Here is a 113,421-nt window from a genome sequence, read left to right as displayed (position 1 = left end):
AGTACATCCTGCATTCCTGGTCGCTGGTGAAGATGGGCACGACCGCTGCGCAGAAGAAGCTGTTCTTCAACCTGCGCAAGCTCAAGGGGCAGATGCAGGCGATCGAGGACGGGGACATGAACCCCGACCAGGTCTCGCACATCTCCGAGAAGCTCAGCGTGCCCGAACAGGACGTCGTCAACATGAACCGGCGCCTGGCCAGTCCGGACCACTCGCTGAACGCGCCGCTGCGCGTCGATGGCGAGGGCGAATGGCAGGACTGGCTGACGGATGAAACGGAAGACCAAGAGACCATCCTCGGCGAGCAGCAGGAGATGGACAAGCGCCGTCAGCTTCTGGCCGGTGCCATGGACCACCTGAACGATCGCGAGAAGCATATCCTGCAGGAACGCCGCCTGAAGGAAGACCCCACCACCCTCGAGGAACTGAGCCAGGAGTATGGCATCAGTCGCGAACGTGTGCGCCAGATCGAGGTTCGCGCCTTCGAGAAGCTGCAGAAGTCGATCAAGAACGCGGCCCTCGACGAGAAACTCGCGGCAAACTGAAGCCTCTGACAGCCAAGGCGCATTGCCAGATCAACGGCGGGGCGGAGCGTCAGCTTCGGCCCGCCGTTTTCTTGTCCGGATCCTCATCGGTGACGGTCAGGCCGGTGACATCCTGCCCCCATTCCTGAACCAGCTTTTCCTGGCGCTGGCGGTATTGCTTCAGGCGCGACTGGGTGAGCAAGCTGTAATAGGTGAAGCACAGCGGCATTGCCAGCATGAGGATCAACCAGCCGGTGGCTGCGGCCCCGTAAGCGGTCAGCCAGACCATCAGGTCGCTGATCAGTATCACGGCTGCCGACAGGCTTTGCCCCATGGCCCAGAGTTTCACCAGGGCCGGAAGGGCGCCGCAGAAATTCAGCAGGGAAACCGTCATGGCAGTGTGCCGGTCCGGCTGGCGATCGGCAATGAAGGCCACCAGGCTGGGCAGCATGGTGACACAGAGCACGATGAAGGTCGGGAAAAGGATGACAAGCGCCGGAATGCCCAGCATTACGCCGGCGGATATCCGCATCCAGCTGATACCCCCCTTGTCTTTCCGGCCCTGTCCCTGGGGGGATGCGAGCCTGTCCGCGGTTGCCTTGTTCGTGCGCGCAGCCATCGTTGGCAAGTCCTCAGGTCACATGCAATAGGGTCATGAACAGCAGGCCGACACCGGAGGCCAGGCCCGCAACCACGGCTGACGCGGACCGCGCCCGCGCCGAGACGAAGACATTGTCGGTCAGCTTGCCGCCTTCCAGAGCCTGGCACTCGCGCTCCAGGGCCTGGTACTCACGGCGAGCGAAATCAAACCCGCGCTCATCCTTCTCCCGCCGCTCATGGTTGCCCACCGCACGGGCCAAGTCCGGAAGGCTGCCCGCCTTCACTGCCGAATCAATGGCGCGCTGAAGTTCGTCGCGCAGCTGCCGGCTGTGAAAGGAGTCCACGAAGGGCTTGAGGTAAGACGCCAGCCAGGTGGCCAGTTTCGGCAGGTGGTGGTTCTCGGTCCTCTGTGCCACCTCAGCCAGAAACAGCACCACGCCGCTGATGCGGGCCGCTTCGCTGCTGGTGTCCCCCAGAGCCAGGATCGTGCGATCGGGAATGTCTCCAAGCTGGGAGCAGGCAAAGGCCGCAATGTGGCGGTCCATCGGCTCGACCTCCTGGGCGCCGGCGGCCCGCGCTTCGAGCGCCGGCAGCAGGCGCCGGACATCCGTGACGTAGGCCTCGCGCACCAACGAGCTGAGACAGGGCCAGCCCGGATTGAACTGATAGAGACAGCGCTCGATGCCATAGCCCTGCTGGGGGCGTGAGATGTAGTTGTAAAGGTCCTCGAAGGTTCGTTGCAGTGCGTTGTGCTCTGCCAGAGCGTGCGGCTGCACCTCCAACCAGCTCTGCGGCAAACGCCGCATTATCAGTTCAGTGATCAGTTCCTGGAACCCGGGTGTCTCGAAGTCGATGGCCAGAGCCTGGGGCAGTCCATCGGGCTCCAGCGAGAGCTCGCGGTATCGGATCGGTGCAGCCGGGTCCATGACCATCAACAATCGACTCAAGGCGCGATCGGACAGTGCCTCCGAGCCTCCCCCGAAGGCCCCCTTCTTGGCCTGCCCGGTGGTCTCGAGCAGCTTTTCCGAAAGAGTCTCGTCCCCCAGGCTGCGGCGTATCCACACGGCGATTTCCTGGGCATCCACTTCTGTCTGGGCCGCAGTCCAGTCCTGGCCGATCGCCGCACTGAGCGACCGGAGGTTCCAGTACTTGGTCTCCCTATAGATAAATGGGCGCGCGCCGCGATGCGGCAGGCTGGGCTGCTTGGGACTGAGATGGCGGCCATTGGCCCAGATCGAAAGATTCTCCAGCACCCAGCGTTCCCGCGGGTCGTCGCACAGCAGGCCGCGCAGGAGCTCCATGATCGGCAGGGAAGTGCGCAGGTTCCGGACCACCGTGGCATAGGTCCCCTGGGAGATCTTGGATTCGACCATCGCCTGCCGAGTCATGCCCTGCACCGGGTTCTTTCCGTTCAGCAGGAAAACCAGCATGATTCCAAAGGCATAGAGATCGTCACCCAAGGTGCCGGGGCCACGTCCCGACGGCCGGGCCAGGATCCCCTCTATCGTCTCATATACATCCGGCTGGTCCAACCCGGGGGGTGCCGTTGTGCACTCGCCCAGCAGGACGCTGTTCTGGGCAGCGTCGCGCCAGAACAGATTGCTTGCCCGGATCGAGCGATGCGTGATCCCACGTTCGGCCATCCGCTCCAGCAGCGGCACCATCGGCTGCACGACCTTGCGGACAAGGGAATCCTCGCTGAAGGGCTTGAAGGTTGCATCCGGGGCTTCCTGGATACGCGGACCACCGGGCACTCCGAAAATCACCGCCGGCCGGTGCTGGCCTTCCTGATTGCCCCACTCCACCAGCCCGAAGGTAACCGGCTGCATGAGGTAGTCCAGGTCCTCGCCCTTGAGCAGACGCAACGGGTCCAGCCGGGGAGAGAGGAATTCCTCGCAGACCAGCGCGTAATAGCTGTCTCCCTTGCCGGAACTGAGAAATCGCTTGTCCTTGGCGGCGAAGGCCCGCGCGTGCGGCTGATTCAGATGCGGCAGTGGCTGGCGGGGATCGATCTCCCAGTTCTTGCCCAAGGCCACCGGCGCAGCTCGAGTCCCCCAAGCCGCTTCGGCAGAAGGGGTCTTTTCCTTGCGCGTTCTGGCAGTTGCCTCGCTCATAACCGGTTATAACCGCTGTCAGGGGTTGGGAAGGCTCGTCACGAGTCCTCCCTGCTTACCGGAATAGAGATAACGAAGCGTTAACGGCGGTCCGGGTTTACCCTTCCCCTCGACCTTCAGCCGGCGTAGGGATCGCGCATCACGATGGTGTCTTCGCGCGACGGACTGGTGGAGAGCAACGTTACCGGAGCCTCGATCAACTCTTCTATGCGGCGGATGTATTTCACCGCCGTTGCCGGCAAATCGGCCCAGGAGCGTGCTCCCTGGGTGCTCTCCTGCCATCCCTCGAAAGTCTCATAGACCGGGCGGGCACGGTCCTGCAGACGCGACTGGGAAGGCAGATGGTCGTAGCGAGCCCCCTCGATGTCATAGCCCACACAGACCTTGAGTTCCTCCAGGCCATCGAGCACATCCAGCTTCGTCAGCGCAATGCCGTCGATACCCCCCGTCTTGATGGTCTGGCGCACCAGAACGGCATCGAACCAGCCACAGCGACGCTGGCGTCCTGTGACCGTGCCGAATTCCCGGCCCTTCTCACCCAGTCTGCGGCCGATCTCGTCATCCAGTTCCGTTGGGAAAGGGCCCGCACCGACACGGGTCGTGTAGGCCTTGGTGATACCGAGCACCATGTCAATGGCATGGGGCCCGGTACCGGAGCCCGCCGCGGCCTGTCCGCCCACGGTATTGGAGGAGGTCACATAGGGATAGGTGCCGTGATCCACGTCCAGCATGGCGCCCTGCGCACCCTCGAAGAGGATCCGCCGCCCCTGCCGGCGCGCAGCGTCCAGGGTGGCCCACACGCGTGCCGCAAAGGGCAGGATCTTCGGCGCGATCTCCTGCAGTTCGGCAATCAGGGAGTCGCGTTCCATTTCCTGCTCGCCCAGGCCGCGTAGCAAGGCATTATGATGCACCAGAAGGGCATCCACGCGTTCAGCCAGAAGGTCGAAATCCGCCAGGTCACAGAGGCGCACGGCACGGCGACCGACCTTGTCCTCGTAGGCCGGCCCGATTCCGCGGCCGGTGGTTCCGATGGCCTTGCCGCCGCGTGCGCTTTCCCGGGCACGGTCAACCCGACCGTGCAGTGGCAGGATCAGGGCCGCGTTGTCGGCAACACGCAGGTTGTCGGGGGAAATCCGCACGCCCTGCGCCTGCAGTCGATCGATTTCCTCGATCAGGGCCCAGGGATCGACCACGACACCATTGCCGATTATGGACAGCTTCTCGGGACGCACCACCCCCGAAGGCAGCAGGGACAGCTTGTAGGTGACATCGTCGATCACCAGCGTATGACCCGCGTTGTGACCGCCTTGGAAGCGCACCACCACATCGGCGCGTTCGCTCAGCCAGTCGACGATCTTGCCCTTGCCCTCGTCGCCCCACTGCGAGCCGACAACCACCACATTGGCCATGAAACTCTAGTCCTCCACTTCCTCGATCCTGTCAGCCACCAGCAGATGCGTGCATTTCAGGCGCCGCGCCTCGCTGTACACATCGGCGCTCTCATCGAGCGCCGTCACCGTGATCCAGCCAACGGCCCTGAGCGCGTTGGCAAAGGCTCCGTCGCTGTCGCTCGGCAAGTAGATTCGCCGTCCCTCGGAAGGGATCGGCAACGCACGCAGTACGCTGTCCATGAAAAGCGTGAAACCGATGGCTGGCTCGCCTTCGGCCTCGCCGCGTGGAGCGTCATAACGGCCCCCGCGACCAAGCTCGCCCCGTACGCCCGAGGCAAAGAGCGTGAACGACAGGCCTGTCTGGTACTCGAACCCCCGGTGATCGACACAATCCACCGTCAGGACGAGTTCGGGATTCATGCGCCGCACCTCGCCGATCACTTCGGAGAGGCGCTCGATCTCGCCCAGAACAGATTCGGGCAGCGGAAGCGCCATGAGCCTTTCCAGGGCCTCATCGGCCAGTCCCGAGGCGCGCAGAAGGCCGTCGAACAGGTCCGCATGTCGGCCTGCCGCCTGCTGCACGGCGGCAGCATCCTTTCTGTCGAGGGCGGCCCGCAGCTCCTGGCGCTCCTGTTCCGACAGTCCCAGGACCTCGAAGAGGCGCCCGACAAGCGTGGGCAAGGCAAGATCAACTGAAAGACCTTCCACCCCGACGGACAGAAGCGCATCGGACGCCAGGAAAACCGCCTCGGCATCGGCCCGGCGTGAAGCGGTTCCAATCAGTTCCACACCGACCTGGGTAAACTGCCGCTCGGGACGCAGCTGGCTGCCACGCACGCGCAGGACCTCCCCGGCATAGCAGAGCCGCAGGGGTCGCGGCTCCTGCGCCAGGCGAGAGACGGCAACCCGGGCCACCTGGGGCGTCATGTCCGCACGCAGGCCCATCATGCGCTGGCTGATGGGATCCATGAGCCGAAAGGTCTGTTCGGAAACCTGACCGCCGGGCCCTGCCAGAAGGCTATCCTCGAACTCGATAAGGGGCGGTTTCACCCGTGCGTATCCGAAACGGCTGACATGCCGGATCAGCTTCTCGACAATGGCCGCTTCATGCGCCGCATCGGGATAGAGAACATCCTGCAGACCAGCGGGCAAAAGGGCCTGTCGTGCACCGTTAGGGTCCCCGGAGTGCATGTAACCATCCATCCTTTCGGCTGTTGCCGGACAGAAAAGGCGTCCCGTCCACGACATCCGGCCCGCCGGGTGTCGCACAGCAAAAACCCCGGCCACACCCTGCGGGGGTGCGACCGGTGGTTCAACTGCTGACGCAACCACAGGCCGTCCAATCGGGAGCGCATTGATCCCACATGAAACGGCTCTACTCCAGTGTTTTTTCAGGTTGTCAGGGTGTAACTCGTCCCCAGCTCAGAAGCGCAGGGGCTCCGCACGCAGCACCTGCGGCAGGTCCCGGATCTCCTTGAGCACTGGCGCTGGTACGTCGCCATCGAGTTCCAGAAGACAGATGGCATCGCCCCCGGACTCGGTCCGACCCAGGTGGAAAGTGGCGATATTCAGTCCGGACTCGGACAGGATGCGCCCCAGTGCGCCGATCACGCCGGGCTTGTCCTGGTTCGTGATGTAGAGCATGTGCTTACCGAGCTGAGCCTCCACCTGGATTCCCTTGATCTCGACCAGACGCGGCTTGCTCCCGCCGAACAGCGTGCCGGCCACCGATCGCTCCTGGTTCTCGGTCTCCACCGTCACCCGGATCAGGGTCTGGTAGTCGCAGTCCCGTTCGTATTTCACCTCGGCCACATCGACGTCGCGCTGGCGCGCCATGATCGGTGCATTCACCATGTTCACGGAGTCCAGCATGGGCTGGAGGATACCAACCAGGACGGCCTGGGTCAGCGGACGGCAATTCAGGCCCGCCACATGCCCCTCGTACTCGATCCTGACCGACTGCAGGCCGGTGCGCGTCAACTGACCGGCAAAAGAGCCCAGCTGTTCGGCCAAGGACATGTAGGGGCCCAGGTGCTTGGCGTCCTCGGCGCTGAGCGAGGGCATGTTGATGGCGTTGGTGACCGCCCCGGTCAGGATATAGTCCGACATCTGTTCGGCGACCTGCAGGGCCACCTTCTCCTGCGCCTCGCTGGTGGAGGCGCCCAGGTGCGGCGTGCAGACCAGGTTCGGATGGCCGAAGAGCGAATTCTCCTTGGCGGGTTCCTCCTCGAAGACGTCCAGGGCCGCGCCAGCCACCTGTCCGGAGTCCAATGCCTCCTTCAGGTCCGATTCGACGACCAGGCCGCCGCGGGCACAATTGACGACGCGCACACCCTGTTTGCACTTGGCGAAGGCCTCGGCGTCCAGGATGCCCTTCGTCTGCTCGGTCAGGGGAACGTGCAGCGTGATGAAATCGGCGCGCGCCAGCAGGTCATCCAGCTCGACCTTCTCGATACCCAGATCCTTGGCGCGCTCCAGAGAGAGGAAGGGGTCGTAGGATATAACCCGCATCTTCAGTCCCTGGGCGCGCTCGGCGACGATGGTGCCTATGTTGCCGCACCCGATAAGCCCTAGGGTCTTGCCGGTCAGCTCCGTCCCCATGAACTTGGATTTTTCCCACTTGCCGGCATGTGTGGACTCGTTGGCCTGGGGAATCTGGCGCGCCAGCGCGAACATCATGGCAACGGCATGCTCGGCAGTGGTGACCGCATTGCCGTAGGGCGTGTTCATGACGACGACGCCATTGGCCGTAGCCGCCGGGATATCGATGTTGTCCACCCCGATACCGGCACGGCCGACAACCTTGAGGTTCCCCTTGCCGCCGGCTTCGAGCACGCGTTCGGTTGCCTTCGTGGCCGAACGGACGGCCAGGCCGTCATAGTCTGCAATGCGTTCGACCAGTTCATCCTCGGAAAGGCCGGTCACCACATCGGCTTCCAGCCCACGCTGGCGAAAAATGTCGACAGCCAGCGGGCTGAGTTTATCAGCGATGAGAATCTTGGGCATGGTTCAAAACTTCCGTTCTGTTCTGTTCTGTTCTGTTCTTTTCAGATCTGTGCGGAGAGGGTCGGGACAGATCTCAGGCGTTGGCGGACTTGACCTCAGCATAGGCCCAGTCGAGCCAGTGTATCAGCGCCTTCATGTCGCTCTGTTCCACGGTTGCACCGCCCCAGATACGCAGCCCGGCCGGCGCATCGCGATAGGAGCTTATATCATAAGCCACGTCCTCTTCCTCGAGCTTCGCGGCCACAGCCTTCGCCACGCTTGCCTGCCTTTCCTCCGGCAGTGCGGTGAACCAGGGGTCCACGATCTTGAGACAGATCGAGGTCGAGGAGCGACTTCCCGGTTCCTCGGCCAGGAAGTCCACCCAGTCGCTCTGAGCCACCCAATCGGCCACGACCTGGAGATTGTCGCGCGAGCGGCCTATGAGGGCTTTCAAACCGCCGAGGGACTCGGCCCATTTCAGGGCATCCAGCGCGTCTTCCACACAGAGCATCGAAGGCGTGTTTATGGTCTCGCCGCGAAAGATGCCCTCGTTCAGCTTGCCTCCCTTGGTCATGCGGAACACCTTCGGCAGGGGCCAGGACGGTGTGTGGTTCTCAAGCCGCTCCACGGCGCGCGGGCTGAGCGCCAGCATGCCGTGCGCCGCCTCGCCTCCCAGTGCCTTCTGCCAGGACCAGGTCACGACGTCGAGCTTGCTGTAATCCAGCTCCATGGCAAAGGCGGCTGAGGTGGCATCACAGATCGCCAGCCCCTTGCGGTCGGCCGGGATCCAGCCTGCATCCGGCACGCAAACACCGGACGTTGTACCGTTCCAGGTAAAGACGATATCTCGCTCGCCATCCACACTGGACAGGTCGGGCAGTTGGCCGTAGTCGGCTTCCAACAGCCGGACATCCTCGAGTTTCAGTTGCTTGATCACGTCGGTCACCCAACCGGAGCCGAAGGATTCCCAGGCCAGCACATCGACACCACGGGGCCCGAGGAGGGACCACAGGGCCATCTCCACGGCACCGGTATCGGAGGCCGGGACAATGCCCAGGCGCCAGTCTTCCGGCAGGCCGAGCAGGGTCTTGGAACGTTCGATGACCTCCTGGAGCTTCGCCTTTCCACCCTTGGCCCTGTGGGAGCGCCCGACAAAGGCATCTTCCAAAACCGACAGGGACCATCCGGGCCGTTTGGCGCAGGGTCCAGAGGAGAAGTTCGGATTCGCGGGACGTGTCGCAGGCTTACGCGCCGCGCTTACGGTCATATTCATATGAAATGGCGCTCCTTCGCGCTTATAGGTCGCTCTAGCGATAGCTGAGGCTTGGATACTAGGCCCGATGCTGCAGTGCGTCAACGCGGCCTCCCGAATAATTTCCCAACGCGACGGCCCCTACCGGCACCGGAAATCCAGTGCCATACACACCAGAAAATTATCCATTATCAATAAGATAAACTGTATCTCTCATATGGCCGCGCACCAGTCTGCCACGCTCAGAATATCCCCTGCTCGCGCAGCTGCGTACTACATAAAGCTGTACTGCCAAATGGGGAACTCTTGTCGAGGGGTCTCAGTCCTCGCGAAAGGCACCGACAGTATGGCTATGGTCCACACCTCCAGCTCCCTGCCCATGGCCGGGAGGCGACTGGAGAGCCCGTCGCAGGTAGGCACGGGCACGTCTTACGGCCGCGCTTCTGGTCATTCCCTGGGCTAGACCGGCTGCAATCGCCGAAGCGAGAGTGCACCCGGTGCCATGGGTGTGCTCGGTGTCGATCCGGGTATCCGAGAAAACCTCGATCCCCTCCGGAGTTGCCAGAACATCCGAGAGGCTGTTGCCTGCCATGTGGCCGCCCTTCAGCAGGACCGCGTTTGGTCCCTGCTGCAGCAACTGCTGGGCAGCTGCCTGCATATCCTCGACAGACCGGATTTCCAGACCTGAGAGCTTCTCTGCTTCAGGCACATTCGGGGTCAGAATATCCGCCAGGGGCAGAAGATGTTCCTTCAAGCTTCCGACCGCTTCCGGATCCAGCAGGCTGGCGCCGCTCTGGGCCACCATCACCGGATCCAGCACCAGTGGAATCCGCTCGGTGTAGGCCCCAAGTTCCGCAGCCACTGTCTCAATAACGGCGGCGGAATGCAGCATGCCGGTTTTCAGTGCATCCGCACCGATATCCTCCAGCACGACCCGGATCTGGCTGGCGATAAACTCCGGATCGACACCGAAAACGCCATGGACGCCAAGTGTGTTCTGCGCCGTCAGCGCCGTGATCGCGGTCGCAGCATAACCTTTCAGGGCCGTCACGGTCTTGATGTCCGCCTGTATTCCGGCACCTCCACCGGAATCGGAGCCCGCAATGATCAGAACACGTCCCGTCATGCCAGCTTTCAGCCTCCCTGCACCTCAGCAAAGGCGGGAAGTTCGCTCGTCCAGCCCTGCCCTTCGGCAACGAAGTCACGGGCAAGCCCGGCAGCCTGCATGAGGTTGCAGCCAAGGGCAAGCTGGCAGGCAAGGGCCGTGGAGAGATTCGGCGTATCAAGCCCGTACTCACCTTCACGGATGAGGGGAAATTCACGCTCGTGCAACTGTCCGCTTGCATCCAGGAAGATATCCACGCCACGCGCCTGTCCCGGCAGAAGGGCACTGAGCAGAACGGATTCGCTGCCCAGCGTGGCAAGGGTTTCGGCTACGTGAGGCAATTCCTCGCGCCCTTCCGCATGAAACCCGCCCAGCGCGTCCGCCTCCCGTTCGGTGGCGACAATCATCGTGGCCAGATGCGGCAGACGACGTTTCCAGTGCGCCAGGGCACGGACCCCCAGTGCCTGGCTGTCGTTGCTCCGGAAGACCGCGGGCGAGATCACGACAGGGCAATTTAAACGGCTGTCCTCGAGAATCCGGGCCGTGGCCTCGATCTGCTCTTCGGAAGACAGGCGCCCCACTTTCACGACATCTATGTTCTGCTTCTGCAGGATCGTTTCCGCTTGCCGGACGATGAAGGTTCCGGACAGCTCGATTTCCTCGAAATTCAGCCCTTCGTCACGTGCAGTCATGTTCATGACGATGGTGGATGCGGCCAGGCCGTGAACGCCCGCCGTCCAGATCCCGGCCTGCACCCCCTTCTCCCCCAGGCAGTCGGAGCGGCCAATCAGCAGGATCCTGCCTTTCGTATTCACATCACTATCCTTTCCCGAACAGGCTATACAGCGGCAATGGACTGGACAATGTCATCGACGACATCCCCTATCAGCGTTGCATCATCCCCCTCGGCCATGACGCGGATCAAGGGTTCCGTACCCGACTTGCGGATCACCAGGCGGCCGCCTGCGCCAAGCCTGTTCTCTCCTTCGCGTATGGCAGCCTGAACGGACCCGGCCTCCAGGGGCTCCCCACCATTGAACCGTACATTCCTTAACAATTGCGGAACGGGCTCGAAGACGGACAGGACCTCGCTTGCGGGCCTGCCGTCCGTGACCAGTGCCTCGAGGACCTGAAGAGCCGCGATCAGTCCGTCCCCGGTCGTCGTGAAATCACTCATTATGATGTGACCGGAGGGCTCACCCCCCAGGTTGTAGCCCTCCTGCCGCATGCGCTCGACCACGTAGCGATCGCCCACCGGGGTGCGCAGCAGGTCCAGCCCCTGGCCCTGCAAGCAGCGCTCAAGCCCCAGGTTGGACATCACCGTGGCCACGACCGCATCGCTGTTGAGACGGCCTGCCTGCTTCCAGGTGCTGGCAATCAGCCCCATGACTTGATCCCCATCGACCAGTCGCCCCGTCTCGTCGCAAAAGACAACACGGTCGGCATCGCCATCCAGCGCAAGTCCCAGGTCGGCACCTTCCGCCCTGACCTGCTCGGCCAGGAGCTCCGGCGCCGTGGCGCCACACGCGAGATTGATATTGAACCCGTCCGGTTCGACCCCCAAGGACACGACTTCCGCACCCAACTCGTAGAAGAGATCCGGCGCCACCCGATAGGCAGCCCCATGGGCGCAGTCCACGACGATCTTCAGTCCGTCAAGCTGCAGGCGCCGGGGAAAACTGCTCTTCACGAATTCCAGGTAACGCCCCAGGGCGTCATCCAGTCGCCGTGCCTTGCCCAGTTCGCTTCCGTCCACGCGGATCCGGTCCGGATCCTCCTCCATGCCGAGCTCGATGTCCGTCTCCACCGCATCCGACAGCTTGAATCCGTCCGGACCGAACAGCTTGATGCCATTATCCTCGAATGGATTGTGCGAGGCCGAGATCATCACCCCGAGGTCAGCTCGCAGGCTGCGTGTCAGCATCCCTACGGCCGGGGTCGGAATCGGCCCCAAAAGGACCACGTCCATACCCACGGAGATAAACCCGGAGGTCAATGCAGGTTCGAGCATATAGCCGGAGAGACGCGTGTCCTTGCCGATAACGACCAGATTGTGCTTCGGGCCCCGTGCAAACTGGGCACCGGCTGCCATGGCCAGCCTCAGTGCCGTCGCAGCCGTGACGGGCTCCTGGTTGGCAGTCCCGCGGATGCCGTCCGTTCCGAAAAGCTTTCTGCCCATAGCAGCCCTTGCCTCCTTGCACTTGCCAGTCAATCAACAGCGTCCTGCTGCGCACACGCGTCGATGGCTGTCCAGACTTGCAGGGCCTGCAGGGCCTCATCGACATCGTGCACCCGGTGCATCTGCACGCCCCTTGCCCAACCGGCCAGGGTGGCAGCCAGGGTTCCGGGTCCTCGCTCCTTCGGCTCCAGTTTGCCGCAGAGGTGGGATATGAAGCTCTTGCGGCTAATACCCAACAGGATCGGGCAGCCCAACCCATGGAACAGGGCCAGCCGATTGAGAAGTTCGAGGTTGTGCTGCAGGGTCTTGCCGAAGCCCACACCAGGATCCACGGCAATCCGCTCGCGCGCAATCCCGGCCTCAAGGCAACGGTGGATCCGCTCTTCCAGAAAGTCAAAGACGTCCAGCGCCACGTCGTCATAGGAGGGCGATTTCTGCATGGTCTGCGGCCGGCCCTGCATATGCATCAGTATGACCGGCACGCCGCTTGCCGCCACCACCTCCAGGCTGCGTGGGTCGCCGCACAGTGCCGTGATGTCGTTGATCGCGACAGCTCCGGCTTCGACGGCCGCCTCCAGGACCGAGGCATGATAGCTGTCGATGGAAACCCGCACGCCCTGGGCACTGAGCTCGCGAACCACCGGCAGGACCCGGCGCTTTTCCTCCTCGTCGGGAACCGGCTCGGCCCCCGGGCGGGTGGATTCTCCTCCCACGTCGACGATGGCCGCGCCCGCCTTCCACATGGCCAGGCCGTCCTCGATGGCCTTGTCGGCGTCGAAGCGCTGCCCGCCATCTGAAAAGCTGTCGGGCGTCACGTTCACCACTCCCATGACTGAGGGGCGGGTCATGTCGATTCCGGCAAACGTCGCCCGCGGCTTCACGAGAGCTTCCAGCCGGGCCTGATCTTCAGGGCCGAGCGCCTTGGCGGCAACTCTGTCGCGCCGGAGTGAGCCGTTGTCCTCCCGCGTTGCCCGGATGCAATGGGAAAAGGAATAGGGTCCGCCTGCAAGCAGGGGGCTTTCGGACTGCTGCTCCAGGGAGAGGCCATCCGGTTGCAGATAAAGTTTACGCTGCGTCATGCCTCGCTTATAGCGGGGATAGAGGACGCAAGAAAGGGGTCAGTCCCTAGCCGGCGGAATATGGAAAGGGCGCCTGAACAGGCGCCCTTTCCGTTCCTCATGCCAATCTGTATCAGCCGGCCGGCTCGGGTTCCGGCCCCATGCCACCGGGCTTCTCCTTGCCCTGACCGGAACGGCCGCTGGAGGGTACGGAGGAGCGTTTGCCCGGGCCGGGCCTGGGCGGCTCCGACAGGTCGGGACGTTCGATCGGCTCGTCTTTCAGCACCTTGTTGACCTCGTCGGCACTCAGGGTCTCGTGCTCAAGCAGGGCCTTGGCCAGCTTGTGCAGGTCGTCGAGGTGCTGCGTCAGGATCTGCCGGGCCTTGTTCTCGGATTCATCGATGATGCGACGTACCTCCTCGTCGATCATCTGGGCAGTGGCCTCGGAGATGCTCTGGTGCCGCGCCACGGAGTGGCCCAGGAAAACCTCGTCCTGGTTCTCGTTGTAGCGCAGGGGACCCAGCTTCTCGCTCATGCCCCATTCGGTCACCATGCGGCGTGCCAGATTCGTGGCCTGCTGGATGTCGTTGCCGGCGCCCGTGGTGACATTCTCTTCACCGTAGATCAGTTCCTCGGCCACACGCCCGCCGAACATCATCGCCAGCTTGGCCTCGATCTCGCGCTTGGCGAAGCCGAGCCGGTCACGCTCGGGAAGGGACATGGTGACACCCAGGGCCCGCCCGCGCGGAATAATGGTTACCTTGTGCAGGGGATCGTTGCCCTTGGTGAACAGGGACACCAGCGCATGCCCCCCCTCGTGATAGGCGGTCAGCTCCTTCTCATCGTCGGTCATCACCAACGAACGACGCTCAGCACCCATCAGCACCTTGTCCTTGGCCTGTTCGAAATCGCTCTGCGTCACCACGCGCTTGTTGGAGCGGGCCGCAATCAGCGCCGCCTCGTTCACCAGGTTGGCAAGGTCGGCACCGGAGAAACCGGGCGTCCCGCGCGCGACCACCTTGGCATCCACGTCCGGTCCCAGCGGAACCTTGCGCATATGAACCCTGAGTATCTGCTCGCGGCCCAGCACGTCCGGATTGGGCACCACGACCTGACGGTCGAAGCGGCCGGGGCGCAGCAGCGCCGGGTCCAGAACGTCCGGACGGTTGGTGGCGGCCACCAGGATGACACCCTCGGCCGACTCGAAGCCGTCCATTTCGACGAGCAGCTGGTTCAGCGTCTGCTCGCGTTCGTCGTTGCCGCCGCCCAGCCCGGCGCCGCGCTGGCGGCCGACGGCATCGATCTCGTCGATGAAGATGATGCAGGGGGCGTTCTTCTTTCCCTGCTCGAACATGTCGCGTACGCGACTGGCGCCCACGCCCACGAACATCTCGACGAAGTCCGAACCGGAAATCGTGAAGAAGGGCACGTTCGCCTCGCCCGCGATGGAGCGCGCCAACAGGGTCTTACCCGTGCCCGGCGGACCGACCAGCAGCATCCCCTTGGGAATCCGGCCGCCCAGGCGCTGGAACTTCTGCGGATCCTTCAGGAATTCCACAACCTCTTCCAGCTCGCCCCGGGCCTCGTCGATGCCGGCCACGTCATCGAAGGTCACACGTCCGGTCTTCTCGGTGAGCATCTTGGCCTTCGACTTGCCGAAACCCATGGCCTTGCCGCCGCCGCCCTGCATCTGGCGCATGAAGAAAATCCACACTGCGATCAACAACAGCATGGGGAACCACGAGATCAGGATGGACAGCAGCGGGTTCGCGCTTTCCTCGGGCTTGGCGTTGATTTGGGTCCCCGCCTCTTCCAGGCGCTGTACCAGGTTGGGATCTTCCGGCGGCGTGTAGGTCGAGAAGGTCTGACCGTCACGCATGCGCCCCTCGATCTTGTGGCCCTGGATGGTGACTTCCTGGATCTCGCCTTGCTCGACGGAACTCATGAACTGCGAATAGGACAGCTCTTGCTGCGGAGACTGGTCAGTGCTGCCCTGGAAAAGGTGGAACAGCGCGAACAGCAGCAGAATGATAATAAACCAAAGCGCTGCATTACGACTGAAATTCAAAGCTCGATATCCTCACTGCAACCAGTCGCGAACTGGCAGATCCACAGATGGCTGCCTGCCGGACGACGGTCTCAATCCATTACAGTCCGCTCATTGCCGGCCGAAAGACTGATTCAGCCAGGGAATGATACGGTCGGGCACTCCATGCGATGCCGCACTTACCCTCGACTTTATACCATGTATAATTCAGGTGGGGGACCGCAAGCAAACCGTCAAGACAGAATAGTGCGGGAAAAGACGGCCACACAGCCCGGGGTATGCGGGATTTGCGCAGAGACGGGATTTTCTGCAACAGTCTGTTCACGCCTTCATGGCCGAGGGGTCCCACCAACAGCTCCCTGCCATCCTCACACTCCCGTGCTCGCGAAAACCGGAAACGGCCATCCCACAGCAGCGTGTCCCCTGGCCTGAGGGGATGACTTCGAAGGCCTTGTGCTTCCCGAACCACCAGGAACTGCACGGCTCCATAGGGCAGGATACGGCAGCCCCCCAGGGTCTCCGGCATTCTGCCCGTGGCTTTCCATGCTTCCAGGTACGCTGTCAGGGAGCTACCCCGCACCCCATAGGCAGACCCTCCGATCGTGCGCAACAGCTGGAACCAAGCCCGACGGGCGAGCCACTCGGGCGCTTCGGACAGCACCGCTGCCTGCACCAGAGCATAGCCGGCCGGGTGCACCTGGACCGCCCGAGCCAGTAACCGGGCGGCCTCGGCCTCCGACCAGGCACGCAGGCGGGCATAGACGCCGGCGGCAGAGGCCAGCCGCTGACCCAGCAGTAGCGCGTCCTCACTGCCCTGCAGCAGCTTACGGTAACGAACCCGACGATGCGCCTCGTTCCGGTTCGAGGGATCCTCTTTCCAATCCAACCTCTGCCCTTCCAGGGTGGCCTGCAAGCGCGTCTTGGGAAGCCCGAGTAGCGGCCGGATCAGCCGGAGATCCGGCAGATAGCGAACGGAGGCCATACCGGCCAGGCCGGCCAGGCCGCTTCCCGACTGCAGGCGCAAGGCGACGGTTTCGCTCTGGTCATCCAGATGATGCGCCATCGCCAGGTGCAGGATGCCCTTTTCCCGACAGAAACCGGCAAGCAGATCATAGCGGGCCCGCCGTGCCGGCGCCTGGACCGGACCGCTTGGTTTCTGGCCTTGCCAATGCAGAACGCGACCCTGCACGTTCAGCTTCTCGGCCGACTGCATCACGAATGCGGCATCCGCATCGGCTTCGGCCCGCAGCCCATGATTCACATGCAGCACCATGAGCTCATGCCCGTGGGCACGACACCAGGGCGCCAGCAGTGACAGCAGGGCCATGCTGTCCACGCCTCCCGAGACCGCGCAGGCAATCCGGGCCTGCGCTTCGAAAGGGGCGTAAGCCGCCATGTACCTGGCGAACTCTTCAGCAGTAATCGCGGTGGGCATATTGTCCCTGAGGCTCATGGTCGTCTTAGAACCTCAGTCGGCGCGGTCTCGATCCCTGCCTCAGCAGCCGAGTTTTTCGCGCTCGGAGCGCGAACGCTCGAGAATTCGGGAAGGCGCATCACTGTAACGGGCCTCGAGTTCCTCGAAGGTTCCACAGGCGTCTTCTGTCTGTTCGAGATTGGCCAGTGACATGCCCAGCTTCAGCAGGTTGTCCGCCGCCTTGTTGCTGTCCGGATAGTCCTTGTACCCCTCGGCAAAGGTCTGGGCGGCCTCGATATAATCCTGACGCACATAGTGGGTTTCCCCGAGCCAATACTTGGCATTGCCGGCCAACCGATCGTCCGGATGCTCCTGAACGAAGGCCGACAGGGCTGCTTCGGCCTGTTCCCATTTGGCTTCCTGCAGCAGGCCGAAAGCGTAGTTGTACTGCTCCGTCGTACTGCCCGAGGGCAGGTTGCCATCCGCAGACGCGCTCTCGGTTCCGGCCCCGGCCTCACCCTGAGTGTCTTCTTCCTCGTCGGAAGGCAGTGTTCCCAGGCTCCTCGGTTCCGACTGATCATTGGCCTCCGCGCCAGCACCACCGGTCTCGTCGAAGTCCTCAAGGGTTTCCTCGCCGTCATCCTGACCTGTATTGGCCGCAACCTCTGCCGACCCCGAATCCTGCGCAGCTGCCTGGTCGTCCTCCAACTGCTCGATGCGACGATTGGCCTGGCGCAGCTGATGTTCCAGGGTTTCCACACGCCCGGTCAGTTCACGCAGGACCTGTTCGAACTCGTCCAGGCGCTCGCTGTAGACCCTCAGGTGCGACTGGTCGGAGGACTCCTGTGCGACAGCAGGTCCGGCAAGGCTCATTGCGGCCGCAAGAAGCCCCCCGAAGAACGCGGCCGTTCCGGCTCGCCGTCGCGGCATACCAAAGATGAGAGAACTCTCGTGTGACGCTGTCATCCCTGCCGTCCATTCTCGTCGGGAGTCTTAATCACCTGTACGGCATTCGTGGCACAAATGAGGCGTTCTGGCCAGTTGGCAAGCAACAGAACTGAATTCGCCACTGGCTGGATAGCAGAATGCCCGAATCCTCGATCCGGGCATTCCTTGCTCTTGCAGCCTGCCGCGCCGTCTTACCGCACGACGAATTCGGCACGCCGGTTGGCCGCCCAAGCCTGCTCATTCGAGCCGAGTTCGGCCGGGCGCTCCTTGCCGTAGGAGATCGTTCGCAGACGGGATTCCGGAACCCCGAGTGAAATCAGCATCTCCTCCACAGCGTTGGCACGCCGTTCGCCAAGCGCGAGGTTGTATTCACGCGTACCGCGTTCGTCGGCGTGTCCTTCAATGCTCAACTGAACATTGTCGTAACGCTGCAGCCATTCGGCCAGCAGTTCGACGGTCCGCCGCTGGTCCTGGCGAATGCTGCTGCTATCGAAGTCGAAGAAGACGCGATCACCGATCCGCTGCTCCAGATCCTCCTGTGTGCCTGGATCGGCAGATCCCAGATTCTCCTGACTCAGACTGGAGTCCGCGCCCGTTCCATTGCTGGCTGACGCATCGCTGCTGGCCGAGTCGGATTCGCTGGGTGTGGATTGACACCCTGCCAGCAGCAGAGCCGCGGCAAAGCCAAGTATTGCTAAACGCATTGCAGGTCCCCTTAAGAGCTACCCTGACTGGTTGTCAGGAAGATACATCACATGATGCGACTGCTCGCCGCGCCTGATCGCAGAAACCCCGTACATCGGCCGAATCGAGAGGCTTGAGCATACGGAGCGCATGCCCCGGGATCAAGGGGTTCCGGGTTGTGTCAAAAGTGGTGACCAGGCCGGATCGGATGCATCCATTGGTGTGGGTAATACGCGTTCGTTGAAGCCTGTGACATCCACGCTGACCAGCTCGCTGCTGACCCGTCCGCTGCTGTCCGCCGGTTCCTGTCGGAAGAAGGCGAGAACCCGACCGTTAGGCGCCCAGGTCGGCCCCTCCACCAGGAATCCCTGGCTGATCATGCGCTCGCCGCTGCCGTCTGGTTTCATGACACCGACGTAGAAGTTCCCCTGGCTCATGCGCGTGAAGGCGATCAGGTCGCCACGGGGCGACCAGACAGGCGTTGCATAGCGCCCGTCACCGAAACTGATTCGCTGCACGTTGGAGCCATCGGCGTTCATGACATAGAGCTGCTGCTGGCCGCTCCTGTCCGAATTGAAGACGATCCTGTCACCATCCGGGGAATAGGAGGGCGAGGTATCGATGGACGGATGGTCGGTCAGACGCTCCATGTCCCGCGTCCGAAGGTCCATGGTGTAGATATCGGAGTTTCCATCTTCGGCCATGGAAAGGATGACCTTGTTCCCATCCGGAGAGAAGCGCGGCGAAAAGGTCATGCCCGGAAATTCCCCCAGCACCTCCTGCTGACCGGTATTGAGATTGAGCAGATGGACCCGTGGCGCACCACCGGCATAGGACATGAAGGTGATTTCCTGCGATGTCGGCGAGAAGCGCGGTGTCAGGACCAGGCTGCTGCCGTCCGTCAGGAAGCGGTGATTGGCTCCGTCCTGGTCCATGATGGCCAGGCGCTTGACCCGGCGGTCCTGCGGCCCGCTTTCGGCCACATACACGATGCGGGTATCGAAATAGCCACTCTCCCCCGTCAAGCGCTCATAGATCTCGTCGGAAATGATGTGGGCGATGCGTCGCCAGTTATCCGGCGCCGTCGTATAGGCCAGCCCCTGCATCTGTTCCTCGGCCAAGACGTCCCAGAGTCGAAACTCGACACGCATGCGCCCGTCGTTCTGCATATCCACCTTGCCACTAACCAGGGCCTCGGCGTCGATCATTCGCCAGTCCGCAAAGCGCGGCCCGGCATCGAGTGCCGCCGGATCCTGGATGAAGGCACGCTGGTCAATGGGGGCGAACAGACCCGAACCTTCCAGGTTGTCGTTTATCACCTGGGCGATATCCGATCCGACCTCGCTGCCCTCGTTGCCATCGGCATAAAAGTCCGAGATCGCGATGGGAAGCGGCTCGACAAAGCCCTTGGTGATGTCGACGGTCAGCTGTGCCTGCACATGGGACGGTGCTGTGCTCCATAAGGCCAGAGCCAGGACCAGCAAGCCGGGCAAGCCGAGAATCCGTTTCATCGTCTGCATCAGAACATCTCCCGGGGATTGAAGTTCAGGATTATATCGCGCCAAAGCGCATAGTCTTCGGAAGGCAAGTCGAAAGGCTGGCATTCAAGAACCGCTCGTCGCGCATTCTCTGCCGCCGCCCGATAGTATTGGTCCCTGTTCATGCGCGCGGTGTCTTGAATCTCCGGTGGCTGTCGCAGGCTGCCGTCGGGCGCCAACTGAACACGTATGGGAACCACCAGCTCCTCGGCACGCCGGGCACCGGCGTCAATTCGCCAGCAACTCGCCACCTGTGCCTGAATAGCCTGAGCCAACTGCTGTGCCTTGCGCCGTTCGTCCAGGGAACTGGGCTCTTCAGGAGTTTCCTCCTCGGAACCCGAAGTTTCCTGCTGACGGTTTTGCGAATCCATTTCCTCGACATTGCGCAGGATCGAGGACAAGCGATCTTCCTGAGGTTCGGCCGGCTCTTCTTCTGCGGATTCAGATTCAGGCTCGGTCTCTGGCTCCGGCTGTGGCTCTGGTTCCGGGTCAGGTTCGGGTTCCGGGGTCTGCTCCTGGGCAACCTGCTCTTCTTCAGGCTCCGAATCCTCGACCACGTCCTCCGGCTCCTCCTCCGGACGGGCGCGCGGCGTCGGAGGCGTAACCTCGCTCAGGCGATCCTCGGTCTCTTCCTCAACCGCCTCTGCCGTTTCCAAGGCGTCTTCAGCCGTCTCGGCCTCGGTCGTCTCCGGCTCGGTTTCCGCCTGGGTTTCCGTCTCCACTTCGCTCTCGCGTTGCGGTTCCGGCTCCGGGGCGCTTTCCGCAACTTCGCTGCCCTGGGAACTTTCCGCCGGCTCCGGCTCGGGGATGGCCTCTGCCGCAGTTTCGCTCTCCGGCGGCTCACTCTCGCTCACTGACGGAGGCTCCGGCGCCTGAATCGCTTGGGAATCAGGCAAAGCTTCCTGCACCGGTTCCGCTTCCGGCGCATCCTCAAGCGTTTCCTCCTGTGGCGTTTCCTCGGCATCCTCCACGGTGGTCTCGGCAATTTCCTGCGAGGTCAGGTCGTCCTCGCTGACCATCTCCACGGGCACGATCGTCACCGGCTCCGGCTTGGAATGAAGGAACGGCAGGCCGAATACAGCCAGCAGGACAAGCCCGGCGTGCAGGCCGAGAGAAATCGTGAGGGCACGCCGTTTCGTCTTGCTGTCATCCCAGCTCCCGCTTGAAGGGCCAGCCTCGGTCATGGCGGCGTCAGCACTCCTGTCATTCCTCCGTGCGCGATGGCTGCTCAACGATCAGAGACACGCGCGAAAAGCCGGCCGTATTGATCCGCCCCATGACCTGCATGACCTGGCCGTAGGAGACGTTCTCGTCGCCGCGGACATGAATCCGACTTTCGAAGTCATCGCCGGTAATGGCTGTCAGGCGGGGCACCAGGGCCTCCAGTGCGACCTCGGTCTCCTGGATGTAGACTTGGCCTTCCCCTGTAACCGAAATCTCCAGCGGCTCGCCCGGATCGTTGAGCTGGCGCGCGGAAACCTCCGGCAGGTTGATGGGCACGCCCACCGTCAACAACGGCGCCGTCACCATGAAAACGATCAGCAGCACCAGCATGACGTCCACGAAGGGGGTCACGTTGATCTCGCTCATCGGCTGCCAGCGGCGCCGCCGGAAACCGCCATGCACTTCGCCGCGTCGACTCATGATTGGTCCCCCGGCCATGGCTAGCGTGTCTCCTCGAGCTGGCGGGACAGGATGGCACTGAATTCACCGGCGAAGGCTTCCAGTCTCTGTCCGTAGCGACCGATGTCGTTGTTCAGCTTGTTGAATCCGATGGTGGCGGGAATCGCGGCCACCAGCCCCAGGGCCGTCGCGAACAAGGCTTCCGCGATACCCGGGGCCACCACGGCAAGGCTGGTGTTCGCTGTTCCGGCAATGGCGGTGAAGGCGTTCATGATGCCCCAGACCGTCCCGAACAGGCCGATGAATGGGGCCGAGGACCCGACTGACGCCAGAAAGATCATCTGCTTCTCGATACGGTCCATTTCGCGGCCAATGGTGATTCCCATGGCACGCTCCATGCGTTCCTTGAGCGCACTTGTGCGCTCCTGCGCGAGCTGTCCGCCGCGTTGGGTAAACCGGCGCCACTCCCCCATCGCCGAGGCGAAGACCGATTCGTAGGGGTTGTCGGGATCCTCCCCCACTTCGTCATAAAGACGGTCGAGGGACCGTCCGGACCAGAATTCATCCTCGAAGGCCTCGGCGTCCGCCTTCAGGCGACGCAACTTGATCAGCTTCTCGATGATGATGGCCCAGCTCCAGATCGAAGCCGAAACAAGAACCAGCATGACCAGCTTCACGACGATGTCGGCCTGCAGGAACAGGCCCCAAACACTAAGGTCACCAGAGGCCGATCCGGCCAGGACGGCTGCGTCGACCGCTTCATTCTCCATGAGGATGTACTCCGAATTTCATCGATTGCAGCTAGGATTGTGAATACGGCATGAGTATGTCGCGGATGAAGCCCGAAAGGCGCCGCGCACGTGTGGTTTCCGAGTCGAGCGAGACCACCTGAACCATCATGGACACAAGCCTTGTCTCGCCGCGCAGAATCTCCTGCCCCATTTCCAGGCGGGCGCCGCCCAGATGGACGATCCGCGTACGCACGTCCAGAAGATCATCGAGGCGCGCAGGCAACTCATAGTCCACCTCGACCCTACGCACCGCAAACATGAGGCCGTTCTCATCGCGCAGCTGCTGTTGGCCCAACTCCAGTGCTCGCAGGAACTCCGTTCGGCCCCGTTCGGCAAAACGCAGGTAGTTCGCATAATAAACGATGCCTCCAGCATCGGTGTCCTCGTAATACACCCGAACAGGACAGACGTGAACGCCGCCCTCGAACCAGCCCGCGAGCCGGCCGGATCGTTCGGAAGCCAGCCCGGTCAACTGTTCTCCTCCTCCTGCTCGGCGGACGGCAGCAGGTCCAGTTGTGCCACCAGGGTTGCCGGCGGCTCCAACCCCAGGTGCCCGAACCCACCGGGCGTGAGTAGGCGTCCTCGCGGTGTTCGTTGCAAAAAACCTTGCTGTAACAAATAGGGTTCGATCACGTCCTCGATCACGTCCCGTTGCTCCGAAAGCGCAGCCGCCAGCGTTTCGGCCCCCACAGGACCGCCACCATAGTGCTCCGCAATGCACTGCAGGTAACGGCGATCCATGGCATCCAGCCCACGGGCATCGACTTCCAAGCGCTGCAGAGCCGAATCAGCCGCTTTCGCGTCGACGGTCGAATTGCCGTCCACGGCCGCAAAGTCCCGCACCCGCCGCAACAGCCGTCCGGCCACACGCGGCGTACCGCGGCTGCGACGAGCAATCTCGGCGGCACCGTCGGATGTCAGGGAAAAATCCAGAACCCGAGCCCCACGCCGGACGATCTCCTCAAGCTCATCGGGCTGGTAGAACTGCAGGCGCTGGGGAATGCCGAAACGCTCGCGCAGAGGTCGGGTGATCAGGCCGCTTCGGGTGGTTGCTCCAACCAGGGTAAAGGGCGGCAGATCGATTCGTACGGAGCGCGCCGCCGGGCCCTCGCCGATAATGATATCGAGCTGGAAATCCTCCATGGCAGGATAGAGAATCTCTTCCACGGCCGGGCTCAGACGGTGAATTTCGTCGATGAACAGCACGTCGCGCGGCTGCAGATTTGTCAGGATAGCCGCCAGGTCGCCCGCCTTGGCGATAACGGGGCCTGACGTCGCGCGGAATCCGACGCCCAGTTCGCGCGCCACGATCTGGGCCAGTGTGGTCTTGCCCAGCCCCGGCGGACCATAGAAGAGGACATGGTCCAGATGCTCCTCGCGTGCCCTGGCCGCCTCTATGAAGACCCGCATGTTGGCGCGCAACTGCTGCTGTCCGATGAAGTCATCCAGGGCCAGGGGACGCAGGCCGCTGTCTGTCTCCTCCCCTCCCGATTCCGGCGAAACCATGCGCGTCTCGTTCATGAAGACAGCTCCCGCAGTGCTTCACGTATCAGGCGTTCGAGGCTGGCTCCATCGCCCTGTTGGCGTGCCGTCCTGGAAACAGCGGCAAAGGCTTCGGTGCGCCGATATCCCAGGTTGACCAGCGCGGAAACGGCATCCTCGGCCTGTCCGGCAAGCCCAGCATCGCCCGCCGCGGCAACCGGTGCAGCGCCGCCTGCCGCGTGAGCCAGCCCGTCACTCACGGCATACTGTCCCGCCTTCTCCTTCAACTCGCTGATGACACGCGCTGCGAGCTTCGGGCCCACGCCGTTGGCGCGCGTCAGCGCGGCCCGGTCCTGGGCCGCAATCGCCTGGGCGAGAGACAAGGGCGGCAGCACCGAGAGGATGGCCAGGGCCATGCGTGCGCCCACACCCTGCACCCCCGAAAGCAGTCGGAACCAGTCCCGTTCAAGAGCTTCGGCAAAACCATAAAGATGGATGTGGTCTTCGCGGACATGTGTCTCGATCAACAGGCTTGCGACCTCTCCGGCTTGCGGCAAGGCACTCAGGGTCCGCCCCGAGCAGAAGACGATATAGCCCACCCCTCCAACGTCGAGGATCACGTGATCTTCACCCGGCTGGTCTACGAGGCCGGTCAACTTGCCGATCATCAGGCTTTCTCCGCCGCTTTCCGGCTGCCTGCCGCCCATCCCTGCCGTGTGGCGGCATGATGCGCATGACAGATGGCCACCGCCAGCGCATCCGCCGAATCAGCGGAATGCGGGGTACAGCCCGGCAGCAGGCGCCCGATCATCATGGTCACCTGCTCCTTCTTGGCATGGCCCGTTCCCACGACGGATTTCTTCACGATCATCGGCAGGTACTGGGCCACCTCCAGCCCGGCGATTGCCGGAACCATCAGCGCAACCCCCCGCGCCATCCCGAGCTTGAGCGTCGAATCGGGATTGCGGTTGGCCAGCGTCTCCTCCACCGCGGCTGACTGGGGGCAATGAAGGGCCAACACCTCTTCCAGGCCATTCTTGAGCTGGACCAGCCGTTCGGGCAAGCCAAGACGGTCATCGCTGCGCAACGTTCCGTTCGCAACATGCATCAGCCGACTGCCTTCGGCATCGATGATGCCCCATCCCATGTGGCGCAGACCCGGATCCAGGCCGATCACACGCATGATCGCCCTCTTTCCTGCCGGTCAGCGGCAACCCTACAGAGAAACCCCCTTTCCAAGTACAGACTCCTCAGGCCGTCAGACGGGCCAGCACCTCGTCGGAAACCTCGAAATTGGTCGAGACTTCCCGCACATCGTCATTATCCTCAAGCACCTCGATCAACTTGAACAGCGTTGAGGCCTGGTCCTCATCGATCGGCGTGGTGTTCATGGGCCGCCATGCCAGGCGGGCTTCACGCGCATCCCCGTACATTTCGGTAAGATGATCGCGGACATCGGAAAAGTCGTCTGGCGCACAGACGATGGTATGGCTTTCCTCGTCGCTTTGCACGTCCTGGGCGCCGGCTTCGGCGGCCGCCTCGAAGATGTCCTCATAGGCCGCCGTTTCGGTCGGATAGACGATCTGTCCGACACGCTCGAACTGGAAGGCAACCGAATTGGTTTCGCCCATCGAACCGCCATGCTTGGAGAATGCAGCACGAACTTCGGACGCGGTCCGGTTGCGGTTGTCGGTCAAGGCCTCGACGATCATCGCAACGCCGCCAGGACCGTATCCTTCGTAGCGCATTTCCTCGTAGTTGACGTCCTCGCCTTCGCCCGTCGCCTTCTTGATGGCCCGTTCGATGTTGTCCTTGGGCATGTTGGCGGCGCGCGCATCCTGGATAGCACCGCGCAGGCGGGGGTTCATTGCCGGATCCGGCAAGCCCGACTTGGCAGCAACGATGATTTCCCGTGTCAGCTTGGCGAATTCCTTGGCACGCTTTTTATCCTGCGCGCCCTTGCGGTGCATGATGTTCTTGAATTGGCTATGGCCAGCCATGGCACTCCAACCTCGTGTTCTTGCAATACTCTAATACCGTGACGTGCGACCATGCCGGCACACCGGTGTTCTCTGTCAGACCTGAGCAGTTGATACCCAGATCATGCTTATCGGACGAGAACACGCTCAACTATATTCACACAGTCGCATTAACTCACTTTTAATGACCGATACATACTCTTTAAGATCCGTGTTTAACAGAACGTCCCCGAGCCGCGAAGCGGAGTTTGACAATGGGCCTGCCCGAAAAGTTGTTGGAAGAATTGCGCGCCCCGGTAAGCGAAGGCTCCGAAAGCCTTTCACGTGCCGTGGACTCGGTGGAAGGATTTGCGCAGACCCAATGTCTCGAGAGTCTCGACCGGCTGCTGGCCTTCTCCGATAATTTCGAAGGCGCCGAGGCGATCCACAGCGATGCCGCCCTCAGCGAGAGCAGTCGCATCACGGAAATGACCACCGTCCTCAACGAGGAAGTGGCACGCTTCCTCTCCCTGCACCCCGCACCGGACAACTGATCCCCGGCCCTGAAAAGCGGCTCCCGGACTTCAGGGTGCGGCGGGCTTGAGGCGTGCGCCCATCCGGATCGGCTCGATGCGCTTCGCCAGGCCGGTTGCGTCATCGGTTTCCACGAAGACCGCACAGAGATCCGCCGGGCCGTGCGCCACACTCAGCCGCTCGGTCGGCAGCTTCCTGGAAAAACGGGCAATCGGCGCGTCCTTGTTCATGCCAATCACGGAATTGTAGTCGCCGCACATACCGGCATCTGTCTGATAGGCCGTTCCCCCCGGCAGGATCTGCGCATCGGCCGTTGGCACGTGCGTATGCGTTCCCACCGCCAATGAGACCCTGCCGTCGACGAAATGCCCCATGGCCATCTTCTCACTGCTGGCCTCGGCATGAACGTCCAGGATGAAGGCATCCACATTGCCCTTGAGACGATAGCGCTCCAATTCGCGCGTGACTGTGGCAAAGGGGTCGTCCAGCGGATCCATGAACAGCCGGCCCATGACGTTCATCACTGCCACCTTCTGGCCCTTGAGAGTGCTGTATACCCCTATTCCCCGGCCAGGCGTTCCCGACGGATAGTTCGCCGGACGCAACAGACGGGGCTCGCGATTGATGTATTCGAGGCACTCGCTCTTGTCCCAACTGTGGTTGCCGCCTGTCAGCACATCCGCCCCGAGTTCGAAGAGCTCGGCACAGATCTTCTCCGTCATGCCAAAACCGCCGGCGGCGTTCTCGGCATTGATGACCACGAAGTCCAGGTTCATGTCCCGGCGCAGGCGCGGCAGTTCAGCATGAACGATCTCGCGGCCAGAGCGGCCGACGATGTCTCCACAAAAGAGCAGTTTCACAAAATGGCCTTTTGAAACGAATTCGGTCAGAAGGTTCGGACATCCTGCTCGGTCACGACCAGGTCCAGCTTCTCATCATGCATGTCGCGAGGCAGAAGGTCCACGTACTGGTCGGCAAAGGCAAGTCCGACGGCAAGGGCACCCTGATCGCCACGCAGCTTTTCAAGCGTGCGATCATAGAAACCACCGCCATAGCCCAGACGATAGCCTTCGCTATCGAAGGCCAGCAACGGCACGAGGAGGATATCGGGCACCTCTTCCTGCGCCATCGAATCGGGAACGGATGTGCCGAAAGCTTCCGTAACCAGTGTCTCCCCCGGCCGCCAGCGTCGGAATACGAGCGGTTGATCCGGGCCCGTCACGACGGGCAGGCATAGCCCCACGCCTCTGGCATGCAGTGCCTCCATTGCTGGCCGCGGGTCGATTTCCTCGCGCATCGGCCAATAGGCAGAGATCATGCGGGCGTCGGCGAGCTCGTCGCGGTGCAGCAGGTTGTCGGCCAGCCGCAAGGCGGCATCCGGTCCTGCTCGCCGGCTTGCCCGACTGCGCCGGGCCGCGGCATTGCGCCGCAGGTCATGCTTGCCTTCTTCCGAGGTGTCGAAAGCGCTCAAGAAGCTCTCCAGGCCGGGCGTGTCGAGGGCCGCGGGGCTGTTCGGTGCGGGGACGATAAAGGGGTGTGCCGCGTGAGCCGTTGGTTACTGATCATCCTCTGTGGCCTGTCGTCGACAGGTGGGTGCCGTAGTACCGAGACCACGATCCCGGCAGGGACAGCTCCCTAGAGGTGATTATTGGCCCCAGGGATCGAAGAACCTGACGCACTCCGCAGCACGCTCCCCCAGCAAAGACAAAAGCTTTGCTGTCTTCTGTATCTAGACGTCCCTGTGTCGCGCGACAAGGGTTTCGATATGATCCGCCATCGCTGTCAGCAATTCGGTCTGCGAAGCTTGATCCGAAGCACCGGCCGCGTCCGGCTCGCTCGTACGGCTTTCTGTTTCCCCGGCAGCCCGCAATCCACGCAGCTCATCAACCAGCAACAGTGCGGTCAGGAGCAGCAGGCGCGCCTCACCAGGCTGTCCGACACCGCGCACCAGTTGCTGGACACGCCCGTCGAGTTCCGCCGCCAGGTCGCGCAGTTGTTCCTCCTGCCCATCATCGCAGGTCACATCGTAGCTGCGGCCGTTCACCGTCAGTGTCACCTGTGCCATCAGCCCTTGTCCTCCAGGGTTTCCTGCAAGCGCCGGGTCACAGTGTCCACCTTCTCCGAGGCCTGTTCCAACCTTTGCTTGAGATCCTTGTTCTCCGTCTCCGCAATTTCCAGAGCCTTGTTCAACTCCGTGATCCTGGCAGTCTTTTCCTCGATCAGTTTCTCAAGGGTATCCAGGGCCCTTTCGAGACGTAGGGCCGCGTCATCGACCGTTGCACTGTCCTGCGTTTCTTCCGAGGAGGTAGGGCTGTCGTTGGAGGGCATGACACCTGCCATTATACTCTGTGTTGAAGATTACTGAATTTAGGCTTGGCCGACCTTTCGGGTCAACAAGACCGCGCGCCCCATTCCGGAAAGCGGTGGTATTCCACCGGCCTGCCATTCCTGTTTTCATGACACTTCAAAAACGGCAGCTTGTCGGTTGACCCTTCCCTGTGCCGGCGGCATTGTGCGTTGCATCAAGAGCATTCGGGCGGCTGTCGTGTGACGCAATCAGACACATGCGCTTGGAGTGTGTCTGAGCATGTCTCGATAACTCCTTGAAGTTCAAACAAAGACGGAATTCTATGATGAGCGCTGCGCGCGAGAATGAAGCGGCCAAGGCCATGGACGAAGTTGGTCACAAGAACATGGCAAATGCCATTCGTGCCCTGGCCATGGATGCCGTTCAGAAGGCCAAGTCGGGACATCCGGGCATGCCAATGGGGATGGCGGATGTCGCAACGGTTCTCTTCACTCGTTACTTGAAGTTCGATCCCACGCGCCCGAACTGGCCTGACCGCGACCGCTTCGTCCTCTCCGCCGGTCACGGCTCCATGCTGCTCTATTCGCTGCTATACCTGACCGGATACGAGGACATGACGCTGGATGAGCTGAAGAACTTCCGCCAGCTCAATGCGCGCACCGCAGGGCATCCCGAGTACGGCCATGCCTCCGGTATCGAGACGACCACGGGCCCACTGGGCCAGGGGTTGGGCAACGCCGTCGGCATGGCATTGGCCGAACGCCTTCTGGCCAGCAAGTTCGGCGAAGAGCTCATCGACCACCATACCTACGTCATCGCCGGTGACGGCTGCCTCATGGAAGGCATCAGCCACGAAGCCGGCTCGCTGGCCGGCCACCTGAAGCTCTCGCGCCTGATCGTCCTGTTCGATGACAACGGTATATCCATTGACGGCCCGACCGACCTTTCCTGTTCGGACGACCATCTGAAACGTTTCGAAGCCTATGGCTGGCATTGTCAACGCGTGGACGGCCACGACCCCGAGGCCGTGGCGGCCGCCATCGATGCTGCCCGGAAGAGCGATGCCCCCTCCCTGATCGCCTGCAAGACAGTCATCGGTTTCGGTGCGCCCAACAAGGAAGGCACCGCGGCCACCCATGGCTCCCCCTTGGGCGACGAGGAAGTCAGTGCGGCGCGTGAGAAGCTCGGCTGGGCGCACGGTCCCTTCGAAGTTCCCGAGGATATCCTGAAGGCCTGGCGTGCCGTGGGGCAACGCGGCAGCGCCACCTCGCGTGCTTGGGACGAGCGTCTCACCAGGACCGATGCGGAACTGCGCCAGGACTTCGAGCGCCGCATGGCCGGCGATCTGCCCGAGGGGCTCGACAAGCTGATCGCCGACTTCAAGAAAAACGTCATTGCCGAGCAGCCCAAGCTGGCGACGCGGGCGTCCTCGAACCAGGTGCTGGATGCCTTTGCGGAAATGATGCCGGAACTGCTCGGGGGCTCCGCCGATCTGACCGGCTCCAACAACACCAAGGCCAAGACACAGCAGCCCGTCACCGCTCCGGATTACGCGGGCAGTTATGTCTATTATGGTGTCCGAGAGCACGGCATGGCCGCCGCCATGAACGGAATTGCCCTGCACGGCGGCCTTGTCCCCTATGGCGGGACTTTCCTGGTTTTCACCGACTACTGTCGTCCCTCCATCCGCCTGGCGGCCCTCATGAAGCAGCGGGTCGTCTATGTCATGACTCACGATTCCATCGGCCTGGGCGAAGACGGCCCGACCCACCAGCCCATCGAACACCTAGCTTCGCTGCGGGCCATGCCGAACCTGAAGGTCTTCCGGCCGGCAGACACGGTCGAAACGGTGGAATGCTGGGAAATGGCCCTGCGCTCCGTGTATGGGCCCTCCATTCTGGCCCTCAGCCGGCAGGGGGTGCCCACGGTACGCAAGGAGGGCACCGACAACTGGTCCGCGCTCGGGGCCTATATCCTCTCGCCCGCCCAGGGCGACCGTCAGGCGACCCTCATCGCCAGCGGCTCGGAAGTTCATCTCGCCGTCGAGGCGCAGAAGCAGCTGCAGGAACTCGGCATTTCCACCGCCGTCGTCTCCATACCCTGCTGGGAGTTGTTCCTGGAGCAGCCGCCGCACTACCGTGATGAAGTTATGGGGCCGGGCTCGCTGCCCGTCGTAATCGAGGCCGCGTCCTATTATGGCTGGGAACGCTGGGCCGGGCTGGACGGCATCTTTATCGGCATGCGCGGGTTCGGTGCCTCCGCTCCGGCAGGCGATCTTTACAACCACTTCGGCATCACCACCGAAGCCATTGTCTCGGCTGTAAGGAACGGCCTGTGACCCTATATCGTAAATAACAGGACAACCTGGAGGATAGGCGTATGACTCTACGTGTCGGCATCAATGGTTTCGGGCGAATCGGCCGTCTGGTTTTGCGAGCAGCCCTGGAGACGGGTCGCAAGGACCTGGAGTTCGTGGCCATCAACGACCTGGGTACAGCAGAGGCGAATGCGCACCTCCTGAAGTACGATTCAGTGCACGGCCGCTTTCCCGGCATGGTCACCGCCAAGGATGATTCCATCGAGATCGATGGACACGAGGTCAAGGTTCTGGCTGAACGCGACCCCGCCAACCTGCCGTGGGGCGATCTCGGCGTCGACGTGGTCCTGGAGTGCACCGGCCTGTTCACCAGCCGTGACAAGGCCGCCGCCCACCTGAAAGGCGGGGCGAAGAAGGTCGTGATCTCGGCCCCCGCGAACGACGCCGACATCACCGTCGTCTACGGCGTCAACGACGACCAGTTGAGTGCGCAGCACGAGGTCATCTCCAATGCCTCCTGCACGACCAACTGCCTGGCGCCCATTGCCTATGTCCTCAACAAGGCGGTGGGCATCGAGCGCGGCTTCATGACCACCATTCATTCCTATACGGGCGACCAGAAGACCGTGGACTCGTTGCACAAGGATATGCACCGGGCCCGGGCGGCCGCCGTGTCCATGATCCCGACATCCACCGGTGCCGCCCGTGCGGTGGGACTGGTCCTGCCGGAACTGAAGGGCAAGCTGGACGGCGTCGCCATTCGCGTGCCCACGCCCAACGTCAGCCTGGTCGATCTGAAATTCGACGCCCCGCGGGACGTGACAGCCGAAGAAGTCAATGACGCCATCAGCAAGGCTGCGGCCGGCGAGCTGAAAGGCATCCTGGAAACCTTCGATGAGCCGCTGGTGTCGGTGGACTTCAATCACACCTCCGCCAGTTCGAGTTTTGACCTGACGGGCACCCAAGTCATCGACAAGCGGTTTGTGCGTGTCATGGCCTGGTATGACAACGAATGGGGCTTCTCCAGCCGCATGAGCGATGTCGCCGTCGCCATGGGCAAACTGCTCTAGCTTCGATGCGCGGCGGACGATCGGCAATGCCGGTCGCCCGCTGCTTGCAGATCGACCTGCCATATGACCGAGCGTGCAGGACACACCGTGGCCGTGGAGGTCGCCTCCCTGGAAACGGCTGTGACTGCCGCTCGGATTTCCGCCGAAACGGAAACGCCACTGCTGCTGGTCTCTTCACCCGATGCCGCCGCCCAAGGAGGCTGCCTCTGGTTTCTCGAAATTCTCAGGCAGGCTAATGCTGAAGTCCCCGCCGCCAGGCTTGCCATGGCCCTCGACTGCGGCGATGCGGCGGGTTTCGCGCTGGAAGCCCTGGACTGCGGGATCACGGGCGTGATCTACCGTGGCGAAGATCCGGTCAGGACAAAGCTGGGCCAGCTCGCAGAGCTCCATGGCGCCAGCTTCCTGACTGAGCGGCCTCGAACGCTTTTCCTCGATGAGCAGCCCGACCCGGAAGCTGCATGCCGGGCCTGGATCAAGATGGAATCTCCCTGAAAACAGAGCTGGTATAAGCAGAGTGTCGGGAATTGCATTCGCGGGATCGCTTCGTTATTCAGAGGATCGGATTAACTCCGGGCGACAGGTATGCTTCCCTGGTCTTGTTGTCCGCTGCATGGAAGATGTGAAGGAACCATCATGAAGCTGACACAACGCGTCAAACGCATTCTCGCAAACTACGAAAGCGACAACCCGGGGACCAAGGCCAATCTGGCCCGCATCCTGATGCACGGCAAGCTGGGGGGCAGCGGTCGGCTGCTGATCCTGCCCGTGGACCAGGGCTTCGAGCACGGTCCGGCGCGCAGTTTCGCAGCGAACCCGGACGCCTACGATCCCCAGTATCATTTCCAGCTTGCGGTGGACGCCGGGCTCAACGCCTTTGCCTCACCGCTGGGCATGATCGAAGCCGGTGCCGACACCTTCGCCGGCGCCATCCCGACCATCCTCAAGGTGAACAGCTCAAACAGCCATGCCACCACCAAGGACCAGGCGATCACCGGCAGCGTCGGCGACGCCTTGCGTCTGGGCTGTTCGGCCATCGGCTTCACCATCTATCCGGGCTCGGACGAAGCCTTCGAGATGATGGAGGAGATCCGCGAGATGGCGGAAGAAGCCAAGTCGGTGGGACTGGCCGTCGTCATCTGGTCCTATCCGCGCGGCGGCAACCTCTCCAAGGAGGGCGAGACGGCCATCGACGTCACGGCCTATGCCGCGCATATGGCGGCGCTCTTGGGCGCGCACATCATCAAGGTGAAACCGCCGACGGAGCACATCGAACAGGACGATGCGCGCAAGGTCTACGAGAAGCAGAAGGTCGACATCTCGAGCCTTTCGGCACGCATCTCTCATGTCATGCAATCCAGCTTCAACCATCGCCGCATCGTCGTCTTCTCGGGCGGCGGATCGAAGGGAACCGAGGACGTTCTGAACGAGATCCGTGCCCTGCGCGACGGAGGTGCCAACGGCTCCATTATCGGCCGCAACACCTTCCAGCGTCCGCGCCAGGAAGCCCTGGAGATGCTCGATACAATCATCAAGATCTACCAGAACAAGGCCTGAGCGGGATCGGCCGAATGCGCTCCCGGCTTTACCTTCTGACGCCGCCCGAACTGGCATCGGGCGGCGTTGTCCTGTCTGCGTTCCGTGACGCGCTGGGCAAGGCCCTGGCGGCGGGGGACGTGGCCTCGGTGCTGATCCGCTCCGGAGATACGGACGAGGATCGCCTGGGCGATTGCCTGGACAGCCTCGTGCCCGTCATCCAGCAGGCAGGGGCGGCCGCAATCCTCGAGGACAATGCGGACCTCGCACTCAAGGCCGACTGCGATGGCATCCAGATTGTTGCCGATCCCCAGCGCCAGCGCACCCTGCGTCGCAGGATGGGCGACCAACGGATCCTCGGGGTCGACTGCGGCAGCTCCCGTCACCTGGCCATGGAAGCCGGCGAACTGGATGCCGACTACGTGACCCTGAGCGCAGAGGACTCGGAGCTTCTGTCCTGGTGGTCGGAACTCATGGAGATCCCATCTGTCGCCAGCGAGGTCACCTCCCTGGAGGCCGCGGCCGCGGCCGTGCGGGCCGGCGCCGACTTTGTCGCCGTGGGATCTGCCGTCTGGCAGAATGAAGAGCCTCCGGCAACCGTTGCCGCCTTCAACAGGCTGTTCGACGAACTGGCCGAGGACACCTGAGGCACCTACTTCTCAGCCTTGCGCGCGCGACGCAGGATTTCTCGGCTCAGCGCGGCCATTTCCTGAGCCGCCTTGCCCTTGGGCTGGACCTCTCCCACGGCACGCCCCTCGACGAGAGCCGAGGCAAAGACGACCCGATTTCCGATACGGCTCTTGGCCACCTCCGCACCGAGCTCCTTCAGGGCCGACATCATCTCCTCGGTCAGGCGCGCGCGCGGTGGAACCCGGTTCAGGACGACCAGCGTGGCGGCCTTTTCCGCCTGAGCCAACTCGAGGGTCGGCCGTGTGGCCCAGATATCCATGGGAGACGGCTGGACCGGCACCACCACAAGATCAGCGGCTCGAACGGCGATGCGAGCTTCGGTCTCCGCATGGGGTGGACTGTCGATCAGGACGACATCGTGGTCCTTGGCCAGCTTCTCGACCTCGTTGCGCAGTCGCCAGCCATTGATCTGGTTCACCAGGAGTCCGGCCCCGGCATCCCCCAGCCGTTCCTGGCGCTGTTTGTACCAGAAGCTGAGCGATTGCTGGGGGTCGATATCGACCACCGCCACCCTTCGCTTTCCGGCCGTGAGAGCAACGGCGAGATGCGCGGCAAGTGTCGTCTTGCCGGCCCCGCCCTTCTGTTGCGCGATCGTTATGATACTGGCGGTCATTTGCAGGCCTATCCCCTTGTCAGGAGGGAATTGTTGCACATGCGAAGGCACGGCGGAAGAGGATAAGGCGTTGACGCGGCGGGCGGCTCTGTCAATCCTGCCAACCTCCTTCTGCTAGCAGAGCCATGACTGTTCTCCTTTCCAACTCAACTGCGGATATCGAGGAAGCTGCCCGTCTGTTGCGCCAGGGTAGCCTCGTTTCCTTTGCCACCGAGACAGTCTACGGTCTGGGTGGAAACGCACGCGACGACCGGGCTGTGGCGGGTATTTTCGAGGCCAAGGGACGTCCGCGGTTCAACCCTCTCATCGTTCACCTCCCTGACACGGAAGCGGCAGAGGAAGAGGTCTGGTTCTCCACAACGGCGCGCAGCCTGGCAGAACGGTTTTGGCCTGGCCCGCTGACCCTGGTCCTTCCGAAACGCGAAACGTCCGGCGTGTCCCTGCTCTGTTCGGCCGGACTGGACAGCCTGGCCGTACGTGTTCCGGCCCCCGAAACAGCGCGCCAACTGCTGCGTCTGACCGGCTCTCCGGTAGCGGCTCCCAGTGCCAATCGGGCCGGACGAATCAGCCCGACCCGCGCCGAGCACGTGATGAACGAGCTTTCCGGACGGATCGAAGCCGTGCTGGATGATGGTTCCTGCCCTGTGGGCGTGGAATCCACGGTGGTTTCCCTCACGGGAGATCGCCCTGTTCTGCTCAGACCCGGGGGCCTCGCACGCGAAGAGCTCGAAAGCGTGCTGGGAACCCCACTGGATCTGCCTGCGAAGGAGGATCCCCTCGCCTCTCCCGGCATGCTGAAGAGCCACTACGCACCGGACGCCCGCATCCGCCTGGACGCCCTCGCTCCAAAGCCCGGGGAGGCCTATCTGGGATTCGGCGAACAGACCCGGCAGGTGCCCGAAGGCAGCTTCAATCTCAGCCCTTCTGGCGATCTCAAGGAGGCCGCGGCGAATCTCTTCGCGGCGCTTCGGGAACTCGACAAGCCCGGCATATCCGGCATTGCCGTGGCCCCCATTCCCCTGGACGGCCTGGGTCAGGCGATCAATGATCGTCTTCAGCGTGCCGCGGCACCGCGTGAAGCCTGAATCCTGAATAATGTGACATTGAAGGTACTTCTTCTGCGCCACTCGTGCCTAAAATTTGCCCTTTCTGCAGCGCAGCACAGATCTGGAAAGTGCAGGCAGACGTATTAGCTATGACTCCGTGAGCAACACGTGTTCACATGCCTGTACAGTTGCAGGCCAGTCATTCGACTGAAGACCTCACGTTCGAGACGAACTTAAAATGAACAGTACGTTTTCCGCTGATCTCTCTGCCAGTCGGCTGCGCGGCTATCTACGTACACTTGGCCTGCGCGAGCCTGTGCGCCTGGAACGGCTGACCCGGAACTGGGGCCGCGAATTCACTAACCTTACCGACGTGCGTGCCGGCGTGGCCCGCTGGATGGAACAGACCTGTTACCTGCACCTGCCTCAAGGCGAGGAAGGATTTGCCCTCGCCGAGGCGGCCATTGTTCTCAGCGCGATCGCGGAGAAGGACCCGGCCAGCTTCCTGTCGCGCCGCCAACGCCCGTCCCGGGCTCTTGTGGATGAGTTACGCCTTTCCCTGCCGCTGGCTGTGCCTGCTCCGGTTGAAGGCACCATGCCCGTCCAGTCCCTTGAACCGGTGTCGACAGCGGACTGGGCGCGCATCCCCTCCCTCGGGCGCAAACCTGCTCCGGCCCGCAGCTGAGGACTGAGAGGTTCCTCGGGAAATGCTACAGGACATTCCCTCCCAACAAGTCAGGTTCTTACCGAGCGGTCGCGAACTGATCTTTTTCGCAAGCACGGTCACGACAGCGTTGGGCGCCTGGATTTTTCTGAAGTTGCTTCGAGCTGACGGTGTTCAACTGACAGATGGCCTGGTTCTGGCTCTCTTTGCACTGCTGCTGTTCTGGGTCGCCTTTTCCTTCTGGATCGGACTGGGCGGTGTTGCTGCCCTGATGCTGGGGCGCGGCACCCGCGGCCTTCGGCCGGCGGACAGCTCCCATCCACTCACCAGCCGCACTGCCATCCTGATTCCCGTCTACAACGAGGACCCCAATCCCGTCTTCGCCAATCTTGCCGCCATGTACGAGGGACTGGCCGCCAGCCCGCAGGGTCGTCAGTTCGACTTCTACGTGCTCAGCGACACGACGGAGCCGCGCATCTGGGTTGCCGAGGAGGCTGCCTGGTACATGGCACGACGACTGCTCAAAGGTGGCGGGCGCATCCATTATCGCAAGCGCCTTTCCAACCGGGGCCGCAAGGCCGGCAACATAGAGGATTTCTGCCGGCGCTGGGGGGCGCACTACGATTACATGGTGGTGCTGGATGCCGACAGCCTGATGTCCCCCGCCACCCTGCTGCAGATGGTGCGCCGAATGGATGCAAATCCACGGGCCGGCCTGATGCAGGTCCCTCCCATCCTGATCAACCGGCAAAGCCTCTTCGCACGCATCCAGCAGTTCTCCAGTGCCATCGCCACCCCCATACTGGCCCACGGCCTGGCGGTCTTCGGTCGCAGCGAGGGGAATTTCTGGGGCCACAACGCCATTATCAGGGTCCGGGCCTTCATGGAAAGCTGCGGACTGCCCGAACTGGATGGGCGAAAACCCTTCGGCGGTACGGTCATGAGTCATGATTTCGTCGAAGCCGCCCTGCTCCGGCGGGCCGGATGGCAGGTCTGGATGCTGCCCGATCTGGGGGGAAGCTACGAGGAGCCGCCACCCTCCATCGTAGACCATGCGCTGCGTGATCGCCGCTGGTGCCAGGGAAACCTGCAGCACCTGAAAGTTCTGCCAGCAAGAGGCCTGCATTGGGTCAGTCGTATGCATCTGCTGCAGGGGATCTTTTCGTATTTGGCCTCACCCCTCTGGCTCGGCTTCCTGATCCTGGGACTCGCTCTGGGCATGCGGGAGAATCTCGGTGCCACGCAGGCTCTCGAATTTGCTGGCCTTCAGGCAGCGCCCGGCGAGGTTGCGGGAGTACTGCTTGGCGCAATAATGATCATGCTGTTCACCCCGCGCCTGCTTGGCCTGGTGTGTGCGATTGCTTCCGGCCATTCTGCAGCGCTCTACGGCGGGCGACTGAAGGGCGCCATCAGCCTGCTTCTGGAAATGCTTTTCTCGGCCCTGCTGGCGCCGGCCATGATGATCTTTCACAGTCGTTTCGTTCTGGAAATCCTGCTGGGCCGGGACAGTGGCTGGACCCCTCAGCAACGCAATGAAAGCCTTGGCCTGCGCCTTGGCGAAGCCGTCACGGCTCATCGTCTGCAACTGCTCTGCGGACTTCTGGCAAGTTCGGCGCTGGTCGTCCTGCCCCAGTATCTTGCCTACTGGTTCTCCCCCATCGTGGGCGGCCTGCTACTGTCTCCCTTCCTGGCCTGGGCAACCTCCCGACCGGCTCTTGGCCAGGTGGCGTGGCGTCTTGGGCTTTTCCTGTCTCCCGCGGAAAGCCAGCCGGAACCCGTCATCCTCAGGGCTCGGGAACTGGCGGCGCACCCCCTTGTCTCTCCACCCAATAGCGCGCTCCAGGCATTGGCAAACGATCAGAAGCTGTTCTTCCTTCATCTTGCCATACTGAACGCGACCACATGGGAGGCACCGCAGAGGGAATTCCTGGAACAAGCTCTGGAAAAACACCGCAAGGGCATCCTGTTGAGCGACAAGGAGGAAATCGCCCTGCTCTCCGACACGGAACTCCTCGAAGAGATCGTGGCAATACAGTCTCGTCTGGAGGGCTTCACCGCCAGGCAACTCAAGCAGGTTGCATGACCTCCCCCTCGACAGCCGGGCCGTCCGGTCCATTTAATAGGAACTGGGCTTTCTGGCTCGGTGGGATCACACCCATGGAGGAACAGGCTTCACATGGCGCACTTTGACAATTCTGTCTGGCGTCAGGACAAGGACCTGAGGGAGCTACGCCACAATAGCCTTCCGTGGCTTGTGGGAGGTATCGGCGTCCTTTTGGCCGGCTACGGGCTGCTTCAGCACAGTGCAGGGACCTCTCCTGCAGTGCTGGTCCTCTCCCTGCTGCTTTACGCCGGCATGGCCTGCGGCATCTGGGTCGGCCTGACAGCACATCTCCCGCACAGGTATTTCGGCCCGGCCAACGGGATAACCCTGCTGAGGGCCGTCCTAGTCTGCCTGCTGGCAGGGTTTGTTGGCCAGTCGGCTCCACAGCAGTTGGCCTGGCTTCCCCTGGGGGCTGCACTGGTCATTCTGCTGCTTGACGGCGTGGATGGCTGGCTCGCCCGCCGAACCGGCTATGCTTCCGCCTTCGGAGCCCGTTTCGATATGGAGACGGACAGCCTGCTTGTCCTGGTGCTTTGCGCTACGGCCCTGCTGATGGGCAAGGCCGGTCCCTGGATCCTGCTGGCCGGCGGCCTGCGCTACCTCTTCCTGGCCGGGAAGGCCCTCCTGCCCTGGATGAAAGGCGACCTGCCGGACAGCTTCAGACGCAAGACCCTTTACGTGGCTTCCACGACAGGTGTTATCGTCATCCTCGCACCAACCATAATAGCGCCATTCAGTTTCGTGATTGCGGCGATCGCCGTGATCTGCCTTTCGGCCTCTTTTGCCATTGATGTCGTCTGGCTCTACAGGAACGCAGAACAGGAAAGGACCTCACGATGAAAGCACTCAATAAAATCACTCTGCCGGCCGCTGCCTTTGCAGCCGCGGCCTGTTTCAGCCTGCCTGGCCTGGCAGCCCCCGAGGAATACCAACTCGACCCGGCACATGCCTACGTGCTCTTCAAGGTCGAACATGCCGGATACAGCCATACCATCGGACGTTTCAACGATGTCGACGGCAGCTTTGTCTTTGACGAAGAGGCCCCCAGCATCTCGGACTTGGAAGTGACGATACAATCCGAGTCCGTGGACACCAATCACGAGAAGCGCGATGAACATCTGCGCAGCGCCGACTTCCTGGATGTGGAGACCTACCCCGAGATCACCTTCGCCATGACGGGATCAGAGCAGACTGGAGAGAAGACCGGCACCATCACCGGCGACCTGACGATCCTGGACACCACGCGCGAAGTGACCCTGGATGTGACCTGGAACAAGAGCGCAACCTCACCGTTCGGAGACAACTATATCACTGGCGCTTCTGCGACCACGACCATCAACCGCAGTGAATTCGGCATGGAGTACGGCGTCGAGAGCGGAGCAGTCGGAGACGAGGTCGACATCGAGATCGAAATCGAGGCGATCCGGCAGTAAGGCCAGGGAACAAGGACAGGCACGCCCGTGAGTCGCCTGCGTCCAACACACATCACGGGCTTCCTGCGCTCGCTGGCGATCTACCATGCGGTCCCCGGACGCGCGCGGCGGGAAAAGGCGCTTCTGCGCCATCTCGTCGCGTCGGGGGATCTCTGTTTCGATATCGGAGCCCATGCCGGAAACCGCACACGCAGTCTGATGCAGTTGGGCGCGCGGGTCATCGCCGTCGAACCCCAGCCCCTGTTCAGCGGATTCCTGCGCTGGTTCTTCCGAGCGCGAAAGGATGCGGTCACGGTCTTGCCCCTGGCCCTGGGTGCGGCGTGCGGGCGAGCAGAACTGAAGATCAGCCCCGCAAACCCCACCACGAGCACGCTGTCGCAGGATTTCGTGACTTCTGCGCGTCAGACGGACGGCTTTCGCAATATCCGCTGGACGGAACGCATCGCTGTGGATCAGACAACGCTGGACCGATTGATCGAAGACCACGGGCGCCCCCGCTACTGCAAGATCGATGTCGAGGGCCATGAAGCAGACGTCCTGGCTGGGCTCTCCACGCCATTGCCCGTGATTTCCGTGGAATACCTGGGCAAGAGCCCCTCTTCCGCGGTGCAGGCCCTCGCGCGCCTGCAGGAATTGGGAGACTATCTCTACAACGCCGCCCCCGGGGAAAGCATGAAGTTCCACTTCCCTTGCTGGCTTTCGGCAGAGGAGATGGTGGCATGGCTCGAGGCGGGCGCTGAAGATCAGGATTTCGGCGATATCTATGCCATTCTCGCAAGCGAGCACACACTGCTGGAACGTCTGCAGAGGCAGGAATGAATAGCGGTTCCTTCACGACACCATCGGAGCTGGCCGAACTCTATGGGCCTCTTCAGGCCACGAACTGGGTTGCCGGCCATCTGGGACAGAGCTTGGATGGCAGAATCGCGACCGCTACCGGTGCCTCCTGCTACGTCACCTCCAACGAGAATCTCGACCACCTGCACCGCATGCGGGCCTTGGCCGATGCCGTCATCATCGGCGCCGGAACCGTAAGGCACGACAACCCACAGCTCACTGTGCGCCGCGTGGAGGGCCGGAATCCCCTGCGCGTCATCCTCGACACCCATGGTCGGCTCCACTCCCGCTACGGGGTCTTCAACGACGAACAGGCAGAGACGCTGCTGGTTAGCGGAGTCGAGGAGAATGTGATCGCCACAGCTTGCGCACGTACCGTCTTTCTGAGGCCTGATGCGACCAGCGAACAGTTTCGTCCCAGGGAAGTACTGGACCTGCTTCGCGCCCATGGCCTCCAACGCCTCTTTGTTGAAGGCGGCGGCATCACTGTCTCCCGTTTCCTCCAGACCAACTGCCTGGATCGCCTGCACATTTGTGTCGCCCCGGTTATCATCGGACAGGGCATACGCGGCATCGACCTGCCGGCCTGCGAACGTATGGAGGACACTCTGCGCCCTCCGGCTCGCTGGTATTCCATGGGCCAGGATGTACTGTTCGATCTGGACCTTCGGCCCTGACGGTTTCCTACCTGCGATCGAAGATCAGTACAAAGGCTCCGGGCAGTGCCCCCAGCAGGATCAGCAGGCCATACCCAACAGATATCGCCAGACCGTCCTCCACTGCATACCCGCTCAATCCCCAGAGTCCGACGGCAGCCGCTTCACGCACACCCCAGCCGGCGACCGTGAAGGGTAGGACCATGGAAAGCAGCAGGAGCGGTACGGCGGTGAAGAGAAACAGGGGCGCTATCGGGATCTGCAGCGCATGGGCACTGCAGGCAAAAACAAGCACATAGATGGTGAAGATCAGAAACGAGAGTAGGAGCTGCCTTGTCACCACGGAGGGTGCAAGCAGGCCATTGCGCAGTTCCAGAAGGAAGGTCCTGAGCGCCCCAAGGAACGGCAGGCGCTCGCCATAGAAGGGTGCGACCACAAGCACCGCCAAGGCCCCGAGAAGAAGGGCACAGGACAGCAGGTTCCACGGCGCCGGTATCCAGAGGAAAGCTCCCGTCGCAGCAAAGGGCAACAGGATCAGATACCCCGCGCCGCGCTCGATCATGACAATTCGCAAGGCCGGAAAGAACCTCAGGTCTCCCTGTCCCTGCTCATCCTTCCGCCTGTGCCGCCAGGCCCGGAAAACGTCTCCCGCAACGCCGCCGGGCAGCAGCTGGTTGAGGAAGCTCCCCAGATAGTATTCGCGGACCGACCAGGCACGCGCCATGGGCGCCCCGACCTGCCACGCTGTCAGGCGCCAACGCAGGGCCGAGAGGACCACCTGCAGGCTAGCCAGGAACAGGCCGGCCACCAGCCAGCCCGTGTGAAGGTTGTCCAGCCGTGCCAGGGCCTCGGCCCCGTCCACCCGAAACCAGAGGAAGATCAGCAATCCCGGTGTGACGATCCAGGGCACCACCCGGTTCAACTGCCTGTAACTCACGGTGCGTCCTCCGCCGGTACGGCCAGGATATCCCAATGACCGATCCAGGCCGTGCTTTGACTCTGCTCGATGAAAGTCATGCGTTGGCTGCACCAGGTTTCCACGACGTCCCTGTCTCCACCCAACTCCCCGGCCGCTGCAGCGATACCGCCGATCAACTCCCGTTGCAGCGGGACATCACGGGGCCCCAGTTGCCAGGGGCTCGCTGCACTCTCGCAGAGGAATCCCGCCATATTCAGGATCTCTTCCGCCTCTCGCGGCGCATCGCCCCCGAGGGCCGCTCCGAACCCCTTGTCCCCCTTCTGGTGACGATTGAAAAGCGCACGAATCTCCGCATCAAGATCCAGAGCGGGGGCAAACTCCATGACGCCGTCGTAATTCAGGGGGAAGTAGAGGACTGCCCCGGGCAAGGCGTATGCAAGGCGCTTCAGCCAGTCCGCCGACACCAGGTCCAGCAGGGCCGATGCCGTAACCAGTCCAGGGACCGGCAATGCGTCCAGTTCCTCACCGGAAAGGTCGCATTGCCGGAGGGTTATCCGGGCATCCCAACCGGCGCTTTCCAAGCGCAAATCCTCGCCCCCTTCATGAACCGTATAGCCGGCATCGCGGCCCCACTGCATGAGGCTGGAGAGGGCATACTCGAGGAGTTCGGCATCATGATCCAACAGGGACCAATGCTGTCCCGGCCCCAGCGCAGGCGCCAGGGCGCGCAGATTGGCTCCTGTCCCCGCCCCAAGGTCGAGCACGCTTATGCCGGCCGTTCTCCTGCCTGGCAGAAGCCCCGCGAGCCTTGCCTGCAGACTGTTGTTGCGCGCGGCAAGATCGGCTGCTTCCCGCAGCATAAGCCATTCGGCGGCAAATCTCCCGCTCATGCCTTCTGCACCTCCCTGCCCGCAAGCAGCTCGGAAAAACGCTCCACAGCTGTTTCCCAACGCGGCAGGTCGTCCCGCGCCTTTCGTGCTCCTGCCTGAAGGCGCCCCCGATCCTCGGCCGCGTTCAGGAGCGTTTCCAGCGCCCTCTTCAGATCCGCGAAATCGCCCGGCGACACAAACAGGCCGCAGTCCTCCGGCAGTGTCTCGACAATCGCCGCACTGCGCGGAGCGACGATCGGCAGCCCGCGGGCCAGGGCCTCCGCGAACACCATGCCATAGCCCTCCAGAAACGAGGGCACGACGAAAGCATCCGCCTTATGATACAGCCTTTCCAGACTGTCCTGGTCGACCTCGCCCAACATCCGCACATGCTCTTCCAACCCCAGTTCCCCGACAGCGGAGCGCACCCGTGCGGCGTAGGCCTTGTCGCGCTGATCGGATCCGGCGAGCATCAGGCGCCAGGGGGATGCTGTCTCGATGGCTGCCAGGGCATCGAGAAGCTGCATCTGGTTCTTGCGCGGTGTCAGGGTGGCCACGCACAGCAGGTTGCAGACACCTTCGCCTCCCTCTGCCAAAGGGGCCGGGTCGGTGCCGGGCAGAATGGTCTCGATCCGTGCGCCGGGAATGCCATAGTCGTGCATGAGCAGCCGTGCCGTTGCCGGGCCCGTCACCACCACGCGATCGGCAATATCCAGGGCTTGGCGTTCCGTTTCGTACAGATGCGCTCGCGACGCCTTGCCCAGACCCGTTTCGGCCGCCAGGGGGTGGTGGACCAACGCAATCAGCATCCGGTCCCGGGACAGCCTGTGGACCAGTGCCGCGGGCATGGCCCCGAGGGCCAGGCCATCGGCCACGACAGGCAGGCCGGAGGGCAACTCCGCAATGGCTGCCTCCGCTTGCTCGAGGGCCCTGGCATCGGGAAAGGGAAAAAGCTCCGAAAGCCTCACCAGGCCGATGGAGAAGCCACGCGTCTCCAGACCCGCCATAAGGCGGCTGTCATAGAGATACCCGCCGGTTTTGGTCGCGGGATCGCCGGGGATCACAAATCGGATATCCCGCATGATTGGACTCGCAGACCAGGTCAACGGCGGCCTGCTGCTACAGGCCCTTCGTAGGCGGCCCAGGCGACATGAGATTCGTGAAGCGTGACCTTGAGGCTGTGCAGGTCTCGGGCTTTCTCTCCCAGACGCTCTTCCTCGATGGCTGCCGACAGGCGTCGATGGATTTCGCCGGCCAGGAATTCCGTCGTGGTGTTACAGCCCTGAAAGACCTCTTCCTCGTCCAGGTTGCGGTAGCCCAGGGTGCCGAGGATGTGTTTCAGGGTTTCGCTCGCCAAACCGATATCGATGACCAGACCGTCGCTGTCGAGCTCTGGCCTGCGGAACTCGGCGTCCACCACATAGGTTGCTCCATGCAGATTCCGGGCCGGCCCGAAGACCTCGCCGGCAAAGCTGTGGGCAATCATGAAGTGGTCGCGCACGGTCAGACTGTACATGGGCGTCCTCATATCCTCTTAACGGTCACACTCATAGCGCAAGCGATGGCACAGCACTCCCTGGCCACTGTCCGCAAGACGCTGCATCACCTCGGGCAGGTCGCGAAAGGCGCTTTCACCCGTGATCAGGCAATCCAGCGCCTCTGCACGCAGGAGATCCAGGGCAATTTCCATGCGCCTTCGGTGATCCTTGCGGGCACGCCGGGCGGGCGAGATACCGCCTACCTGAGAAGAACGTAGAGTGATGCGTCGGGAATGGAAGGCCTCCCCGAGGGGTAGAGGGACCTCCCGATCCCCGAACCAGCTCATCTCCAGCACCGTTGCCTCGTACCCCGCCGAGGCCAATGCCATGGCGAGCCCTGCGGGCACACCGCTGGCATGGACCACGATATCGCACTCGGCAGGGGCATCCTCGGGCGTCTTCATGACCAGGCCGAGACGCTCCGCAAAGGCCCTCTTGCTGCTGTCCGGATCGACCAGTGTCACCTCGGTTCCGGGAATGGCCGAAGCCAGCCAGGCCACCAGGAAGCCGACCGTACCCGCCCCGAAAACGGCAATCCTGTCGCCAATACAGGGAGAGGCATCCCACAAGGCATTGAGCGCGGTTTCCATGTTTGCCCCAAGCACCGCACGTTCGGGCGGCAGTCCGCCGGGCAGCGGCACGACGCTCTCGGCGGGAACCACATAGCTTGTCTGATGGGGATGGAGGCAGAAAACGCAACGCCCGTGCAGCGCGGGCGGACCTTCCCGGACTTTACCAACCGAAATATAGCCATATTTCACTGGATAAGGGAATGAGCCCTCCTGGAAGGGAGCGGCCATGAGTTCATACTGGCTTTCCGGAACTTGGTTGTTGAAGACCAGGCTTTCCGTGCCCCTGCTGATTGCGCCGTAAAGCGTCTCGACAAGTACCTCGCCGGCACCGGGAGCCGGCAGGGCCGCCTCGCGCAGCTCGCCGCGGCGCGGAGCGACAATCCAATAGGCAGTGGCCGTGGAAGGCTGCATGATGTAACCCGGATGCTGTGGAAGGAAACGAAGCTCGTGCAAAAGCCTAGCCTAGGCAACGCATCAGGACCAGAACCTCCTCAGGCGGAAGGCAGACATGCCCTCCTGACCTTCCTCCTCGCTGTAATATTCTTCTGGCTGTTCTTCAGCCTTCCTGGCCTGCTTCACGGGTGGAGCTGGTGGAGCTTTCGCCTGCCGCTGGAAGTTGTCGTGATCGTAGCCGGCTATGCCCTGCTGCCCATGCAGGTCAGCCGGTACCTGCGCTGGCCCTTGGCGCTTCTGCTCTTCGCTGGCGGCCTGGTCCAGTTCCTGGACCAGGCGATGCGCGTGTTCCTCGGGCGCCCGCTGAACCTGCTGCTCGACATCAATCTCCTGCCGGCCGGGATTGAGTTGCTGCAGGGTGCGGTCGGCCCCCTGCTCTCCGGCCTTCTGTTCCTGGCCCTGGGGCTGGTCTTGCTGCTTCTGCTCCTTGGCTGCGCCCGGGCACTGCGAAACCTGGAGGTCATCAGTGCGCCCCGCACCGCGCTGGCGATCTTCGGGCTGGTTCTTGCCGCCGGCTACCTGCCGGACGCACAGAGGGCGAAGCTGCCGATCTCGGCGCATCTGACCCAGAGTTTCACGGGGCAGGTCGAGCGCATGGCCTCCGTGGTGCGCGAACGTCCGGCCTTCGAGGCCGCCCTGGAACGCGACCCCTTCTCCCGGGCCTTTCCGGAAGACAGCTTCACCGCGCTCGGGGAAGCCAGCGTGATGGTGGTTTTCGTGGAATCCTATGGCCGTCAGGCCCTCGAGGATCCGCGCTATGCCTCGCATACGAAACCCGCGCTTGAGAAACTGCATCAGGCGGCACGAGAAAAGAAGCTGCACAGCCTGTCGGGATGGGCCAAAGCACCCACGATCGGAGGACAATCCTGGCTGTCTCACGCCAGTTTCCTCAGTGGCCTCTGGATTGACAATCAGATCAAGTACCAGCTGCTCAGCGAGAGTAAACGCCGCACGCTGGCCCAGGCCTTTTCCGAGACTGGCCGGGAAAGCCATCTGGTGATGCCGGCCATCACACGGGCCTGGCCGGAAGCTGGTTTCATGGGATTCGATCGGCATGTTTTCGCCGGGGACATGAACTACGCCGGAGAAGCCTACAACTGGGTTACCATGCCGGATCAGTACACCCTGTCCTATTTCGAACGGGAAATCCGCAGCAAGGACACCCCATTCTTTGCAATGCTGGGCCTGATCAGCAGTCATGCCCCCTGGACTCCCATCGCGCCGGTGCTCGAGGACTGGCAGAGCATCGGGGACGGTGCTGTCTTTTCCCGTTGGGCCGACAGTGGCGAAAGCCCGGCCGAACTCTGGCAGCACCCCGAACGCGTCCGCAAGCACTACGGCCTGTCCATAGAATACGTGCTGGAGACCCTGGGCAGTTACATCCGCAATGTCCCCGTGGAGGAGGATCCGCTGCTCATGGTCGTTCTGGGCGACCACGAAGCCGGAGCCATCGTCTCCGGACAGGACGCCCCGCGCGAAGTCCCCGTGCATCTCTTCGCAACGGACACGGATTTGCTACGCCCGTTTCGGGAGGCCGGATTCACAAAGGGCACCATACCGCAAGAGTCCTCGACACTTTTCAGGATGCATGACTTTCGCGATTTTTTTATTCAGAACTACAGGGATAAACTCGCAGAAACAGTGAGCGTGAATTGACTGCACCCGCCGCCCGGCGCTACGTGCCCGGAACACCAACCATTATACGATTGTGTCTAGTGTTCTCCTTCGGTCTTTCCGTCGGCGGGTGCTCGATTCTTGAGGAAATCTGGTCCGGCGAAAGCGACAGCGGCGTTCCCCCGCCCCGCGAAAGTACGATCCAGGGCGTCGATTACACAACGGACATCGAGGGCGATCTCAGCGACAACCTGCGCAGCCTCATCGAGGAAAGCTCATCACTCCTGACCCAGAGCGAACGCCAACCGGCAACGCCGGCTGCACTGCGCCGGCGCATGGAGGATGACGTCGCCCGCTTCCGGCGCATCCTGCGCGCCGAAGGATATTACAACGGCACGGTCGAAACCTCGGTGGCCGAGGATGCGCAACCGATCCAGGTGAGCATCGAGATTGAGACGGGCCAACAGTTCACGCTGTCGGAATACAATCTGACCTATCATCCAACGGTGCCCGAGGGCGACAATGTCCCGCGCAATGCCAGTGACCTGGGCCTGGAAATCGGCCAGCCGGCACGTGCCGCCCCCCTGAACCAGGCGGAAACGCGCATAACGCGCAGCTTGTCGCGACATGGCTATCCCGAAGCAACACTCGAGAACGTGCGCTATCTGGCCGATCCCGAGAATGAGACCTTGCGTGCTGAAATCACTGTGCAAACGGGTCCGCGCATGCGGTTCGGCCGGCTGCAACTGAGCGGCCTCGAGGATGTCCGCGAGAATTACATCCGCGAACTCGTCAACTGGCCGGAAGGCGCCACCTACGATTCACGTGAGGTCGAGCGTGTTCGCCAGGAACTGGCCGGAACCGGCCTCTTTTCCTCCGTGATCGTCGAGCGCCCGCAGGAGGATCCCGAAGAAACCGACGCTCAGGACGGCAGCGAGGAGCCGGAAAGCACCGCCGATGGTGGAGAAGAGGCCCCCGTCTCTGCCGAAGTCATCGAGGCGCCACCTCGCTCCATAGGCGTCGGCGTCAACTATGCGACCGACGAGGGACCGGGCGCCGATGCCTTCTGGGAACACCGCAACCTCTTTGGCGAAAACGAGAAGCTGCACCTGGAGGCCTCGGTGTCACGCTCCCGCCAGCAGATGCAGGGGAATTTCCGCAAGCCGAACTTCCTGCAGCGCGAGCAGACCCTGCTGTTCGAGAACGAGTTCCGGCGCGAGAAGAGCGATGCCTACGACGAATTGACCTTCGATCAGTTCCTGGGTTTGGAGCGCCCATTCGGCGAACACTGGACCGCTCGCTTCGGCCCGCGTCTGGCCCTGACCCAGGTCGAGGAGAACGAAGAGGAACGGCGCTTCTTCCTGGCCGGCGTCACCGGAAGAGCGGTCTTCGACAATCGGGACGATCCGCTGAACCCCACGGAAGGCCTGCGCTTCAGCTACTCGATGACGCCCCTGATCAGTCTCTACGGTGACAGAACGCAGTACATCATCAACGATGCTTCGGCTTCCAGCTATCTCTCGGTTATGGACGAGGACCGGCTGGTGCTGGCCGGACGGGTGCGCATAGGCAGCATCATCGGTTCCTCGCGCGGCGATGTCCCCGCCAACGAACGCTTCTATGCCGGCGGTGGCGGATCGGTCCGCGGCTACCCATATCAGGGAATTGGACCCTTGGACGATGACGACGATCCTGTCGGCGGCCGCGCGCTCTTCGAGATGAGTCTGGAAGCACGCTTCAAGGTCACGGACTCGATTGGGGTCGTGCCCTTCATTGACGCCGGACAGGTCTATGACACCTCCTGGCCCACGGTGGACAACCTGCAGTGGGCGGCCGGCCTGGGCCTGCGCTATTACACCAGCATCGGTCCGTTGCGCCTGGATGTTGCCGTGCCTCTCAACCGTCGACCCGAGGTCGATGATCCCTTTCAGTTCTATATCTCAATCGGGCAATCCTTCTGAATATGAGCCACGCGGACACAGGTACCTCCCCGACACGGAGACGAGGTGGCCGTTTCTGGCTGCGCCTGTTCCTGGCCGCAGTGGCGACGGTCGTTCTGGCGCCTGTGCTGCTTTTCGGAGCCGCGCTGCTTGGCCTGCAGACGGAGAGCGGCCAGCGTTTTCTGGCCGATACGATCGAACAGCTCGCCTCGGACCCGGGACGCATGGAAATCTCCATTGGCGCGTTGGAAGGACCCTTGCCCCACCGCCTGCAGCTGCACGAGCTCAGCATTCGCGATTCGGAGGGAACCTGGTTCTCACTGGATCGCGCCGAAGTGCGCTGGCAACCGCTCAAGCTTCTCGAGCGGCGCCTGCAGATAGACCTGATCGAGCTCGGCACGCTGGAATTGGATCGCCTGCCGCCTTCGGGCACGGCGGCGCCCGAGGAAGAAACCGCGGTACCCCCCGAGGAAATCAGGCTGGAAGTCCCTGAACTGCCCCTGTCCATTAATCTCGAGCGGCTTGCTGCCGAGGAGATCCGGCTCGGTGAAGCGGTGGTCGGCACGGCAGCCGTCCTGACCGTGGAAGGCGATGCTCATGCCGAGCGCGGTGGAAGCCTGCAAAGCAAGCTCAGGGTCGAACGCATCGACGGAACCCGCGGCGTCGTCCGGGCCGACCTCCTCTACCGTCCCGAAAGCAGGCATCTGACAGCGCAGGTGGAAGCCGAAGAGCCGCAAGGCGGCCTGATCGCGCGTGCCCTGCAGATCGAGGGCTATCCTGCAGTCAGCCTTGCTCTCGATGGCGAGGGCCCGATCGAGGCCTGGAGCGGTCACCTGACGGCCAACGCCGGAAAGGATACGCAACTGGAGGCCAGAATGGCAGTGGTCGGCCTGGATCCGTTGCGCATCGATCTGGACAGCACCGCCCGCATCGCCGCTCTTCTGCCGGAAGACCTGCGCCATCTGGCAAGCCCCGACATGGCGCTCTCGCTCAGCCTCCTGCGCCAGCAGGACGGCGCACTGACGCTGCGCAACGGCGTCCTGGAGGCCCCCGCTGCCAGGCTGACCTTCAACGGCTCGCTCGAAGGGGACGGCCAGACTGTCTCCGCCCAGGCGCGATTGGAAAGCCGCGATCCGGAAGCCTTTGCCCCGTTCATGGGAGCCGCCCGTTTCGGCGGTGTGACTGCTCGCCTGACAGTGGACGGTACGGTGAGCACCCCGCAGGCAACCCTGGATGCCGACGTCTCGAACCTTTCGACCCCGCAAGCCACGATTGGCAACAGCCAGCTCTCGCTGCAGCTTGCCCCGGACCGCCCCCTCGCCGATCCCGACACTCAGGTCGGTTTCTCGCTGGACCTGGAGGCGCAAGACTTTGACTACACCTCCCAGGAACTCGGCCGGACACTGGCACGACAGGCGCAGTTCACGGCGGCGGGTTCCCTGGCTCCCCAGGCCCGGGCCTTCATCCTGGACGAATTGCAGGGGACCTTCGGGCGCTTCCAGCTAACGGGCCAGGGCGGTATGGATCTGGCGAGCGAACGCTCGGACCTGGAAATCAGTCTCTCCCACCCCCAACTGGCCGACTTCTCCGCCCTGCTTGGCGGACAGCAGGTGCAAGGGGACGTGACGGGACGGCTGACCGCACGGCAGCGACCTGGCGAGCCGTTGGAGGCTGACCTGCAGCTGGATCTTTCCGACTTCGCAAGCGGCGTGCCCCTTGCCGACGGCCTTCTGGGCCAGGAAGTTCGCCTGGCCGGGGAGCTCCGCAAACCCGCAGAGGAAGAGCGCGTAAGCGGCAAGCTCATGCTGGTCGGCCAAGGCCTGTCCGCTGGCATCGAAGGTGCCGCCGACCTGCAGGCGGAAACCCTCGAGGCCGACTACAACCTTGACCTTCCCTCCCTGACCCCCTTGGAAGATGGCCTGGGAACGTCACTGGCTGGAAGCTTTGCTCTCTCGGGCAGCTTGAGCGGACCTTTTGCGACGCCACAGATCACCGCCGACCTGAACGGCCATAACCTTGTTCTGGCCGGAAATTCCGTCTCGACCTTGAACAGCAGCCTGGATCTCGATCTTGCCGACAATCGTCCGACCGGCGGCTTCCGCCTGCAGGCGGACACCGACTATGGTCCTCTTGCCGCCCAAACGGATTTCGATTTGCAGAGCGATGGGATACTTGCGCTGGATGGCCTTTCCATCACGCATGGAGAAGACACGCGCATAACCGGCGACCTCGGCCTGCCGCTGGACGGCACACCCGCCGCCGGAACCCTGCAGGGCGAGAGCATACAGCTCTCGCGTTTCTCCGAACTGGCCGGCTTACAGTTGGGCGGCGCCCTTGACCTGGATGTCCGCCTCGAGGGGCAGAACGGAGAACAGACTGTCACCCTGGACAGTCAACTGAACGGCTTTCGCCTCGGCCAGAGTTCGGCACCGGCCCTGACACTGGGACAAACCAGCCTGCAACTCACCGTCCAGGATGCCCTTGCAGCCCCGACCTTCGAAGGCAGCCTTGCACTCTCGAACCTGACCGCCGGAGCAGCGGAAATGAACAGCGTGGACGCACGGCTGTCAGGCCCACTTGAGGCCCTGCGTCTGGGCCTTACGGGCCAGGGCGAGGTCGGAAAGCCGGTCCGTTTCTCGCTTGAGAGCGAAGGTAACCTGACAGCCGAGGCGCCAGCGGTTCGCGTATCAAGCCTCGAGCTTGATTACGGCGAGATTCCCTTGCGCCTGCAACAGCCCCTATCCGTCACGTACGGCGAACGTCTGGAGGTCCGAAACCTTGATCTCGCCATCAGTGACGGCCGTCTGAGCGGTGGCGGAAGCCTGGGCTCCAGCAATACGGATATGGAATTTGCCTTGAGCAACCTGCCGCTCAGCCTGCTGGAGGCGATCAACCCCGATGTCTCGCTGCGCGGCCAGGCCTCAGCCGACCTCAGTCTCCAGGGCGCATCGCAGAATCCCGAGGGACGCTTCGAGCTGCGACTCAGTGAGGTCAGGCAGCAGCAGGAACGCGAACTGGGTCGCCTGCCGGAGCTGGCAGGTCGCATCACGGCCAGCCTGCAGGACCGTCAGCTTCGTCTTGAGGGTGACATTTCGGGTTTCGCCGAAGAGCCCCTGAACCTTCGAGGTAACCTGCCGGTCCAGTTGTCCCTGAGCCCCTTTGCCTTCGAGGTTCCGGAGACCGCCCCGCTGGACGCTGAACTCACCTGGAGCGGCAATATCGAGAACGTGGTCGGCCTGTTTCCGGTCGACAGCATCCGCCTGACCGGCAACGGAGAGGTCGATATCACCCTGGGCGGCACGCTTGGGGAGCCCGACTTGGGCGGGCGCATCGAGCTAAGCAATGCCGTCTACGAGAATTTCGTCTCGGGCACCCTGCTTCAGCCCCTCAACCTGATGATCGAAGGTCGGCAAGATCGGCTCGAGATCACGGAACTGCAGGCAAGCGATGGCGGAGACGGCGAATTCACCGGCCAGGGCTCGATTCAGTTCCGCGAAGGCGAGGAGCTGATAAGCGACATCTCGTTGGAATTCAGCAACATGGGCTTCGTCCATCGGGATGACGTGACGGCTCACCTGAGCGGGAATCTTTCCCTTCAGGGTGATCTTCTGGGCCGATCGGAGGTGAGCGGAGAGATCCGCAACGAGTCCATCGAGATCCGTCTGGTCAACGAGCTTCCACCTTCGGTCTCCGAGCTGAACAACGTCATCATCCTGGGTCAGGACGACGGCGACGAGGAGAGCCAGGACGAGGACGCGAACGAAGAGGACGACACGACGGCAGACAGCGGTCCTGTTATGGCGCTGAACATCGAGATCAATCTGCCGCGCCGGGTCTTCGTCCGCGGTCGCGGACTTGATTCCGAATGGGCCGGGCAATTCTCGGTCAAGGGAACGGCGTCGTCTCCACAGGTCACGGGCAGCCTCGAACCTCAACGCGGCAGCTTTTCCATCGCCGGCAAATCCTTCCAGTTACAGGAAGGCAGTGTTTCCCTGCCGCCCGGCAACGACCTGAATCCTGTTCTGGACTTGTCCGCCGCTGCACAAGCCGGAGACATTCAGGCCATCATTCGCGTGACGGGCTCTGCCTCCGAGCCCAGGATCGACCTGACCTCCAATCCGACCCTGCCGGAGGACGAAGTTCTCTCACGCGTTCTCTTCGACAAGAACAGCAGTCGCCTGTCCCCGGGCGAGGCCCTGATGCTGGCCAACACGGCCGCAACCCTGACCAGCGGAGGCCCCGGTATAACCGACATTGCGCGCAACCTCCTGGGGGCCGATGTGGTTTCCTTCACCCCCAGCGAGGAAGAGGACGAAGGTCTGGGCAGCGTCACCATCGGCCGCTATCTCGCCGAGGGCGTCTATGTCGGTGTTGAACAGGGAACCCAGGCCGGCAGCACCGAACTGGACGTGGAACTGGACGTAACCGACAACATCAAGGTCAACAGCCAGACCGGTACCGACGGTGGAAGCCAGGTCGGCATTCGCTGGCAGTGGGATTACTGATCGGTTTCCGAGGAGGCCGGGGCAGTTTTTCGCCTTGGCTTGTGCACCTTGACCTTTGGAGCGGGGTCGGCTACCGCCCTGCAACACACCTCACTGCCTTGCCATCAGGAAACGACATCATGATTCCCCGCTACAGCCGTCCGGAAATGACCGCCCTCTGGGACCCGGAAGCCAAGTTCCGCATCTGGTTCGAGATCGAGGCCCATGCCTGTGATGCCATGGCCGAGCTGGGAATCATCCCGAAGGACGCGGCCCAGGCCATCTGGGACAAGGGCGCCTTCGAGGTCGCGCGCATCGACGAGATCGAGCGCGAGACCAAGCACGACGTCATCGCCTTCCTGACCAACGTGGCCGAACACGTGGGCGAGCCCGCGCGCTTCCTGCACCAGGGCATGACCTCCTCGGACGTGCTGGACACCTGCCTGGCGGTCCAGCTCACCCGCGCCACGGACATCCTGCTGGCCGATCTGGACCGACTGCTCGAGGCGCTGAAGAAGCGCGCCTACGAGTTCAAGCACACCGTCTGCCTCGGCCGCAGCCACGGCATCCATGCAGAACCCGTGACTTTCGGACTCAAACTCGCGAACCACTATGCCGCCTTCGCACGCAACCGGGCGCGCCTGGAACAGGCCCGGCAGGAGATCGCCACCTGCGCCATTTCCGGCGCCGTGGGCACCTTCGCCAACATCGACCCCTATGTGGAGGAATACGTTGCGGAAAAGTTGGGACTGCAGCCCGAACCCGTTTCCACACAGGTGATTCCGCGGGATCGCCATGCCGCCTTCTTCGCGACGCTTGGGGTCATTGCCTCCTCCATGGAGAACCTGGCCGTGGAGGTCCGTCATCTGCAACGCACCGAGGTGCGCGAGGCCGAGGAATACTTCTCACCCGGTCAGAAAGGATCCTCGGCGATGCCGCACAAGCGCAACCCGGTCCTGACCGAGAACCTGACCGGCCTGGCCAGGATGGTGCGTTCGGCCGTCGCCCCGGCCATGGAGAACGTGGCCCTGTGGCACGAGCGCGACATCTCGCACTCGTCGGTGGAGCGCATGATCGGCCCGGACGCCACGATCACCCTGGACTTCGCCCTCAACCGCCTGGCCGGCGTCGTCGAGCAGCTGCTGGTCTACCCCGACAACATGCAGCGCAATCTCGACCAGCTGGGCGGGCTGGTCTATTCCCAGCGTGTCCTGCTGGGACTCACCCAGGCCGGCCTCAGCCGCGAGGACGCCTATGCCGTGGTCCAACGCAACGCCATGAAGGTCTGGGAAGAACAAAGGGATTTCCTGGAGCTTCTCAAGGCCGATCCGGAAGTCACCATTGCCGAGAAGGACCTCGAGGCACTCTTCGACCCCGCCTATCACACCAAGCATGTGGACACCGTCTTCCGACGCGTCTTTGGCGAGGACTGATCCGGCCTCGAACCCGCCAGCGGTGCGGCGATAACATGAAGAGGGGGCGGTCCAACAGGACCGCCCCCTTTGCGTGCAAGGCCTCCGCCGGGAACTTTACTCGGACATGATCTGCTGCTTGGCCACGGACGTCAGTTCGTCGATCTTCTTGCGCAGGCGGTGCTCGGAGAAATCCACATTGCTGTTCTGTATATCGGCCATCACCTTGCGCACGACGTCCTCGTCACCCGGTTCCTCGAAGTCGGTGCTGATCACCTCACGGGCATATTCTTCGGCCTTGTCTCCGGTCAACCCCAGCAATTCCGCGATGAAAAGGCCGAGCAGCTTGTTTCGGCGCACCATGACCTTGAACTGAAGTTCCTGATCGTGCTTGTACTTGTCCTCGAAAGCCTTCTGGCGGTCATCTAAACTCATGAATGTCTGCCTTTCACTGTTAGGGCCTGGAGAGAGCCTATCAACACGGCGCCTTCCCCACTGTCTGAATCCGGAAGCGTCGTTATAGCGTTTCGGCCCCGATAGGTGAATAGCAAGCAGTAAACGGATTTTTGGCACATGTGCACTCTCGTCATCGATCGCGCCCCGGGACACGACTGGCCCATCCTTCTGGCTGGCAATCGCGACGAGATGCGCGACCGCTCCTGGAAAGCACCTGGTCGGCACTGGCCCGATCGCCCGCATGTCGTTGCGGGCCAGGACCTGCAATCCGAGGGCGCCTGGCTCGGCCTGAACGACGACGGACTGGTGGCGGCTGTCCTCAACCGCTACGGCAGCCTGGGGTCGACGCCGGAGCGGCGCAGTCGCGGAGAACTGGTTCTGGAGGCACTGGATCACGCGGAAGCCACGGCGGCTGCCGAGGCTCTGGCCGACCTGGAGCCACAGGCCTATCGCAGCTTCAACCTGGTGGTCGCCGATGCCCTGGATGCCTTCTGGATCCGCCACAGCGATGAAGAGGGGGCGGGTATCGACGTTTTTCCCATCCCGCCCGGCCTGTCGATGCTGAGCGCCTTCGACCTCAACGACACCTCCAGCGGACGAATACGTCACTATCTGCCGCGCTTTCGCGCCGCTTCCCGCCCGGACCCGGAAACGCAGGACTGGCAGGACTGGCAGGACCTGCTGGCCGCCACCGAGGTTTCGGAGGGCGAAACGGCATCCGCAGCCATGTGCTTTTCCCTGGACAACGGCTTCGGCACGCTCTCCAGCTCCCTGCTGGCACTGCCCGACGTCCGACTGGACAGCATGGATGCGCCCCGTCGACCGGTCTGGCTTTTCGCCCCCGGCCGCCCGGACCAGACAGAGTATCGGCCGGTTGATCTAGAACAGTGAGCCTTGCGACGGTGCGGCCTCCTGCATCGGGGCAGGTTGCAGCAGGGCGGCGTCGTCCACCCGGGAATCGTTCAGGGCCTGCGGGAAAGGTGCGAGCGTCAATTGCGCTTCAGGGAATCTCACCATGAATCCCGGAAGCCTTTCGGCCGGGGTGGCCGGATCCAGCCAGTGCTCGAAATCTTCGGGCCGCAGCATCACCGGCATGCGGTGATGCACGGAGCGCAGCTGGCCGCGCGCCGCCGTGGTCAGAATGGTGCAGCTTTCAAGCGCCCGGGGCACCGTTTGGGTGGGATCGTACCAGCGCTCCCAGAGCCCGGCAAAAACCAGCATCTCCCCTTCCGCATGGCGCACGCCATAGGGCTGCCGTGGTCCCTTGCCGCCGGGCCATTCCAGGAAACCGTCCGCCGGTATCAGGCAACGCCGCTGGCCCCAGGCCTCCCGAAAGGCCGCCTTTCCCGGCGCGGTCTCGCTGCGGGCATTCTTCAGGCGGAGAGCCATGTCCCTGTCTTTCGACCAAGCCGGCACCAGTCCCCACTGGGGCATGAAGAAAGCTGGCCCCTGCCCGTCATGCCGGACCGCGGGCACGGCACTGCCCGGCGCGATGTTCGCGCGTGCACGAAGCTCCGGAACGCTCTTTAGCCGAAAGAGTGCTCGCAGGCGCTCGGCGGGCGAGATAAGAAAAAAGCGACCGCACATGCTTTCCTGTTAAGGGCCGTTTGCGAGTCGCTTCAAGGCGGACTGTTCCCTGTTGGCAACAGCCTGCTCCTCGAAAAGACGTTCATGGTATGTCCAGTGGACAGAAATCTGTCATGTGCTAGATTTGGTGTCTTGGCAGGGGGCAAGCGCAAGATTTTGCGCACAGGCCAATTTTTCACAGCTTGTGGACAAATGGAGACGGCAATGGACGGCGCGGCAGTATTTCAGGCCAAACAGGCGACTGAAGAGGCCACCGGGCCTGTGGACAAGATGGGGACAGAGGCAGAGGAGGAAAGCGCCTCCCCCACACAGGCTCCCGACCTGACTCCTGAGGAGGCTTCCACAGACGCCGTTCATACCACCTCCGAAGAATTGCTGCCGGATGACGGGATTCGCGATCGCTTCCAGAACGACCGCGGCATCACTGTCCTCATGGATCGTTCGCGCGACGCCCGCCTGACCGCCTTCGGCAAGGCCACACTGGCCGACAGGTACCTGTTGCCCGGCGAATCCTACCAGGACCTTTTCGCCCGCGTGGCAGCCCACTACGCGGACGACTCCGAGCACGCCCAGCGCCTGTACGACTATATCTCGCGCCTCTGGTTCATGCCGGCCACACCTGTGCTGTCCAACGGCGGCACCAAGCGGGGCCTGCCGATCTCCTGCTTCCTGAACGAGGCTGGCGATTCCCTGGACGGCATCGTTGACCTGTGGAACGAGAACGTCTGGCTGGCCGCGCGTGGCGGCGGCATCGGCAGCTACTGGGGCAACCTGCGCTCCATCGGCGAGAAAGTCGGCATGAACGGCAAGACCAGCGGCGTCATCCCCTTTATCCGGGTCATGGACTCCCTGACGCTTGCCATCAGCCAGGGCTCCCTGCGTCGCGGCTCGGCGGCCGTCTACATGCCTGTCGACCACCCGGAGATCGAGGAGTTCGTGGAACTGCGCCGCCCCACCGGCGGCGACCCGAACCGCAAGGCGCTCAACCTGCATCATGGCATCACCATTCCCGACGCCTTCATGCGCGCCGTCGTGGACGACGAGGAATGGGGCCTCAAGAGCCCCAAGGACGGCTCGATCATCCGCAAGGTTTCCGCACGTCAGCTCTGGATCCGCATCCTCACCGCACGCGTCGAGACTGGAGAGCCGTATGTCATCTATTCCGATCACGTGAATCGCGCAATTCCCGAGCACCAGAAACGCTCGGGCCTCAGCGTGAAGATGTCCAACCTGTGCAGCGAGATCACCCTGCCCACCGGCATCGATCATCTGGGCAACGATCGCACGGCCGTCTGCTGCCTCTCCTCGCTGAACCTGGAAACCTGGGACGAGTGGAACGATCAGCCCGGCTTCATCGAGGACGTCATGCGCTTCCTGGACAACGTGCTGGAGGACTATATCCAGAACGCCCCGGACAGCATGGCCCGCGCCCGTTATTCAGCCCAGCGTGAGCGCTCCGTGGGCCTGGGCGTGATGGGTTTCCACACCTTCCTTCAGAAGAACCGCATTCCTTGGGAAAGCGTCATGGCGAAGGTCTGGAACGAGCGCATCTTCAAGCATATCCGTGCCCAGGCCAATGCCGCCTCGGTCAAGCTGGCCGAGGAGCGCGGCCCCTGCCCCGACGCGGCAGAACACAAGATCATGGAGCGCTTCTCCAACAAGATGGCCATTGCGCCCACGGCCTCCATCTCCATCATCTGCGGCGGCGCCTCGCCGGGCATCGAGCCGATTGCCGGCAATTCCTATACGCACAAGACGTTGTCCGGCTCCTTCAACGTGCGCAATCCGCACCTGACGGCGCTTCTGGAGGAACGTGGCCGCAACGACGAGGAGACCTGGAGCTCGATCACGCTCAACAACGGCTCGGTGCAACATCTGGATTGCCTGGACGAGCACGAGAAGGACGTCTTCAAGACCGCCTTCGAGTTGGACCAGCGCTGGCTGATCGAGCTGGCCGGCGACCGGTCGCCTTATATCTGCCAGGCACAGTCTCTGAACCTCTTCCTGCCGGGCGACGTGCATAAGCGCGACCTGCACCAGATCCATCTCATGGCCTGGAAGAGAGGCGTGAAAAGCCTGTACTACTGCCGATCACGTTCGGTGCAGAGGGCGGAGTCGGCGCCGGGCCTGATGTCGGGAGCGATCGTGCCGCTGCGCGGCAAGGTGAACAGCACGGACCAGCCCGCCGGACAGGACAGTTCCGTGGACTACGAGGAATGCCTGTCCTGCCAGTAGGGAGTATACAATTGAAAACGTAAACTGAAATTCCCCTAAAGGACTGTATTACAACAAAAATATCCTGTAATTTATGAAAACTATTGCGCTACTCTATTTTAGGCGGTAAAATGGCACGAAAAAGTGTCAACTACTGGGCTGTTTCTTGTGCGCGCATCTGTCAAAATATTTGCAACTCGCAGCGGCGAGAAAATGGCTATCATGGTTGGCCTGGATGGCATTCCGCTCTACTGGCCGAACCTTTACTCGACAATCGAATTCCGGAATCGCGGCAAGTCACATAATTCTGCGCGCAATATGCTTATGGCTGTGTCGTCAACACGGCTTTGGGCGGAGAGCGTTGGGCGCGACTTCGATGAGGACCTGATCTCTGGGTCCTTTTTCAGCTTTTCAGATGCTGAGGCAATCGCTGACTTCCTCGATTACACCGCAAAGTTTCAAGACAGGATTGCTGCGCGAAGTCATCAGAAGCAAAACACAGGGAACGTATCGCGCCTTGAATCTGCCCGGCCCAATGTCCGCGAGATGGCGCATAACCGTGGCAACACAATTCAAGCAGCGGATAAGGCGACGCGGATTCGATACGTCGCCAGCTATGCCGAATGGATGCTGAAGAGGCGATCAGGAATTACCGATCGCAAAGGCGGCTTCAATCCGGATTTTCAAGTTCGAGCTTTGGAGGCCATTGCCCGCCTTCGTTCACTGGCACCGCGGGTCAGGCAAAGATTAGATGACGAGACCCTTGAGGCGATGGACATCGAGACCTGCAAGACCATCGAGCAGGTCATCCAGCCTGATGCGGAAAGAAACCCATTTTCCCATCCGTTTGTCCAGTATCGGAACTATTTAATCTGGCGATTGTTCCTCGACACTGGCTGTCGTATCGATGAATTACACAACATTAAGGCCAGCGATGTAGTCTACGCTTCGCGCGAGTTGAATATTCGGGTCTCAAAGACCCGCCCTCGAACCCTGCCAATAAGCAAACACACGGCAAACGCATTCGATGTCTTCGTCGATAAGTATTGGGCAAAACTGCCCAAGAGCGCGCGTTCCAGAGAGTGGTTGTTCACAACAGAAACTGGCACCCATCTGTCCAAACAGACAATCAGCACGATGTTCCAAACAATTCGCGAAAAGGTTCCGGAGGTACCAGAGTGGCTAACCTCCCATACCATGAGACGGACATGGAACGAACGGTTCAGCCTTATGGTCGATCAGCGCATTGAGAAGGGCGACCGAATCACGCCGGATCAAGAAAAGGCAATGCGGAACCGCCTTATGGGCTGGTCGGACGGCTCTGAGATGGGTGAAATCTACAACAGGCGACACACGCGCCGGAAGGCCGACGAGGTTGCGAAAGCCCTTCTTGATGAAATCGGCCCGGATGCCCGTCCGACGAATAGCCCTTCGCGTACAAGGACAAGATAAGATGAAAGCAGGATCGGCAGCGGCATCGAACTCCCTACCCAATCAGACGAAAGCAGTCCGCCTTTTGAATGGCCTAACAATCGATATCACGCTGGACAGGCCCATCGTCATAGATGGCGCGGGCGGTCGAAAACATACCTTTGATTTTTCTTGGATCGATCAATCATCAGAATTTGGCAGAATCCTTCTCCAGCAACTTGTAGGCCTGCTATCTACCCACTCTGTATCATACTCACGTAGCGTACTAAAAGCATCCAAGCACTTCTTTACCAAATGCAATATTGACCAAACCAGGCCCTTGCATCTGGCAGATATTGCAGCTTTTCCGCAATGCGTGAAAATGAGTTATTGGCCTTTCTTCCGGGCATTGCTCGGTAAGCTCAAAGTGACTGCATCTGATGTTCTTTCGGAGGAAGTGAGGCGATTTCTGGAACAACCCGAAAAATTCGAAGAAGAAGGCAAAGGAGCTTACTTTGTCCTCGTGACCAATGATCCATATCGCGGGGCGTTAACTGAGCAAGAGCTCAAAGATATCCAGTACGGTGTGAACAACGCTTACCAATCAGGTATACTTGGTATCGATGAATACACACTGGTCTGGCTGTTTATCGCGACCGGGGTTCGACCTATCCAGATGGGCAAACTGACGATTGGGGATGTCCGCATCACCAACGGACCTGAGGGCAAGGAAATCATGCTGATGATGCCTCTTGCCAAGGGTGAAAAGGCCGTCGTGAGCGAGAAATGGGCGCGTCGATCTCCGACAGTTCTCGTCGATGTTCTCCTCAGCTATCTCGCGGAGATTCATCCTGGCTATATGGATATCCCGCCCGACACCCCTTTATTCAAGATCTCATCCTCCCGGATGGCTCCGACTCTAAAGGCAATATTCAGGAAAGTGCCAACGTGGTCGGATCGACTTGAAGGTCCCATCCCTATCCACCCGTATCGCTTCCGCTACACCCTTGGAACACGGGCGCTTGCCCAGGGGGCGAGTGACCATGAAGTAGCACGGCTACTGACCCATCGAACAACGTGGTGCATTCAATCTTACAAGGCCGCCATGCCTGCCCTGCAACGGCCAATCAAGGGCGCATTAAGTGGGCACATGGATCTGATCTCCAGGGCCTTTCGAGGCCGTCTGATCAAGGACCTACATGAGGCGTCTCGGCACGGCGACGATGCGGCCCTGATCCGGGACTTCCTGAGTCTCACGGGGGATTCCATAGGGGCCTGCGGAACCCTGGCGAAATGCTACCAGAACGCTCCCGTCGCCTGTCTCACCTGCGATAAATTCGAGCCATTCGTAAAAGCTCCGTGGGAAGACCTCCTCACGCAGCTCCAGGCCGACATGGAACGGGAGACCGATGATCGGATCAAGAATATTACCATCAATGCAATCAACGCCACCAATCAGATTATCGCTCAGCGCGATGCCATGACTGCATAGGACAGCCATCATGAACAATGTAGTCATTCCCTTCGTCGCACCGACACAGCGCAATGCGCAGCGAAACATCGAGGCGTTTATCAACTTCGTGCAGAAGAACGCGATCTACTTCCATGGCCCGCATGCAGCCCAATGGAACGACATGAAATGGGATTTAACCCCATTCATGCCGAAGCGGGCCAATACGAAAACCATCGCAATCTTCTCTACCGAGGCGTATGGCAATAAGCCCTTCCCGCAGCCATTTTACGATCAAGCGAAAGCGATGATCGCCAATCAGTTGCGGACATCGAGAGGCGCCCAGGTCTCCGGCTATCTTGGGGTGATACGGGTCCTTTACAAGGCGCTGAAACAGGCGAACCTGCCACCAAGCATTGAACATTTAAACGACCACGTTTTGAGTATCGCTGGAGAGATCATTGCCGAGAAGGGCGATGCATGGAAGGCAGGTCGCACGCTCGAAGGGTTCATTCATGATCATATCGAAGCGGGGCGTCTTTCGGCAGTTCCACTGACATGGATAAACCCCTTCAAGTGGAAAAAGCCGAAACGTTCCAACATGGTGAACGCCAAGTCGGAACGTGAAGGTGAAACCTATAAGCTGCCTCACATCAAGTGCATCTTGGACCTCGCATCCGTCTTCCAGAATCCAGCTTCATACAGCGATACCATAACCTCGGCATGGTTTGCGCTTTCCATGTTTGCCCCCTCCCGGGTCGGCGAAATCACGACCTTGCCAACGACCTGCATCACGCACGGAGACGATGAAGGCGAACCGATACTGGGATTGTCCTGGCTGCCAGAAAAGGGCGGCGCTGCGATGACAAAATGGGCCACCTCACCAGGGTGGGAAGACCTTGCCGTAGAGGCCGTCACCCGCCTTAGCGAACTTGGAAAGTCCGCCCGGACTGCTGCCGAGTGGTACGAGGAAAACCCTGATCAACTCTATCTCCCGCCAGGTTACGAGCACTTACGCGGAAAAAGGCTGTCACGAGAACAGGCCTACGAGATCTTGGGTTGTGATCGCACCCCAGATAATACGTTCTTCAACCGTCGGGGCGTGACTCGCGTCGAGAGAGGACAAACGGGTCTCTACGCATTCGAAGATGTGGAACGAATCGCGCGTGAGATGCTGCCTGAAGGTTTCCCGATTGCCGATCCAGTGACAGGGCTAAAATACTCAAAGGCACTTTTTACGATTCCAAAAGAAGCGGCCCGGGCGCATTCGAAAGGATCTGCCTCAGTAACTTACTGGAATGTCCCGTCATCCGTGACGACCTCCATGATCGTCCATGATCTTGGTAAAAAACCTAGCGGCACCACGATTTTCTGGCGTCACAATTTGCTCGATCCGGAAACCGGCAAGCCTTGGAAACTGTCATCACACCAACCGCGCCATCTGTTGAATACGCTCGCTCAGTCAAAATACCTCTCGCAGGAATTAATTGCCTTCTGGTCGGGCCGCAAATCACCTAGCCAGAACGAGTGGTACAACTGGCTCCCACAAGAGGCAATTATTGAGGCTTACACCCGTATGGGTGACGAAGCCCACATTGAGCTCAAGGTCGAAGGACCACTTCACGACAAGTGCCAGCAACGAACAAAGAACGAGCCGATCAGCTACGAGGAAGCACTACGGCAAGAGTTCGGCGCAGTCCATCGGACGCGATACGGTCAGTGCCGTCATGATTACTCGCTAACGCCTTGTCCAAAGGATAAAGACTGCATCAACTGTGGTGAGAACAGCCTCACCAAAGGCGATAGCCGAGATATCAGCGAAGCAGAAATGCAGGTCAAGCTGCATACGAAAGCGATCAGGAACTGCGCCAAAGCTGTCGAGGCTGGGGAACCGGGTGTCCAGCGATGGCTAGATATTCATGAACACAAGCGAGAGCGTTGGGAAATGGCACTCGGACTGCTGACCGATCCGAAGATCCAAGACGGCACAATCATAACGCTCCCGCCACCCACTTTCCCGCAGACAAAGACAGGGCTGACGATGGCGATCCGGGATGCCGAAGATGCCTTGGTTGAGCCAGCAATCAAAGCAAACGAGCATAACGTTGATCCGACATCCAAGACAAATGCGTCCTCCACGCAACTAAGCCTCGGAGACGACTTTTTTGTTATGGGTGCGTGACATGCAACAACGCCGACGGATCACGGATGCGGATGTCGAGACAGCTGTTCGTCTGTTGGATGCATGGTCCAACAAGCTTACTTGGGATCGTTTTCTCGCAGTCTTCGAGACGGAGGTTGGGTATCGCTACACGAAAATGGCGATGCACAAATATCCTCGGGTTACGGACGCATTCGAAAGAGCCAAGCATCGAATTCGTGAGCAGACGGAGCTTGCCCTAAGAAATGCGGGCTCGAACCGTAAAGGCCCTATTCCACATGGCGATGTCGCGCTCGCCCGAGCCTATGAGAAAGTCGAAGAACAGAAGCAGCGTATTGCGCGATTAGAGCAAGAAAACAGGGATCTCTTGGAGCAGTTTTTGAGATGGCAATACAACGCCAATGCCGCCGGAGTATCCCGTGAACGGCTGGATCAGCCGCTTCCACGCAAGCACGATAATAATGTGGTCGTCACCTATAGCGACCGAAAAAAACGAAAGCCGGAGGCTGAGGAATGAGACAGTCTAAACCAAGGGGTGCAGAAGGCGCTGTTCAGAACGTCGAGAAACTACGTGAATACCTGGGCAGATTGGCGTCAACCGGTGAGTGCCTTCCTATGCGTGGCGGAGACATGAACCGCACCGCGATCGCAAAAGCCTGCGGTTTTAACAGATCGGTTCTCTACGACAATGAGGACTGCGCTCGCATGCTCGCTGAAGCGCACTCCTCAGAAACGCGAAAGACTCCCGGAAGCGCGCATGATGACCCCACCGGAAAACAGCTGCAAGCACTCGAGAACCAAGTGCAGCACCTAGAGACCCGTGTCGCGTGCTTGGCTGCTGAGAATGCAGATCTTCGGCTGAAGCTCAAGCGGGCGAAGGCAGTAGCCGATGAGCTCGTCGCAGATGGGAAGCGTATCGCCCCATACGAAAGCGGCGGAACTCAATGAGTTCCGCCGCCATCATCGCCTTGACGGTCATCGGTGTCCCCACCTGTACCGTAAGGAAAGTTTAGTGCCGCAGTTCGCGACAAACAAGCCATCATTGTCTTGGTCAAATATCCCGGGGGGAGCGAAGCGGGGGGCAGAGCCCCCTTCCCTTTGGCCGGACAAACCCCGCCTGCTGGAAAGGGTCCTGGCGCGCGATACGGAATTCCAGGGCATCGGGAAGGCCAAGGCGTCAAGGCTCGCCAGCGCATTCGGCGACGGCCTCCATGCAGCCTTGGCCGACAAAGACCCACGCGTAGCCGACGTAATCGGCGCCGAACTGGCTGCCGGGTTGTTTGTCGTGTATTCATCAAAACTCCGCGAAATGGACATCATCGCCTGGCTGTCGGAGCTCGATGTCGATACGCGGGTCGCCCTGAAGATCGTCCGCGTGTGGGGCGCAGAAGGCGCCAATAAACTACGCCGCAACCCATATCTGCTGATCGGTTTCATCGGCTGGCGGCACGTCGAGTCGATTGGACGGAAGCTCGGGATTGCCGATGACGACCCGCGGCGCCTGGTGGCGGCGGTCGAGCACGCCCTGTATCGGCGATTGGACGACAAGCATACGCTGACGGGAAAGGTGGAGCTCTGCCGATCAATCAGGAAACTTCTTCCTGGCGACGCTTCCCCGACGGCCGCGATCGATTTGGCCGTTCAGTCATATGGCGCGGTTCCGTTCGGCGACGGCTACCAGCCCTCAGGCGCCGCGGCGATGGAGGCGTTCGTCGCCAAGCAGTTTCTGCAATTGGCCAATCAGGAAGCTCAGTTGGATCTCGTTGCTCAGGATATCGGCTCCGAGGAGTTGGAGAAAGCCATTGACGCTTTCGACACGACGCGCCCCTACCCGCTTACAGAACGGCAGCGTGAGGCGGTTCACATGGCCGTACGGAGCCGGATCGGATTCCTCGGGGGGTACGCTGGGTCCGGCAAGACAACGGTGTTGCGCGCCGTCTGTGAAGTTGCTGAGCGGTTCGGACGGGTGATCCATCTCATGGCTCTGAGCGGTCGCGCCGCGAAACGGATCTCGGAAGCGACGGAACGCCGAGCAACGACGATCGCCAGTTTCCTGAAGCGTGTCACCGAGCGGAAAGATATCAACCTAGGGCCAGAAGTCATCCTCGTAATCGATGAGGCCTCCATGATCGATCTGCCAACGCTTTATCGGATCATGCGTCATGTTGGATTGGCGCGCTTGCTGTTGGTGGGCGATCCCGCACAGCTACCGCCGATTGGGTTTGGCCTAACGTTTCATGCCCTGATCGATCACCCGAACATGCCCCATGTCATACTTGATCGAGTGCTTCGACACACAGCAGAAAGCAGGATATCCTTGGTCGCAGAGGCTATCCGTAACGGAAGGACGCCGACTGTCGAGCATTTCCAAGGTCTCAAGGACGGCGTCTCATTCATCCCCTGCTCCGCACAACAAGCCTTCAACAGCATTATCAAGCTTGGGCGACGACTTTCCAAAGACGGCATGGAAAGAGGTAAATGCCAGATCATCGCACCACTCAAAGCTGGCCCTGGCGGTATCAATGCGCTGAACGAGAGCTTCCATAACTTGCTGACCGCAGGGAGGGCCGCCTTCCCTGGAAGACCGGATATCGCCGAAGGGGACCCGATCATCTGGACCCAGAACGACTGGCAACGAGACCTCCAGAACGGCTCTATGGGCCGTGTAATACGTATCAACGATTATGAGATTCGCGTTACGCTCGATGAGCGGGAGATAGAGCTAGGAACTTCTGACGGTGGATACCTCGATCTCGCTTATTCGATCAGTGTGCACAAAGCACAGGGCAGCCAATGGGACTGTGTGATCGTCCCAATCTACCCGAGCCGCATCTTAGATAGAACCCTGCTATACACGGCAGTCACGAGAGCGGCAAGACAAGTCATTTTCCTTGGCGATTGGCAGGTGTTTGAACGAGCCATTAAGGCTGCTCCATCAGTAGATAAGCGCGAGACGAGCCTCCCGCATCGCTTACGCCACAAGATAAGGATATGATAATAGGCGGTCGTTGGCGGCCACGACTGCTCATGTACCAGTCTTTCTCGATGGTTCTCCCAATCCAGCGATCCCATGTCACGCAGGGACGAATATCGGATTGGATGGGTTGCATGCTCGACCAAGTCGTCCCGGGCTTCCATCTTGTCACCCCATCATTCTGAAACGGTGTACAGCACGCTAAGGGGACCGCCATGGCGAAGATCGTGAAGACAAACACATCGAATCCCACCGCCATTGCCCGGTTCTTTGGCTGCGCGCTCAATCAATGCCGCGTCTGTCGCTGGATAGAGCAGAGCTGCGGAATACCAAACCGCGGATCACGACCGGCCTGGCCGGGTGTTCTGGATGTGCCGAGACAGAAAGGTTCGATGTGTGCCCACTGGGCATTGAATATAACACGTCAGCTCAAGGTTGCTCTCCAACGTTTGCAACCTTGAATCGGCAATCACCATAAAGGGAAACCCCAAACGTCAACAGACCCTATAACTGTCCTCTATAACACGGGAACGTTATCGGGGGTGACGCTCGAAGCCGGAGTAGGAAACTTGCGTTCGATTCCAGTACGTCACTGCTCGCTTCCGCTTCCACATCTCCGACCGAGATCATATTCCCGATACCTTCTGCATAAAGGCCAGTTTACACTTGACGCCTGTATCAAGCGTTATGCTGCAATCTTGCATAATACTGCCGGACATGACTGTGCATGCGGCGTCAGCACGCATACCGTCGAGGTTATGCGGAACAACAGCCTGGACGACTACATCGTCCAGGACTGAACGGTTGAGCGCGCATTACAGGGGCTCACCCCTTCGTGATTGAGGCCCGTTCGTAGTTGAAAAGGGCGCAGAACCCGGGACTGTCGGTATCCACGCCCGTCGTTGCAGCAGCCGGCGGCACCTCGCCGCCATTGAAGACCTTCAAATGCAGGCTTTGGGACCCCTCTAGGCTAGCGCCGCCCGCGCTGTGGGCCGGCGCGATGAAAGTTGGCGGGCATTGTCGCAGAGGCGATTGCCGTTCAGGAGAACGAGGTTCTGTTGCGGCGCGACGCAATAGAGGCCCGGCCTGTATTGGAGGCAGAGGGTATATACCCGCTCAGTGCCGCGCGAAAACGGCCTGCTTGCCCTTATCGGTGAAGACGATCACATCGTAGGGCTGGCTGCGGTCACCCTGCTCCATTCCGGGGGAGCCGAGCGGCATTCCCGGAACGGCTAGGCCTTTCGCCTGGGGAGCGGCTTTGAGCAGCCGCGCGACGTCTTCTGCAGGGACATGCCCCTCGATCACATAGTCGCCCAATACGGCGGTGTGGCAGGAGGCCAGATCCGGGGTGATGCCGTGGCTCTGCTTGATCGGGGCCAGGTCTTCCACGTCGTGCACCTCCACGGCGAAACCGGCCTCGCGCATATGGCGGCCCCAGGCTTCGCAACAGCCGCAATAGGGTGACTTGTAGACCTCGAGCTGTTTCTCCACGGCCAGGGCCGGAAGGGAGAGCTGCAGAAGGGCCAGGAACAAGCTGCCGGCCAGGACCAGAATCGGAAAGCGGGGGAATCTTGTGGTCATGTCTGTAAGTCCTTGTGCGTGAGACTCAGTTCCACAGGTGTTTCCTGCGGTTCCGAAATTCCTCTTCGTCAATTTCGCCGCGGGCAAAGCGCTCCTTGAGTATCTCCAGAGCCCGATCCTGGCTGCTGTTGCCGCGTCCGCCGTCACCGATGCCGAGGGCGCGCAGCACCAGCACCACACCCAGAATCAGGAGGCCGAAGACCAGCAGCATCATGACCGGTCCCATGAACCAGCCGCCCCAGCCGTCCATCATGTGATAGCCGTAGGAATTGCCCGACTGAGCCAGGGAGAGAGTTGAAAGGGTTTTGACCACGACCTTATGTTCCCGTCTTGCCGAATGACTGTCGGTTGTTCGTACGGGATGTATTTGAGGATTCCAGTTTGGGGAAAGTCAAGGGGGTTTCGATCCCACAAGGAGGTTTCAGCGGTCAATTCACCGCTGTCAGTCCGAAGAGTTCGGAGCCGGCTGTATCCGGATGCGGAGGCCAGTGATGTCCGCCACCTGGACCGAGCCGCAGCGGCGGCGCTCTATCGCGAGCACTTCTGGCAGGCACAGCACTGTGAGCGCCTGCCGCTGCCGGTCTTCGACACGGCGATGAGCTAGCCCGCCCGACATCACCCTCGCGCACTGCAGCATGCATTGGACGTGCCGGTGGAGGGCCTGCTTGGCTCGGTGACCCTGGCCGCCGCTCAGGACTGGGGGAGGAGACAGCAGTGCTGCGCGACTTCTGCGCTAGGCGCGCGGTCTACTACGCCGCCCTGCCCGGCTTGGCGCGTTATGGCCTCGGCTGGCTGCACCACACCCTGGCCACCCATGGCGCGGCCCTGGCGCTGCGGGCGGCGTGATGGATTCCATATAAGCCGTCGTCAGCGCTGTCCGGATCTTTAGGCTCGGAACCGCCTCGAGAAACCGGACCACCCATGGACCAACGGCCAGGTCGAGCGGATGAACCGGACGATTAAAGATGCGACCGTCAGGCGCCATCACTACGAGGGCCATGAACAGCTCCGAGTACACCTCAGGACGTTCCTCGACGCATACAATTTCGCCAAGCGCCTGAAAATGCTCAAAGGCCTTACCGTAGTCGAGTTCATCAAACAGAAATGGACTTCAGAGCCAGAACGATTCCGAATTCACCCGGACCATCTCATCCCGGGACCGAACAGCTAGCATTACAGTTGCATTTTCTCACGCTGTCTGAATCCATGAGTTTCCATGGTTAGGAGGTCATGGATGACAGGTACATCGGTTGAGGCGACGCTTGAACTTTGGGCGTCTTCGTTGCGGGAAGTGAAGGCGCGGATGCGACTGTTGTTCACACAGGAGCGTGTGGCAGCATCAGCGGGACAGTTTTTGGACGGTTTGCTGGGGGAAGAAAGACGCAAGACGGGATGGATGCGTGCGGAAGCGGCAGGCGATCCCGGCCCCTGGAGGCAACAGGCGATCCTGGACCGCGGATACTGGGATGCGGATGCACTGCGCGACATCGTGCGCGATTACGCGCTTGAGACGCTGACCGATCCTGATGCCGTCCTCGTGCTTGATGAGACCGGTTTTCTCAAGCAGGGCAAGGCGTCCTGCGGGGTCAGTCGGCAATATACAGGTTCGGCGGGCAAGATCACCAATTGCCAGATCGGCGTGTTCGCATCCTATGTCTCCCGGCATGGTCATGCCTTCATCGACCGGGCGCTCTATCTGCCAAAGGCCTGGACGGATGACCGGGATCGCTTGGCGATAGCCCATGTGCCGGAAAACGTTAGCTTTGCCACCAAGCCGGCACTGGCGCTCACGATGATCGAGCGGGCGATTGCTTCGAACGTGCCGTTTTCCTGGGTGGCGGCCGACAGCGTCTATGGCGTGGGCGACATCGAAATGACGCTCAAACGAGCAGCCAAGGGCTATGTACTGAGTGTGGACGCCAATCATCCCTTTCGCTCATGGGGCAAACCGCTGGCCGTGGCCGGAACGGCGAAGGACATCGCTGAAGCTTTGCCTGAGAATGCCTGGCGACGGCTGTCGGCAGGCGAGGGAAGCAAGGGCGCGAGACTACATGATTGGGCCTATCTCGAACTCGCCGATCTTGACGCCGATGATTTCGACGCGGCTTTCGCCGGCATCTGGACACGCGGGCTGCTGATCCGCCGTAACATCGCCGATGGCGATCTCACCTTCTTCTCGACCTGGTGTCCGGTTGGCACATCCATGGAAAAACTGGTGACGGTGGAGGGGCATCGTTGGGCAATCGAAGATAGCTTCGAAACCGCCAAGAACGAGTTCGGCCTCGACCACAACGAAACCCGCTCCTGGCATGGCTGGCATCGCCACGTCTCGCTGGTGATGCTCGCTTTCGCCATGATGGCTGTCATTCTCCATCGCGCCAACGCCATGCCGCCCCCCAAAAACGAGGCGGCGCGCAAGACGCAAAATCGGCAATTGATCCGCTGGTCGATCCAGGGAATCCGCCGGATCGCCACGCGACTCGCACGACAACCCGTTCATCCTGACCATGTCATCGCATGGTCGCTCTGGCGGCGCGCCCATCAGGCCGCAGCCCAACAGGCCCACCTCAAATCAAAAATACAACTGTAATGCTAGTATTCATGCCTGCAGATTCAGAAAATCTCCGATCACTGTCCATACCAATCCCTCGGGGTTACATGGAGAACCAGGCGTCACGTCTTGGTCCGGGGCGCCGTCATGTTATACTTCCGGTCACGGCTTCAACGAGAATGGCGCGGCTTTTGTTCGTGTCTCACCGGGAGGATGGCGAGTGATTGATCTGATCGGTCCCGTATTGCTGACCGGACTGGCCCTCGCCTTCGCCGTCGCGCTCCAGCGCGTCCGCTTGCCGAACACGCCCGCCGCTTCGAGCAAACCCCAGAAGACACCGGTTCTCGGCGGCGCCGCACCGGAGACCCACGCCTGGCAGCGCTATCATGTGCGCTACTACTCGATGACGCTGCTCTTCATCGCCTTCGAGATGGAGATGATGTTCATGTATCCATGGGCGGTTGTCTATGTCGAGGAAGGCATGATGGCGCTCATGGAGATGGGTATGTTCCTGGCGATCCTTTCAATCGGCATCCTCTATGGCTGGCGGGAGGGTGTCTTCCGGTGGCAATGAGTTTGCTCAAAGCGCTCGCCAAAAAAGCCCGCGCGCCCGTCTTCGCGGCAATCGGCGAGAACGGTCTCACTGCGGTGGACGGTCTCGCGCTCGATGTGCGGCTTGCCTTCAAGGCTTCGCCGCGCGAGGCCGGTATCCTGCTCGTGATCGGCGAAATCGACGCAGCGCGCCTCGGCTATCTCGAAAGACTGCACGACCAGTTGCCACATCCGCGCGCAACGGTCTTCTGGCGAACCGAGTCACTCGCTCGCTTCGGCAATGCCACGGTCGTCGGCGAAGGCGAAGACGCCGCCGAGGTGATTGCGACCGTCTATCGCCGGCTTCTCGCTGGTGACATGCCGTCCGAACCGGACCTGCTGCCCGACGAGCCGCCCAATGACTGGCGCGGCAAGGGTGATCACGGCCAGGGCGGCGAAGGCATGATGGGCGGTGCCCCCTATGGCCGGCCGATGGCGATGCCCGACGACGACATCCGCGACGGACTTCAACTTGACGCCTTTACCGCCGAGTTCGGCCCGTTCCTGCCGACATTTCCGCCTGGGCTCGTCCTCAAGCTGACATTGCAGGGCGACGTGATCCAGACGCTCACGATGGAGCACCCGCCCTTTCCGCAGTCCGACGAGACCAGTGCGGCCGGCGCATTGCGCCGCGCGGCGCGCCTGATGCGGCTGATCGGCCAGCCTGCTCGCGCAGAGCGATTGCAGCGCCTGGCAATGCAGATCGCTCATGGCGAAAAGCCGGGGGCGGCAGATAACGCGCGCGCCCTGCCGCGATGGGTTCTCGCCAGCATTCCCGCCGGCCTCGGCGTGACCGTAGATAGTGGCGACGTGCGCGCCCGCCTTACTCGCACGCTAGATGCGTTGCATGCGTCGTCTGCCGATTATCGGCAGACGACGATACCCGCCGACGCGCGGCTCGACCGCCTGCTTGCCGGGCTCGAATGGCATGAGGCGATGCTTGTGCTTGCCAGCTTCTCCGTCGGCGAGATCATGCAACTCGGCGTGAACATGCGTTCTGAAGCTGCAGAAGTGACCAACAACGCCCACGAATCACACCGCGGGCATAGTTCGCATCACGGGCACGGCGCGCATGGCAGTCATGGAGGGCATGGATGAGCATCGCCGCCTCCGTCCTCTTCATCGTGCTGCTCGTTACCGCCGGCGTCTGGCTCGCCGCGGTGATGGACCGCGTTGCCGAGGCCGTTGCCGCCGGGCGCGCCATCTCCGATCCATGGCGCGGCCCGCTAGCCAATGCCGCAGCGCTTCTCGCCCGCCAGCGCATCGCGACCGAGCGGCCGGACGCGCTCAACTGGCTGCTTGCGCCTGCCTTCTATCTCGCGCTCGCAGCCGCAGGGCTCAGCGTCGTTCCGGTCGCGCCGGGCGTGGCGGCGACGACGATCGAGACCGGGCTCGTGCTCTGGGGTGCCTGCGAGTCGCTCACCGTGGTCGTCGTCTTCCTCCACGGATGGTCAGCCAATTCGCCATTGGCCCTCATCGGCGCCTATCGCTATGTCGCAATCGGCCTGCCGGTGATGCTGGTCAGCATGTTCGTGTTGATCGCCGCGGCGCTTCCCGCCGAATCGCTCAGCGTGATCGCCGTGGTCGAGTCGCAGCGCGAGTTGTGGAACGTCCTACGTCAGCCGCTCGGCCTGCCGCTCTTTATCCTCCTCGGCCTATCGCTGACGCTGCGCGGTCCCTTCGACTATGCCGACGCGGAGGACCTTTCCGGCGGCACATCCATCGAGGATTCCGGGCCGGGGCGCGCGGCCTGGCAGTTCGCACGCCTCGCCATGCTGGTTTCGTTCTCGGCAATGGCGGCGACGGTTTTTCTCGGCGGCCATCTCGGACCCGTCCTGCCCGGCCCGGTCTGGCTCGTCCTCAAGACCGTCGCGGTCATGGTAATCGTCGTCGCGGCCGGGCATGCCGCGCCGCGCCTGACGCCGTCGCGGATGATGACACTGATCTGGACGGTGCTCCTGCCGCTTTCCTTCCTCGACCTCATCATCGCCGGACTGGTGGCATTATGATCGGCGCCTCGGATATCGCCTTCTACGCGCTGTCGCTGCTCGCGCTGGTCACGGGCTGGCGGGTCTTCCGCACCGATTCGATGGTGCGCGCCTCCTTCCTGTTGATGGTCTCCTTCATCGCCGTTGGTCTCATCATGGTGCTGCGCGCCGCACCCTATATCGGCGTCGCCACCGTCTTTATGATGGCTGTGGAGATGATGGTGATGGCGCTCTTCATGGTCATGTTCATGATGAACCCGGCCGGCCTCAACCCAATGAACATGGTACATCAGGAGCGCCTCTCGATCGCCGCCGGCGTTATCGCCTTTATCGGCCTCGCAGTCGCGATCCTGATGAGCGAGCTGCCGGTCAATCCTGTTTCTGAGAGCAAGCAGGTGGTCCACGACCTCGGCATCGAGCTTCTCGGCAACTCTATGCTGATCTTCGAGACCGCAGGCGTCACGCTGCTCGCAACCATGGTCGGCACCGTCATCCTGTCGAGCCGCGCCGGGCGCTTCGGCGCCGCCGACGCCGGCTCCGTCCCGCCCGGGCTCGATCCCGGCGGTGCGCCGGCTGGGCGACAGCCGGAGGAAGGCGAAGGCGGCGGCCACCATCATCATCACGGGCACGGTCACCACAACCACGGGAGCGGCCATTGACCCTTATCACTGTCCTCATCGTCGCCGCCGGGCTGATCGGCATCGGACTCTACGGCGCACTCTCTCAGCAGTCCTTCGTCATGCTGATGATGGGGCTGGAACTGATGCTGAATGGCGTCCTTCTCGCCGTCATCGGCTTCTGGTCTTACAGCCTCGGCGGCGCGCCAGAGGGGCAGCTTCTCGCCATCATCGTCATGGCCGTAATGGCGGTGGAGATGGCGATCGGCTTTGCGCTCATCACCGCCGTCTACCGCAAACGCCAGGCCGATATGACCGAAAGCCTGACGACGATGAGGCATTGATGCTGTTTTCGCTCGCCATCCCTCCGGTCCTCGCTGGTCTCGTCGCGCTTATCGTGAAAGCGCCGTCGCGGCGCGCGCTCGGGCTGCTTGCCGGCGCCGCGCTCGCCTTGACGCTTCTGCTCGCGGCGATGGCGGCGACTTTCGGCTGGAACGGAACGATCGACTGGGGCGCAGGCCTCACGCTAACGGCCGCGCTCACGCCGCTTTCGGCAAGCGTCGCCATACTCGTGCCGGTGATCGCGCTGCCGATCCTCGTCTACGCCGCCGCGCACGAGGCGAAAGACGGGCTGAAACGCCTGATCGCCATCCTGCTCATCTTTTCCGGCGGCATGGAACTGCTGGTCGTCGCCGGCGACTTCCTAACGCTCTTCATCGGGTGGGAGATCGTCGGCGCCTGTTCCTGGGCCCTGATCGGCCATGACTGGCGAGAGGCCGGCAATCCGGCGGCGGGACGCTATGCCTTTCTCGCCACGCGCCTCGGCGACCTCGGCCTCCTCGCCGCCACAATGGCGGCTTTTGCCGCGACCGGCGCGCTCTCCTTCGCCGCGCTTGCCGAGGCGGAGATGCCGCTGATCACCGTCGTAGCCTTCGGCGTGCTGTTGTCGGCGGCCGCCAAGTCCGGCCAGGTCCCGTTCTCGCCCTGGCTTTTCCGCGCCATGGCCGGCCTCACCTCCGTTTCCGCGCTGCTCCATGCCGCCACCATGGTCGCCGCCGGCGCCTATCTGCTGATCCGGCTGGAACCCTGGCTCGCCAGCGTCCCCGGTTTTTCCGCGACCGCCGTCGCCGTCGGGCTCATCACCGCGCTCGCCGGCGGTGTCGTCGCACTCATGCAAGCGCACGCCAAGAAGCTGCTCGCCGCCTCCACATCCGCGCACTACGGGCTGATGTTCGTCGCCGTCGGCGCTGGCTATCCGGGCGTCGCAGCGCTCCATCTCATCGCCCATGCCGCGTTCAAGGCGGTGCTCTTCCTTGCCGCCGGCATGGCGGGCGAACGCACCGGGTCATTCGCGCTGGAACGCATGGGGTTCGCCCGCGCCATGCCGCTCATCGCTGCCTTCAGCGCCGTCGCCGCGCTGGCGCTCGCCGGCGTGCCACCGCTCGGCGGGGCATGGACCAAGGAGGCGGTGGTCACGGCCGCCGGTCATACAAGCGCATGGATCTCCGCCGGCGTCATGCTCGCAGGCTTCTTCTCCGCCGCCTATGCCATGCGCTTCCAAGGTCTCGTTTTCGGTTGGCCGCGCGGCGTCCGGCGGGTTGCGAACAGCCATCGCACCGAGACCGCCGCTATAGGCGGGCTCGCAGGCTTGACTCTTCTTCTGTCCTTGCTCTGGATCCCGGCCGTCGCGGACAGTCTGGCGCGGCTTCTCGGGGTTGAGTTGTCCGAATCGGGTGTCGTCGAAGTCCTGCTCTCGCTCTTCGCCGTCGCGCTGGGCCTCGCCCTCGGTGCGGTGCTCGCCAACCACCGCGATATCTTTTCTCGCGAAAGCCCGCTCACCGAGTGGCTGGGCCTTGCGATCGCCATCGACGCCGGCGTCGTAGAACCCATGCGGCGTCTCAGTCTCACGGCAGCCAAGGTCGACGACCGTCTGATTGACGGCGCCCGGCAAATTGTTGTTCGGCTCTTGCTGCACACTTCCCGGGTTTTTGCGGCAAAGGACGATCGGCTCGTCGACGGTGGCGTCAGGCTGACGGCCGCCTTCGCCGCCTGGCTGGCGCGGATCGGCGAGACGATCGGTGAGCGCATAACCGACGGCCTGCCGGAAGGCTCCGCCTTTCTTGTCGGTCTTTCCGGCCGCGATATCCGCAAGGTGCAGACCGGGCTTTCCCACCATTATTACGCGCTGATCGCCGCCGGCAGTATGCTGACAATACTCGTTCTTCTCCTGGGACTTTAAGATGCTTCTGACGCTCGCCATCCTCATTCCGCTTCTCGGCGCGCTGGCGCTGGCGCTCGCCAACAGCATGAGCGAAGCGGCGGCGCGCATGACGGCCGTCGCCGTCTCGTCCGTGCCGCTTGTCCTGCTGATCGTCGTGTGGATCGGCTTCGACGTCGGGGCCGACGGTTTTCAGGCGGTTGCCGAGGTGGCATGGATACCAACGCTCGGCGTCGCCTGGAGGGTCGCCGTCGACGGCATCTCGCTGGCGCTGGCGTTGATGAGCGCGCTGCTCTTCGTCGCCGCGATCGCCTGGCCGTTGGAAAGCCGTGAGCGGCCGCGGCAATATTATGCCTGGTTCCTGTTTCTGGAAGGCGTCTCGCTCGGCCTCTTCCTGACGCTCGATCTGCTGATCTTCTACGTATTCTTCGACCTCAGCCTCGTCGGCATGTATTTCCTTATAGGGCGCTGGGGACATGGCGAGGAGAAGGGCGACGCCGAACGCGCAGCGATGAAGTTCTTCATCTATACGCTCGCCGGTTCGCTCGCCATCCTGCTCGCCATCCTCGCCCTTGTCCTTGCCGGCGAGAGCCTGACCTTCGACATGCGCGACCTCATCGAGAGCCAGCCGCTCGCCGGGGCCGGCATCGCCGCGCCGCTCGTGCTTCTCGGCTTTCTCGTCGGCTTCGCGGTGAAGACGCCGCTTTTTCCCGTCCACACCTGGCTGCCGCCGGCACACGTCTACGCCCCCGGACCCGCCTCGGCGATTCTCGCCGGCGTGCTCTTGAAGATGGGTACCTACGGCATCCTGCGCATTCCCTTCTCGATGATGCGCGAGACCTTCGCCGCCTACGCCCTTCCGCTCGCCATCGTCGCGCTGATCTCGATCCTGTGGGGTGCGATCGTCGCGCTCGGCCAATCGAACCTTAAGCGGCGGATCGCCTACACCTCCGTCAACCACATGGGCTATTCGGTGCTCGGCATCGCCGCGGCGGGCGCGCTTCTCTCCGGCGAAGAAGCCGCGCGGCAGCTCGCGCTCACCGGCGCGGTGGTCGAGATGGTCGCGCACGGTCTGATCACCGGCGCGCTGTTCCTGATCGCCGGCAGCTTCTGGCAGCGCGGCAAGGAATACGAGATCGGCGCCTATGGCGGGCTCGCCCGCACCGCGCCGAAGCTGACAGCGGCGACCGTGATCGCCGCCTTCGCGAGCCTCGGTCTGCCCGGACTTGCCGGCTTCGTCGCCGAGTTCCAGATCTTCGTCGGCACCTTCGCCGTCTATCCGTGGATCGCCGCGATCGGGCTTATCGGCATCCTGATCACGGCCGCGCTGTTCCTCGGCATGGTACAGCAGCTCTTCTTCGGCGACCTGCCGAAACGCTGGGCGGGTTTTCCCGATCTTAGCGTCACGGAAGGCGCAACACTCGGTGCGCTTCTGTTCCTCGTCGTCCTGATCGGCGTCTATCCCCGCTGGCTGCTCGCCATGATCGACGGCGCCGGCCGCGCCATTCTCGGGAGCGGCTGACATGGACATGCCGGTCGGCGACATCGTCCCTGAAGTGGTCGTCATCCTGACGGCCGTCGGCGCGCTGCTGCTGGCGAGCTTCACGAGCGAGCGGCGCCAATGGCTTGTCGCACCGCTTGCGCTTGCCGGTCTTGCCGTCGCTGGTTTCATACTCTCTTGGCAGAGCGAAGAGGCGCGGCTCACCTTTTCCGGCACCTGGGCGATCGACGGGGCGAGCGTCTGGGCGCGGCTGATGATCCTCGCCGGCACCATACTCGCGATCCTTATGTCGCCCGACTGGTTTCGCACAGACAAGCGTCACGGCGAATATTACGCGATCCTGCTTTTTTCCGCCCTCGGCGCGATGGTGCTCGCCGGGGCGGCCGATCTCCTGCAACTCGTCATGGGTGTGCTGCTCTCTTCGGTGACGGGCTATACGCTTGCCGCCTATCACCGCGACTGGCCGCTCTCCGTTGAGTCTGGCATGAAGTACTTCCTGGTCGGCGCCTTCGCCAATGCTATCCTCGTCGTCGGCGTGACACTCGTTTTCGGCATGGCGGGGGCGACCGGCTATGGTGAAATCGCCGCCAACCTGCCGGATCTCGCGCCCTCGCCGCTTCTCCTGCTCGGCCTCGCGCTCGTCGTCATCGGTGTCGCCTTCAAGCTCGGCGCCGTGCCGGCGCATACATGGGTGCCGGACATCGCCGAAGGCGCGCCCGCGCCGGCGGCCGCTTTCCTCACAGTCGTTCCAAAGATCGGTGCAGCTATTGCATTGTTTCGCCTTGTCGAGTTGTTTCCGCCGGAGGCCTTCACCATCCGTCCGCTGATCGCGATTCTCGCAGTCGCGACGATGACTCTCGGCAATCTCGCCGCGCTCTGGCAGGACGACATGCGCCGTATGCTCGGCTGGTCGTCGGTCTCGCAGTCCGGCTATGCGCTGATGGCGGTAGCCGTGGTGGGCCTGAGCGACAGCGCGCTTTCGGCTTTGCTCATTTTTCTGGTCGGCTACGCGCTTTCCAATCTCGCAGCCTTCGCCGTCATTGCCCATCTGCGAGGCCGCACGACCCGCGAAGACTACAAAGGGCTTGCGAGCGCCCGGCCGTTCGTCGCGATCACGCTCATCGTCGCCCTTCTCTCGCTCGTCGGCATTCCGCCGCTTGCCGGTTTCTTCGGCAAGCTGACGCTGTTCCTCGCCACCATCGACGGCGGCTATGCTTGGCTCGCCGTCGTCGCGCTCGCCAACACCGTCATCTCACTCTTCTACTATCTGCGTTTCGTCGCGCCGGTCTGTTTCGCGGCTGGCGACGCGCCTATCGCCGTTCTCGGTCGATGGACGGTGATCGCGGTGGCCGTTTCGGCGGCAGGAGTCATAGGTTTCGGGCTTGCCGGTGAAATCATCTTCGCTGCCGTCACACAGGCACAGCTCTACCAGTAGTAGTTGAGGGAGATGGTAGTGCGGAAACGCCATCCCTCGACTGTTGAAGTAAAAGTGGCTTTGCCACGCTTTTGCTGAGCGTATCGACGCTGAGGCTCATCGTCGTCCGATAGGATCAGTTGGGCCTGCATACAAACACATGATTGAGATGCAAAGCAGGGGTAACCTCGCTGCCCCGGTCGTAACGTGTTTCCTTTGAGCAGACATTTTCGGGCCGAACCGGCGATCGCAGTCGGCGGACCGCACCGCGGGTGACGAAAATGCCAACGATCCTGGCGACGAGATAATCATTCAGAGGGACTTGACGAACAATGGCCCATTACAGAAGCGCTACGATGTTCCAACCGACAAAACGCTGTGTAATCCATTTATCCAATTAACTTCAGCTTAATGCGATATCCGCGCAAACATAACCGACTCGACGGAGGTCAGGCCTTCGCATTCTCCGGCAGTGGTCGTCCAACACTAAGGAGCGCATCGAAGAAAAGACGCGGGCGGCCCCAGAGCGAGTTGACGAAGATCGCCGTCACGCTCGCCGCCATGGCGACCATCGCCCAGACCGGATAAAGCAACCCGGTCGCGGCGAGCGGGACGCCGACACCGTTGAACAGGAAGGCGAGCGAGACGTTCTGCAACATCTTCCGGTAGCCTTCGCTGCTGATCTCCCGCGCCTCGGCGACATTGGATATGCGATTGTTCAGGATGATGATGTCGGCGGCGTCGATGGCGATGTCGGTGCCCGAGCCCATGGCGATGCCGACATCGGCCTGCATCAGGGCGGGCGCGTCGTTGACGCCGTCGCCCACCATCGCCGTGCGCCCGCGCGTCTGGAGATTGCGTATCAACTCCGCCTTCTCGCCCGGCAGCACCTCGGCGTGAACCTCGTCGAGCCCGAGATCCCTGGCGACGCGGGCCGCCGTCCGCTCGTTATCGCCGGTGACGAGCACGGTGCGAACACCGGCGTCGCGAAGCCGGGTGATGGTTTCGGCAGCATCGCCGCGCGGTGCGTCGCCGAGCGCCAGAAGTCCGATGAACTCGCCGTCCCGAACCACTACAATCACCGTGCGTCCCTTGTCCTCCAGTTCGCTGACCTGTCGCTCGATCGACGTGAGATCCACACCGCTCTCCGTGACGAAGCGTGGGCTGCCGACCAGCACGTTCGCGCCGTCGATACGGGCGGTGACGCCTTTGCCAGGTGTCGCTTCGAAGCTCTCGGCGTCGGGCGGCGTCAGACCCGCCTCGAAAGCCGCCTCGACCACGGCTTCAGCCAGGGGATGTTCCGATGCGGCTTCGACGGCCGCCGCAAGGGTCAGGAGCGCGTCGGCATCTCCCGACGCCGCCTCGACCTCGTGGACGCGCGGCTGGCCCTCGGTCAGCGTGCCCGTCTTGTCGAAGGCGATCTGGCGCACCACCCGGTAGCCCTGGAACGCCTCGCCCGTGCGCATCAGGACGCCCTTCTCCGCCGCCTCACCGGCGCCGCGCACGATCGACAACGGCGCGGAGATGCCGACGGCGCAGGGATAGCCCATCACGAGCACGCTCAATCCCGCGAATATCGCGCGCTGAAGGTCGGCCGGGAAACCAAGCAACTGCGGCAGCAAGGCCCAACCGAGGAAAGACAGTATGGAGATCGCCAGCACCAGCGGCGTGTAGACTCTTAGCACACGGTCGACGAGGTGCAACAGGCCGGGCTTGAGGGCACGGGCGTCTTCGACCTCGCGCGCGACGCGCTGCAAGAAACTCTCCGCGCCCACGGCGGTCACCCGGACCAGCAGCGTCCCATTGCCGTTGATCGTGCCGCCGATGACCGCGTCGCCCGCCTGCCGCTCGACTGGCATCGGCTCGCCCGTGACGAGCGACTGGTCCACGGCGGAGCGGCCCTCGACAACCTCACCGTCCACCGGCAGCCGCTCCCCGGGGCGGACGCGCGCCAGGTCCCCTTGCGCCACCTCGGAAAGCGCGATTTCCACCTCGCGGCCGTCGCGCTGGACACGGGCGGTGTCCGGCTGAAGGTCGAGCAGACGCTTGACGGCCTGCGAGGACCGCGTCTTGACGATCAGCGAGAGCCATTCCGAGAAGATGTGGTAGGTCGCGACCATGACCGCGACCGCGAAGAACGGCGCGGTCGGATAGCCGGGGCGATCGACGACGAGGCCGATGACGCCGCCGGCCAGTCCGGCGAAGGCGCCGGCCTCCAGCAATACGTGCTGGTTCAGGATGCCGCGGCGCAGCGCCTGAAAAGCCATCACCAGAATGTGCCGGGCGACGCCGAAGACGATCGCCGCGGCGAGGCCCCCGACGATCCAGGGCGTGAAGCCGACCAGCAGTCCTTCGCCCTTGAGGGCGAGCAAGCCGCACGTAAGCGCGCCAAGGCCGCCGGCGCCCGCGATCGCCGGCCACAAGCCGCGTGCGCGCAGAACAAGGAAGACGAAGGCGACCAGACTGACTGTCGCCAGGGCCGGCAAGACCAGTGACAGCGGGCCGGCGGGATCGGTTATCAGCGCGATGGACAGAAGGCTGAATGCGGTGGCCGTGAGGAACCGGCGCCCCTCGGCGACGAGCTCGCGCTCTTCTTCCTCATAGGGACGCAGCTTGTTCGGGTCGTGGATCGTGTAGCCGATGTCGCGAAGCGTTCCGAGCAGGGCCTCCGGCGTCACCTTGCCTGGATCGTATTCGACGAGCGCCTGCTCGTGGGTCAGGCTGACCGCGACCTTGTCGACGCCCATCTGTCGGCCGAGCGCCTTCTCGATCGTGCCGGTGCAGAGCGAGCAGTGCAGCCCGCCGATGCGCGCGCGTATGCGGGCGCGGTCCGGTCGCTCGGAAGGTTCCTCGCTCCAGGGCGCTGGCTGGTCCTCGACGGCTGTCGCTGTCGTCATGGCTGGTTCTCCTTCATGGGGCGGCCGCAGCGCCCGGATCGATGTCGGCGAACAAGGCGAACCCGATCGACCAGGCGCCGAGCGCGACGAGGACGAGGCCCGCGAAGACCGGATAACGTCCGGAGAGTGCGGCGAAGCGATCAAGTAGGCCGCGTGCGGCCGGAATGAGCACCAAAGCGACAAGCGGCAGTGACAGAAAGAGGCCGAAGACGGCCAGCGCGACGAACCCGCTTATTGCCGTCGGGCCGCCGGAAGCGGCGGCGCCGGCCAGCAGCGCAAAGAGAAGCGGCGCAGCGCACGCCGGGATATTGAGCCCGAACAGTAAGCCGAGACCCGCGGATCCGCTCCGCCCGCTCAATCGCTTGAGACTCGGGCCAAGCGAGACCATTAGGGGACGAGCGCGCCCAGTCGCGAGCAGCAAGCCGAGCGCCACATAGAGCGCGCCTAGAAACAACCAGGCGCCCCATTGCAGATCGAGGAATAGTGAACCGATTACCACAGCGAGAACGCCCAATAGACCGATAAAGACTGCGCGCGTGAATGCGAACAGGGTGGTTTCCGCGAGCTTGGCGGCCGCGCTCTTGTCTTCCAAATACTTTACAAAAACGAGGCTCGAGCCGATCGAGCAGGGCTCGACAAAGCCAATCAGCCCAAGACCGGCTGGGAGCGCGAAAAGACCCATGAAGCTCGTTTCGATCATGTCTTGCTTGCGCTTGCGGTGAAACCGCCCTTGGCGATCGCTGCAGTAAGGTCGGTTGTCGAGGCCGTGTTCTGGTCGTGCAGAATTCGGGCGCGACGTTCGTCGAAGGAGACCTCTGCCTTGCGTACGCCGGGGATATGGGACAGCAGTGCTTCAATTGTGCGGGCGCACCCGTCGCAGTGCATTCCCTTGATGGTAAGGGTCGTCGTCTTCATCTCTCGCACACCTTTTTCGGAAGTGGACGTTGCCGTGGAAGGCTTGGTATTGGCGATATCCGGTTTGCGTTGCATAGCGTCGAGGATCGTACAGGCCTTGACGTCGCCGCCACCGGGACAGCTAGCAATCAGTTCGTCGAGCGCTGCGTGTATGCGTGAAAGCTGTTCGAGCTTGGCCTGCACCTCGGCGCGTTTCTCGATTGCGCGACCGCGTACGTCAGCGCAGTCGGCGTGGGGGGCGGCGCGCAGAGATAGAAGGTCCGCAACCTCCGCCAGTGAGAAGCCAATCTCCTGGGCTTGCCGGATGAAGTGGATGCGCGCCATAGTGTCTGGTGGATAGGTTCGGTATCCGCTCTCCGGCTTTGGCGGCTGCGCAATCAGGCCCCGGCGCTCATAGAATCGGATCGTCGCGACCCGCACGCCTGCCGCCTTCGCCGCCCTGCCGATCGTCAGATTCGCCATGTGCTTTCTCCTTATTGTTTATTCTGAACCCTGTACCATGGTGCAGGGTCAAGCTCCGCGATAGCGATGTTCGGTGCCGGGAGTGTGATCGTCTCAGGAGGCGACGGAGGAGGCGGCTACCCTGCACAGCAGGACAACATCGCCACATCCTTGTCGAAGGTCTGGGCGGCGAGCTTCAGCCCTTCCACGGTCGTCAGGTACGGGAATAGCGTCTCACCGAGCACCTTCGCCGTCATGCCAGTCTTGAGGGCAAGCGCCAGTGTCTGGACACTGTCGGCACCTTCGGGGGCAAGGATCTGGCCGCCCAGCAGACGGTCTGTTTTTGCGTCCGCGACCAGCTTGATGAGCCCGCGCGTATCCCGTGCCACAAGCGCCCGGGGCACTTGATCGAGCGGCAGCACCGATGTCTTGATGTCATAGCCCGCTGTTCTGGCTGCGGCTTCGCTCAAGCCGACACCAGCCACCTGCGGGTCGGTGAATACCACCCAGGGCATGGCGCTGTTATCATAGACAAGGCTGTCCCCATTCAGCGCGTTGAGGGCTGCGATCTTGGCGCCGTAGGCAGCCATGTAGACGAACTGGTCACGCCCCGTCACGTCGCCGGCGGCGTAGATGTCCGGCTTAGAGGTGCGCATCCGCTCGTCGACCGCGATGCCTCCGTTATTGGAGATCTGCAAGCCGATCTCGATAAGATCGAGCCCGCGTGTATTGGGCGTTCGCCCCGTGGCAACAAGCACCTGCTCAGCCTCGAAACTTTCCTCGAAGCCGTCGATCTCGACGGCCAGGGCAACGCCGCGATTGTCCTGTGTGATCCGCCGATAGGTGAGGCCATCGCGCACGGTCAGGCCTTCGGCGCGCAGATACTCGGTCAAGGCTTCCGATATCTCCGGCTCAGCCTTCGGCAAGAGGCGCGAACGGGTTACGAGGGTCACCTCAGTGCCCATGCGTGCGAACATCTGTGCGAGTTCGCAGCCAACATAGCCGCCGCCGATTACGACCAGCGAGCGGGGCAATTCCGTTCGTTCCAGTGCTGTGGTGCTGGTCAGCCAGGGAACGTCGTCAATACCGGGAATATCGGGTTTCCCCGGTGCGGCGCCGGTGGTGATGATGGTCTTGTCCGCTCGCACAATCTGCTCGTCCATGGCGATGCCGGAGCTCGTCAGGCGGGCGGCTCCGTCGAGATAGGCTATGCCGGGATAGGCGGACAGCAGATCGATGTATTTGCCCTGGCGGAGGCTGACCACAAGATCGTCCTTGGCCGAGACGAGTGTGCCCCAATCCGTTACTTGCGCCTCACCGGCGAGTCCGGGAAAGCGGCTTGCCCCGCGTGCCCCATGTATGGCCTCGGCCGCCCGGATCATGGTCTTTGACGGTACACAACCGACATTGACGCAGGTGCCGCCGATGGTGCCGTGACCAATAAGCGCGACATTTGCGCCCTGTTCGGCTGCCGTGATGGCGGCTGAGAATCCTGCGGAACCCGCACCGACGACGGCGAGGTCGTAAATGCCATGGTCTGACTTCTTTGGCGTACAACAATCCGTCATGTCAGGTGTTTTCCTTTGTTGCTATGGTATCGGTCTCGCAGCAGGTGGCGGCGAGGACTGCGCAGATCGTGCCGGTCTTGATGATCGCGGCGTCCTCCATCCTCACGCCCTCAGGATTCGGGTTGGGCAGGATATCCCGCGTTCGTCGAGGCAGCGGCGATATCCGCCGGAGACGTGGCGTTCGGGTCGAACTCGACCGTGGCGGTTCTGGCCTCGAAGTCCACTTTGACGGATCGCACGCCTATGACTCCTTCCATGGCCTTGCGCACGGTGATGGGACACATGGCGCAGGTCATGTTCTCGATGGCAAAGGTTACTGTATCGGTTTGCGTTTTTTCCGTTGCCGATTGAGCGGTCACCTCTGACAGCGGAGTCATGGCGATTGCTGCGCCGAGACTCAGCATGGCGGCAGAAGTGATGGCAATGCAGCGTTTCATGTTGTCATCTCCTAGTAAAACAGCGGTGCCCACCAATTGATCGTCAGCGCCAGAATGACCAGCGCCGTCCCGATCCAGAGGGCCGCTTGTGTGAAGATTGAGGACTGTGGACGCGCGCAATAACTGCCCTCCGCGCAAGCTCTCTTCGGCTTCACATACACCTGATGGAAGCCGAGCCCGATAAAGACGAGGGCCACCGCAGCGAAGTAGGGTTTGTAGGGCTCCAGCGCGGTCAGATTGCCGATCCATGCTCCCGAAACGCCAAGCGTCAGCAGGACAAGCGGTGCAATGCAGCAGGACGACGCCAGGACGGCACCGATCAGCCCACCGGCCGCGTACCAGCGGTTCCTGTTGTCACCGTCCTTTTTCGGGGGGTCATAGCTGTCCGAGCCGGTTTGTAGCTCATCCATGTCGGTCTGTCCTCGATCTTGTTCCGCGTTAACGGTAACGTCTGTAGTGACTACAGGCTCAAGGGATTTCTGCTGATAAGATGAGGGACGACATGTCAGGGAGGAGATTGCACCGGGCAGCGCTTGCGCGCCGGACTGGCTGCAACCTGGAGACCATCCGCTACTACGAGAAGATCGGGATGATGCCGGCGCCGCCGCGCACGGAAGCCGGTTATCGCATCTATAACAGCAGCCATGTGGAGCGTCTCAGTTTTATCCTGCGGGCACGCGAGCTGGGCTTCTCGCTTGATGATATCCGCGGGCTGCTCACCCTCGTCGATCGCGGCATGCAGACCTGTGCTGAGGTGAAGGAACGCACTGAACGGCATCTTGCCGACGTGCGGGAAAAGATCGCCGATCTCAAGCGCATCGAGCGGCTCCTCGCCGAAACGGCGGCGCAGTGTTCCGGCGAAGAGGTGCCCGAATGCCCCGTTCTGGAGGCGCTGACGTCGCGAATGTGACGACTGCGGTTGTCGGAAAATGCCAGTCGTTTAAAACCCCAAGACTTCGGCCGTGCGACGAACCAATCTCAAGACGTCAGCCATATCATTCTGTGCACTTTCAGGAGTGTGGAGGCAGTTTAGATTTTGGGCTGTCCTTGATTTTCAACATCCCACTCCCCAATCATGGCCAGACCGATATGAGAGGCCAATGTACCTGTTTCTGCCGGGCCGGAGGAGCGAGGCAAACTCTCCACTCCTCCGGCAAGGCAGCACATCAGTGTTTCAGTTCGAACTCGCCGACCATGCCCGAAGCGTAATGCCCCGGCACGTTGCAGCCGAATTCGAGCGTCACGTCCGTCTCTTCCGGAAAGGTCCAGACGACCTCATCGCTCTCGCCGGGTTCGAGCAGCACGCTGTTGGCATGATCATGCATACCCTCCATCGCCTGCTCGTCCAGGCTTTGCGGCGTCATGACCCCCTCCTCCATCATCGCCATCATTTCGTCTGCGTGATCGGCGTGCATCTCGGGGGTCCCGATGTTGAACTCGTGCACCAGGGTGCCTTTGTTCCGGATCTCGAAGCGGATCGTCTCTCCGGCCTGGACCTCCAGGCGTTCCGGCTCGAAGTAGGTGTCGTCCATGACGACCTCGATGCTGCGCGAGACCTGGGAGGGCTCGCCCGGCGCGCCATGGGGCGCACCATGGCCGTCACCGTTAGTCCCCTGGTCGTGTGCACCGTTGGCAAGCGCTCCTGTCGCGGCGACGGCGAGGGGCAGCGCTGCCACGGCAGGGAAGCGCATATAAATCGTTTTGAACATGTCTATCCTCGTTCCTGTAACGGGTCGCAGGCTCCGCCCGAACTCGACCACAGAGGGTCGGCAGGTGGAGTGTCGATGGGAACTTCTGCTGTCTCAGGAACGAGGCGGCGGTATCTCCACCTCCAGGAAACCACCCGCTGTCAAATGTTCGTCAAAGGGGCTCAGCACGAGCAGCAGGTGAAAGTTAGGCACAGCAGACCAGCTCTCCTGACCCATCTGGTAGGAGGTGCAATGTCCGGCCGTAGTCTTGCAGGCGCCGGGCTGGTCGTGGGAATGCCCGTCATCCCCAGAGTCCGCCTTATCACCCGAGCCCGGCTTGCTGTCAGCGGCCTGATGGTCATGATCCGCCACGGCGGCACCCGGATTCTCCTCCGGCACCGCATTGGCGACGGCGCCGGACAGCCCAAAGGCGAGAACCAGAAACAGGATTGCGAAAAAGCGGGTCAGCCGTGCCATCATGACCGACCTATGAAAAGCCATTCCCGCAGGAAGAGTCCAGCCCCTATTCCCCAGATAACTCCCAAACTCGGTCCCGATGGTAGCCAAACAGGCCCCTTTTGGAACATAAGCTCAATGGGGCGGGGCTCAGACTGCTGAGTTGCCTTTGCCGCCGAGTTTCGGCCGATTTTTGCTCCATCCAGGCACACTTTACCCTCGACCATCTCGGGTTTCCTCCGTTCACGCCGTCGCCGGTGATGATTGTCGCAAGTCGTCGATCAACCGCAGAATGCTCTCGGACAGATCGCGGGGCACGGTGACCTTCGCCATCTGGAAGGTGACGTACCGACCATGGGCGAGGACCTTGGCTCCGATCTTGACCAGCTTCTCGCGGATCGTGGTCAGCGACCAGTGCTTCACCTTCTTTGGCAACGCCAGGGCGTGAAGTTGGAACCACACCTCGTAGTTGTGGAACTTGCGGCAGGACAGCCAGGTCCACTTGACGGCGTTCTTGCTCTCCTGGATCCACGGCTCCGCCGTGCCCCGATGATTATAGAAGGCCGTCATCCGCTCGGCCGAACGCCGGAGGTTGGTTGATCAATTCCAAGCCGAGTGTGGCTGTAAATGTGCACGATAAAGGCGGTGTCGGATCCCGCTATATGTCGCCTATGATGTCATTCCTCAGAGCTTATCGAGTCATTAGGCGGAATGCCTATCAATGGACAATCTTGACCATGTCAACAGGAAGCTGGAGCCATTCAACAGTACAGACGTTGGTGTGACTGACCACTTGAAGAGCCGAAGCGGCTTCTCACTGCCGCAGCTCGTTACGCAGGCTTGGCGCACCCTTCGTAGAGAAAGGTCATTGGCTTCGGTCCCTTCATATAGCCGGTGTCGATCTGTGCCATGGCAAAACCATTGTCTTCGATCAGCGTGCGGATCGGCCGATTTAGATGGCAGCCGCCGGCGATGCTCTTCCAGGTCGGCGTCAGCCGGTCTTGCCATTTACGCACACTTTCCTCGGGCGCCCGACCATGTTCAACGAACAGGAGCTGACCGCCCGGGCGGAGTACACGGCGCATCTCATGCATCGCCTTAACTACCTGCGGGATCGTGCATAAGGTCCAGGTGATCACGACGGTATCGATGCTGGAGTCGTCAAGCGGGATCTCCTCGGCGGAGCCTTCTGTGAAGGTCACGGGCAGCGACGAGTCTGCCGCTTCGTTCCGGGCCATCGCAACCAGCCGCGGTACGGGCTCGAGCCCGATCACCTCTCGCACCTGTGGCGAATAGAACGGCAGGTTGAGGCACGAGCCGACGCCGACTTCCAGTACCCGGCCCTCGGCCGCGCCGACCACGCGCTCGCGGTACGGCTGCAGTTGGCGGTTGCGCATTATGAGGTGCTGCAGATGCGGTAGAATCCGGTTCTGGTAGAAGCTCATGCGATCGCTCCTTTGGTTGCTCAGCGATGAGGCACGCTCCGGCAATCGTCAGCCTGAACGGTGCAAGTGTTGTCAGTCGCTCAAGAGGTATTTCACAGCACCTCAGCCCCGAGTCCCAGAAGCGCGAGGACAAGGAACCAGAACCGATTGCCTGGCCACATTATCCAGCCGTGCATGCGGGTCACTCCGTGTTCGCGGTGGCAGTTGGGGTTTGGACGGTCTCGGCAAGGCGCAGCAGCTCCTCCATGACCTGCTGCCGCTGATCGCCCTTCAGTGGAGAGACATCGAGAACCTCGAGGAACCATTGGCCGATGGTCGCAAGCCAGACGACAGCTGCGCGCGGGAATTGCTGGCCAAGCTCCACCAAGCCTGCCACGTCCCGCTGCTGGTGCTCGCGTACAGGCGCAAGAAGCTGGAGATCGTTGGCGACCACCGCGAGCAATGCCGCCGACACGTTGCGGGTATTTGCGTCCTCGGCGAAGGTGGCCTGTATATACGCTTTGAGTTTGTCGGCCGCGGTGTCTCCCTCCTCGCGCTGGGCGGCCTGCGTCGCCGCGAAACGCTCGCACAGCCGCGCTACCATGCCCTCAAGGAGGGCTTCCTTCGTGGGAAAGCTGTAAAGCAGCCCACCCTTGCTGACCCCGGCGCGCTCGGCCACGGCATCGAAGGTGAGCCTGGTCGCGCCCATCTCCAGGACCACAGCCTCGGCTGCATCCAGGAGAGCATCGCGCGAAATGCTGGAGCGTCGGCCCATAGGTTTCGGTCCTTTCTGATTTCAGACCGTCTGGACGGTATTTAATGGAATGTGAGGTCCTCTGTCAAGACTGGGAAGACCTCGGACGTCTGCTGGCCTGCCGGGCGTCGTTTCCGCTGAACGGATTGCGGCCACCATGTGGTAGCATCATCAATACTGCGCGGAAGTGGCGATAGGTCGCACTAAATTGATTGCTATGGCCTTGCCGTACAAAGACATGTCTGCAATAGTATTTTCACGATGAAGCATTGGTCGCCTCGGCAGTTTGTTGCGCTTTTTCTTGGGGTCTTCCTAGCCCTAGGGGTGAGCCTGTCTGCCGTTCAGGCTGGCGAAATGACCGTCCAGATGACGATGGCGTCTCTTGATTCTGGGGTATCCGGCCAGGGTGATTGTGACGGCTGTGGCGGTAGCGAGGACGAGAGCATAGACGCTGTGACCTGCTCGCCCGTGCTGACCTGCTGCGGCGTGCCAGCGCTGTTGCCGGACACGAGCGGCCTCGCCGTAACTCAGACCCTTAAGCAGGTCATCCCGATGCCCGGCGTAGTGCGCGATTTGACCGCACCGCCCGATCCCTACCCTCCCAAATCCTCCATTCTTAGCTGACGTGCGGGCAGGCGCGATTTAAGCGCCGTTTCAACACGTCGACGCATCGTCACGGGTCGATGACCGGGCGATGCCCAACGGAAATTGACGAGACTCGTGGTCTCGCCGAGACATTCCGTTACCTAGGGATTCGCAAGGGATCAGAGCGTGGACTCGAATGCGAAGCATGCATTCACGTTGTCCCTTTCACGAACCCCAAGGCAATCCTCCAAGCAAAGGAGATTTACTGATGCGTAACTCGATCAAAGCACTTGCCGTCACCTCTGCCGTCATCGCGAGCCTGGCAGCCGCACCGGCACTTTATGCCGAAGGCTCCAAGGAGTCTGGATCCAGCGGTCGGATGATGGGCCAAGGCGGCATGATGAACCAAGGCGGTATGATGGGCATGATGGGCCAGATGAGCGAGATGATGGAGAACTGCAACAAGATGATGCAGTCCATGAACCGCGATGGTTCCGGACAGCCCAATGAGCAAGGGCGGGAGGACGCGCCCGGAACGAACGGCTGAGTTGGTGCCGGCCCGTCCATCCGGCAGGAGGGCGGGCCGGCTCCTCCCACACTACGACCGAACCCGGACGATGAGCAGGTCATGATTTTGTCGCTTGAGGGAGTCTGAACATGATACGCTTCCTGATCCCTTTCCTTTCGACACTTGCAGTCCTCGTCACGACGGTACAGGCGCAGGTCGAGGGTGATCCGAAACGGGGCGCCGCGCAGTACCGCGCCTGCATCGCCTGCCATTCGCTGGAGCCTGGGACGCACCTAACCGGTCCGAGCCTGGCGGAGCTGTGGGGTCAACCGGCCGGGGAGGCAGCGGGCTTCATCCGCTATTCCGAGGGACTGGGTACAGCAGATTTCACATGGGACAAAGCCACACTCGACGCATGGCTCGCCGACCCACAGTCTATGATCCCCGACACCTACATGATCTTCCGCGGCATCGCAGACGACCAGGCCCGCGCCGACCTCATCGCCTTCCTCGAAATCGCCATGGCGCCCGGCGGTGCAAAGGCGGTCCTCGATCGTGGCCTGGTGCCAGCCGAGTACGTGCGCGGGCAGAAACCAGACTCGCTGAAGACGCCGCCGCCGCGCGCGCAGGTGACAAAGATCCGGCATTGCCGTGACAGCTACTTTGTCACGACTGCCGATGGCACTGAGACGCCGTACTGGGAGATGAACCTCAGGCTCAAGCTCGATACGCGTGAGACCGGGCCCGAACCCGGCAAGCCGGTGATCGTTGCCTCCGGGATGATGGGGGACCGCGCTTCGGTGGTCTTTGCGCGCCTGGACGAACTAATGCGCTTCATCGCGGAGGAGTGCTGATGCGCCCCGATCTTGCGCACGATACTTTCGAAAGGAACTGCCCATGCGTCGACTGATCCTTGTCCTGCTCCTGCTGCCCCTCGGTTTCGCGCATGCGGGCGAGGACGCAAAAACAGCCTCCCTCTACAAGAACCCACAGTGCAGCTGCTGCGAGGCCTATGCCGACTATCTGCGTGCCAATGGCTTCGCCGTCACCGTCAAGCCGACCCACAACCTGTCGCTGATTAAACGGCAGCACGGCGTGCCAGAGAAGTTCGCAGGGTGTCACACCATGCTTATCGACGGCTATGTCGTCGAAGGTCACGTACCCCTGAAATCGCTCAACCGCCTTCTTACGGAGCGGCCTGATATCAAGGGCATCTCCCTGCCGGGCATGCCGATGGGCTCGCCGGGCATGAGCGGAGCGAAGAGCGAGCCGTTTACGATCTACGAACTGGGCGAGGGACAGCCCAGAATCTACGCAGTGGAATAAGGATCCGCGAATGATGGACGGCATAATGAATTGCGATGGTGGAATGATGATGTGGGGTATGGGCTTGTTCTGGTTGCTCATCCTCATTGTCATGCTGCTCACGGCAGCGGCCCTTGTGAAGTACCTCTTTTTCAACAATCGCCGGAGAAAAGGAAGAGAGGGTGACTGAGCCGTCGCTTAAAGCCGAATCGCCAAATCGATTGCGCAAAAGTTTATGCGCGGCGTTTTTGGTCGCAGTGACTCACTTCCTGGCGCTCCCAGTCGCGCTCGGTTGGGGGATTACGCAGAATCCGCGCGAGATCTCCTTGGCGTCAATTGGCAAGCCCGTGTCCGTTTCCTGGCCTGACATCCTAGGTGATTCTTATACGCGGACCGGCACCGTCGTGTCGGTGGATGCGCGTCCATATTTCGTCAGCGAGGAACGTGTCCAATGATGGGTCTGGAACGACGCCACCTCAGATTGCTCATTGGCGTCGCAATCGGACTCGCGATCACATTCGTGATCGTCGGGCTGGTCGGGCCCTTCGGTTACGACGATTCCTCCAAACGCCATACGAACAGCGGGGCCAACCAGGAAACGGCCACAGCAGCAACGACCGGCGCGGAAGGAGAAACCGCCGTCATGTCCCTGCATGACACGCCGCAAACGGTGCCAGAGATCCGATTCAAGAATGACGATGGCCGGCTGTTAAGCCTCGCCGATTTCCGAGGCAAGGTGGTACTGCTCAACATCTGGGCCACCTGGTGCGGACCGTGCCGCGAAGAGATGCCGACGCTTGACCGGCTGCAGGCCGAGCTTGGCGGGCCGGATTTCCAGGTTGTGGCGCTGTCGATCGACCGGGCCGGCCTCGGGGTCGTGAGCGAGTTCTATGACGAGATCAGAATTGCCCACCTGCACAAATATATCGACGAAAGTGGCCAAGCATCTCAGCAGCTTAACGCCGTCGGCCTGCCGACCACGCTTTTGCTCGATCGCGAGGGCCGTGAGATCGCGCGTCATGTTGGCCCGGCAGAGTGGGACACGCCTGAGATGGTCGCATTTATCCAACGACAACTCGGCCGTCAGTCCGGGGCGCTATGGCCCGAGCCTGCGGGCAAAGGAACGCACGCAGGAGCAAGTGATCCGGCCATGCCGTCGGTGCCATACCGCAACCTTCGTGTCGTGCGCCTCCCGGCCCGCGAGCACACCACCTCGTCCGCAATCACCAAAGGACATTCTTCATGGCTACGCCTCGATCTCCTGAAACAGCCAAGACGTCTCTCACGCAGGAGCTAATCTATGCCGTGCACTACTATCTCAGCGACCGCCGTGGCCTGGTCCTCCTCGCCGGGCTGGCGATCATGACCGGCCTGGCATTGAACTGGAGCTGGGTGGCGGCGGCTGGCCTCGCGCCAATCCTGATCAGCGTGTTGCCCTGCCTCGCCATGTGCGCCCTTGGATTGTGCATGAAGCGGGCGGATGGCAAATCATGCTCGAATGCCGCGAAAGCCTCTGACCCGGCGGCGGTCGACGGCGCGACGCCGACCGCGCAGTCAATTGCGCTCGAGGATCCGCCTGCGGCTCCCAAGCCGGCAATTAGCGGTGATGCCTCTCTTACCAACCCCGAACTGGAACCCTCCAAGGAAAGGAGAGCCACCGATGCGTAACTCGATTAAAGCGCTTGCCGTACCCTCTGCGATCATCGCGGGCCTGGCAGCCGCGCCCACGCTCTACGCCCATGCCTCTAAGGAGTCGGGCATCTCGATGATAGGCTCTACAGCGATGGATATCTCGGCGACCTGCTGAACCTGATCGTCAAGCCGGACGGGACGGTCGCCATCTCCGTACTCGCCCCTGGGTCTGGACATCCGCACGGCTTTTGCTTTTGGAGATCGGACAGTAATGAAGGTGAGTTTCACGATCGTTTTGGCGCTCCTGGTTATGCTGGCCGGCTCAGTGTCGCTGACGCAGCAGGCCCATGCGCACTCCCCGGAAAACCTCGGATCCATGATGGGCGACAAGGAAAAATTCTTTGAACCGGTTGACAAGGAAGTGCTTGGCTTCGCGCTTCACACCGCGGACGGGGAGACAGTTCGCCTTGACAACCTGCGCGGCAGGGTGGTGGTGCTACATTTCATCTATGCCAGTTGTCCCGATGTCTGCCCACTGCACGCCGAGAAGATCACCGAGATTCAGCAGATGGTGAACCAGACGCCTATGAAGGCGCAGGTGCAGTTCGTCACCATCACCCCGATCCCATGAACGACACCGCCGATGTGCTGCGCGACTACGGCCCGGCGCATGGGCTCGACTCTGTCAACTGGACGTTCCTGTCGACCACGCCGGACCAGTCGGAGGATGCGACTCGCCAGCTCGCTCAAGCCTATGGCCACAAGTTCCAGAAAACCGAGGACGGTTACCAGACACATAGTGTGGTCACGCATGTCATCGACAGGGACGGCCGTTGGCGAGGTAACTTCCACGGCCTGCGCTTCGGGCCAACCAATCTGGTCATGTTCATCAACGCCCTGGTCAACGACATCGCCACACCGCACGACCACGGCGAGCAAACCTGGTGGGAAAGGGTGAAGGAACTGTTCTGACGGATGACGAGCCTTAGGTACCCACGAGGCACGGATGAAGCTGTGATAGTGCTCAGACCAGGAAGAGTGCATTAGGAGACGATGCTGGAAATTTCGAATATCGGCCTGCTGACGGCATTCGCCGCCGGCACCATCTCATTCCTGTCGCCCTGTGTTCTGCCGCTCGTGCCCGGCTACGTGTCCTACGTCGCGGGTCGGGCCGTTGCCGACGACACGAACGTTGGTACGATGGCATTGCGTCTGCCGGCTGTGGGACTGAGCGTCTGCTTTGTGCTCGGCTTCTCCACGGTTTTCGTATTGCTGGGCGCGAGCGCGACCATGCTCGGTCAGCTTCTCCTTACCTACCGCTACGAGCTTAATCTCGTTGGTGGTGCGATCGTCATTCTCTTCGGCTTGTTTCTGCTCGGCCTGATGCGCCCAAATTGGCTCATGCGGGAGTTCCGCTTCCACACGGCACTCCCGGGCGGACGACCGGTCTCGGCTTATGTGCTCGGCCTCGCCTTCGCTTTCGGTTGGACCCCTTGCATCGGACCGATCCTCGGCGCCATCCTCACCGTCAGCGCAACCTCCGTGACCTTGACGGGCGGCATCGCACTGCTCGCCGTCTATTCCCTCGGGCTCGGAGTACCGTTCCTATTGACGGCGCTGTTCACAGATAGACTGATGGCGCGGCTTAAGACGATCGGGCGCATCGGCCGGCTGCTCCAACTCGGGGCCGGCGCGATTCTGATCCTCATGGGTATCGCCATAATGACAGGCCAACTCTCCGCCTTCTCCTACTGGCTGCTTGATACCTTCCCTGCCCTGGGAAACATCGGATAGGAGCAGCAGTATGAGGTGGTCGGTAGAATACGATGTATGGTGCCACGCAAACCGGCAAGAGTCCGACGTGACAGTAACCAACCGTCACCCGTCCCACTACCGTGCACATCGGGAAAAGTGCCGGCTTGAATCGGGGACCTGGATCCCATGAGCGATCTCTGGGCGTGGACGACTTTGGCGGGGCTCGGGGCCTTTCACGGGCTCAATCCGGCCATGGGGTGGTTATTTGCAGTGGGGTTGGGCCTGCAACGCAAAAGCCGCTCGGCTATACTGGCATCGTTGCTGCCGATCGCCATTGGTCATGCGCTGTCGATTGCCGCCGTCGTCCTCGCTCTGGCGCTCCTGAGTGCGCTCATCAACCTCACGATGCTCCAGCTTACAGCGGGCATCGGGCTTATCGTCTTCGGGTTTTATCGTCTCGTCGCACGGCACAAGGGACAGGTCGGCATGGAAGCCGGCTTCCGGGATCTTCTGGTCTGGTCGTTCCTGATGGCGACGGGGCACGGCGCCGGGGCGATGCTGATCCCCGTGCTCCTGGAATTGCCGATGTCTCAGGGCCATGCCAGTCACGCACAGCACGGCATGATGCCCGGGAAGGGCGACTCCGTCGCGACCGGCCTGGTGGCTGTTACTCTTCATACATTGGCAATGCTGATTGTCGCCGGCGTGATTGCTCTCGTGGTCTACGAGTGGGTCGGTCTCGCTTTCCTGCGACGTGGTTGGATCAATGTTGACCTCGTCTGGGCACTGGCACTGATTGTAACGGGCATCGGCACGCTGTTTCTTGCGATCAGTTGACCATCGCCACAACGCTTCGATCTGGCGCGTGTGAGAGGCGCCTCGAGCGGTGGGGCGGAGGCAACACTAGACCGAGGGTCGCATTCGATACGCTGAACAAGGGGCCGGCGCCGGCAGCTCGTGCCCCGGCTATCGCTGCAGTCCCGCCTCCACCGACAGGCCGGCGGCGCGCCATTCGGTCAAGCCGTCTTCCAGACGCCACACGGTGTATCCGCGCGCCTGAAGAGCGGCCACAGCCTCATAGGATAGGACGCAGTAGGGCCCGTGGCAGTAGGCGATGATCTCCTCGTTCACATCGATCTCCGCTGGACAAGCTTCAAGCGCATGCGATGCGGCGCTGATGGCGCCCGTACGATGAAAGCGCATCCCCAATACCAAGACATTCTGCGCACCTCTTGACCTTCCTACGATTGGAAATCCCACATTTACTGGCGTGCCTTGAACCCCGACTTATTCAGGAGGTGAGCTATGCCATCAACCAATGCTCAACGTGGTAATGCCAACCGCTGGGAGGACTGGACGAACTTGATTCTCGGCGTCTAGCTTTTCATCTCTCCTTGGGCACTCATGTTCACAGCAGTGACGGCGGCGGCGTGGGACGCGTAGATTTTTGGTGTCGTTCTTGTTGTGGTCGCAGGTGCAGACGTGGGAGGAATGGACCAATCTCATCGTCGGTGCCTGGCTGGTTGTCGCACCCTGGTGCTTGGTTTCAGCGGCGCGATCGCAGCGATGTGGAACGCCGTGATCGTCGGCATCTTTGTCCTCTGCGTGGCCAGATGGGTCGTATAAATCCTCTCAGCCGGTGCTGCCCAATCCAGCCAAAGTCGTTGACCTTGCGTGGATTCCCACTGCGTGCGCTCCCGGGCCAGCGAGCTGCACGGGGGCGCGCGGTCTTTGTGACCGGAAACCCTCTTAAGAAGAAGGCTTCGTTCTGAGTGCAAAGATCGATCGCCTGACGGAAAGTGGAAGCGTAACTAATGGCTGAAACTACGCTGAACTAGCTCGTCCCGATCGCATGAACCTCAATCATTCCAGGGTTCGTCACGGCAGGCGTCATCGTTGCTGATGTGATTGCACATCCTCAGCGGATGAAGATTATGAACATGGTTTGGCCGGTTACCAGCCTCTACTTTCCGCTGATCGGACTGTGGTTCTACTACGCTATGGGACGTCCCATGGCCGCCACCAGCATCGACCAGGCGATGCCGTTACCGGCCTCGCTCTTCCCCTCATACCGCATGTAGGTGACCATCGCGGCGTATATTGCGCCATCTCCGAGTGCCACGAGATTGCCGAGCATGTGACCACCTTCCAGTGGCTTGGCGAGCACGATGCCGATCATGGCGATGGCGAAGATCACTATATAGCTTTTCCGCGCTGTTTCGCCGAGAAAAAGCGCGGAAAAGATGAAGACGAAGAAGGGTGCGATGCTCCAGAAGATCACGGCGTTGGCAATGGGAACCAGCGTCATGGCGTAGTTGAAAACGCTGATCTGCGCAGCAATCAGAGCACCTATGATAATTGTATCCTTCAGATTGCCCCAGGGGAAACGCAATGACTGCCCGGTCGCCAAAGGCATGACGGCCATCAGAAAGGCCGCAGCACAGGCGAGGGCGTAGAAATTGAGCGTCTGGATCGGGATCAGCCCATCCGTAAGCTTCACGAAGACACCAATGGTGGCCTCGGACAGCGTGATGAGCAAAAGCAGGAGAAGCGTCTTCATTCCTGGCTCCCCTGCGGCGCTGGCCGCGTCACGTCAATGGCCTCGGCCCCCGATTCATCCAGGCAGACGCTTTCCACCTGCAGGGTGACGAAGAAGAAGCCGAAGCGTTGCTTCAGCATCCCATGCGCCTCTTTCAGAATCGCCTGGCTATCCGCGCCCTCCGCGACCCGCAAATGGCCGGAGAAGACATAGCGGCCACTGGTCAGGGCCCAGGCATGCACGTGATGCACGTCCTTCACGCCGTCCAGCGCATCGAGCGCGTCCGAGACCTCCGACAGGCTGATGTCCGCCGGCGTGCCCTCCATCAGCAGATGGGCGGAATCCCGCAGAATGCCCCAGCTCGCCCAGAGCAGCACGAAGCCGAAGGCCATGCCCAGGATCGGATCGATCAGCAGGAAGCCGGTGAAGTGGATCACCAGCGCGGTGACGATGATCAGCAGGCTGCCGATAAAGGTCTGGATGATGTGCCAGAGCGCGCCCTTCACGTTCAGATCGCTTTGGCTTTGCTTCCAGATGAGTGCCAGCGAGATCACCTCGGTCAGGATGCCGCCGGCCGCCGCCAGCAGCATTGGCGTGGGCGGCAGCTCGATTGGCTGGGACAGCCGCATGGCACCCATGACGATGACCACCAGCGCCATTGCCAGGAGGAACCCGCCATTGATCAGCGCCCCCAGGATCTCGGCCCGGTACCAGCCGAAACTGCGGTCCTCGTCCGCCGGTCGCCGTGCCAGCCGCGCCGCCACGATCGCCACCAGCACGCCGCCCACGGCCGAGAAGGTGTGGAAGGCATCGGAGATCACGGCGATCGAGCCGGTCCAGAGTCCGATGCCCATCTCGATGAAGAAATAGATGCCCGTCAGCCAGGCGGAGATCGCCATTCCGCGTCCGCTCGAGGGCATGTGACCGGCATGCCCGCTGTGTCCCTGATGTTGAGCCATCGCAAAGCTCCTTTGCTGCATTCCAGGCCTTAGGAGAAGTAGGCGCCCTTGATCTGGGGCTCGACAAAGGCGCCCAACCTGCCTTCAGAGACCCCAAGCCCGAATTCTCCGGGCTGGGGGGTAAGTGGTGAAGAACGCTTTTCAGCTTCAGTCAGAAAACAAACTTCGTTCCGACCACGAAGTATAGCGCATCGCGTCCTTCACCTTCCTCTCGGGCAAGATCGCCGGTTTCCCCGAATTTCCGCTCGTAGTGCATCCCGATGTAGGGCGAGAGCATTCTGTCCACGAGATCGTAGCTCAGGCGCGCCCCCGCTTCGACTTTCGGTCCCCAGGCTCCGAAACCGGCCCTGCGATCATCCACAAAGGGCAGATCGACTTCGAGACTGGGAGTCAGGGTAATCCGATTTGTGATCAAGGCCTCATATTCTGCCTCAAAACGTGCGAAAGGTTTGTCGGAGATAAAAAGGTTGGCATCTACTTCAAACCACTGACGCGTCAAACCCTTGACGCCCAGAACACCATGGACCCGATTAGGTCCGCCTTCGGGGGTGCTCAGCCGAACACCGCCAGCCGCATCGAAGAAGGGGGAAATGGGAACCTGCAAACGCGCTTGATTTTCCAGGGTTTCAAAAGCTTTTTCATCAAGCCCGTACTCGCCCTCGCTGCGCCAGATGAACTTGCGTTCGTCGGAACCAGCGAAAGAATCGAAGTCCCAAGCGAAGACATCCTCATTCTTGCCGAAACGATATTCGAACTGCTCTCCCTGAAATCCCCATTGCAGGGGCTCAGCCATGGCCGGGACACTGCCCATTGTGGTTGCCAGGACAACAGCTCCAAAGAATTGCTTGAGTCTCGCCATATCAGCCACCCCCCTGAGTTGAGAGCCGGCCTATCTGCTCTTCCGGGCCGACTTCGACCACGACTTTGCGGAACATCCCGGCTTCGGCGTGATAAGACAGGTGACAGTGGAAAGCCCATTCACCCGGCGCATCGACCTCGGTTTCCATGTAGACAGTGGTCGCTGGGTTGACATTCACGACATGCTTGATGGGATCCCATTTGCTGCTATCCGTATCCAGAATGGACCACATGCCATGCAGGTGCATGGGATGGGCCATCATCGTTTCATTCACGAACTTGAAACGAACCCGCTCTCCGTACTGCAGCCGTATAGGATCCGCGTCTTCGTATTTGACTCCGTCAATCGACCAGACATACCGCTCCATGTTGCCTGTCAGACGGATTTCGATCTCCCGCGTCGGCTCCCGATCTTCATAGAGCGGTTTTTGCGCTTTCAGGTCACTGTAGGACAGGAACTTGCCGTCGTTGTACGCACTGGGTAGCAACCCGCTGCCGGGCGCATAGAAGGGATCTTCCTGATCGGCCTGCGTGTCTCCATGTGCGGAATGGTCCATTTCGGCCTCTTCGCCTGAACCATGCTCCATACCTTCATGGGAATCGCCCTTCATCTCCGTGCCATCAGGCACGACGTGACGATCGCTCTCACCTTCTTCCTCCATCATGTCACCATGACCGCCGTGATCCATCATCATGTCGGCCATGGTCAAAAGAGGCGGGTCCCGCAGGTCCGGAAGAGGGTTCTTCATCCCTTCACGCGGTGCCAGGGTGCCACGGGCCATTGCCGTACGCCCCATAGACTCAGCCAGAAGCGAATAGGGCTCTTCATCCTTAGGCTGTACGATCACATCGTAAGTTTCGGCGACCGCCATGCGAAACTCGTCCACAGTCACGGGCTGCACATTGTTCCCGTCGGCTTGGACAACCGTCATTTCCAGACCGGGAATACGCACATCAAAATAGCTCATGGCCGATGAATTAATGAAGCGCAGGCGGACACGTTCTCCCGGTTCAAACAAACCAGTCCAATTCTGTTCCGGTCCTTTGCCATTGATCAGCGGTGTATAACCCTGCACATCCTCGATGTCCGTGGGCATCATCCGCATGTCGCCCCATGCTTCCCGATCGGCAAGGGTTTCGCCCAAGCCCTTCTGACCGACGTCAGAGAGGAAATCCATCAGGGTCCGTTGTTGCCGGTTGTAGTAGTCCGGCGACATCTTGAGATTGCGCATGATGCGAGAACCCTGGTGCGGATGCGTATCCGTCAACTGCACCACATACTCCCTGTCATAACGAAAGGGTTCCCGATTCTCAGGCTCAATGATTATGGCGCCATAGGCTCCATCCGGCTCCTGAAAGCCGCTATGGCTATGAAACCAGTAGGTGCCGCTTTGCACGATCGGGAAATTATAGGTGAAGGTTTCTCCGGGCGCGATGCCGTCATAACTGATTCCGGGTACACCGTCCTGATCGAATGGCAGGATCAGACCATGCCAGTGGATTGAAGTCTCTTCGGAGAGGTTGTTCGTCACGTTGATCGTAACCTCCTCTCCTTCCTTGAACCGAAGAACCGGTCCCGGACTCTTCCCGTTGTAACCAATGCCGCTGCGTGTGAAATCACCGGTGTCGATATCGACCGGATCGACCGTCAGGTCGTATGTTTCGGCCAGAGCGCCGCCCGCAAGCAGCATGGCCAAGGCGCTTCCGAGCAGACTCGCCCGGACCATGGAAAATCTTTCCATCACAGTTCTTCCTTTGCGGATAAAAAGGTCGCAGCAGGCTGAGCGCCCTGTCGACGGACCACCCCAGCCTGCTTTCAGGACAGTTCAGTTGGTCAGTTCAAATTCACCGACCATGCCCGAGGCATAGTGCCCCGGCACATTGCAACCGAACTCCAGAGTGACCTCTCTATCCTCGGGGAAGGTCCAAACGACTTCTCCGCTGTCTCCCGGCTCAAGCAGAACGCTATTGGGATCGTCGTGCATACCGTGCCCCATGCTGTCTTGCATTTCCTTGGCGGCTTCCATATCGAGCCTGTCAGCCGTCAGAACACCATGTTCCATCATCATCATCATTTCTTCCTGATGGTCAGCATGCATTTCCGGTGTTCCGATATTGAACTCATGGACGAGTTCGCCCTCGTTGCGGACATTGAAGCGAACCGTTTCCCCGGCCTCCACGCTGAAGCTCTCGGGCTCGAAGTAGTTGTCGCCCATGACGACCTCTATCGTACGGGATACTGCGGAAGCCTCGCCTTGCTTGCCATGCGGGCCATCATGCCCACCGCTGTGAGAACCAGCAGCCAAGGCATTACCGGACAGCAGAGTCACGGACAGCAATATAGCTGCGAAAGACTTAGGGTAGATTATCTTGAACATTTTCAACCTCGTTCTTGAAAACAAATCACAAGCCCTCGCGAATGCAGGCTTGAAAGCATTCGCGGGTGAATTTTGTAAGTGATTCTAGATTTCAGGAACGCGGCGGCGGGGTATCCACCTCCAGGGCCCGGCTGGCCCATAGCGTATCGTCGCCGGGTCTGAGGGTGAGTAATGTAAAAGGGGAAGGCAAAGTAGCTTCGCTATTCTGGCTAACCTGAAAGCTAATGCAGTGCCCGACTAACGTCAAACAACTGACGTAACCCTCATCATGCGGCGTGTGTTCTTGATCATGTGACGGCGCTTTGCTCATGGCGTCATGGGTGTGAGCCTCCGCGAAAACATCAGAGTCGCTTCCTGACGACGCATTAGCGAAAGCGCCTGTCAGTCCAAAAGACAGCACCAGCAGGAAAATCAATATATAGCGGAATAGCAGTGAAAGCATTTGATGCACTAGACCATCCTTCAGAACCAATATCAAGCTTTATCCAAGTGTCAGTATCGATTGCACACTTGTGTGACCACCGTAGATAAGAATACCTCGTGTCGTCGCCCTTGCTATTCGGCTACTGCTTTCTATCACCAGAGCCCGGAGAGGATTTCCAGTCTAAGTCGCCGACTGGTCAACCACCTCCCTCAACTCGTGCCTAAAGGCGCGAGCACGCCATGCATAGACGCACCAACTGAGAAAAACCGCGCCAAGCGGTGAGCTTGGCGCGGTCGAGGATGAGGGAATCACTGAATGAGCTCCGGAGCCGAAAAACCCCGGATGGGATTGGATCAGCGGCCGCTGTAACGGACGCGCCGTTCCATAGCGACAAAATCGTCTTGGTTGGAGGCAACCCGTTCACGCCTCTTCTGCGTGCTCAGGACAGCCGCTTGGTTGATTTCGGCATTACCGCTATAGCCTTCTAGGCTGGGATTGCCGGCCTGCCGGCTGGCATAACCATCTTCAAGCGTATCGAAAGAAGGGCTGGTCTCGGCGGTCTGGAAAGTAGTCCCATGATGGGCTACATAGCCGCCGGCATAGCCCTCGTTGCTAGGCGTGGGCTGCGCCAGGTGAGCCAGGGCTGGCATGGCCAGGGTCGTGGTCAGGGCAAAACCGATGATAGGTAGGTATGTCTTGAACATTTTCAACCTCGTTCATGAAAACAGATCATAAGCCCCGCGAATGCAGGCTTGAAAGCATTCGCGGATGAATTTTGTAAGTGATGCTTGATTTCAGGAACGCGGCGGGGGGGTATCTACCTCCAAGGCCCGGCTGGCCCAAAGCGCATCGTCGCCGGGTCTGAGGATAAGTAACGTAAAATTGATTGGTGGAATGGCTTCGCTATTCTGGACAAACTGAAAACTAGTGCAGTTTCCGACGACGGCCAAACAACTGTCGTACCCTCCGTCATGCGGCGTGTGTCCTTGGTTATGTGCTGGCGCTTTGCTCGCGACGTCGTGGGTGTGAGCCCCCGTGAAAACATCAAGGTCATTTCCTGACGACGCATTGGCGAAAGCACCTGGCAGCCCAAAAGACAGCGCCAGAAGGCAAACCATGATATAGCGACATACTAGCCGTAGCATGGATATTACATAATTATCCCGTTAACTGAGGTCAAGTTTTAGAGTGACAGTATCGATAGCACATAGCGTGGCCACTATAGGTAATATTAAAAGGTTCATCGCGTTTTAGCGGGGAAAGCGGCTTTGATTTTGAGGAAGAAGTAATCTGTGTCGCGGTATCCGTAGGCCATGCGTTTGATGACCTTGATCTTGTTGTTGATGCCTTCGAGGACGCTGGTATTGAGCCTGTAGCGGGCGCTGGCGATGATGCCGGCAAGGTAGGGTTTCAGGCGGTTGGCGAAATTCTGCAGTGGCTTGATTCCACTCTCCATGGCCAGCTTGTACCAGCTTTTCCAGCGCCGGCGGGCCTCGGCCGGGCTGGGGGCGTACCAGAGCTCCTTGAGCTGGTCCTTGAGCAGGTAGACGGTCATCAGCGGCTGGTTGGCCGCGAGCAACTCTTCCAGCTTGAGGGCCTGATCGTGCTTGAGGTTCGCTCTGTTCCTCAGGAGCAGCCAGCGGCTGCGTTTGATGACCTGGCGCGCCGGCTTGTCATGGCGCAGCTGGTTGGCCTGGTCGACACGCACGCGATCGATGACCTCACGGCCGAACTTGGCGACGACGTGAAAGAGGTCATAGACAATGCGGGCCTTGGGGCAGTGCTTCCGGGTTTCCTTGTCCAGGGCCGTATTCATGTCCATCGCCACGGCCTCGATGCGGGCACAAGCTTCGGGCCCCAGCCAGTCGAAGAAGGGGCGCACCGCCTCCCGGCTGCGGCCCTCGCCCACCCAGAGCACCTGCCGGCTGTCGGCATCGATGACCACCGTTGCATAGCGGTGCCCCTTGAACAGGGCGAACTCGTCCATGATCAGGCGCCGCAGGCGGCTGCGCTCCGGGGCGCGGACCTCGCGCTGCAAGCGCCTGTGATCGATGGTCTTGACGGTATGCCAATGCAGCGCGAGCAACTGGGCCACATGCTGAACCGGCAGCAGGCGCACCAGGCTCTCCACCCAGCAGACCATGCGCAAGGTCAGGCGCTGGCGCCCGGCCAGCCAGGAGATCGCCTCCTGCCGGAGACCGCAACTCTGACAGCGCACCCGGCGCACCGGAATCTCGAGCCAGACCCGCTGGTCCAGAAGATCCCGCTCGCGCACCCGTCTCACCGTCGTGTCGTGCACGCCCCGACAGTCCTGCCCGCACACACGGCAGCGGGGCAACCGGAAGGAATCAGGCCTCAGGCGGATCAGCAGGCACTGCGGCCCAACAACGTTGTAGGAGGAAACTTCAAAACCTTCCCAGAACAGGGCCAGGGGATTAGCATGCTCCATGACGACGGCTCGGTTGGCTGTTTTTCCGTTTTGGCGAACCGAAAAACTATACAAAACCAGCCGTCGTCACCTAACACTCCACGCTGTTCCGCGATGAACTAAAATTTTCTCACTGCGGCGCCATTGTCTAATGCAAATTGGCGGCCCAATATGTAAACTTCAGCGAGTTTAAAATATATGTGCAGGGGCAGTTGTTTACGGTTTTTTGCAAATAGTAAACGCCTTTTCGCTCACTACGTCAGCCTAACCGAGCAACCAACGGACAGTTTACGAATCGATACCATATACAATGCCAGTGACCGGCTCGTTCTTCCACTGCCTGTCGACCCTTGCCCCCTACAACGCTGGAAAGCTCAGACATGTCGCTCCTGAAATCCGATCCGATCTACAAGCCCTTCCGCTATCCCTGGGCCTATGACGCCTGGCTGACCCAGCAGCGCATCCACTGGCTGCCGGAGGAGGTGCCGCTGGCCGACGACGTGAAGGACTGGCAGCGCAACCTGACGCCGGGCGAGCGCAATCTGCTCACCCAGATCTTCCGCTTCTTCACGCAATCGGATGTGGAAGTGAACAACTGCTACATGCGACATTACTCGCGCGTCTTCCAGCCGACGGAAGTGCAAATGATGCTGGCGGCCTTCTCCAACATGGAGACAATCCACATCGCCGCCTACAGCCACCTGCTGGACACCATCGGCATGCCCGAGACGGAATACAGCGCTTTCCTCCACTACAAGGAAATGCGCGACAAGTACGACTACATGCAGCATTTCGGGGTGGAGACCAACCGCGACATCGCACTGACCCTGGCTGTGTTCGGCGGCTTCACGGAAGGCCTGCAGCTCTTCGCCAGCTTCGCGATCCTGCTCAACTTCCCGCGCTTCAACAAGATGAAGGGCATGGGCCAGATCGTCTCCTGGTCGGTGCGCGACGAATCCCTGCACACGGCATCCATCATCCGGCTGTTCCGCACCTTCGTGGAAGAGAACCCTGAGGTCTGGGAGGAGGACTTGGAGCGGGAACTCTACCGCGCCTGCGAGACCATCGTGACCCACGAGGACGCCTTCATCGACTTGGCTTTCGAGCTTGAAGGGGTGGAGGGCCTGACGGCCGACGAGGTGAAGCGCTATATCCGCTACATCGCCGACCGCCGCCTGTCCCAGCTGGGCCTGCAGCCGATCTATCGCATCGAGCAGAATCCCCTGCCCTGGCTGGATGCCATGCTGAACGGCATGGAGCACACCAACTTCTTCGAGAACCGCGCCACAGAGTATTCCAAGGCCGCCACGCGCGGCACCTGGGAGGAAGCCTTCGAGTGAATCCCCCGTTACCTCAGGAGGAACTCACCCGACAGGGCTCACTCGAAGCGCAGTCGCCTGAGCCGTAGCGCATTGGCAATGACCGAGGCCGAGGACAAAGCCATGGCCGCGGCAGCGAAGATCGGGCTGAGCAGCAGCCCGAAGACGGGATAGAGCACGCCCGCCGCGATCGGCACGCCAAGCGAATTGTAGACGAAGGCGAAGAACAGGTTCTGCCGGATGTTGCGCATGGTCGCCAGCGACAACTGGCGGGCACGCACGATCCCGTTCAGGTCGCCTTTGACCAGTGTCACACCGGCGCTTTCCATGGCCACGTCGGTGCCGCTGCCCATGGCAATGCCCACGTCCGCCATGGCCAGCGCCGGCGCGTCATTGACGCCATCGCCCGCCATGGCCACGACACGCCCCTCGCGGCGCAGGCGGGCGACGACTTCGCTCTTCTGCTCCGGCAGGACTTCCGCCTCGACTTCGTCGATGTTCAGTTGCTGGGCTACGGCCCGGGCGGTCCTCTCGTTGTCGCCGGTCAGCATGACTATACGCAGGCCGGCGGTGCGCAGGGTTCGGATGGCCTCTTCCGTGGTCTGCTTGATTGGATCCGCAATCGCCAGCAAGCCAAGGAGCCTCCCGTCGCCCGCCAGATAGACGACCGTTGCACCATCCGCACGCAATGCATCGGCCCGCGGCTCCACCTCATCCAGGGAAACCGCTTCATCCTCCATCAGATAGCGGTTGCCGAGCGCGATGCGTCGCCCGCCGACCTCACCGACAATACCCCGTCCCGAAGGTGCATCAACTGCTGTCGGCGCTTTAGTAGCGAGTCCCCTCTCCTCGGCAGCCTGCAGGATCGCCAGCGCCAGGGGATGCTCGCTGGAGCGCTCCAGCCCCGCGGCCAGGGCCAGGATATCGTCCTCCGGAACCTCGCCCAATGCCTCGACCTGTGTCACCCGCGGCCGCCCCTCGGTCAGGGTGCCTGTCTTGTCCACGACCAGCGTATCCACCTTCTCGAAACGTTCCAGGGCCTCTGCGTCGCGAATCAGAACACCAGCACCTGCCCCGTGTCCGACGCCGACCATGATGGACATCGGCGTGGCCAGCCCCAGGGCACAGGGACAGGCGATGATCAGGACGCTGACCGCTGCGATCAGGCCATAGGACAGCGCCGGACTCGGACCCAGCAGGAGCCAGGCGCCGAAGGCCACCACCGCCACCGCGATCACTGTGGGCACGAACCAGGCCGCAACCTTGTCGGCAAGGCGCTGGATCGGTGCCTGGCTGCGCTGTGCCTCGGCCACCATCTGTACTATGCGCGAGAGCAGGGTATCTCGCCCGACCCTTTCCGCTTCCATCACCAGGGCACCACTGCGGTTGAGGGTCCCCCCGACCAGAGCATCGCCCGCTTCCTTCCGCACCGGCTGCGACTCGCCGGTCACCATGGATTCGTCGAGTGTCGCACTGCCCTCGATGATGCGACCGTCCACCGGGACCTTTTCGCCGGGGCGGACACGCAGGTGATCGCCGACCTGGATGTCGTCCAGGTCAACCTCTTCCTCCTGTCCGTCCCGGATTCGCCGGGCGGTTTTCGGCGCCAGCCCAAGCAGAGCCTTGAGCGCACCCGAGGTGCGCTCCCTTGCCTTCAGCTCCAGCACCTGCCCCAGCAGCACCAGGGTCACGATCACGGCGGCTGCTTCGAAGTAGACGGCGACCAGGCCGTGTTCATTGCGGAGGGCTTCTGGAAAGATACTGGGCAGGGCAGCGGCAACCATGGAATAGGTCCAGGCCACACCCGTCCCCATGGCGATCAAGGTGAACATGTTCAGGCTGCGCACCTTAACTGACTGCCATCCGCGTACGAAGAAAGGCCAACCGGCCCAAAGCACCACCGGAGTCGCAAGGACGGCCTGGGTCCAGACCGAGAGCACGGGGGGCAGAAGCTCCAGTCCGAGCAGATGCCCTCCCATTTCCAGGACTGCCACCGGCAGGCTGAGAGCCAGAGCTATCCAGAACCGACGTGTCATGTCGATGAGTTCCGGGTTGGGTTCATCGTCCAGGCTGACCGTCTCGGGCTCCAACGCCATGCCGCAAATCGGACAATTGCCTGGCCCTTCCTGCCGGATCTCGGGATGCATGGGACAGGTGTAGATCGTCCCCTGTGGAACAGCCTTCTCGCGCGCCCGCGACGTGTCGGATTCAAGGTAATCGTCGGGCGCGGCGCTGAACTTGTCCCGGCAACCGGTCGAGCAGAAATAGTAGCTCTGCCCCTCGTAGTCGCTCGAAGCCGCAGCCGTCTCGGGTGAGACGTACATGCCGCAGACAGGATCACGAAAGTCGTTTTCGGGAATCGATTTGTCGCTGTTGCGACAGAAATTCTGATGGCAATGTACGGTTTCCATCGATTCGCTGTCGCTTCTGTGACTGTGAGTGTCGGTCATGGCTTCATGCTTTCTAGAGCTGTGTGACGCGGGCCCCAAACGAGCGAGGCCCGGCCTAGAGACCACCGAGCTCAAGGCCCAGGCGTCAGGAATAATTCACAGACCTGCATATGCGGCTTCCACCAACTGGAAGGTCAAGGGCATAGCCAAGAAAAAGCAGGTGCTTATGCAGCCAGAAAAAGATGTCTATCTGCGACACACATGACGCTTTGAGGAAAAAAAGTTCGGCAAGGGGGTTGCAAATATCACCGGAAATAATCTATGTCTTAATACCGACGCACATATCCTTAAAGCGACCAGGTTAAGTACAGCTTGGCTGAAAAGTTCGCTTTCAGAGCCGGAGGGCTCGATCAGGAATCTGTTAAATAGGTTTTTACTTGCTTAAGTAGAAATTGAGCGCCGATTTACTATTTATAATTGGCGATGATTCCGGTTTTACGAAAAATTCACTGAGAGACTCACGGAAACGTGGGTTGAAGAAGTGCGGCCGTAATCGAGACGCACAAGACCGAGGGAGCAACCATGCATAACGAACACTACAAACACGAGTATACAGAGGAATTTGCTTCGCGCTGGGATGACCTGATCGGATGGGAAGGTCGCCAGGAAGGTGAAGCAGGTTTCTTTGAATCGCTTCTTGAAAAATATAACTGTCAGCGCGTGGCCGACATTGCCACCGGCACCGGCTATCACGCAGTGACACTGGCGCTGAACACCGACCTCGACGTTGTTGCCACGGACGGTTCTGCCAACATGATCGAGCAGACCAAGCGCAACGCGAAGCATCACAAGGCGGATCTCGAAGACATCGCCGTGGTCGACTGGCGTGATCTCGCCGACCACTATGGTGAGGAATCCTTCGATGCCCTGCTCTGTCTGGGCAATGCCTTCACGCACATGTTCGAGCATGAAGCCCGCCTGGAAGCGCTAACCGCCATGTACAAGGCGCTGCGTCCCGGCGGCATCCTCGTGCTGGACCATCGCAACTACGATCGCATTCTGGACGAAGGCTTCTCCAGCAAGCACCAGCACTACTACACGGGTGACAACGTGGATGCGCGGCCGGTGGAGATTTCGCCGCAGGTGGTCCGCTTCGAGTACACCTATCCGGACAAGAGCAAGTACCACCTCAACATGTTCCCGCTGCGGCACGACTACGTCGTGAAAACCATGAAGGAAGCGGGCTTCAAGAATGTTGAGAGCTACGGCGACTTCACGAAGCCCTACAAGACAAACGAAGTCGACTTCATTCAGCAGATCGCCATCAAGGGCAAGTAAGACACCTTAAACAACGCGTCTTACACCCTGCAAACGGAGGTATTCATGGATACCGATATTGGTAAGATCGTCCGCGAGACCAAAGCCTATTATGACGGCGCAGCGGATGAAATCTACCGCGACATCTGGGGCGAGAACATTCACATCGGCTATTTCAGCAGCCCCGATGAAAGCCTGATCGACGCAATGGTCCGCTCGAACGAGCAGATGGCCGACCGCGTCACTCTTGGCCCCAACGACCGCGTGCTCGATGTGGGCTGCGGCTATGGTGCGCTGGCGCGCTTCCTGGCCCGCCGCTTCAGCTGCGAAGTTCTGGCCACGAACATTTCCGACCGAGAGCTTGCCCATGGGCGCGAATTGACTGCCAAGGAAGGCCTCGACGAGCTCGTATCCTTTGAATGGGCCGATTTCCACGACCTGCAGTACGAGGACAACAGCTTCGACAGCTACTGGTCCCAGGAGGCTTTCCTGCACGCGGTCGACAAGGAGCGTGTGGTCGAGGAAGCCTATCGGGTGCTCAAGCCCGGCGGAACGCTGGTCTTCACCGACCTCCTTGTCCGCAAGGGGACGCCGCAGGAAGACCGTGAGAAGATCTACGACCGCGTCAAGTCACCCGACATGTGGGACACCGAGGACTACATGGGTGCCCTGAAGAAAGCCGGATTCTCACTGGCCCACCATGCAGACTGGTCCGAGAACGTGGCCCCGACCTATAATTGGGTGCGCACTCAGCTTGAGAACCGTCGCAAGGAGTTCGAGCGCCGTATCGGCAAGCAGGTCGTCGACAAGACATCCGACGCCCTGAAGTTCTGGGTCGATTCCGGAAATGCGAACAAGATCGGTTGGGAATTCTTCCTGGCGACCAAACCGCATTGAGCCTGACCCAACGCGTTTCGTCCGGGTCGTTGGCTTCTATCCTGCGGCCCGGACGATTTTTTTCATCGCGGACCATCGCGATAGACATATAGAGCAATCACAGAAAGGGGATCCCCGATGCCCAAGGAATATATCTTTTCGTCTGAATCCGTCGGAGCCGGCCATCCGGACAAGATGGCCGACAACATTTCCGACGCCGTGCTGGACGCCATCCTGAAGCAGGACCCGGCCGCCCGTGTCGCCTGCGAAACGCTTGTGAACACTGGCCTCTGCATTCTTTCAGGCGAGATCACCGCGAACGCAACGGTGGACTACACCCAGGTTGCGCGCGATACCATCCTCGATATCGGATATGACCGCAGCGAGCTGGGCTACGACGGCAACACCTGCGGCGTCCTGCTGTCCATCGACAAGCAGAGCCCGGACATTGCCCAGGGCGTGGACGAGGGTACCGGCCTGGATCGCAGTCAGGGTGCCGGCGACCAGGGCATGATGTTCGGCTATGCCTGCCGCGAGAGCGACGAGCTGATGCCGCTGCCCATCCTTCTGTCGCACAAGCTGACCGAGCGTCAGAGCATCGTGCGCAAGGAAGGCAAGATCAGCTGGTTGCGCCCGGACGTGAAGTCCCAGGTCTCCGTGGCCTACGAGAACGACAAGCCGAAGCACATCGACACTGTCGTGCTGTCCACGCAGCATGATCCCGATGTCGAGTACAAGGACCTCGAGGAAGCCACCATCGAGGAAATCATCAAGCCGGCCCTGCCGAAGCATCTGATCAGCGATAAGACCCGCTATCTGGTCAACCCGACCGGTCGTTTCGTGATCGGTGGCCCGGTTGGCGACTGCGGCCTGACCGGCCGCAAGATCATCGTCGACACCTATGGCGGCATGGGCCGTCACGGCGGCGGTGCCTTCTCCGGCAAGGACTCCACCAAGGTGGACCGTTCGGCCGCCTATGCGGCCCGCTATGTTGCCAAGAACATCGTGGCCGCCGGTCTGGCGGACAAGTGCGAGGTCCAGATCGCCTACGCCATCGGCGTGGCCGATCCGATCTCCATCCACGTGAGCACCTTCGGCACCGGCCGCATCGAGGAGCCGCAGATCGAGAACCTGATCCGCGAGCACTTCGACCTGCGTCCGAAGGCCATTGTCGAGGATCTGGACCTGCGTCGTCCGATCTTCCGCAAGACGGCTTCCAACGGCCACTTCGGCCGCAACGATCCGGATTTCACCTGGGAGCGCACCGACAAGGCGGAGGCCCTGGCCAACGACGCTGGCCTGATGGCCGCCGAGTAACTCTGATGGCGGCCGATTGAGTTCGGCCGCTTCATCAGCGCAACCGGGAATTCGGATCAAACAAAGGATCAATAGACCAATATGAGTACCGTAAAGAAAGAAGCGAACTTCGACGACTACAAGGTTAAGGACATTGGTTTGGCGGACTGGGGCCGTCTTGAGCTTGAGATAGCTGAGACGGAGATGCCGGGTCTGATGGCGACGCGCGAGGAGTATGCTTCGTCGCAGCCGCTGAAGGG

At 61.5% G+C, this 113,421-nt stretch carries 109 protein-coding genes, 1 other RNA gene and 3 pseudogenes (1 of these 113 only partly in view); 54 read left to right on the top strand and 59 right to left on the bottom strand.

Annotated features, from left to right (window positions below; genetic code table 11):
• Positions 1-545: the 3' portion of an RNA polymerase sigma factor RpoH gene (rpoH, locus tag ACFOW6_RS05330; RefSeq protein WP_382421303.1), read on the top strand. It extends 352 nt beyond the left edge of the window; only the last 545 of its 897 coding nucleotides appear in the window; the start codon falls outside the window, past its left edge; its stop codon occupies positions 543-545.
• Positions 546-594: 49 nt separating this feature from the next.
• On the opposite strand, the gene ACFOW6_RS05325 is transcribed toward rpoH, so the two are convergent.
• The 23 genes from ACFOW6_RS05325 to ACFOW6_RS05215 all read right to left on the bottom strand — a co-directional run bounded on the left by ACFOW6_RS05325 (position 595) and on the right by ACFOW6_RS05215 (position 25,735).
• On the bottom strand, positions 595-1,143 hold the full coding sequence (locus ACFOW6_RS05325) for a hypothetical protein (RefSeq protein ID WP_382421302.1): 549 nt from the start codon (positions 1,141-1,143) through the stop codon (positions 595-597).
• A gap of 13 nt (positions 1,144-1,156) precedes the next feature.
• Positions 1,157-3,238 (bottom strand): hypothetical protein, encoded by a 2,082-nt coding sequence (locus tag ACFOW6_RS05320; protein WP_382421301.1) that lies wholly within the window; start codon positions 3,236-3,238, stop codon positions 1,157-1,159.
• Positions 3,239-3,354: 116 nt separating this feature from the next.
• Positions 3,355-4,647 carry an adenylosuccinate synthase gene (locus tag ACFOW6_RS05315; protein WP_382421300.1) on the bottom strand — a complete coding sequence of 431 codons (1,293 nt, stop codon included), beginning with the start codon at positions 4,645-4,647 and terminating at the stop codon, positions 3,355-3,357.
• 6 nt (positions 4,648-4,653) lie between these two features.
• Entirely contained in the window at positions 4,654-5,820 is a 1,167-nt protein-coding gene (locus ACFOW6_RS05310; RefSeq protein ID WP_382421299.1) for an ATP phosphoribosyltransferase regulatory subunit, read from the bottom strand.
• Between the two features lie 231 nt (positions 5,821-6,051).
• Complete coding sequence (gene serA / locus ACFOW6_RS05305) at positions 6,052-7,635, bottom strand: phosphoglycerate dehydrogenase (protein WP_382421298.1); 1,584 nt, start codon at positions 7,633-7,635, stop codon at positions 6,052-6,054.
• Positions 7,636-7,708: 73 nt separating this feature from the next.
• On the bottom strand, positions 7,709-8,881 hold the full coding sequence (locus ACFOW6_RS05300; protein ID WP_382422091.1) for a phosphoserine transaminase: 1,173 nt from the start codon (positions 8,879-8,881) through the stop codon (positions 7,709-7,711).
• Between the two features lie 304 nt (positions 8,882-9,185).
• Positions 9,186-9,992: a bifunctional hydroxymethylpyrimidine kinase/phosphomethylpyrimidine kinase gene (gene thiD, locus ACFOW6_RS05295; protein WP_382421297.1), complete on the bottom strand. Its 807-nt coding sequence runs from the start codon at positions 9,990-9,992 to the stop codon at positions 9,186-9,188.
• Positions 9,993-10,000: 8 nt separating this feature from the next.
• Positions 10,001-10,786, bottom strand: a complete 786-nt coding sequence (locus ACFOW6_RS05290) for a bifunctional hydroxymethylpyrimidine kinase/phosphomethylpyrimidine kinase (RefSeq protein WP_382421296.1) — start codon at positions 10,784-10,786, stop codon at positions 10,001-10,003.
• Positions 10,787-10,809: 23 nt separating this feature from the next.
• Entirely contained in the window at positions 10,810-12,150 is a 1,341-nt protein-coding gene (gene glmM / locus ACFOW6_RS05285) for a phosphoglucosamine mutase (RefSeq protein ID WP_382421295.1), read from the bottom strand.
• 29 nt (positions 12,151-12,179) lie between these two features.
• Complete coding sequence (folP, locus tag ACFOW6_RS05280) at positions 12,180-13,229, bottom strand: dihydropteroate synthase (RefSeq protein WP_382421294.1); 1,050 nt, start codon at positions 13,227-13,229, stop codon at positions 12,180-12,182.
• A gap of 112 nt (positions 13,230-13,341) precedes the next feature.
• Complete coding sequence (ftsH, locus tag ACFOW6_RS05275; RefSeq protein ID WP_382421293.1) at positions 13,342-15,276, bottom strand: ATP-dependent zinc metalloprotease FtsH; 1,935 nt, start codon at positions 15,274-15,276, stop codon at positions 13,342-13,344.
• A gap of 79 nt (positions 15,277-15,355) precedes the next feature.
• A complete protein-coding gene (tilS, locus tag ACFOW6_RS05270) occupies positions 15,356-16,651 on the bottom strand; it encodes a tRNA lysidine(34) synthetase TilS (RefSeq protein ID WP_382421292.1) in 1,296 nt (431 codons plus the stop codon).
• 99 nt (positions 16,652-16,750) lie between these two features.
• A complete protein-coding gene (ybgF, locus tag ACFOW6_RS05265) occupies positions 16,751-17,635 on the bottom strand; it encodes a tol-pal system protein YbgF (RefSeq protein ID WP_382421291.1) in 885 nt (294 codons plus the stop codon).
• 173 nt (positions 17,636-17,808) lie between these two features.
• Positions 17,809-18,321, bottom strand: coding sequence for a peptidoglycan-associated lipoprotein Pal (gene pal / locus ACFOW6_RS05260; protein WP_382421290.1), 513 nt, complete (start codon positions 18,319-18,321; stop codon positions 17,809-17,811).
• Between the two features lie 141 nt (positions 18,322-18,462).
• Positions 18,463-19,821 carry a Tol-Pal system beta propeller repeat protein TolB gene (tolB, locus tag ACFOW6_RS05255; RefSeq protein WP_382421289.1) on the bottom strand — a complete coding sequence of 453 codons (1,359 nt, stop codon included), beginning with the start codon at positions 19,819-19,821 and terminating at the stop codon, positions 18,463-18,465.
• Positions 19,821-21,023: a cell envelope integrity protein TolA gene (locus ACFOW6_RS05250; RefSeq protein ID WP_382421288.1), complete on the bottom strand. Its 1,203-nt coding sequence runs from the start codon at positions 21,021-21,023 to the stop codon at positions 19,821-19,823. Before ACFOW6_RS05250 ends, tolB begins: the two co-directional genes overlap by 1 nt.
• A gap of 19 nt (positions 21,024-21,042) precedes the next feature.
• Positions 21,043-21,483, bottom strand: a complete 441-nt coding sequence (tolR, locus tag ACFOW6_RS05245; RefSeq protein WP_382421287.1) for a protein TolR — start codon at positions 21,481-21,483, stop codon at positions 21,043-21,045.
• A 20-nt stretch (positions 21,484-21,503) separates the two neighbouring features.
• Positions 21,504-22,232, bottom strand: a complete 729-nt coding sequence (gene tolQ / locus ACFOW6_RS05240) for a protein TolQ (RefSeq protein ID WP_382421286.1) — start codon at positions 22,230-22,232, stop codon at positions 21,504-21,506.
• A 31-nt stretch (positions 22,233-22,263) separates the two neighbouring features.
• Positions 22,264-22,725 (bottom strand): tol-pal system-associated acyl-CoA thioesterase, encoded by a 462-nt coding sequence (gene ybgC / locus ACFOW6_RS05235; RefSeq protein ID WP_382421285.1) that lies wholly within the window; start codon positions 22,723-22,725, stop codon positions 22,264-22,266.
• A complete protein-coding gene (ruvB, locus tag ACFOW6_RS05230; RefSeq protein ID WP_382421284.1) occupies positions 22,722-23,774 on the bottom strand; it encodes a Holliday junction branch migration DNA helicase RuvB in 1,053 nt (350 codons plus the stop codon). Before ruvB ends, ybgC begins: the two co-directional genes overlap by 4 nt.
• Entirely contained in the window at positions 23,771-24,403 is a 633-nt protein-coding gene (gene ruvA, locus ACFOW6_RS05225) for a Holliday junction branch migration protein RuvA (protein WP_382421283.1), read from the bottom strand. The genes ruvB and ruvA overlap by 4 nt, the downstream gene beginning before the upstream one ends.
• On the bottom strand, positions 24,403-24,918 hold the full coding sequence (gene ruvC / locus ACFOW6_RS05220; protein ID WP_382421282.1) for a crossover junction endodeoxyribonuclease RuvC: 516 nt from the start codon (positions 24,916-24,918) through the stop codon (positions 24,403-24,405). Before ruvC ends, ruvA begins: the two co-directional genes overlap by 1 nt.
• A 67-nt stretch (positions 24,919-24,985) precedes the next feature.
• Complete coding sequence (locus tag ACFOW6_RS05215) at positions 24,986-25,735, bottom strand: YebC/PmpR family DNA-binding transcriptional regulator (protein ID WP_382421281.1); 750 nt, start codon at positions 25,733-25,735, stop codon at positions 24,986-24,988.
• Between the two features lie 233 nt (positions 25,736-25,968).
• Between ACFOW6_RS05215 and ACFOW6_RS05210 the strand changes: the two genes are divergently transcribed.
• The gene (locus ACFOW6_RS05210; RefSeq protein ID WP_382421280.1) at positions 25,969-26,247 is read left to right on the top strand and encodes a hypothetical protein; all 279 of its coding nucleotides are present in this window, start codon (positions 25,969-25,971) and stop codon (positions 26,245-26,247) included.
• A gap of 30 nt (positions 26,248-26,277) precedes the next feature.
• Here ACFOW6_RS05210 and ACFOW6_RS05205 read toward each other — a convergent pair whose 3' ends face one another.
• From ACFOW6_RS05205 to ACFOW6_RS05185, 5 genes are all read right to left on the bottom strand, one after another.
• Positions 26,278-27,087: a TIGR00282 family metallophosphoesterase gene (locus tag ACFOW6_RS05205; RefSeq protein ID WP_382421279.1), complete on the bottom strand. Its 810-nt coding sequence runs from the start codon at positions 27,085-27,087 to the stop codon at positions 26,278-26,280.
• 26 nt (positions 27,088-27,113) lie between these two features.
• A complete protein-coding gene (locus ACFOW6_RS05200; protein ID WP_382421278.1) occupies positions 27,114-27,698 on the bottom strand; it encodes a 5-formyltetrahydrofolate cyclo-ligase in 585 nt (194 codons plus the stop codon).
• A gap of 61 nt (positions 27,699-27,759) precedes the next feature.
• Positions 27,760-27,919: non-coding RNA, 6S RNA (ssrS, locus tag ACFOW6_RS05195), on the bottom strand.
• A 37-nt stretch (positions 27,920-27,956) separates the two neighbouring features.
• Positions 27,957-28,292: a cell division protein ZapA gene (locus ACFOW6_RS05190; RefSeq protein WP_382421277.1), complete on the bottom strand. Its 336-nt coding sequence runs from the start codon at positions 28,290-28,292 to the stop codon at positions 27,957-27,959.
• Complete coding sequence (locus ACFOW6_RS05185; protein ID WP_382421276.1) at positions 28,292-28,555, bottom strand: hypothetical protein; 264 nt, start codon at positions 28,553-28,555, stop codon at positions 28,292-28,294. The genes ACFOW6_RS05190 and ACFOW6_RS05185 overlap by 1 nt, the downstream gene beginning before the upstream one ends.
• A 305-nt stretch (positions 28,556-28,860) precedes the next feature.
• Here ACFOW6_RS05185 and tkt point away from each other — a divergent pair, with 305 nt between their 5' ends.
• The 5 genes from tkt to ACFOW6_RS05160 all read left to right on the top strand — a co-directional run bounded on the left by tkt (position 28,861) and on the right by ACFOW6_RS05160 (position 34,102).
• On the top strand, positions 28,861-30,873 hold the full coding sequence (gene tkt / locus ACFOW6_RS05180) for a transketolase (protein ID WP_382422090.1): 2,013 nt from the start codon (positions 28,861-28,863) through the stop codon (positions 30,871-30,873).
• A 41-nt stretch (positions 30,874-30,914) separates the two neighbouring features.
• Positions 30,915-31,922, top strand: a complete 1,008-nt coding sequence (gene gap / locus ACFOW6_RS05175) for a type I glyceraldehyde-3-phosphate dehydrogenase (protein WP_382421275.1) — start codon at positions 30,915-30,917, stop codon at positions 31,920-31,922.
• Positions 31,923-31,985: 63 nt separating this feature from the next.
• Positions 31,986-32,414 (top strand): hypothetical protein, encoded by a 429-nt coding sequence (locus ACFOW6_RS05170; protein WP_382421274.1) that lies wholly within the window; start codon positions 31,986-31,988, stop codon positions 32,412-32,414.
• Positions 32,415-32,555: 141 nt separating this feature from the next.
• Positions 32,556-33,476 carry a class I fructose-bisphosphate aldolase gene (locus tag ACFOW6_RS05165; protein WP_382421273.1) on the top strand — a complete coding sequence of 307 codons (921 nt, stop codon included), beginning with the start codon at positions 32,556-32,558 and terminating at the stop codon, positions 33,474-33,476.
• 14 nt (positions 33,477-33,490) lie between these two features.
• Positions 33,491-34,102, top strand: coding sequence for a thiamine phosphate synthase (locus ACFOW6_RS05160; RefSeq protein WP_382421272.1), 612 nt, complete (start codon positions 33,491-33,493; stop codon positions 34,100-34,102).
• A 5-nt stretch (positions 34,103-34,107) separates the two neighbouring features.
• Here ACFOW6_RS05160 and parA read toward each other — a convergent pair whose 3' ends face one another.
• On the bottom strand, positions 34,108-34,758 hold the full coding sequence (gene parA, locus ACFOW6_RS05155; RefSeq protein WP_382421271.1) for a ParA family partition ATPase: 651 nt from the start codon (positions 34,756-34,758) through the stop codon (positions 34,108-34,110).
• Between the two features lie 125 nt (positions 34,759-34,883).
• Here parA and ACFOW6_RS05150 point away from each other — a divergent pair, with 125 nt between their 5' ends.
• From ACFOW6_RS05150 to ACFOW6_RS05120, 7 genes are all read left to right on the top strand, one after another.
• A complete protein-coding gene (locus tag ACFOW6_RS05150) occupies positions 34,884-35,843 on the top strand; it encodes an L-threonylcarbamoyladenylate synthase (protein WP_382421270.1) in 960 nt (319 codons plus the stop codon).
• 199 nt (positions 35,844-36,042) lie between these two features.
• Positions 36,043-36,489, top strand: coding sequence for a hypothetical protein (locus tag ACFOW6_RS05145; protein ID WP_382421269.1), 447 nt, complete (start codon positions 36,043-36,045; stop codon positions 36,487-36,489).
• A 22-nt stretch (positions 36,490-36,511) separates the two neighbouring features.
• Positions 36,512-38,551 (top strand): glucans biosynthesis glucosyltransferase MdoH, encoded by a 2,040-nt coding sequence (gene mdoH / locus ACFOW6_RS05140; protein WP_382421268.1) that lies wholly within the window; start codon positions 36,512-36,514, stop codon positions 38,549-38,551.
• 93 nt (positions 38,552-38,644) lie between these two features.
• Positions 38,645-39,412 carry a CDP-alcohol phosphatidyltransferase family protein gene (locus ACFOW6_RS05135; protein ID WP_382421267.1) on the top strand — a complete coding sequence of 256 codons (768 nt, stop codon included), beginning with the start codon at positions 38,645-38,647 and terminating at the stop codon, positions 39,410-39,412.
• Positions 39,409-40,005 carry a YceI family protein gene (locus ACFOW6_RS05130; protein WP_382421266.1) on the top strand — a complete coding sequence of 199 codons (597 nt, stop codon included), beginning with the start codon at positions 39,409-39,411 and terminating at the stop codon, positions 40,003-40,005. The genes ACFOW6_RS05135 and ACFOW6_RS05130 overlap by 4 nt, the downstream gene beginning before the upstream one ends.
• A 27-nt stretch (positions 40,006-40,032) precedes the next feature.
• Positions 40,033-40,824, top strand: coding sequence for an FkbM family methyltransferase (locus ACFOW6_RS05125; protein ID WP_382421265.1), 792 nt, complete (start codon positions 40,033-40,035; stop codon positions 40,822-40,824).
• Complete coding sequence (locus tag ACFOW6_RS05120; protein ID WP_382421264.1) at positions 40,821-41,519, top strand: RibD family protein; 699 nt, start codon at positions 40,821-40,823, stop codon at positions 41,517-41,519. The genes ACFOW6_RS05125 and ACFOW6_RS05120 overlap by 4 nt, the downstream gene beginning before the upstream one ends.
• A gap of 7 nt (positions 41,520-41,526) precedes the next feature.
• On the opposite strand, the gene ACFOW6_RS05115 is transcribed toward ACFOW6_RS05120, so the two are convergent.
• The 5 genes from ACFOW6_RS05115 to ACFOW6_RS05095 are packed head-to-tail and all read right to left on the bottom strand — an operon-like array spanning position 41,527 to position 45,807.
• Complete coding sequence (locus tag ACFOW6_RS05115) at positions 41,527-42,435, bottom strand: lysylphosphatidylglycerol synthase transmembrane domain-containing protein (protein WP_382421263.1); 909 nt, start codon at positions 42,433-42,435, stop codon at positions 41,527-41,529.
• Positions 42,432-43,307 carry a hypothetical protein gene (locus ACFOW6_RS05110; RefSeq protein ID WP_382421262.1) on the bottom strand — a complete coding sequence of 292 codons (876 nt, stop codon included), beginning with the start codon at positions 43,305-43,307 and terminating at the stop codon, positions 42,432-42,434. Before ACFOW6_RS05110 ends, ACFOW6_RS05115 begins: the two co-directional genes overlap by 4 nt.
• Positions 43,304-44,368: a glycosyltransferase family 4 protein gene (locus ACFOW6_RS05105; protein ID WP_382421261.1), complete on the bottom strand. Its 1,065-nt coding sequence runs from the start codon at positions 44,366-44,368 to the stop codon at positions 43,304-43,306. Before ACFOW6_RS05105 ends, ACFOW6_RS05110 begins: the two co-directional genes overlap by 4 nt.
• 20 nt (positions 44,369-44,388) lie before the next feature.
• The gene (locus ACFOW6_RS05100) at positions 44,389-44,802 is read right to left on the bottom strand and encodes a 6-pyruvoyl trahydropterin synthase family protein (protein ID WP_382421260.1); all 414 of its coding nucleotides are present in this window, start codon (positions 44,800-44,802) and stop codon (positions 44,389-44,391) included.
• Between the two features lie 18 nt (positions 44,803-44,820).
• Positions 44,821-45,807, bottom strand: a complete 987-nt coding sequence (locus tag ACFOW6_RS05095; protein ID WP_382421259.1) for a zinc-dependent alcohol dehydrogenase — start codon at positions 45,805-45,807, stop codon at positions 44,821-44,823.
• A gap of 210 nt (positions 45,808-46,017) precedes the next feature.
• On the opposite strand from ACFOW6_RS05095, the gene ACFOW6_RS05090 reads away from it, so the two are divergent.
• The 4 genes from ACFOW6_RS05090 (at position 46,018) to purB (ending at position 55,320) form a co-directional block, all read left to right on the top strand.
• Complete coding sequence (locus tag ACFOW6_RS05090) at positions 46,018-47,505, top strand: sulfatase-like hydrolase/transferase (protein WP_382421258.1); 1,488 nt, start codon at positions 46,018-46,020, stop codon at positions 47,503-47,505.
• Positions 47,502-49,424, top strand: coding sequence for an autotransporter assembly complex protein TamA (locus tag ACFOW6_RS05085; protein ID WP_382421257.1), 1,923 nt, complete (start codon positions 47,502-47,504; stop codon positions 49,422-49,424). Before ACFOW6_RS05090 ends, ACFOW6_RS05085 begins: the two co-directional genes overlap by 4 nt.
• A 2-nt stretch (positions 49,425-49,426) precedes the next feature.
• Positions 49,427-53,908, top strand: coding sequence for a translocation/assembly module TamB domain-containing protein (locus tag ACFOW6_RS05080; RefSeq protein ID WP_382421256.1), 4,482 nt, complete (start codon positions 49,427-49,429; stop codon positions 53,906-53,908).
• Between the two features lie 119 nt (positions 53,909-54,027).
• On the top strand, positions 54,028-55,320 hold the full coding sequence (gene purB / locus ACFOW6_RS05075; protein ID WP_382421255.1) for an adenylosuccinate lyase: 1,293 nt from the start codon (positions 54,028-54,030) through the stop codon (positions 55,318-55,320).
• Positions 55,321-55,416: 96 nt separating this feature from the next.
• Here purB and ACFOW6_RS05070 read toward each other — a convergent pair whose 3' ends face one another.
• Complete coding sequence (locus tag ACFOW6_RS05070) at positions 55,417-55,734, bottom strand: DUF1476 domain-containing protein (protein ID WP_382421254.1); 318 nt, start codon at positions 55,732-55,734, stop codon at positions 55,417-55,419.
• A 138-nt stretch (positions 55,735-55,872) separates the two neighbouring features.
• On the opposite strand from ACFOW6_RS05070, the gene ACFOW6_RS05065 reads away from it, so the two are divergent.
• Positions 55,873-56,646 carry an NRDE family protein gene (locus ACFOW6_RS05065; RefSeq protein WP_382421253.1) on the top strand — a complete coding sequence of 258 codons (774 nt, stop codon included), beginning with the start codon at positions 55,873-55,875 and terminating at the stop codon, positions 56,644-56,646.
• Here the strand turns inward: ACFOW6_RS05065 and ACFOW6_RS05060 are convergent.
• A complete protein-coding gene (locus tag ACFOW6_RS05060) occupies positions 56,635-57,342 on the bottom strand; it encodes an SOS response-associated peptidase (RefSeq protein WP_382421252.1) in 708 nt (235 codons plus the stop codon). The genes ACFOW6_RS05065 and ACFOW6_RS05060 overlap by 12 nt on opposite strands.
• Before the next feature lie 432 nt (positions 57,343-57,774).
• On the opposite strand from ACFOW6_RS05060, the gene ACFOW6_RS05055 reads away from it, so the two are divergent.
• The 6 genes from ACFOW6_RS05055 to ACFOW6_RS05030 all read left to right on the top strand — a co-directional run bounded on the left by ACFOW6_RS05055 (position 57,775) and on the right by ACFOW6_RS05030 (position 67,572).
• Positions 57,775-59,577, top strand: coding sequence for a ribonucleoside-diphosphate reductase subunit alpha (locus tag ACFOW6_RS05055; protein ID WP_382422089.1), 1,803 nt, complete (start codon positions 57,775-57,777; stop codon positions 59,575-59,577).
• A gap of 201 nt (positions 59,578-59,778) precedes the next feature.
• On the top strand, positions 59,779-61,008 hold the full coding sequence (locus ACFOW6_RS05050) for a tyrosine-type recombinase/integrase (protein ID WP_382421251.1): 1,230 nt from the start codon (positions 59,779-59,781) through the stop codon (positions 61,006-61,008).
• A gap of 1 nt (position 61,009) precedes the next feature.
• The gene (locus tag ACFOW6_RS05045) at positions 61,010-62,458 is read left to right on the top strand and encodes a hypothetical protein (RefSeq protein ID WP_382421250.1); all 1,449 of its coding nucleotides are present in this window, start codon (positions 61,010-61,012) and stop codon (positions 62,456-62,458) included.
• Between the two features lie 10 nt (positions 62,459-62,468).
• Entirely contained in the window at positions 62,469-64,598 is a 2,130-nt protein-coding gene (locus tag ACFOW6_RS05040; protein ID WP_382421249.1) for a hypothetical protein, read from the top strand.
• Between the two features lies 1 nt (position 64,599).
• Positions 64,600-65,094, top strand: a complete 495-nt coding sequence (locus ACFOW6_RS05035; protein WP_382421248.1) for a hypothetical protein — start codon at positions 64,600-64,602, stop codon at positions 65,092-65,094.
• A 372-nt stretch (positions 65,095-65,466) separates the two neighbouring features.
• Positions 65,467-67,572 (top strand): AAA family ATPase, encoded by a 2,106-nt coding sequence (locus tag ACFOW6_RS05030; protein WP_382421247.1) that lies wholly within the window; start codon positions 65,467-65,469, stop codon positions 67,570-67,572.
• A gap of 1,095 nt (positions 67,573-68,667) precedes the next feature.
• Here ACFOW6_RS05030 and ACFOW6_RS05025 read toward each other — a convergent pair.
• Positions 68,668-69,132, bottom strand: coding sequence for a DUF411 domain-containing protein (locus ACFOW6_RS05025; protein WP_382421246.1), 465 nt, complete (start codon positions 69,130-69,132; stop codon positions 68,668-68,670).
• Positions 69,133-69,157: 25 nt separating this feature from the next.
• On the bottom strand, positions 69,158-69,445 hold the full coding sequence (locus ACFOW6_RS05020; protein ID WP_382421245.1) for an SHOCT domain-containing protein: 288 nt from the start codon (positions 69,443-69,445) through the stop codon (positions 69,158-69,160).
• A 6-nt stretch (positions 69,446-69,451) separates the two neighbouring features.
• On the opposite strand from ACFOW6_RS05020, the gene ACFOW6_RS05015 reads away from it, so the two are divergent.
• The 12 genes and pseudogenes from ACFOW6_RS05015 to ACFOW6_RS04960 all read left to right on the top strand — a co-directional run bounded on the left by ACFOW6_RS05015 (position 69,452) and on the right by ACFOW6_RS04960 (position 80,033).
• The gene (locus ACFOW6_RS05015; RefSeq protein ID WP_382421244.1) at positions 69,452-69,736 is read left to right on the top strand and encodes a glycosyl hydrolase 108 family protein; all 285 of its coding nucleotides are present in this window, start codon (positions 69,452-69,454) and stop codon (positions 69,734-69,736) included.
• Between the two features lie 110 nt (positions 69,737-69,846).
• Entirely contained in the window at positions 69,847-69,978 is a 132-nt protein-coding gene (locus ACFOW6_RS05010; protein WP_382421243.1) for a hypothetical protein, read from the top strand.
• 49 nt (positions 69,979-70,027) lie between these two features.
• Positions 70,028-70,303 (top strand): annotated as a pseudogene (locus tag ACFOW6_RS05005) (integrase core domain-containing protein); the annotation flags it as partial.
• 45 nt (positions 70,304-70,348) lie between these two features.
• A pseudogene (locus ACFOW6_RS05000) lies at positions 70,349-71,551 on the top strand (IS701 family transposase); the annotation flags it as partial.
• A gap of 352 nt (positions 71,552-71,903) precedes the next feature.
• Entirely contained in the window at positions 71,904-72,257 is a 354-nt protein-coding gene (locus tag ACFOW6_RS04995) for an NADH-quinone oxidoreductase subunit A (RefSeq protein ID WP_382421242.1), read from the top strand.
• Entirely contained in the window at positions 72,254-73,372 is a 1,119-nt protein-coding gene (locus tag ACFOW6_RS04990) for a hypothetical protein (protein WP_382421241.1), read from the top strand. The genes ACFOW6_RS04995 and ACFOW6_RS04990 overlap by 4 nt, the downstream gene beginning before the upstream one ends.
• Positions 73,369-74,283 (top strand): complex I subunit 1 family protein, encoded by a 915-nt coding sequence (locus ACFOW6_RS04985; RefSeq protein ID WP_382421240.1) that lies wholly within the window; start codon positions 73,369-73,371, stop codon positions 74,281-74,283. The genes ACFOW6_RS04990 and ACFOW6_RS04985 overlap by 4 nt, the downstream gene beginning before the upstream one ends.
• Entirely contained in the window at positions 74,280-74,921 is a 642-nt protein-coding gene (locus ACFOW6_RS04980) for an NADH-quinone oxidoreductase subunit J family protein (RefSeq protein WP_382421239.1), read from the top strand. Before ACFOW6_RS04985 ends, ACFOW6_RS04980 begins: the two co-directional genes overlap by 4 nt.
• A complete protein-coding gene (gene nuoK / locus ACFOW6_RS04975; protein ID WP_382421238.1) occupies positions 74,918-75,223 on the top strand; it encodes an NADH-quinone oxidoreductase subunit NuoK in 306 nt (101 codons plus the stop codon). Before ACFOW6_RS04980 ends, nuoK begins: the two co-directional genes overlap by 4 nt.
• Positions 75,223-77,118 (top strand): NADH-quinone oxidoreductase subunit 5 family protein, encoded by a 1,896-nt coding sequence (locus tag ACFOW6_RS04970; protein ID WP_382421237.1) that lies wholly within the window; start codon positions 75,223-75,225, stop codon positions 77,116-77,118. Before nuoK ends, ACFOW6_RS04970 begins: the two co-directional genes overlap by 1 nt.
• 1 nt (position 77,119) lies before the next feature.
• Positions 77,120-78,619, top strand: coding sequence for a complex I subunit 4 family protein (locus ACFOW6_RS04965; RefSeq protein WP_382421236.1), 1,500 nt, complete (start codon positions 77,120-77,122; stop codon positions 78,617-78,619).
• Position 78,620: 1 nt separating this feature from the next.
• A complete protein-coding gene (locus ACFOW6_RS04960) occupies positions 78,621-80,033 on the top strand; it encodes an NADH-quinone oxidoreductase subunit N (protein WP_382421235.1) in 1,413 nt (470 codons plus the stop codon).
• A 428-nt stretch (positions 80,034-80,461) separates the two neighbouring features.
• Here the strand turns inward: ACFOW6_RS04960 and ACFOW6_RS04955 are convergent, their stop codons facing one another.
• The 6 genes from ACFOW6_RS04955 to ACFOW6_RS04930 all read right to left on the bottom strand — a co-directional run bounded on the left by ACFOW6_RS04955 (position 80,462) and on the right by ACFOW6_RS04930 (position 86,680).
• Complete coding sequence (locus ACFOW6_RS04955) at positions 80,462-82,909, bottom strand: heavy metal translocating P-type ATPase (protein WP_382421234.1); 2,448 nt, start codon at positions 82,907-82,909, stop codon at positions 80,462-80,464.
• Positions 82,910-82,922: 13 nt separating this feature from the next.
• Entirely contained in the window at positions 82,923-83,609 is a 687-nt protein-coding gene (locus ACFOW6_RS04950) for a hypothetical protein (RefSeq protein WP_382421233.1), read from the bottom strand.
• Entirely contained in the window at positions 83,606-84,286 is a 681-nt protein-coding gene (locus ACFOW6_RS04945) for a MerR family transcriptional regulator (RefSeq protein ID WP_382421232.1), read from the bottom strand. The genes ACFOW6_RS04950 and ACFOW6_RS04945 overlap by 4 nt, the downstream gene beginning before the upstream one ends.
• Positions 84,287-84,402: 116 nt before the next feature.
• Positions 84,403-85,833: a mercury(II) reductase gene (gene merA, locus ACFOW6_RS04940; protein WP_382421231.1), complete on the bottom strand. Its 1,431-nt coding sequence runs from the start codon at positions 85,831-85,833 to the stop codon at positions 84,403-84,405.
• Between the two features lie 110 nt (positions 85,834-85,943).
• On the bottom strand, positions 85,944-86,270 hold the full coding sequence (locus ACFOW6_RS04935; protein WP_382421230.1) for a heavy-metal-associated domain-containing protein: 327 nt from the start codon (positions 86,268-86,270) through the stop codon (positions 85,944-85,946).
• A gap of 11 nt (positions 86,271-86,281) precedes the next feature.
• Positions 86,282-86,680, bottom strand: a complete 399-nt coding sequence (locus tag ACFOW6_RS04930; protein ID WP_382421229.1) for a mercuric transporter MerT family protein — start codon at positions 86,678-86,680, stop codon at positions 86,282-86,284.
• A gap of 92 nt (positions 86,681-86,772) precedes the next feature.
• Between ACFOW6_RS04930 and ACFOW6_RS04925 the strand changes: the two genes are divergently transcribed.
• Positions 86,773-87,180 carry a MerR family transcriptional regulator gene (locus ACFOW6_RS04925; RefSeq protein ID WP_382421228.1) on the top strand — a complete coding sequence of 136 codons (408 nt, stop codon included), beginning with the start codon at positions 86,773-86,775 and terminating at the stop codon, positions 87,178-87,180.
• 256 nt (positions 87,181-87,436) lie between these two features.
• On the opposite strand, the gene ACFOW6_RS04920 is transcribed toward ACFOW6_RS04925, so the two are convergent.
• From ACFOW6_RS04920 to ACFOW6_RS04900, 5 genes and pseudogenes are all read right to left on the bottom strand, one after another.
• Complete coding sequence (locus tag ACFOW6_RS04920) at positions 87,437-87,979, bottom strand: cupredoxin domain-containing protein (protein WP_382421227.1); 543 nt, start codon at positions 87,977-87,979, stop codon at positions 87,437-87,439.
• A 93-nt stretch (positions 87,980-88,072) separates the two neighbouring features.
• Positions 88,073-88,459, bottom strand: a complete 387-nt coding sequence (locus tag ACFOW6_RS04915) for a hypothetical protein (protein WP_382421226.1) — start codon at positions 88,457-88,459, stop codon at positions 88,073-88,075.
• 198 nt (positions 88,460-88,657) lie between these two features.
• Positions 88,658-89,011, bottom strand: a pseudogene (locus ACFOW6_RS04910) (transposase); the annotation flags it as partial.
• A 233-nt stretch (positions 89,012-89,244) separates the two neighbouring features.
• Entirely contained in the window at positions 89,245-89,859 is a 615-nt protein-coding gene (locus tag ACFOW6_RS04905; RefSeq protein WP_382421225.1) for a class I SAM-dependent methyltransferase, read from the bottom strand.
• A gap of 181 nt (positions 89,860-90,040) precedes the next feature.
• Positions 90,041-90,613 carry a TetR/AcrR family transcriptional regulator gene (locus ACFOW6_RS04900; RefSeq protein ID WP_382421224.1) on the bottom strand — a complete coding sequence of 191 codons (573 nt, stop codon included), beginning with the start codon at positions 90,611-90,613 and terminating at the stop codon, positions 90,041-90,043.
• A gap of 832 nt (positions 90,614-91,445) precedes the next feature.
• On the opposite strand from ACFOW6_RS04900, the gene ACFOW6_RS04895 reads away from it, so the two are divergent.
• From ACFOW6_RS04895 to ACFOW6_RS04845, 11 genes are all read left to right on the top strand, one after another.
• Entirely contained in the window at positions 91,446-91,724 is a 279-nt protein-coding gene (locus tag ACFOW6_RS04895) for a hypothetical protein (RefSeq protein ID WP_382421223.1), read from the top strand.
• A gap of 110 nt (positions 91,725-91,834) precedes the next feature.
• Complete coding sequence (locus ACFOW6_RS04890) at positions 91,835-92,539, top strand: c-type cytochrome (RefSeq protein ID WP_382421222.1); 705 nt, start codon at positions 91,835-91,837, stop codon at positions 92,537-92,539.
• 43 nt (positions 92,540-92,582) lie between these two features.
• Positions 92,583-93,011, top strand: a complete 429-nt coding sequence (locus ACFOW6_RS04885; protein WP_382421221.1) for a DUF411 domain-containing protein — start codon at positions 92,583-92,585, stop codon at positions 93,009-93,011.
• A 10-nt stretch (positions 93,012-93,021) separates the two neighbouring features.
• On the top strand, positions 93,022-93,180 hold the full coding sequence (locus tag ACFOW6_RS04880; RefSeq protein WP_382421220.1) for a hypothetical protein: 159 nt from the start codon (positions 93,022-93,024) through the stop codon (positions 93,178-93,180).
• A 261-nt stretch (positions 93,181-93,441) separates the two neighbouring features.
• Entirely contained in the window at positions 93,442-94,287 is an 846-nt protein-coding gene (locus ACFOW6_RS04875) for a TlpA family protein disulfide reductase (protein WP_382421219.1), read from the top strand.
• Between the two features lie 8 nt (positions 94,288-94,295).
• Positions 94,296-94,658: a hypothetical protein gene (locus ACFOW6_RS04870; protein WP_382421218.1), complete on the top strand. Its 363-nt coding sequence runs from the start codon at positions 94,296-94,298 to the stop codon at positions 94,656-94,658.
• The gene (locus ACFOW6_RS04865; protein WP_382421217.1) at positions 94,651-94,797 is read left to right on the top strand and encodes a hypothetical protein; all 147 of its coding nucleotides are present in this window, start codon (positions 94,651-94,653) and stop codon (positions 94,795-94,797) included. The genes ACFOW6_RS04870 and ACFOW6_RS04865 overlap by 8 nt, the downstream gene beginning before the upstream one ends.
• Positions 94,798-94,893: 96 nt before the next feature.
• On the top strand, positions 94,894-95,253 hold the full coding sequence (locus ACFOW6_RS04860; protein WP_382421216.1) for an SCO family protein: 360 nt from the start codon (positions 94,894-94,896) through the stop codon (positions 95,251-95,253).
• Positions 95,250-95,594, top strand: a complete 345-nt coding sequence (locus ACFOW6_RS04855) for an SCO family protein (RefSeq protein WP_382421215.1) — start codon at positions 95,250-95,252, stop codon at positions 95,592-95,594. The genes ACFOW6_RS04860 and ACFOW6_RS04855 overlap by 4 nt, the downstream gene beginning before the upstream one ends.
• Before the next feature lie 81 nt (positions 95,595-95,675).
• Positions 95,676-96,416, top strand: a complete 741-nt coding sequence (locus ACFOW6_RS04850) for a cytochrome c biogenesis CcdA family protein (RefSeq protein ID WP_382421214.1) — start codon at positions 95,676-95,678, stop codon at positions 96,414-96,416.
• A gap of 147 nt (positions 96,417-96,563) precedes the next feature.
• Complete coding sequence (locus ACFOW6_RS04845) at positions 96,564-97,214, top strand: hypothetical protein (RefSeq protein ID WP_382421213.1); 651 nt, start codon at positions 96,564-96,566, stop codon at positions 97,212-97,214.
• Positions 97,215-97,343: 129 nt separating this feature from the next.
• Here the strand turns inward: ACFOW6_RS04845 and ACFOW6_RS04840 are convergent, their stop codons facing one another.
• From ACFOW6_RS04840 to ACFOW6_RS04795, 9 genes are all read right to left on the bottom strand, one after another.
• Positions 97,344-97,637 carry a rhodanese-like domain-containing protein gene (locus ACFOW6_RS04840; protein WP_382421212.1) on the bottom strand — a complete coding sequence of 98 codons (294 nt, stop codon included), beginning with the start codon at positions 97,635-97,637 and terminating at the stop codon, positions 97,344-97,346.
• Positions 97,638-98,370: 733 nt separating this feature from the next.
• Positions 98,371-98,937, bottom strand: a complete 567-nt coding sequence (locus ACFOW6_RS04830) for an EamA family transporter (RefSeq protein WP_382421211.1) — start codon at positions 98,935-98,937, stop codon at positions 98,371-98,373.
• A complete protein-coding gene (locus ACFOW6_RS04825) occupies positions 98,934-99,875 on the bottom strand; it encodes a cation diffusion facilitator family transporter (protein WP_382421210.1) in 942 nt (313 codons plus the stop codon). Before ACFOW6_RS04825 ends, ACFOW6_RS04830 begins: the two co-directional genes overlap by 4 nt.
• A gap of 151 nt (positions 99,876-100,026) precedes the next feature.
• Complete coding sequence (locus ACFOW6_RS04820; protein WP_382421209.1) at positions 100,027-100,734, bottom strand: copper resistance protein B; 708 nt, start codon at positions 100,732-100,734, stop codon at positions 100,027-100,029.
• Position 100,735: 1 nt separating this feature from the next.
• Positions 100,736-102,475 carry a copper resistance system multicopper oxidase gene (locus tag ACFOW6_RS04815; RefSeq protein WP_382421208.1) on the bottom strand — a complete coding sequence of 580 codons (1,740 nt, stop codon included), beginning with the start codon at positions 102,473-102,475 and terminating at the stop codon, positions 100,736-100,738.
• Between the two features lie 84 nt (positions 102,476-102,559).
• A complete protein-coding gene (locus ACFOW6_RS04810) occupies positions 102,560-103,111 on the bottom strand; it encodes a cupredoxin domain-containing protein (protein WP_382421207.1) in 552 nt (183 codons plus the stop codon).
• A 91-nt stretch (positions 103,112-103,202) separates the two neighbouring features.
• Positions 103,203-103,589, bottom strand: a complete 387-nt coding sequence (locus ACFOW6_RS04805) for a hypothetical protein (protein ID WP_382421206.1) — start codon at positions 103,587-103,589, stop codon at positions 103,203-103,205.
• A 299-nt stretch (positions 103,590-103,888) separates the two neighbouring features.
• Positions 103,889-104,239 carry a hypothetical protein gene (locus tag ACFOW6_RS04800; RefSeq protein ID WP_382421205.1) on the bottom strand — a complete coding sequence of 117 codons (351 nt, stop codon included), beginning with the start codon at positions 104,237-104,239 and terminating at the stop codon, positions 103,889-103,891.
• Positions 104,240-104,775: 536 nt separating this feature from the next.
• Entirely contained in the window at positions 104,776-105,984 is a 1,209-nt protein-coding gene (locus ACFOW6_RS04795; protein WP_382421204.1) for an ISL3 family transposase, read from the bottom strand.
• 359 nt (positions 105,985-106,343) lie between these two features.
• Between ACFOW6_RS04795 and ACFOW6_RS04790 the strand changes: the two genes are divergently transcribed.
• Positions 106,344-107,303 carry a ribonucleotide-diphosphate reductase subunit beta gene (locus ACFOW6_RS04790; protein WP_382421203.1) on the top strand — a complete coding sequence of 320 codons (960 nt, stop codon included), beginning with the start codon at positions 106,344-106,346 and terminating at the stop codon, positions 107,301-107,303.
• Between the two features lie 38 nt (positions 107,304-107,341).
• Here ACFOW6_RS04790 and ACFOW6_RS04785 read toward each other — a convergent pair whose 3' ends face one another.
• Positions 107,342-109,732, bottom strand: a complete 2,391-nt coding sequence (locus ACFOW6_RS04785; RefSeq protein ID WP_382421202.1) for a heavy metal translocating P-type ATPase — start codon at positions 109,730-109,732, stop codon at positions 107,342-107,344.
• 522 nt (positions 109,733-110,254) lie between these two features.
• Between ACFOW6_RS04785 and ACFOW6_RS04780 the strand changes: the two genes are divergently transcribed.
• The 4 genes from ACFOW6_RS04780 to ACFOW6_RS04765 form a co-directional block, all read left to right on the top strand.
• A complete protein-coding gene (locus ACFOW6_RS04780; protein WP_382421201.1) occupies positions 110,255-111,010 on the top strand; it encodes a class I SAM-dependent methyltransferase in 756 nt (251 codons plus the stop codon).
• A 45-nt stretch (positions 111,011-111,055) separates the two neighbouring features.
• Positions 111,056-111,886 (top strand): methyltransferase domain-containing protein, encoded by an 831-nt coding sequence (locus tag ACFOW6_RS04775; protein ID WP_382421200.1) that lies wholly within the window; start codon positions 111,056-111,058, stop codon positions 111,884-111,886.
• A 117-nt stretch (positions 111,887-112,003) separates the two neighbouring features.
• A complete protein-coding gene (gene metK, locus ACFOW6_RS04770) occupies positions 112,004-113,182 on the top strand; it encodes a methionine adenosyltransferase (protein ID WP_382421199.1) in 1,179 nt (392 codons plus the stop codon).
• 81 nt (positions 113,183-113,263) lie between these two features.
• The coding region (locus tag ACFOW6_RS04765; RefSeq protein ID WP_382422088.1) for an adenosylhomocysteinase at positions 113,264-113,421 on the top strand (158 nt) is incomplete at its 3' end.

Origin of the sequence: Fodinicurvata halophila, from assembly GCF_042651425.1 — a bacterium.
GTDB classification, from domain to species: Bacteria; Pseudomonadota; Alphaproteobacteria; order Kiloniellales; family DSM-21159; genus Fodinicurvata; species Fodinicurvata halophila.
This window is presented reverse-complemented; position numbering and strand designations above follow the sequence as displayed.

Bases quoted from the DNA above. Each gene is read 5' to 3' on its own strand.
- tolQ (WP_382421286.1), bottom strand. From the start codon at position 22,232: ATGGAGAATGAAGCGGTCGACGCAGCCGTCCTGGCCGGATCGGCCTCT.
- purB (WP_382421255.1), top strand. From the start codon at position 54,028: ATGATTCCCCGCTACAGCCGTCCGGAAATGACCGCCCTCTGGGACCCG.
- ACFOW6_RS04890 (WP_382421222.1), top strand. From the start codon at position 91,835: ATGATACGCTTCCTGATCCCTTTCCTTTCGACACTTGCAGTCCTCGTC.
- ACFOW6_RS04860 (WP_382421216.1), top strand. From the start codon at position 94,894: ATGAAGGTGAGTTTCACGATCGTTTTGGCGCTCCTGGTTATGCTGGCC.
- gap (WP_382421275.1), top strand. From the start codon at position 30,915: ATGACTCTACGTGTCGGCATCAATGGTTTCGGGCGAATCGGCCGTCTG.
- ACFOW6_RS05065 (WP_382421253.1), top strand. From the start codon at position 55,873: ATGTGCACTCTCGTCATCGATCGCGCCCCGGGACACGACTGGCCCATC.
- serA (WP_382421298.1), bottom strand. From the start codon at position 7,635: ATGCCCAAGATTCTCATCGCTGATAAACTCAGCCCGCTGGCTGTCGAC.
- ACFOW6_RS04810 (WP_382421207.1), bottom strand. From the start codon at position 103,111: ATGTTCAAGATAATCTACCCTAAGTCTTTCGCAGCTATATTGCTGTCC.
- ACFOW6_RS04915 (WP_382421226.1), bottom strand. From the start codon at position 88,459: ATGGCTTTTCATAGGTCGGTCATGATGGCACGGCTGACCCGCTTTTTC.
- ACFOW6_RS04830 (WP_382421211.1), bottom strand. From the start codon at position 98,937: ATGAAGACGCTTCTCCTGCTTTTGCTCATCACGCTGTCCGAGGCCACC.
- ACFOW6_RS04790 (WP_382421203.1), top strand. From the start codon at position 106,344: ATGTCGCTCCTGAAATCCGATCCGATCTACAAGCCCTTCCGCTATCCC.
- ACFOW6_RS04785 (WP_382421202.1), bottom strand. From the start codon at position 109,732: ATGACCGACACTCACAGTCACAGAAGCGACAGCGAATCGATGGAAACC.
- ACFOW6_RS05300 (WP_382422091.1), bottom strand. From the start codon at position 8,881: ATGACCGTAAGCGCGGCGCGTAAGCCTGCGACACGTCCCGCGAATCCG.
- ACFOW6_RS05190 (WP_382421277.1), bottom strand. From the start codon at position 28,292: ATGGCACAGGTGACACTGACGGTGAACGGCCGCAGCTACGATGTGACC.
- mdoH (WP_382421268.1), top strand. From the start codon at position 36,512: ATGCTACAGGACATTCCCTCCCAACAAGTCAGGTTCTTACCGAGCGGT.
- ruvA (WP_382421283.1), bottom strand. From the start codon at position 24,403: ATGATCGGCAAGTTGACCGGCCTCGTAGACCAGCCGGGTGAAGATCAC.
- thiD (WP_382421297.1), bottom strand. From the start codon at position 9,992: ATGACGGGACGTGTTCTGATCATTGCGGGCTCCGATTCCGGTGGAGGT.
- ybgF (WP_382421291.1), bottom strand. From the start codon at position 17,635: ATGACAGCGTCACACGAGAGTTCTCTCATCTTTGGTATGCCGCGACGG.
- ACFOW6_RS05040 (WP_382421249.1), top strand. From the start codon at position 62,469: ATGAACAATGTAGTCATTCCCTTCGTCGCACCGACACAGCGCAATGCG.
- ACFOW6_RS04800 (WP_382421205.1), bottom strand. From the start codon at position 104,239: ATGTTCAAGACATACCTACCTATCATCGGTTTTGCCCTGACCACGACC.
- ACFOW6_RS05250 (WP_382421288.1), bottom strand. From the start codon at position 21,023: ATGACCGAGGCTGGCCCTTCAAGCGGGAGCTGGGATGACAGCAAGACG.
- ACFOW6_RS05045 (WP_382421250.1), top strand. From the start codon at position 61,010: ATGAAAGCAGGATCGGCAGCGGCATCGAACTCCCTACCCAATCAGACG.
- ACFOW6_RS05110 (WP_382421262.1), bottom strand. From the start codon at position 43,307: ATGAGCGGGAGATTTGCCGCCGAATGGCTTATGCTGCGGGAAGCAGCC.
- ACFOW6_RS04990 (WP_382421241.1), top strand. From the start codon at position 72,254: ATGAGTTTGCTCAAAGCGCTCGCCAAAAAAGCCCGCGCGCCCGTCTTC.
- ACFOW6_RS04945 (WP_382421232.1), bottom strand. From the start codon at position 84,286: ATGGCGAATCTGACGATCGGCAGGGCGGCGAAGGCGGCAGGCGTGCGG.
- ACFOW6_RS05160 (WP_382421272.1), top strand. From the start codon at position 33,491: ATGCGCTCCCGGCTTTACCTTCTGACGCCGCCCGAACTGGCATCGGGC.
- ACFOW6_RS04850 (WP_382421214.1), top strand. From the start codon at position 95,676: ATGCTGGAAATTTCGAATATCGGCCTGCTGACGGCATTCGCCGCCGGC.
- ACFOW6_RS05015 (WP_382421244.1), top strand. From the start codon at position 69,452: ATGTTCCCGTCTTGCCGAATGACTGTCGGTTGTTCGTACGGGATGTAT.
- ruvC (WP_382421282.1), bottom strand. From the start codon at position 24,918: ATGCGTGTGATCGGCCTGGATCCGGGTCTGCGCCACATGGGATGGGGC.
- ACFOW6_RS04935 (WP_382421230.1), bottom strand. From the start codon at position 86,270: ATGAAACGCTGCATTGCCATCACTTCTGCCGCCATGCTGAGTCTCGGC.
- ACFOW6_RS04845 (WP_382421213.1), top strand. From the start codon at position 96,564: ATGAGCGATCTCTGGGCGTGGACGACTTTGGCGGGGCTCGGGGCCTTT.
- metK (WP_382421199.1), top strand. From the start codon at position 112,004: ATGCCCAAGGAATATATCTTTTCGTCTGAATCCGTCGGAGCCGGCCAT.
- ACFOW6_RS04885 (WP_382421221.1), top strand. From the start codon at position 92,583: ATGCGTCGACTGATCCTTGTCCTGCTCCTGCTGCCCCTCGGTTTCGCG.
- ACFOW6_RS04775 (WP_382421200.1), top strand. From the start codon at position 111,056: ATGGATACCGATATTGGTAAGATCGTCCGCGAGACCAAAGCCTATTAT.
- pal (WP_382421290.1), bottom strand. From the start codon at position 18,321: ATGCGTTTAGCAATACTTGGCTTTGCCGCGGCTCTGCTGCTGGCAGGG.
- ACFOW6_RS04980 (WP_382421239.1), top strand. From the start codon at position 74,280: ATGATCGGCGCCTCGGATATCGCCTTCTACGCGCTGTCGCTGCTCGCG.
- ACFOW6_RS05060 (WP_382421252.1), bottom strand. From the start codon at position 57,342: ATGTGCGGTCGCTTTTTTCTTATCTCGCCCGCCGAGCGCCTGCGAGCA.
- tkt (WP_382422090.1), top strand. From the start codon at position 28,861: ATGAGCGCTGCGCGCGAGAATGAAGCGGCCAAGGCCATGGACGAAGTT.
- ACFOW6_RS04855 (WP_382421215.1), top strand. From the start codon at position 95,250: ATGAACGACACCGCCGATGTGCTGCGCGACTACGGCCCGGCGCATGGG.
- ACFOW6_RS04925 (WP_382421228.1), top strand. From the start codon at position 86,773: ATGTCAGGGAGGAGATTGCACCGGGCAGCGCTTGCGCGCCGGACTGGC.
- tolB (WP_382421289.1), bottom strand. From the start codon at position 19,821: ATGCAGACGATGAAACGGATTCTCGGCTTGCCCGGCTTGCTGGTCCTG.
- folP (WP_382421294.1), bottom strand. From the start codon at position 13,229: ATGACGCAGCGTAAACTTTATCTGCAACCGGATGGCCTCTCCCTGGAG.
- ACFOW6_RS05025 (WP_382421246.1), bottom strand. From the start codon at position 69,132: ATGACCACAAGATTCCCCCGCTTTCCGATTCTGGTCCTGGCCGGCAGC.
- ACFOW6_RS05055 (WP_382422089.1), top strand. From the start codon at position 57,775: ATGGATCGTTCGCGCGACGCCCGCCTGACCGCCTTCGGCAAGGCCACA.
- ACFOW6_RS05030 (WP_382421247.1), top strand. From the start codon at position 65,467: ATGAGCTCGTCGCAGATGGGAAGCGTATCGCCCCATACGAAAGCGGCG.
- ACFOW6_RS05145 (WP_382421269.1), top strand. From the start codon at position 36,043: ATGAACAGTACGTTTTCCGCTGATCTCTCTGCCAGTCGGCTGCGCGGC.
- ACFOW6_RS05310 (WP_382421299.1), bottom strand. From the start codon at position 5,820: ATGCACTCCGGGGACCCTAACGGTGCACGACAGGCCCTTTTGCCCGCT.
- ACFOW6_RS05315 (WP_382421300.1), bottom strand. From the start codon at position 4,647: ATGGCCAATGTGGTGGTTGTCGGCTCGCAGTGGGGCGACGAGGGCAAG.
- glmM (WP_382421295.1), bottom strand. From the start codon at position 12,150: ATGGGCAGAAAGCTTTTCGGAACGGACGGCATCCGCGGGACTGCCAAC.
- ACFOW6_RS04865 (WP_382421217.1), top strand. From the start codon at position 94,651: ATGCGTAACTCGATTAAAGCGCTTGCCGTACCCTCTGCGATCATCGCG.
- ACFOW6_RS05080 (WP_382421256.1), top strand. From the start codon at position 49,427: ATGAGCCACGCGGACACAGGTACCTCCCCGACACGGAGACGAGGTGGC.
- ACFOW6_RS05185 (WP_382421276.1), bottom strand. From the start codon at position 28,555: ATGCCCTCCAACGACAGCCCTACCTCCTCGGAAGAAACGCAGGACAGT.
- ACFOW6_RS05105 (WP_382421261.1), bottom strand. From the start codon at position 44,368: ATGCGGGATATCCGATTTGTGATCCCCGGCGATCCCGCGACCAAAACC.
- ACFOW6_RS05070 (WP_382421254.1), bottom strand. From the start codon at position 55,734: ATGAGTTTAGATGACCGCCAGAAGGCTTTCGAGGACAAGTACAAGCAC.
- merA (WP_382421231.1), bottom strand. From the start codon at position 85,833: ATGACGGATTGTTGTACGCCAAAGAAGTCAGACCATGGCATTTACGAC.
- ACFOW6_RS05320 (WP_382421301.1), bottom strand. From the start codon at position 3,238: ATGAGCGAGGCAACTGCCAGAACGCGCAAGGAAAAGACCCCTTCTGCC.
- ACFOW6_RS04920 (WP_382421227.1), bottom strand. From the start codon at position 87,979: ATGTTCAAAACGATTTATATGCGCTTCCCTGCCGTGGCAGCGCTGCCC.
- ACFOW6_RS04955 (WP_382421234.1), bottom strand. From the start codon at position 82,909: ATGACGACAGCGACAGCCGTCGAGGACCAGCCAGCGCCCTGGAGCGAG.
- ACFOW6_RS05035 (WP_382421248.1), top strand. From the start codon at position 64,600: ATGCAACAACGCCGACGGATCACGGATGCGGATGTCGAGACAGCTGTT.
- ACFOW6_RS05135 (WP_382421267.1), top strand. From the start codon at position 38,645: ATGGCGCACTTTGACAATTCTGTCTGGCGTCAGGACAAGGACCTGAGG.
- ruvB (WP_382421284.1), bottom strand. From the start codon at position 23,774: ATGAACGAGACGCGCATGGTTTCGCCGGAATCGGGAGGGGAGGAGACA.
- ACFOW6_RS05050 (WP_382421251.1), top strand. From the start codon at position 59,779: ATGGTTGGCCTGGATGGCATTCCGCTCTACTGGCCGAACCTTTACTCG.
- ACFOW6_RS05325 (WP_382421302.1), bottom strand. From the start codon at position 1,143: ATGGCTGCGCGCACGAACAAGGCAACCGCGGACAGGCTCGCATCCCCC.
- ACFOW6_RS04930 (WP_382421229.1), bottom strand. From the start codon at position 86,680: ATGGATGAGCTACAAACCGGCTCGGACAGCTATGACCCCCCGAAAAAG.
- ACFOW6_RS04795 (WP_382421204.1), bottom strand. From the start codon at position 105,984: ATGGAGCATGCTAATCCCCTGGCCCTGTTCTGGGAAGGTTTTGAAGTT.
- ACFOW6_RS05120 (WP_382421264.1), top strand. From the start codon at position 40,821: ATGAATAGCGGTTCCTTCACGACACCATCGGAGCTGGCCGAACTCTAT.
- tilS (WP_382421292.1), bottom strand. From the start codon at position 16,651: ATGGCGGCTTACGCCCCTTTCGAAGCGCAGGCCCGGATTGCCTGCGCG.
- ACFOW6_RS04970 (WP_382421237.1), top strand. From the start codon at position 75,223: ATGCTGTTTTCGCTCGCCATCCCTCCGGTCCTCGCTGGTCTCGTCGCG.
- tolR (WP_382421287.1), bottom strand. From the start codon at position 21,483: ATGAGTCGACGCGGCGAAGTGCATGGCGGTTTCCGGCGGCGCCGCTGG.
- ACFOW6_RS05095 (WP_382421259.1), bottom strand. From the start codon at position 45,807: ATGCAGCCTTCCACGGCCACTGCCTATTGGATTGTCGCTCCGCGCCGC.
- ACFOW6_RS04895 (WP_382421223.1), top strand. From the start codon at position 91,446: ATGCGTAACTCGATCAAAGCACTTGCCGTCACCTCTGCCGTCATCGCG.
- ACFOW6_RS05170 (WP_382421274.1), top strand. From the start codon at position 31,986: ATGACCGAGCGTGCAGGACACACCGTGGCCGTGGAGGTCGCCTCCCTG.
- ACFOW6_RS04815 (WP_382421208.1), bottom strand. From the start codon at position 102,475: ATGGAAAGATTTTCCATGGTCCGGGCGAGTCTGCTCGGAAGCGCCTTG.
- ACFOW6_RS05100 (WP_382421260.1), bottom strand. From the start codon at position 44,802: ATGTACAGTCTGACCGTGCGCGACCACTTCATGATTGCCCACAGCTTT.
- ACFOW6_RS04825 (WP_382421210.1), bottom strand. From the start codon at position 99,875: ATGGCTCAACATCAGGGACACAGCGGGCATGCCGGTCACATGCCCTCG.
- ACFOW6_RS04950 (WP_382421233.1), bottom strand. From the start codon at position 83,609: ATGATCGAAACGAGCTTCATGGGTCTTTTCGCGCTCCCAGCCGGTCTT.
- ACFOW6_RS04875 (WP_382421219.1), top strand. From the start codon at position 93,442: ATGATGGGTCTGGAACGACGCCACCTCAGATTGCTCATTGGCGTCGCA.
- parA (WP_382421271.1), bottom strand. From the start codon at position 34,758: ATGACCGCCAGTATCATAACGATCGCGCAACAGAAGGGCGGGGCCGGC.
- ACFOW6_RS05210 (WP_382421280.1), top strand. From the start codon at position 25,969: ATGGGCCTGCCCGAAAAGTTGTTGGAAGAATTGCGCGCCCCGGTAAGC.
- ACFOW6_RS04960 (WP_382421235.1), top strand. From the start codon at position 78,621: ATGGACATGCCGGTCGGCGACATCGTCCCTGAAGTGGTCGTCATCCTG.
- ACFOW6_RS04985 (WP_382421240.1), top strand. From the start codon at position 73,369: ATGAGCATCGCCGCCTCCGTCCTCTTCATCGTGCTGCTCGTTACCGCC.
- ACFOW6_RS05165 (WP_382421273.1), top strand. From the start codon at position 32,556: ATGAAGCTGACACAACGCGTCAAACGCATTCTCGCAAACTACGAAAGC.
- ACFOW6_RS05130 (WP_382421266.1), top strand. From the start codon at position 39,409: ATGAAAGCACTCAATAAAATCACTCTGCCGGCCGCTGCCTTTGCAGCC.
- ACFOW6_RS04905 (WP_382421225.1), bottom strand. From the start codon at position 89,859: ATGAGCTTCTACCAGAACCGGATTCTACCGCATCTGCAGCACCTCATA.
- ACFOW6_RS04965 (WP_382421236.1), top strand. From the start codon at position 77,120: ATGCTTCTGACGCTCGCCATCCTCATTCCGCTTCTCGGCGCGCTGGCG.
- ACFOW6_RS04900 (WP_382421224.1), bottom strand. From the start codon at position 90,613: ATGGGCCGACGCTCCAGCATTTCGCGCGATGCTCTCCTGGATGCAGCC.
- ACFOW6_RS05150 (WP_382421270.1), top strand. From the start codon at position 34,884: ATGACTGTTCTCCTTTCCAACTCAACTGCGGATATCGAGGAAGCTGCC.
- ACFOW6_RS04880 (WP_382421220.1), top strand. From the start codon at position 93,022: ATGATGGACGGCATAATGAATTGCGATGGTGGAATGATGATGTGGGGT.
- ACFOW6_RS05215 (WP_382421281.1), bottom strand. From the start codon at position 25,735: ATGGCTGGCCATAGCCAATTCAAGAACATCATGCACCGCAAGGGCGCG.
- ACFOW6_RS04820 (WP_382421209.1), bottom strand. From the start codon at position 100,734: ATGGCGAGACTCAAGCAATTCTTTGGAGCTGTTGTCCTGGCAACCACA.
- ACFOW6_RS04780 (WP_382421201.1), top strand. From the start codon at position 110,255: ATGCATAACGAACACTACAAACACGAGTATACAGAGGAATTTGCTTCG.